Source organism: Sinorhizobium americanum (genome assembly GCF_001651855.1).
Taxonomy (GTDB): domain Bacteria; phylum Pseudomonadota; class Alphaproteobacteria; order Rhizobiales; family Rhizobiaceae; genus Sinorhizobium; species Sinorhizobium americanum.
In genome coordinates, this window is sequence record NZ_LNQC01000045.1 from 1 (window position 1) to 112,525 (window position 112,525).

Sequence of the window (112,525 nt, forward strand, 5' to 3'; positions counted from 1 at the left end):
ATTGGAGCCTGCCCGGAAGACCGATCTCCCGCTACTCCCATCAAGGGAGGCCGCCGGAGCCCCAATCATCCGATCTTTTTTATTGGCCGGCACGCGAGTGTGCCTGGCATGCGACTTGCCCAGTGTTTTTTTCGCCGCGCTTGTCGGCTATCTCTTTCGTCATTCGTCTATTCAATCGAAGCGGGAGAGGTCTCGATGCTTTACGCGGTGCTTTGCTACAATACGGAAGACGTCACCAGCGCCTGGACCAAGGAGGAGGATGACCAGGTCATGCGCGACCTGACGGCGGTTCAGCGGAAATATGTCGAAGCCGGCAAGCTCGGCCCGGTCGCGCGGCTCCTGCCGACGACTGCGGCCACCACCTTGCGCCACAGGCCGGGCGAGACCGTCGTCATGGACGGACCTTTCGCCGAGACCAAGGAGCAGCTGCTTGGCTTCTACCTGATCGATTGTGTTTCGCTCGACGAGGCGCTCGATTTCGCCCGCGAACTGAGTGCCGCCAATCCGGCTGCGGGTTCTTACGAAATCCGCCCCCTTTCCCTCTATAAGCCAAGCGAGCTCGCCCCATGACCGACACCGCCTGGATCGATCTTGCCTTGGTTTCGGCGCGGCCGCAGGCCATGGGCGCGCTGCTGCGCTATTTCCGCAATCTCGACCTGGCGGAGGAAGCCTTCCAGGAGGCCTGCATCCGGGCATTGAAGACCTGGCCGACGAACGGACCGCCGCGCGATCCGGCCGCCTGGCTGATTTTCGTCGGCCGCAACAGCGGTATCGACAAGGTCCGGCGGCAAGCGCGCGAGACGCCGCTGCCACCGGAGGACATTCTCTCCGATCTCGAGGACCGGGAAAGCGAGCTTGCCGACCGACTCGACGGCGCGCATTATCGCGACGACATCCTTCGGCTGCTCTTCGTCTGCAGCAACCCGGCCCTGCCGGCGACGCAGCAGATCGCGCTCGCGCTCCGGATCGTCTCCGGCCTTACTGTCAAGCAAATCGCCCGCGCCTTTCTCGTCAGCGAGGCGGCGATGGAGCAGCGCATCACCCGTGCCAAGGCGCGCGTCGCGGCGGCCGGCCTCCCGTTCGAAACACCGGACGCCGCCGACCGCACTGGGCGGCTGGCAGCGGTCGCAACGATGATCTACCTGGTCTTCAACGAGGGTTATTCCGGCATGAACGGCCCCGAGGGCGTGTCCGCCGATCTCTGCGACGAAGCGATCCGGCTCTCCCGGCTGCTGTTGCGCCTGTTTCCGGCCGAGCCCGAGATTATGGGGCTGACGGCGCTTTTGCTTCTCCAGCATTCGCGCGCCCGTGCCCGCTTCGACGCTCACGGCGCCATCGTCCTGCTCGACGACCAGGACCGGTCGCTGTGGAGTCGACCGATGATCACCGAAGCCTTGGCGATGATCGACAAGGCGATGCGCCATCGCCGCCCCGGCCCCTACCAGATCCAGGCAGCGATTGCGGCCCTGCACGCGCGCGCCGAGCGGCCGGAAGGAACCGATTGGGAGGAGATCGACCTGCTTTACCAGGCGCTCGAGCGGCTGCAGCCCTCCCCGGTCGTCACCCTCAACCGGGCTGTGGCCGTCTCGAAGCGCGAGGGGCCTGAGGCGGCGCTGGCGCTAGTCGAGCCGCTCGCCGAGAGGCTCTCCGGCTATTTCTATTTTCACGGCCTGCGCGGTGGCCTGCTCAAAGAGATGGGCCGGGAGCGCGAAGCGCGCATTGCCTTCGGCCAGGCGATCGCGCTTGCGACCAACGCGGCGGAGGCCGCCTATATCCGCAAGCAGCTCGATCATCTTGCGGGAGAGGCGGGCACCTCGGGCCTCCGCGGAGGCCAGCAATAAAAATCCTCGCCGCTGTCGGAACTCGATCTCCCCGATCGTCCTAGGTTCGAACCCGCCAAGGAGGAAATGCAAATGACCGCAGCAACCGACCCAGCCAACGAACGCGACCTGGTTCTGATCCGCCTGATCGACGCGCCGCGCGAAAAAGTCTATCGCGCTTTCACGGATCCGGAGCTGCTGAAGCAATGGTTCGCGCCCTTGCCGTGGACGATCACGGAAGCGGAGCTCGATGTCAGGCCAGGCGGCACCAACCGTTTCGTCATGCGCTCGCCGGAGGGAGAGCTTTATCCCAACCAGGGCGTCTATCTCGAAGTCGTGCCGAACGAGAAGCTGGTCGTGACCGACGCCTATACGGAAGCCTGGAAGCCCTCCGAAAAGCCCTTCATGACCGCGATCCTGACCTTCGAGGAGGAGGGCGGCAAGACCCGCTATACGGCCCGTGCCCGCCACTGGAGCGTCGCGGACCGTGAGGCCCACGAGAAGATGGGGTTTCACGAGGGCTGGGGCCAATGCGCCGACCAACTCGCGGCCCTCGTCGCAAAGCTCTGAGAGGAGGACAGAATATGTCCAACACCGAAAGCGGCAGCACCGCTGAGATTCGCGCGGCGATAGAAGACTGGGCGGAGGCATTGCGGCAGAAGGATGCCGGCCGCGTCCTTTCGCATGGCACGCAGGATTGTCTGGTCTTTTCGCTGGCGCCGCCGCTGAAGGGCTCGGACGCCGACGCCGAGGGACTTGAGCAATGGTTCTCGACCTGGAAAGGGCCGATCGGCTACCGGCTACAGGACCTCGACATTTCCGCAAGCGGCGACGTCGCCTTCGCCACGTCCTTGGCCCATCTTTCCGGCGAGAAGCAGGACGGGGAGAAGGTCGCGCTCTGGTATCGCCAGACGCTGGGCCTGAAACGCACCGAAAAAGGCTGGAAGATCGCCCACCAGCACGAGTCCGTCCCCTTCTATATGGACGGAAGTCTCAGAGCGGCGGTCGATCTCGAACCTACGTCAAAGATCGACTGGAACGGGCCTCCCTCGCATCCGCCGATGGCCGGCGTCATTGCCTATCTCAACGTCGAGAATGCGGACGCAACCGCCAAATTCTATGGCCGCGCCTTTGCCGCCAAGGAGGAGGACCGCAAATATGCCGAGGACGGCAAGCGCCTCATCCACTGCCATCTGACGATCAACGGCGGCGCGCTGATGCTGAACGACCCCTTCCCGGAATTCGGCTTTCCTTGGAGGCCGCCTGAGGGCTTCGTGCTGCACCTCATCGTCGACGACGCCCATTTCTGGTGGGAGCGGGCAATCGCGGCAGGCGCCGAGGCGACCATGCCCCTGGAGATCGCCTTCTGGGGCGACTATTACGGCCAGCTGCGCGATCCCTTCGGCATCACCTGGGGCATCGTCGCGCCGGTGAAGAAGAGCGACTGAGCAAACCTGACGCCATGCGATCCCGCCGCACATGAAACAAACTTGCGCGGCGGGAGGCGAAACAGAGCGCAACTATTGCGGCTGATTTCGTATCTTTGCGGGGCGCCAATGTCGGCTCACGCGAGGCAATATGATCCTGTATTACCAGACCCACTCCCCCTTCGCCCGAAAGGCGCTCGTCTTTGCCCACGAAGCGGGCTTAGCGGACCGGCTCGAGGTCATCCACCACGAGACGAGCCCGACATTGCGCAACGATCGGGTATATGCCGAGAATCCGCTCGGCAAGGTGCCTGTGCTGCTGCGTGCCGATGCGGCGCCGATCTTCGATTCCGATGTGATCTGCGCCTATCTCGACACCGTCCACGGCGGCAGAAGGCTCGTTCCGGAGGATGGTGAAAGCCGGTGGCAGGCTTTGACGCTGCAATCGGTTGCGCAAGGGCTTGCGCAGACGGGAATAGCTCTGCGCTGGGAAACCGTGCGGCGGCCGGAACCGCTGCGCTACGAGGCGCTTGGCGATGGCTATACCGACAAGATCGACGCGACCTATGACTGGTTGGAGACGACAGCTGACTTCGAGGCGCTGCTTCATGTCGGACATGTTGCGCTGGCGACGGCGCTTTCCTGGATGGCGTTCCGCGGCCTGCCGTCGTTTCGCGACCGGCCGAGATTGACCCGGTGGTTCGACGCATTCGAGCGGCGCCCATCGATGCAAGCGACGCCGCTCTCCGGGGAGACGCACGACTGAACCGCAAGAAGCCAGCGCTCTGACACGGCCGCACGACGCTGTCGTGTCAGCAAGCGAGGTCCGCGACCACCGCGTCGAGGATCAGCATGCCGGCCGGCGTGCAGCGCAGGCGCGAATTGCCGAGCCGCTGGACGAAGCCGTGATCGATCAGGAACTGTTCGCGCTCGGGATCCGGATCGCGGCCGGAGAGGCTCTGCCAGCGGGCGAGGTCGACGCCTTCTCGCAGCCTCAAGCCCATCAGCAGCAGCTCATCGGCCTGGGCCTCGAGATCGAGCGGCTCCTGTTCGATGATGCCTTCGCCGCGTTCTTCGACGAGGCGCAGCCACGCCTCCGGGTTCCGTTCGGTTGCGGTCGCGATCTTGCTACCGCCGGCCGTAAGCCGCCCGTGGGCGCCGGGGCCGATCCCCGCATAGTCGCCATAACGCCAATAGGTGAGGTTGTGCCGGCTTTCCGACCCCGGCCGGGCGTGGTTGGAGACCTCGTAAGCCGGCATGCCGATCGCCGCGGTGATCTCCTGCGTCGCCTCGTAAAGCACCGCCGACTGTTCGCCATCCGGAACAATCAGCTTGCCGGCCTTGTGCAGCCCGAAGAACGGCGTGCCTTCCTCGATGGTGAGCTGGTAGAGCGACAGGTGGTCGACGGCGTAGGAGACCGCCTCCTTCAGCTCGCGTTCCCATTCGTCGACCGTCTGGTTCGGCCGGGCATAGATCAGGTCGAAGGACATGCGGGGAAAGATGTCGCGCGCCAGGCGCACGGCTTTCAGCGCATCCTCGACATTGTGCAGCCGGCCGAGGAATTTGAGGTCGCGGTCGTTCAGCGCCTGGACGCCGAGCGAAACGCGGTTGACGCCGGCCGCGCGGTAGCCGTGAAAGCGTGTCGCTTCGACGCTCGAGGGGTTGGCCTCCATGGTGATCTCGATGCCATCCGGCAAATGCCAGTGCTTCGCGATGCCGTTGAGGATCGCGGCGACCGTCGCCGGGTCCATCAGCGACGGCGTGCCGCCGCCCATGAAGATGCTGGTCACGGTTCTCGGACCGGACAGCGCCCGCACCGCCGCCATCTCCTGAAGGAAGGCGGCGACGAAGCGCGGCTGGTCCACCGGTTGGTGGCGGACATGGCTGTTGAAGTCGCAATAGGGGCATTTGGCCGCACAGAACGGCCAGTGCACATAGACCCCGAAGCCGGGTTCCATGCCGTCACCGATTGCCGAAAGCGGAGCCGTCTCAATCATTCGTTTCTCAGGCGCCGAGGCAGGTCTCGGCAAACAGCTTGAAGGCGCGGGCGCGATGCGAAAGCGCGTCCGCCTCGCCCGGCTTCCAGCCGTGCTTCTCTTCGGCGCTCATTTCGCCGAATGTGGTGGCGTAGCCCTTGGGCTGGAAGACCGGATCGTAGCCGAAACCGCTTGTGCCGCGCGGCGGCCAGACCACATGGCCTTCGACCTCGCCGCGGAAGAGCTCGACGTGTCCGTCCGGCCAGGCAAGGCAGAGCACCGAGACGAAGCGGGCGGTACGCCCCCCCGGCTCCGTCGCGCCCTTTTCCCTGAGCTCTTTTTCGACCTTTTCCATCGCCATCGCGAAGTCGCGGCTGCCGTCGTCCCGTTCCGCCCAGTTGGCGGTGTAGACGCCGGGAGCGCCGCCGAGTGCGTCGATGGCAAGCCCCGAATCGTCCGACAGCGCCGGCAGGCCTGAAGCCTTGGCCGAGGCGAGCGCCTTGATCGTCGCGTTCTCCTCGAATGTCGTGCCGGTTTCGTCCGGCTCGATGAAATTGAGATCGGCGGCCGATTTGGCCTCGAAGCCGAGCGGTCCGATCAGGTCGCGGATTTCGCGGATCTTGCCGGCATTGTGGCTTGCGACCACGAGCGTCTTGTCAACGAGTTTGCGCATCTGTTTCGTTCCGTTCAAGCTCTCGCATCAGTTCACGCCCAAAGGCCGGGCTCCGCGCATTCCAGGCTGTTGCCGGCCGGATCGCGGAAATAGAAGGAGCGGGCGCCGTTCGGCCAGCGGATGTCCGCTTCGATCGCCACGCCCGCCGCCTCCAGCTTCTCCTTCCAGGCGTCGAGCGCCTGCGCCTCGACCCGGAAGCACATGTGCCCTTTTCCCGTCGTGCCATGCGGCGGCACCGGAAGCGCAGCGGATGCGGGCGGCTTCACCGTCTCCGCGGCATTGAAGATCAGGAGGACGCCATCGCCGCAGCGGAAGAAGACATGCCGGTTGCCGGCCCGCGTGATCCGCTCGAGCCCGAGCACGCCGCCATAGAAGGACTCGGCGCTGTCGAGATCGTCGGCGTAGAGCGCGGTTTCCAGGATACCTTCCAGCACCAGGGCCATCCGTTCCTCCCGTTTACGCCTGCCGCAAGCTGCGGGCGAAGACCACCTCGGCTAGCCGGCGATTGCCTGCTTCTGCAGCCCGACGAGCTCGGCGATGCCGTCCTTCGCAAGCCGCATCAGCTCGGCGAATTCTTCCTCGGTAAAGGGTTTTCCTTCCGCCGTTCCCTGGATCTCGACGAGACCGCCGCTGCCGGTCATGACGAAATTGGCGTCGGTTTCGGCGGCCGAATCTTCCAGATAGTCGAGATCCACCACCGCCTGGTTGGCGAAGATGCCGCAAGAAATGGCGGCGACATGGTCCTTGAGCACCCTCTCGACCTTGATCATGTTGCGCGCTTCCATCCATTTCAGGCAGTCGTGCAAGGCGATCCAGGCGCCGGTGATCGAGGCGGTGCGGGTGCCGCCATCGGCCTGGAGCACGTCGCAATCGATCGAAATCTGCCGCTCGCCGAGCGCCGGCAGATCGACGACGGCCCGAAGCGAACGGCCGATCAACCGCTGGATCTCCTGCGTACGGCCGCTCTGCTTGCCGGCTGATGCCTCGCGCCGCATGCGCTCGCCGGTTGCCCGCGGCAGCATGCCGTATTCCGCCGTGATCCATCCCTTGCCGCCGTTGCGCAGCCAGGCGGGGACCTTCTCTTCAAGGCTCGCGGTACAGAGCACATGCGTGTCGCCGAAGCGCACCAGACAAGACCCTTCCGCATGCTTGGAGAAATTGCGCTCGAAGGAAACCCTGCGCATTTGGTCGGTTTTTCTGCCGGATGGCCGCATCTTCAACTCCTGTGTTCTCAGCAGCCTTCTAGATCATGGCGCCGTCAAAGGGAACCGCCTGATATCGGGCCGGGACGGTGATTTTTCCCTTTTGCCATTGCCCCGGCCGATCACTATAGTCTTCAGGGACACGAACGGTTGTTTGCATGGAGTGACATGGTACTGCGCAACCCTCAAAAGCAGGGGATCGCATCGACGCTGGACGAGCGCTCCGGCGAGATCTTCCGCCGCATCGTGGAGACCTATTTGGAAAGCGGCGAGCCGCTCGGCTCACGCAATCTCTCACGCCTCCTGCCGATGTCTTTGTCGCCTGCCTCGGTGCGCAACGTGATGAGTGATCTCGAGGATCTGGGGCTCATTTATTCGCCGCATGTCAGTGCGGGTCGCTTGCCGACCCAGACGGGGCTGCGCTTCTTCGTCGATGCGTTCATGCAGGTCGGCAACCTTTCCGCCGAGGAGCGGACCTCGATCGAACGGCAGGTGCGGCGCGGAGACCGCGACCAGCCGGTCGAAAGTCTTCTCACCGAGGCAAGCCAGATGCTTTCCGGCATGTCCCGCGGCGCTGGCCTCGTCATCACCACCAAAAGCGATCCGGTGCTGAAACACGTCGAATTCATCCGCCTCGCCCCGACCAAGGCGCTTGCCGTCCTTGTCGGCGACCACGATCAGGTGGAGAACCGCATCATCGAGCTGCCGGCGGGCGTCACCAGCGCACAGCTCACCGAGGCGGCGAACTTCGTCAATGCCCATCTTGCCGGGCAGACCATCCCCGAACTTCGCGCCCAACTCGAGAAGGTCAAGAAGACCGTGCGCGGCGAACTCGACGCGCTGTCGCAGGATCTGGTCGAGCGCGGACTTGCGATCTGGTCGGGCAGCGAGGGCGACGAGAAGCCGGCGCGCCTCATCGTGCGCGGCCGCGCCAACCTTCTCGAAGGCCTGGAAGGAAGCGAGGACATCGAGCGGCTGCGCATGCTGTTCGACGATCTCGAGAAGAAGGACAGCCTGATCGAGCTTCTCAACCTTGCCGAAAGCGGTCCGGGCGTGCGCATCTTCATCGGCTCGGAAAACAAGCTGTTTTCGCTCTCCGGATCGTCGCTGATCGTCGCACCCTATCGCGACAGCGACGACCGGATCGTCGGAGCCGTCGGGGTCATCGGCCCCACGCGGCTCAACTACTCCCGGATCGTGCCCATGGTCGATTACACCGCCCAACTCATGTCGCGACTGTCGCGCTGAGCGATTCCTTTTCGATGTTGGGCCGATGCACCCTTGATTTTTCGGGCTCAAACCTCGATATCGGCTTCAAATCCAGGCAACAGAACGTTCAAGCAAAGCGACTTCCGCTGGTTTGATGATGCCGAACACGCCAGAGACAAGACATTCGGAGACCGTCATGACCGACGAAACGAACAAGAACGGACCTGAGGCTGCAGCGCCCGAGGAGACTGTAAAGGGTGTCGCGCCGGAAGCGGCGGAAACAGCGGCAGCCGACACTTCCGCCGCTGCGCCGGACCCGCTGGAGCTAGCCAAGGCGGAAAGTGCGGACCTGCGCGACAAATATCTTCGCCTCGCCGCCGAGATGGACAATCTGCGCCGGCGCACCGAGCGCGACGTGAAGGATGCCAAGTCCTATTCCGTCGCCGGTTTCGCGCGCGACATGCTGGCCGTTTCCGACAATCTGCGCCGCGCGCTGGAGGCCATTCCCGCCGAGGCGAGGGAATCCGGTGATGCCGGCCTCACCGCGCTGATCGAAGGCGTCGAAATGACCGAGCGCTCCATGCTGACGGCGCTCGAGCGCCATGGCGTGAAGCAGCTTGACCCGACCGGCCAGAAGTTCGACCCGAACTTCCACCAGGCGATGTTCGAGGTTCCAAACCCGGAGGTTCCGAACAACACGGTGGTCCAGGTCGTCCAGGCCGGCTACACGATCGGCGAGCGCGTCCTGCGCCCGGCCATGGTCGGGGTCGCCAAGGGGGGCCCGAAGGTCGCCGCCGCGGAAAGCGAGACGCCTGCCGCCTGACCTGGACGGCTCGAGACTCTGGCGAAGCGCCGCGCGTTCTTACAGGATGCACGGCGCTTCGTCGTTTATGAAGTGCATTGGCAAGGACCTCTCCCCCAACCCCTCCCCGCAAGGGGGAGGGACTTAAGGTGCTGCGGCCGCCCGAATCACGTCTCACCGGCTCTACCAGTTCGGATGTTGCCAAGGGCACCGGTTCGAGCCGAGGGGTAAGCCCCTCCCACCTGGGGGGAGGGGGCAGGGAGGGGCAATCTCCGGCGTAGGCCCTACCCAAACAGCTGGCGGAGATGGTCGTTGAGGAAACGGCCCTCCGGGTCGACTTTCGCCCTTAACGCCCGGAAGTCGCCGGAGCGCGGATAGAGCGCCGTCACGTCTTCGGCGCCGAGGAAGTGCAGCTTGCCCCAATGCGGGCGCGAGCCGTATTGGCGCAGGATCGTGTCGACGTCCTTCAGGTACTCCCAGTAATCCGTGCCGGGTTCGCCGGAGACCGAAAGCGTGATCGAATCCTGCTCAAAGAACGGGCTGATCCAGCCTGAATCGCCGGCGGTGAATCGGTATTCGATCGGATAGATGCAGGTCGGGTGCTTCTCGAGCATCAGCTGGCGCACGGCCCGAACAGCCTCCTTGCCATGGGCGACCGGCACCGCATATTCGAGCTCGTGGAAATTCGGGACGTACTCGATCGGGTAGATTTCCGAGGAATAGGCGATCCGTTCGAAGGGCGCTTCCATGGGCGGCCGGTCGGTGATGTCGATCACCTTCATTTCGCAAACGTCGGCGGTTTTTTCCGTCGTCGAGACGGATGAGGTATCCGGCAGGCAGTAGCAATGACGGCTTTCGGGAACCGGGCACCAGAAGAATCCGAAATGCCGGTGCTTCGCAGCGAGCTCGTCATGCTGCTCCATGCATTCGTCGAAGTCGCAGCGCCAAAGCCTTTCATGAAGGTTGTAGCTGTCCATCACCTGCAGCGTGATTTCCGAGATGACCCCGAGCATGCCGACGGAGACGCGCGCCGCCTCCAGCAGATCCGGGGTCGTCTCGTCGACGACGAGGATCGAGCCGTCCGGCTGCACGAGGCGCATGCCGACGATTTGCGACGCCATGTTGCCGAGCGCCGCGCCGGTGCCGTGCGTGCCGGTGGTGAGCGCGCCGGCGAGCGCCTGGCTGTCGATGTCGCCCTGGTTAACGAGCGACAGGCCGTTCGATTTCAGCGCCTTGCCGAGCTGGTTGATCGTCGTCCCGGCGCTCACCGACACGCGTTTGCGTGCCTGGTCGATATGGGTGACGCCCTGCATGCCGGACAGCGTAAGATGCAGGCCGCTCGTCAGAGCGACCGGCGTGAAGGAATGGCCGGAGCCGGCGCAGCGAACATTCAGACCGGAGGACGTCGCTTCCCGCACCATCTCGGCAAGCGCCGCTTCGCTCTCCGGCACGCCGCGGTGGCGGACGATGCAGGACTGGTTTCCGACCCAGTTGCGCCAATGACCACCCGCTTGCAGCATGTTTTGCCTCCTCAGACGGCCGTGAAGCAATTGTCGACGAAGAGGTGCGTACCGTTGACGAAGCTCGACTCGTCGCTCGCCAGGAACAGCGCGGCATTGGCGACTTCCATTGGATCGCACATCCGCCCCTGCTGGGCGGCGATCGCCGCTTCGGACACATCGACCCCGTATTTGCTCAAGCCGGCGAGCTCGCGATTGCCGTGGTCGGTGGCGATGAAGCCCGGGCAGACGGCGTTGCAGCGAATGCCGCGGTCGCGAAATTCGACGGCGATCGCCCGGGCGAACATATGGCAGGCGCCCTTTGTCGTGTCGTAGAGTACTTCCATCGGCGTCGCCGCGACTGCCGAGATCGAGGAGGTGCAGACGATGCTGCCGCCGCCGGCGCCGATCATGCCCGGCAGCACCGCCTTGGTCATCAGGAACATGCTCTTCACGTTCACCGCCATCAGCCGGTCCCACTCCGCCTCTTCGGTTTCGAGGAAGGGGCCGACGGCGAGAATGCCGGCATGGTTGAAGAGGACGGTGATCGGGCCGAAGGCATCCTCGATGGTGCGGACCGCCGCACTCACCTCGGCCGAGACCGAGACGTAGGCGGCCGCGAACACGGCCTGCCCGCCCTTGGCGCGAATTTCGGCCGCAATCTCCCCGCCTTTGCTCTTCGGCAGGTCGACGATACCGACCTTGGCGCCCTCGCGCGCGAAGAGCTCGGAGGCCGCCAGCCCGCAGCCGCCGGCGCCGCCGCTGATCAGCGCGACCTTGCCCGAAAGCCTGCCCGTCATGATGTCCTCCTCCCGCATCGCCGATTGAATGCCGGAGTGGATTATTGTTGACGACGGGGAAGCTGTCGATAGCCCTTTTCGGATAGGCGAGGGGCAGCGGAATGCTTGAATTATTTGATCATTTCGCACGCAGGCTGTTGGGCGGGCAGGCCAGGAGTGCCTCGGCCTTCGATCAGCGCAGTTCCGGTTTGGATACCAGCCACTTCGTGGAGACCGCTTGTCACGCGGCGTGCGAGGTCGTGTCCTCGTTGAGGAGCATATAGATGGCGCTGGCGGAATCGGTCGCCCGGATGCGCGTCACCATGTCATGGTCGCGCAGCACCCGCGCAATACGGGACAGCGCCTTGAGGTGATCGGCGCCGGCGCCTTCCGGGGCGAGCAGAAGGAAGACGAGGTCCACCGGCTGGTCGTCAAGGGCTTCGAAATCGACCGGCGTTTCGAGCCGTGCGAAGATGCCGGCGAGCGAAGAAAGATTGCTGAGCTTTCCGTGCGGGATGGCGATGCCGTTGCCGACGCCGGTCGAGCCGAGGCGTTCGCGCTGCAGGATGACGTCGAAAATCTCCCGTTCCGGCAGACCGGTGAGCTTCGATGCTTTTGCTGCCAATTCCAGAAGGAGTTGCTTTTTCGAGTTGGCCCTCATGGCCGGGATGATCGCATTTTGGTGCAGCAAGCCTGCCAATGCCATTCTTTTATCCTCGTTTGCCGGTCAGAGCCTGACAACTTCAACACAAATTTGCCGCAATGGCTCTAACCATCTTTAGACTGGTGGGTCGCATTCACAGAAAAGTCGAACTTTCCTGGCCCGCCGATCGGAGCGGCGGGGAAGGCCGACCGCGCCGGCATTCCCCGAACCCACTCATCCTTTGATATTGGCGGCGTCGATCCAGCCAATATTTCCATCGTTGCGCCGATAGACAATGTTCAGATCTTCCTTGCCGGGGGTGCGAAACATCAGCACCGGCTCGTCCGTCATGTCGAGCGCCATGACGGCGTTGGCGACGGACATTGTCCTCAATTGCTTCGTGCTTTCGGCAACGATGGTCGGTGCATAATCATCGGGGACTTCCTCGTCCTCGAAAGGCACCGAGTCCATTACCCTGTAGGCCACTTCGGTGGCATTTTGACCATTGCCGTTGTGATGGTCCTTGAGCTTACGCTTGTAGCGCCGGAGCCGCTTTTCGATGCGCTCCGAAGCCGCGTCGAAGGCCAGCTGTGGTTCATTCGCCTGACCATTTGCCTGCAAAACCACGCCCGTATCGAGATGAAGCTTGCAGTCGGCGCTGAAGCGTGAGCCGGATTTTTCCACAGTGACCTGGCTTGAATATCCTCCGTCGAAATATTTGGTTACGGCCTCGCGGACCTGCTCGCCAATGCGCGAGCGAAACGATTCGCCGATTTCCATATGTTTACCGGATACACGCACACTCATGGAGTTTCCTCTCTCGTTCGTGACTTGCGTATCCAGTCTATTCCAAGCGCCTTCGTCATCCAAGCGTTTCAACAAGGGCGCGGACGGGGACGCGTGGAGCCGCCGAAGTGGAGTGATCGCCTCGGCATTTCGCGGCGGCCTCATATCGCCTGCGTCGCAGCGAGTCAATTGCAGCCGCAAAAAAACCCCAATCAGAACCCGGCTGCCTTGGCAAGCGCGCGCTTCTCGCGGCGCCGCTGGACCGAGGAGGGGATGTTCATCGCTTCGCGATATTTGGCGACGGTGCGCCGGGCGATGTCGACGCCGGCCTGCTTGAGGGCAGCGACGATATCGTCGTCGGACAGCACCGCGTCGGCGCTTTCCTGACTGATCATCGTGCGGATGCGATGCCGCACGGATTCCGCCGAATGGGCATCTCCGTTCTCCGCCGAGCCGATCGACACGGTGAAGAAGTATTTCAGCTCGAAAAGACCGCGCGGCGTCAGCATGTACTTGTTCGATGTGACGCGGCTCACCGTTGATTCATGCATCTTGATCGCGTCGGCGACGATCCTGAGGTTCAGCGGCCGCAGGTGGTCAACGCCGTGGATGAGGAAAGCGTCCTGCTGCCGGACGATCTCGCTCGCGACCTTCATGATCGTCCTGGCGCGCTGGTCGAGACTGCGCGTCAGCCAGTTGGCGTTTTGCATGCATTCGCTGAGGAAGGCCTGCTCGGCACTGTTTTTCCGGCTGTGTCGCGAGACCTCGGCAAAATAATCGTGATTGACGAGCACCCGCGGCAACGCGTCCGGGTTGAGCTCGACCAGCCAGCCGCCGTCGCGTGCCGAGCGGACGACGACATCGGGTATGATCGCCTCGGTGACGCTGGTCTCGAAGCTTGTCCCGGGCTTCGGATCGAGCTTGCGAATTTCCGCGAGCATGTCGACGAGATCCTCCTCGTCCACGCCGCAAATCTTCTTGAGGCTCGCGAAATCGCGGCGCGCCAGAAGCTCCAGATTGGCGACAAGCGCCTCCATGGCCGGATCGAGGCGGTTGCGCAAGCGCAGCTGAATGGCGAGGCATTCGCTGAGCGAGCGCGCGAAGACGCCGGGCGGATCGAACTGCTGCAGAACGAAAAGGACGCGCGTCACTTCCTCCGCGGCCAGGCCGAGTCTTGCCGCTGTTTCCCCAATCTCCGCATGCAGATAGCCCGCTTCGTCGAGTTGGTCGATGAGATGCTGGGCAATCAGCCGGTCACGCGCGCCGGCAAGCGCGAAGGGGATCTGCTCGAGCAGCGTCTCGCGGAGCGTTTTCCGGCCGGCGACGAAATCGTCGAGATCGTATCCTTCGCCATCATCGCTGCCGCCGGCGCCCGGCATCGACTTCCATTGGCCGAGCAGCTCCGGCGCATCCGCCCGCTGCGGAGCCGTATCGTCCTGAAAGACATTGGCAAAGTCGGCGTCGAGTTCCTCGCTGAGCCTCTCGCCGGGACTTGACGTGGCGCTGTCATAAAGATCGCCCTGGCCGCCGCTCTCCTCCGTCCCGCCGCCCGCCTCGTTGGCAAGGCTTGCCTCGTCGCGCTCGGACCGATCGGAGCCGATGCCCGTCTCCTCGGCCGATTGAAACTCCAGCAGCGGGTTCTTCTCGACTTCCTGGGCGATGAACTGGCCGAGTTCGAGATGCGTCATCTGAAGCAGCTGGATCGACTGCATCAGTTGCGGCGTCATGACCAGCGACTGTGACTGTCGCAAATGAAGGCTGGCGGACAAAGCCATGCAGACGCGGAACTCCCGTCAATTCTCCGGGCCAGTCTTGCGTGGGCGGGCCATTTCTTAATTGGCCCAAAAATTGCTTATTACTGGGATTTGGTCAAGCGCCGAGGCGTTGTGGACCGGCAATTCGCCTGCACGCACCGCTACAGGCTGAAATTGTCGCCGAGATAAAGCCTGCGCACATCCGGATTGGTGACGATGTCGTTGGCGCGCCCATGGGTCAACACCTCGCCGGCATGGATGATATAGGCGCGGTCGATCAGACCGAGCGTTTCGCGGACGTTGTGATCGGTGATGAGGACGCCGATGCCGCGCGAGGTCAGGTGCCGGACAAGCGCCTGAATGTCGGCGACCGAAATCGGATCGACGCCCGCAAATGGTTCGTCGAGCAGCATGAAGGTGGGGTCGGTCGCAAGGGCGCGGGCGATTTCGAGGCGCCGGCGTTCGCCGCCTGAAAGGGCGATGGCCGGCGACTTGCGCAGGTGGGTGATCGAAAATTCGCCAAGCAGGTCGTTGAGCTTGCTCTCGCGCCGCTCGACGTTCTTGTCGTGGATCTCGAGCACGGCGCGGATGTTTTCCTCCACCGTCAGCCCACGGAAGATCGAGGCTTCCTGCGGCAGGTAACCGACGCCGAGCCGCGCCCGGCGGTACATGGGCATGGTGGTGACGTCGTTGCCGTTGATCTCGATCGCTCCCTCGTCGACGGGGACCAATCCGGTGATCATGTAAAAGCAGGTCGTCTTGCCGGCGCCGTTCGGGCCGAGCAGACCGACCGCCTCGCCGCGCCGTACGACAAGCGAGACGCCGTTGACGACGCGCCGCGAGCGGTAGGATTTCGTCAAGCCGCGGGCGATCAGCGTGCCGTCATAGCGCGCCTTGTCGACCGTGCGCGCAGCAACAGCTGCCGCCGACGGTTTCTTGCCCCGTTTGCGTTTGGGAAGAAAGGGGATCTGCACGTCCGAATCTTGCATCAATTCTGCTTGCGGGACTGCGGATCGAGCTGAATCTGCACGCGGCCGCCACAGGCCTCGAGCTGGGCTTCGCCCGTATCCATTTGCACGTTCAACTGGCAGCCGACGAAGACGTTCTTGCCCTCCGACAACACGACCTTCTCGCCCTTGAGCACGATCGTCTGATTGGTCAGGTTGACGAGACCGGTATCGCCCGTGGCCTGCTGGGCGCCGGAGCTCAAGAACACCTTGTTGCTGACCTCGATCCGATCGATATCGGCGTTGCCGCTGGTGATCGTCGCGCCTTCGGTCGCCTTGTAGAAGACGGTCATATTGCCGGCCTGCAGCGTCGTCGTGCCCTGCACGACCTTTACATTGCCGGTGAAGATCGCCTTGCTTTCCGGATCCTTGATCTCGAGCTTGTCGCTCTCGATCTGGATCGGCTGGTCGTTGGAAAGCTGCATGCCCTTCATGCGGCTGGATGTAGCCTGCGCCAAGGCGCCGGAAGCAATGATCAAAGCGCCGATCCCGGCGGCAGCCAAGGTGGCGGATACCTTAAAACAAACGGTAGATGTGACCGACATGGGGTGCACCAGGTCCTATTTGGCGTTCTTGCGGATGGCGCTGGGTTCGACATTGACCCGGACCATGCCTTCGAATGTTACAATACGTCCCTTATCTGTCATTCGCAGCGACTGCGCAATGATCGATCCGCCGTTCATGCTGATGGCAATCGGATGCTTGGTCTCCATCTCGCCGGCGTCGATATCCAGATATGCCGACTGGAAATCGGCATTGACACCATTATTCATAGAAATAGTGAACGGGGCGTTCATATCGAGCGTATTTCCGCCGCGATCGTAAATGCCGCTCGTCGCGTCGACCGTCGCGACCAAAGTCTCGTTGACCGGCATCTCGGCATGGATCTTCTCGAGCGTGATGATGTCCGGATTGGCGATGTCCTGGAGCGCCCGCTGGGCTTTCATGGAATAGCTGATGTCCTGCCGGTTGCGGCCGGAAATCGCCGGATTCTGCATGACGATCTTGCCGTTTTCGATCGTCGCGGTTTCGAGTTGCAGTTCCTCCGGCAGAAAGGCGCGGATGAAGGAGATGGCGGCGAAGACGAGGGCGATGACGCCGGCCGCGAGCGGCAGGACGATCTTCAGGCGCTTCACCCGCGCGGAGTGGCGCGCCGCCGATGCATAGGCATCGACGGCGCTCGTGCCCGTATCGGCGACGATATCGGGAAAACGCGCTTGGTTCAGCATCAAGAGCCTGTCGGTTCCGTTGGAATCTTGCGATATCCGCAAGATCCGCATTTATAAGCCATGGCGTAAGTCACGGCGAATATGGTTATTTTGTTATCGTCCGGCAATGGAGGGGCAAAAACTTTGAAAGGACTGCGAAAAACGCGGGCTTTCGACTTTCCTCCGTCGCCAGCCGCGCCTATCTAGCCTGCCACCGCGGGCGCAGATAGCATGTTCCTGAGGAAACTGACAGGACCCGCGCCAAGATTTGGGAGATGCCCATGGACGAACTCGCCATTGCCGATCGCCGCAGCCTGCGCCGGAAGCTGAGCTTCTGGCGCTGGACCGCTGCTGCCATTCTCGTTCTGGGCGGTTTCGCGCTCGTTGCCTTTTCGGGCTGGACGGAGGTCAGCGAACGGGCCCGCGAGCACGTTGCCCGCGTGACCGTGACGGGCGTCATCCAGGACGATCGGGAACTGGTCGAGAGGCTGGAGAGCATCGCCGACAACAGTTCCGCCAAGGCTCTGATCGTGACCATATCGTCGCCGGGCGGCACCACCTATGGCGGAGAGGTGCTCTACAAGGCGATCCGCAAGGTCGCAGCCAAGAAACCGGTGGTCTCCGACGTCAGGACGCTTGCCGCCTCCGCCGGCTACATGATCGCGCTTGCCGGCGATCGGATCGTCGCCGGCGAAACCTCGATCACCGGCTCGATCGGCGTCATCTTTCAGTATCCGCAGGTCAAGCAATTGATGGACAAGGTCGGCGTGTCGCTGGAGTCGATAAAGTCGCGGCCGCTGAAGGCCGAGCCCTCGCCGTTCCATCCGCCAAGCCCCGAGGCAAGGGCGATGATCCAGACGATGATCGACGACAGCTATAACTGGTTCGTCGATCTCGTGGCGGAGCGGCGCAAGCTGCCGCGGACGGAGGCGCTGGCGCTGGCAGACGGCCGGATCTTCACCGGGCGGCAGGCGCTCAGGGACAAACTCGTCGACACGATCGGCGGCGATGACGAGATCAGGGCATTTCTGGCCGAGCGCAAGGTGTCGAAGGACCTGCCTGTCGTGGATTGGAAAGATCCGGGCGGCTCCTTCCCCTTCGGGTTCTCGACGGTCGTATCCAATTGGCTCAAGCTGTTGGGATATGATGCTTTTCCGGCGATGAACGGGCTCGAAAAGATCGGCGGCGACAAGTTGTTTCTTGACGGTCTTGTTTCGGTTTGGCAGGTTGATGCTCAATAAGGAAGGCTAGAAATGCCGCCCTGAGGCGTGATGGGGCCTCACCCATGCTCCGGGCGTCCGGCGAGGCCTTCCAAGCGTCACAAACATTCAGAAAAAGCAAAAGACCAGGGGGGCGAAAGTGATCAAGTCAGAACTGGTGCAGATTGTGGCCGCGCGCAATCCGCATCTCTATCACCGCGACGTCGAAAACATCGTCAATGCGGTCCTCGATGAGATCACTGATGCGCTCGCGGCCGGAAACCGGGTCGAACTGCGCGGTTTCGGTGCCTTCTCGGTGAAGAACCGGCCGTCGCGCTCGGGCCGCAATCCGCGCACGGGCGATTCCGTCTTCGTCGAGGAGAAATGGGTACCGTTCTTCAAGACCGGCAAGGAGCTGCGTGAGCGACTCAATCCCGGCATGAATGGTCAGGATGAAGACTGAGCGAGAGGCGCAGGGACCATAGCGCCGCGCGTTTCTGAAAGCGGCGGTCGCCCCCTCTTATTCCAATCTGTGCGCCGTGCCTGCCGAAGAGCATTCCGAGCCGGTGCCATAGCCGGAGCGGTGCATGTTCAAGAAAATCGTCAACATCGTCGTGCTCGTACCGCTTGGGGTGATCCTTATCGCCTTGAGCGTCGCCAACCGCCAGTCGGTGACACTGTCGCTCAATCCCTTTGATCCGGCCGACAGCGTGCTTTCCGTATCCGCGCCGTTTTTCCTTTTCCTGTTTCTCGCGGTCGTCCTCGGCCTGTTCCTCGGGGCGGCCGTGGTCTGGCTCAGCCAGGGCAAGTACCGCCGGCGCGCGCGCAATGAAGCCCATGAGGCGCTGAAATGGCATCGCGAGGCCGAAAAGCACCGCAGTGAGGCCGAAAGGCTGGCGCAGTCGAGCCTGCCTGCACCGCAGAACTGACGGGCCGAGGTGCGGGCGCTCGTCAGCCCGCCGGTTCGCCGCTGACGGCGAGGTTTAAATTGGCGAAGAATTGCTGCGCGAGCTTCTTGGCCGTCGAATCGATCAGGCGAGAACCAAGCTGGGCGAGCTTGCCGCCGACTTCGGCCTTGACGTCGTAACGCAGCACCGTTTCGTCGCTCGCTTCGGAAAGCATGACATCCGCGCCCCCCTTGGCGAAACCGGCGATGCCGCCCTTTCCTTCGCCCGATATCCTGTAGCTTTCGGGCGGATTCAGGTTGGAGAGCGTGACCGTGCCGTTGAAGGTCGCGGAAACCGGACCGATCTTGACCTTCACGACGGCCGTGAGTTCCGTCGGCGAGACCGTCTCAATCGCCTGGCAGCCGGGAATGCACCGCTTCAGGACCTCGGGGTCGTTCAGGGCTTGCCAAACCGCTTCACGCCGTGCCGCGATCCGCTCCTCTCCGGTAATGTCCATAGAGCTTCCTCCCGTCTGGTGAAGTCACCGATCTTCGCAGACCGGAAACGGCTTTGCCAAGAGCATCCACGATGCTATTGCACGCAGTGAGCAAGTCGCATCCGTCAGGGTGCGCGGCCAAGGCACATTCCCTCTGCTGGCCGGGCAAAGGGATGTGCCGGTGATCGAGCGAAATCCAAGGATCAGGGCGTGAAGGAAAAAGATCGGCGATCGAAGAACGCCTCGGTCACGGCGGCCAAGGGACGCGGCGCGGAGGCGCGCGGCGGTCGCCACGAGCAAAGGCATTCAGCGGCAAAGGGCGGTCCTCAGAAGGGCAAGGCCGGCGCGCCGCCGCCAAAGGCGGCGCCGCAGAAATTGCCGCGTCCGGCCGCACAGGAGAGCACGCCGCCGCGGCGCGTGGAGCCGCGGAGCGGCGAAAAGCCGATCGAGGCGGTGCCGCTCATCCTCGAAACGCGGCCGACCGCCGGCTACCACCTGATCGACAGCGGCGACGGCGAGAAGCTGGAACAGTACGGGCCCTATCGCATCGTCCGGCCCGAAGCCCAGGCGCTGTGGCCGAAGGCGCTGCCCTCTGGCGTCTGGGAAAAGGCGGATGCGATCTTCACCGGCGACACCGACGAGGATGGCATGGGCCGTTGGCGTTTCCCGCGAGAGACGCTCGGGGAAACATGGCCGATGCAGCTTCTCGACACGGATTTTCTCGGCCGATTCACCTCGTTCCGGCACGTCGGGGTTTTCCCCGAACAGCTTGCCCACTGGTCGTGGATGAAAGACCAGGTGGCCTCGGCCGACCGGCCGCTGAAGGTGCTCAACCTTTTTGGCTATACCGGCGTCGCCTCGCTGATCGCGGCAAAGGCGGGCGCGGAGGTGACCCACGTCGATGCTTCCAGAAAGGCGATCGGCTGGGCACGCGAGAACCAGGCCATGGCGCGCGCCGAGAAACTGCCGATCCGCTGGATCTGCGACGACGCCATGAAGTTCATCCAGCGCGAGGAGCGACGCGGCAGCCGCTACGACATCATCCTGACAGACCCGCCCAAGTTTGGCCGCGGTCCGAACGGCGAGGTCTGGCAGCTCTTCGATCATCTGGCGGCGATGCTCGACATCTGCCGCGAAATCCTGTCTGAGGATGCTCGCGGCCTGGTGCTCACCGCCTATTCGATCCGCGCCAGCTTCTATTCGATCCACGAGCTCATGCGCGAGACGATGCGCGGGCGCGGCGGCCGCGTGGAATCGGGCGAACTCATCATCCGCGAGGGCGGTCTCGACGGCACGGCGCCGGGGCGGGCGCTATCCACCTCCCTCTTCAGCCGCTGGGTACCCAAATGAAATCTGACAGAAGCGATCACGGCACGCCGCGCGTCGGCCAGGTGAAGGAGGTCACCAGCCTCACCAATCCGATCATCAAGGATATCCGCGCGCTTTCCCAGAAGAAGCATCGCGACGAGACGCGTTCCTTCATGGCCGAAGGACTGAAGCTGGTGATCGATGCGCTCGATCTCGGCTGGAAGATCAAGACGCTCGTCTATGCCAAGGCGGCCAAGGGCAAGCCGCAGGTCGAGCAGATAGCGGCAAAGGCGGTGGCAAAGGGCGGGCTCGTCCTCGAGGTCAGCGAGAAGGTGATCTCGACGATCACCCGCCGCGACAACCCGCAGATGGTTGTCGGCATCTTCGAGCAGCGCTACCAGCCGCTCAAGGATATCCGCCCTCAGGAAGGCGAGACCTATGTGGCGCTCGACCGGGTGCGCGACCCCGGCAATCTCGGCACGATCATCCGCACGGCAGACGCCGCCGGAGCGTCCGGCATCATCCTGGTCGGCGAGACCACCGATCCATTCTCGCTCGAAACAGTACGCGCGACGATGGGCTCCGTCTTCGCCATGCCGATCGCGCGGGCCAGTGTCGAGGAGTTCGTCCGCTGGCAGAAGTCGGCGGGCGTCCAGGTGGTGGCGACGCATCTGGCGGGCTCCGTCGACTATCGCACCATCGACTACCGGTCGAAGCCGGTCGTCCTGCTGATGGGCAACGAGCAGGCAGGCCTGCCGGTCGAACTCGCCCGCGAAGCCGGCGCACTGGCGCGCATTCCGCAAGCGGGCCGAGCCGACTCGCTCAATCTGGCGATTGCCACCGGCATCATGCTGTTCGAGGCGCGCCGCCATCTTCTGTCGCTGGATGCTCGCTGATGAGTGAACGCAACACGCTCTTTTCCCGGCCGCTGCCGATCGCGCTTTTCATTCTCGCCGCGCTCGTTGCGGATCAGATGATCAAGTATCTGGTGGAAGCCTTCCTGCCCTTCCAGGAGGCGGTGCCGGTCATCCCGATGCTCGCCCTCTACCGCACCTATAATTACGGCGTCGCCTTCTCGATGCTTTCCGGCATGGAAGGCTGGTTCATCGTCGGCATTCGTCTCGCCGTCGTCACCTTCGTGCTCTGGCTGTGGCGCCGCACCCCCAAGGACCGCTTCTTCGCCCATCTCGGCTATGCGATGATCATTGCCGGCGCGCTCGGCAACCTCGTCGACCGGCTGCTTTTCGGCTATGTCATCGATTATATCCTGTTCCACACCGCCACCTGGTCCTTCGCCGTCTTCAATCTCGCCGACAGTTTCATCACCGTCGGTGCCGGTGCGATCATCCTGGACGAGTTGTTGCAGGCGAAAAAACCGCGGTCGCTAAAACTTTAGACATCCGCTGAAGCCATTCGGAAGACTTGCTATGCCAGGTTGAAGGTATGAGCGAGCTACCATTGGGCAAGCATCGGAACCAAGCCGGCTCGGGCGCGCGATCCGGAGCGGCTGGAATGACGTTCTCGAACGCGACTACGCTCGGTGGTGGCTTGCGGCCGGCGATCGGCGGCGAAGCATCCGTCGGGCGACTTCTACTTGCGCTCGCCGGCCTCGCTGCTGCGGGCGTTCTGCTGGTCGTCGGCGCGCGCGCCGATCTTTATCTGCTGCCGGTCCTTGCAGCCCTCAGTGCCCTTGTTGGCGGCTTTCTGCTGCTCTCCGGCCATGGCACGGCCTGCGGGCAGGTTCCGGAGGCGGGCGGGGCCGCAGCCGATGCGCTGTGTTCCGAGACGGCGAAGCTGCTTTCGACGATCCATGACGCGCTGGGCGACATCGCCCTCGTCCGGGGCTTGGACGGCCGGATCGTCCAGGCGAATCGGGTGTTCTCGCGGATGTGCGGTCGAGCCGATGTGCGGGGGCTGACCTGCGCTTCGCTGGGCCTCGAGTTCGAAGCGCGGCCGGATCCCGACCGTTTCATCGTCCGTTTGTTGACGCCGGCGGGTTTGCGCCTCTTCGATTGGCACGATGTCGTGATCCGCGCGCCGGCGACCGGTCGGCTGATGCGCCACAGCATCGCCCGCGACATAACGGAGGAAGCGCAGGCGGCACGCCGGCGGGAGGAGGCGCGGCAGCGCGCCGAAGAGGCGAGCCAGGCGAAATCGCGGCTGCTTGCGACCGTTACGCATGAGATCCGCACGCCGCTTTCCGGCATTCTCGGAATGAGCCATCTGCTCGCCCAGACGCAACTGTCGGCCGAGCAGCGGAACTACCTTGCCGACATGCAGCAGTCGGGCCACGCCTTGGTTCAACTGGTCGAGGATCTGATCGACTTCTCCTCGCTCTCGGCCGGGCGTTTCCAATTGCATCCGTCCGGGCAGGACTTGCGCCTCGTCATTGAGAATGTCGTGGAGATGCTCTCGCATCGTGCCCATGAAAAAGGCATTGAAATCGGCGCCGCGATCGATGCGAATGTACCGCTTCGCCTGGCCTTCGATGCGGCGCGTCTGCGGCAGGTGCTCTTCAACGTCATCGGCAATGCCGTGAAGTTCACCGAGTGGGGGGGCGTGCTCGTCACGGCCGGCTTCGAAGAGGGGATGGTGCGCATCCGTGTCCATGACACCGGCCTCGGCATGTCGGCCGACGAGCTGGCGCGTGTCTTCGATGAGTTCGAGCAGGCCGGCGACGATGCCCAGCGCTCCAAGGGAACGGGTCTTGGGCTGGCGATTTCCCGCCGCATCATGGAGGCCTTCGGCGGCAGCCTGACCGCGTCGAGCATAGCGGGAGAGGGGAGCCGCTTCGAAATTTGCTTTCCGGTCACTGGAGCTGATTCGGCGGTTCAGCCCCGCCGCGATGTCCTCGCCGACTCCCATGTCCTCTTGCTCGCTCCCGAGGGGCCCGCTTCGACGGCGTTTGCTGCGACGATCGAGACGCTCGGCGGCAAGTGCCACCGCGCCCGAACCCTCTCGGCCGCGCGCGCGGTCGCAACCGACGCGCTCGCCGGCCGCTTGCCGCTCACGGATATCATCGTCGATCGCCGCCATGCGGGCCAGTGGCGCGAACTCCTGACCCTGGAGCCGGCGCTCGGGCAACAACGATTGCGCAAGACCTGCCTGATCAGCCCCGAAGAGCGCAGCAGTCATCCGGTAAGCCGGATGGGCGGCTACGAGGCCTGGCTGATACGCCCCTTGCGGGAGAAATCACTGGTCGAGGTGCTGCTCGGCCGCATGACGGGCATCGAAAGGCGCGACGGGATCAACGACAACAGGCCAATCCTGAGGGCGGAGCCGCCGAAGGCGGCGGCGGTCTCACACGACCGCCGGGTGCTGCTCGCCGAGGATGATCCGGTGAACGCCTTAATTCTGCGGAAAATGCTGGAAAGTGCCGGACACACCGTCCATCCCGTTGGCGACTTCGCCACGCTCGGGGCCGTCTTGCGGGAGAAGAGTGTGCCGTCGCTCATCGTCACGGACTTCAACATGCCGGGCGGCGACGGCCTTGCGCTGCTGCGGCGCCTTCGCGCAAACGGAGCCTTCGGAACGGGACGTCGCGTGCCGGTGATCGTTCTGACTTCGGACGTCCGCAGTGATCTTCATCGGCACCTGCTTGCGGCGGGTGCGGACGCCGTGCTCACAAAGCCGGCAGAACCGGATCTGTTCCTCGGCGAGGTCGCTCGGCTGCTCGGTGCCGGGCAAGCCTAACCTCTGCCGCGGCATTGTCCCGGCTCGGGGTTGTCTTGCGTCTTCGTGTCACTATGTTGTTGCAGAAACGTGGTCTAAGCCCGACGGACACTGACGATTCGGGATGACACGGCATGACGATCGACCTTCTGGATTCGACGAGCGTGGTTGACACTTCACAGGCTTGCGTCCGCAAGACGATTGCGGGACCGGCAACCGATGTTCTCGGCCGCATCGCCAATCTCGAAACGCGCCTTGCGCGTACGGCCGCGGAGATCGACGCTGCGCAGGCCGTGCGCTACCGGGTCTTCGTCGAGGAGATGAAGGCGCAGGTGGCGCCCGAAGCCGAACGGCGCAAGCGCGATGTCGATGGTTGGGACGCGATCTGCGACCACCTGCTCGTCCTCGATACGTCGATCGAAGGCGATGCCGAGGAGCAGATCGTCGGCACCTATCGCCTGCTACGCCAGGAGGTCGCCGCTCGGGCGGGCGGCTTCTATTCCGCTTCCGAGTTTGCGATCGGCGATCTTCTCGCGCGCCATCCGGACAAGCGCTTCATGGAACTCGGCCGCTCCTGTGTCTTGCCGGAGTACCGGACCAAGCGCACGGTGGAACTGCTCTGGCAGGGCAATTGGGCCTATGCGCTGAGGCATGGCATCGATGCCATGTTCGGGTGCGGTTCGCTTCCGGGCGTCGTTCCCGCGGAGCACGCGTTGGCGCTCTCCTTCCTGCACCACAATATTCTGGCCCGCGACGAATGGGCAGTCGCCGCCCGGCCGGAGCTCTATCGTACGATGGATCTGATGCCGTCGGAGGCGATCAATCCGAAGAAGGCGCTTGCGGCCTTGCCGCCGCTGATCAAGGGCTATATGCGCCTCGGTGCCATGGTCGGCGAGGGTGCGGTGGTCGATCATGCTTTCCGTACGACGGATGTGCTGATCGTTCTGCCGATAAGCAATATTTCCGGTCGCTATCTCAACTACTACGGTGCCGACGCGGGACGTTTTTCTTCATCCGTCTCCTGATCCCTCCATCAAGCCGATCATTCGAGCGGTTCCGATCCTCGGCGAAGCCATGCCATTTTCTAAGTCCCGTAGATGTTAACCACTTATTAAGTATATGTTTGACTTCTAACATAAAACCGCGAAAGTCTACCCTCGTGGTTGGATCGAATTTTCATCACGAAGCAGTGTAGAAAACAAAGGAATGATCACTCCCGCGACCGGAGACGAGCCGCGGTTCTCGATAAATTCCTATTTTTTATGACGTAAGGTGTAGATCGGCCACAAATATATTGAGCCCACGTCCTTTCCCAAGGAGGTGGGCTCTTGTTTTATTTAGAGACTCTGTGTCGTTATTCTACAGTTTCGCAGGTGCGCTCCGCCGGGTGCTCCAGATCGCGCCAAAACGGCACACCCAGTCGGCTCAAGTCCCGGCATTGTAGGCGGCGATTGCAGCCAGGTTGACGATGTCGGAGTCCTTGGCCGACATGGAGACGATCTGCACCGACTTATCGAAGCCGACGAGCAGCGGGCCGATGACCGTCGAGCCGCCCAGTTCCTGGAGCATCTTGGTGGAGATCGAGGCTGAGTGGAAGGCGGGCATCACCAGCACGTTGGCGGTGCCGGACAGCCGGCAGAACGGATATTGCTCCATCACCCGATGATTGAGCGCCACGTCGGCGGCCATTTCGCCGTCATATTCGAAGTCGACACGGCGTCGGTCGAGAATCTTCACGGCCTCGCGCACCCGCTCTGAGCGCTCGCCCGATGGATGGCCGAAGGTCGAGTAAGCCAGCATGGCGACCCGCGGCACGTAGCCGAGCCGCTTGGCGAGGCCGGCGGCCTCCTCGGCAATATCGGCCAGTTCCTCGGCCGACGGCATGTCGTGCACGGCGGTGTCGGCGACGAGCACGGTGCGGCCGCGGCAGAGCGCGATCGAGACGCCGATCACCCGGTGGCCGGGCTTTGCGTCGATGCAGCGGCGGACGTCCTCGAGCGCCGTCGAATAATTGCGCGTAAGACCGGTGACCATGCCGTCGGCATCGCCAAGCGCGACCATCGAGGCGGCGAAGTGGTTGCGGTCGTTGTTGATCAGCCGCTGCACGTCGCGGAAGAGGTAGCCCTTGCGCTGCAGGCGGGCATAGAGGAAGTCGGTATAGGCGCCGACACGTTTCGACAGGCGGGCATTGACGATCTGGATGCCCGGTCGGTCGAGGTCAATGCCTTCCCGCTCGGCGGTTTCGCGCATCTGCTCCTCGCGTCCGAGCAGGATGGCCGTGCCGAGCTGCTGGTTCGCATAGGCAATGGCCGAGCGCATCATCTGCACTTCCTCGCCCTCGGCGAAGACGATGCGTTTCGGCTGGCGGCGGACGCGCTCGTAGATGCGCTGCAGCGTCGATGCGATCGGATCGCGCCGGGCCGAAAGCTGCTGCCCGTAGGCATTGAGATCGGTGATCGGCTTGCGCGCGACGCCCGTCTCCATGGCTGCCTTCGCGACCGCCATCGGGATCGCCGAGATCAGGCGCGGATCGAAGGGCACCGGAATTATGTACTGCGCTCCGAAGCGCGGCCGGTTGCCCTGGTAGGCGGCGGCGACGTCGTCCGGCACGTCTTCCTTGGCGAGGCTGGCAAGCGCTTCCGCCGCGGCGATCTTCATCGCGTCGTTGATCGTCGAGGCGCGCACGTCGAGCGCGCCGCGGAAGATATAGGGGAAGCCGAGGACATTGTTGACCTGGTTCGGATAATCGGAGCGGCCGGTCGCGACGATTGCATCGTCGCGAATCTGGGCGACCTCTTCCGGGGTGATTTCCGGATCCGGATTGGCCATGGCGAAGATGATCGGCTTCGGAGCGAGCGAGCGCACCATATCGGGTGACAGCGCGCCCTTTGCCGAGAGTCCGAAGAACACGTCGGCGCCCTCGACCGCCTCGGCCAGCGTCCGGCGATCGGTCTCGACCGCATGCGCCGACTTCCACTGGTTCATGCCTTCGGTGCGGCCCTTGAAGATCACGCCCTTGGTGTCGCAGAGGATGATGTTTTGCGGATTGAAGCCCATCGCCTTGATCAGCTCGATGCAAGCGATGGCGGCCGCACCGGCGCCGTTGCAGACGAGCTTGGTCGTCTTGAAGTCGCGCCCGGTCAGCGTCAGCGCATTGATGAGACCGGCGGCGGCGATGATCGCCGTGCCGTGCTGGTCGTCATGGAACACCGGAATGTCCATGACCTCGCGCAGTCGTTGCTCGATGATGAAACAGTCCGGTGCCTTGATGTCCTCGAGATTGATGCCGCCGAAGGAGGGACCGAGGAAGCGCACGCAGTTGATGAATTCGTCGACATTCTCGGTATCGACCTCGAGGTCGATCGAATCGACATCGGCGAAACGCTTGAAGAGCACCGACTTGCCCTCCATCACCGGCTTCGAGGCAAGCGCCCCCAAATTGCCGAGGCCGAGGATCGCCGTGCCATTCGAAATAACCGCCACCATGTTGCCGCGCGCCGTGTAGTCATAGGCCGTCGCCGGATCCTCGGCGATTGCCTTGACGGGAACGGCGACACCCGGCGAATAGGCGAGCGACAGGTCGCGCTGCGTCGCCATCGGTTTCGTCGGCGAGATCTCCAGCTTGCCGGGACGACCCTGGGAATGGAAGTCGAGTGCTTCCTGTTCAGTCACGCTCGTCCTCGTGCGGTCGGACTTGTCGGTAGCCGGCATGTTTCCTCAACCTCCTGTGGGCGACCCTTTCGATCAGCCTCTTTGTTGTTGTCGTCTATAAATGCTTGCGGATAGTGTGACATCTCTTTTTTTGGAACAATCATGAATTTCATGCCTGACGCATCGAGCCGCACGGGCGACGTCCTTTCCGTGTCCGATCTGGCGAGCGAGGAGAGCCGCTCCACTGCCACGCCGATGATGGAGCAGTTCATCGAGATCAAGGCGAACAATCCGGATTCGCTGTTGTTCTACCGGATGGGCGATTTCTACGAGTTGTTCTTCCAGGATGCGGTGGAAGCCTCCCGCGCGCTCGGCATTACGCTTACCAAACGCGGCCAGCATCTGGGCCAGGACATCCCGATGTGCGGGGTGCCGGTGCACGCCGCCGACGACTACCTGCAGAAGCTGATCGCGCTCGGCTTCCGGGTCGCCGTCTGCGAGCAGGTGGAGGACCCCGCCGAAGCGAAGAAGCGCGGCGGCAAATCGGTGGTGCGCCGCGACGTCGTGCGGCTGGTGACGCCGGGGACGATCACCGAGGACAAGCTGCTCTCGCCCTCGGAAACCAATTATTTAATGGCGCTCGCCCGCATCCGCAGCGGCTCGGATCCGGCCTACGCGCTCGCCTGGATCGACATTTCCACCGGCATTTTCCGTCTTGCCGAGACGGCCGAGAGCCGGCTGCTCGCCGACATCCTGCGCGTCGAGCCGCGCGAGCTGATCCTGCCCGACACCGTCTTCCACGATCCGGAGCTGCGGCCGGTCTTCGACGTGCTCGGACGGGTGGCGGTGCCGCAGCCGGCAGTCCTCTTCGACAGTGCGACGGCGGAAGGCCGGATTGGCCGGTACTACGGCGTAAAAACCCTCGACGGCTTCGGCACCTTCTCGCGCGCCGAGCTTGCGGCCGCTTCGGCGGCGATCTCCTATGTCGAGAAGACGCAGCTCGCGGAGCGTCCAGCGCTTGGTATTCCCGAGCGCGAGAGCGCCGCCTCGTCCCTCTTCATCGATCCCGCAACCCGCGCAAATCTCGAACTCGCCAAGACGCTCTCCGGCGCCCGTGACGGAAGCCTGCTGCGTGCCCTCGATCGGACCGTCACCAGCGGCGGCGCGCGCCTGCTCGCCGAGCGGTTGATGTCGCCTTTGACAGATCCGGAGCGGATCAACCAACGGCTCGATTCGATCGAGGTCCTGCTCGACCAGCCGAGCTTCGCCATGGATGTCCGCGATGCCTTGCGGCGTGCACCGGACATGCCGCGTGCCCTGTCCAGGCTCGCGCTCGGCCGCGGCGGGCCACGCGATCTCGGCGCCATCCAGGCAGGGCTTCGGGCAGCGGTGGCTATCTCGGCGCTGCTTTCGGGCGCCCGGCTCTCCGCGGAACTCAGCGAGGCGCAAGCAGCGGTCGCCGCCTTGCCGGCGTCGTTGCTGGCACGTCTCGATTCGACGCTTGGCGAAGATCTGCCGCTTCTGAAACGCGACGGCGGTTTCTTGCGCGAAGGGGCGAGCAGCGAACTCGACGAGATGCGGGCGCTTCGCGACCAGTCGCGCCGTGTCATTGCCGGCCTGCAGCTTCAGTATTGCGAAGAGACCGGCATCAAGTCGCTGAAGATCAAGCACAACAACGTGCTCGGCTATTTCATCGAAGTCACCGCCGGCAATGCCGGGGCGATGACCGACACGGACGCCGGCCGTGCCCGCTTCATCCATCGCCAGACCATGGCGAATGCGATGCGCTTCACCACCACGGAACTTGCCGAGCTCGAGACGAAGATTGCCAATGCCGCCGATCGGGCGCTTGCGATCGAGCTCGAGGCCTTCGAGGCGATGGCCCGCGAGGTCGTCGCCGAGGCCGACGCGATCAAAGCGGCGGCGCTGGCGCTCGCGACGCTCGACGTCTCGGCGGGGCTTGCCGTGCTTGCCGAGGAGCAGAACTATGCGCGGCCGCTCGTCGATCACTCGCGGATGTTTTCGATCGACGGCGGACGCCACCCGGTCGTCGAGCAGGCGCTCAGGCGCCAGGCGGCCAATCCTTTCGTCGCCAATGGCTGCGACCTGTCGCCTCCGGACGGTCCTGAGGCCGGCGCCATCTGGCTGCTCACCGGCCCCAACATGGGCGGCAAGTCGACTTTCCTGCGCCAGAACGCGCTGATCGCTATCATGGCGCAGATGGGCTCCTTCGTGCCCGCCAATGCCGCCCATATCGGCATCGTCGACCGGCTCTTCTCGCGCGTCGGCGCCTCGGACGATCTCGCCCGCGGCCGCTCGACCTTCATGGTCGAGATGGTCGAGACGGCGGCGATCCTCAACCAGGCGACGGACCGATCGCTGGTCATCCTCGACGAGATCGGCCGCGGCACCGCTACCTTCGACGGCCTGTCGATCGCCTGGGCGGCGGTCGAGCACCTGCACGAGGTCAATCGCTGCCGCGGGCTCTTCGCCACCCATTTCCATGAACTGACGGTGCTGTCGGAAAAGCTCGGGCGGCTTTCCAATGCGACGATGCGGGTCAAGGAATGGGACGGCGACGTAATCTTCCTGCACGAGGTCGGTCCGGGTGCGGCCGACCGTTCCTACGGCATTCAGGTCGCCCGTCTTGCGGGTCTGCCGGCCTCCGTGGTGGCGCGGGCGAGGGACGTGCTTGCCAAGCTCGAGGATGCCGACCGAAAGAACCCGGCAAGCCAGCTGATCGACGACCTGCCGCTCTTCCAGGTCGCGGTCAGGCGCGAAGAGGCGGCGAGGGCCTCCGTCCCCTCCAAGGTCGACGAGGCGCTGCGAGCGCTCAACCCCGACGACATGACGCCGCGTGAGGCGCTGGATGCGCTCTACGCCTTGAAAAAGGACCTGGCTAGCCGTTGACTTGGGAGGCGAGTCTTAACGCGCCCGGGCCGTTGTGCAGCGTCCCGATTTTTCCTGTCAATCGACTGGCAAAAAGGCTATACAGCGCCGCGTGCCTTTTCATGAGGGCATGTGGTAGTGCTTGAAATGCTGCATGATTCCGGCGCTTGCACATGCAGCGAACGATACGATCAGTCGGACAGGACGCCTCCCGGCACTCAATGGCCAGACACGAAACTTCCTTCCCCGAAATTCTCGACGTTGCCGCGCTTCGGGCGAAGTGCGGCTTCATCGCCTCGGCCCATGCCGAGCAGCGCGAGCCGATGCGCCGCGCGCTTCTCGCCGCCTTCAAAGAGGCGAACAATGCCGGCCGCACCAAGGCACGCGAATTGCTCGCGGCCGACGGGGCCGGGATCAAATGCGCCGAGCGCATCTCCTGGCTTCAGGATCAACTCATCACCGTTCTGCACGATTTCGTGCTGAACGAGGTGTTCGACGCCGCCCATGCGCCGCCAGCATCCCGGCTCGCCGTGACCGCGGTCGGCGGCTATGGCCGCGGCACGCTGGCGCCGGGCTCGGATATCGACCTGCTCTTTCTGCTGCCGCCGAAAAAGGCGGTCTGGTCGGAACCCGCCATCGAGTTCATGCTCTACGTGCTGTGGGACCTCGGCTTCAAGGTCGGCCATGCGACGCGCACCATCGACGAATGCATCCGGCTGTCACGCGCCGACATGACGATCCGCACCGCGATCCTCGAATGCCGCTACATTTGCGGCTCCGAGGCGCTGGCGGGCGAACTCGAACAGCGCTTCGATCACGAGATCGTCCGCAACACCGGCCCCGAATTCATCGCCGCCAAGCTTGCCGAGCGCGACGGGCGCCACCGCAAGGCGGGCGACACCCGCTACCTCGTCGAGCCGAACGTCAAGGAGGGCAAGGGGGGCCTGCGCGATCTGCACACGCTGTTCTGGATCGCCAAGTATTTCTATCGTGTCAAGGATCCGGCTGACCTCGTCAAGCTTGGCGTTTTGTCGCGGCAGGAATACAAGCTCTTCCAGAAATCGGACGATTTCCTCTGGGCAGTGCGTTGCCATATGCACTTTTTGACCGGAAAGGCGGAAGAACGGCTGTCCTTCGACATCCAGCGCGAGATTGCCGAAGCGCTCGGCTATCACGACCATCCGGGCCTCTCGGCGGTCGAACGATTCATGAAGCACTACTTCCTCGTCGCCAAGGACGTCGGCGATCTCACCCGCATCTTCTGCGCCGCGCTTGAGGACCAGCAGGCCAAGGACACCCCGGGGATCTCGGGCGTCTTCAGCCGTTTCCGGCACCGCACGCGCAAGATTGCCGGTACGCTCGACTTCGTCGACGATGGCGGCCGCATCGCGCTCGCAAGCCCGGACGTCTTTAAACGGGACCCGATCAACCTGCTGCGCCTGTTCCACATCGCCGATATCCACGGGCTGGAGTTCCACCCGAACGCGCTGAAGCAGGTGACGCGTTCGCTCGGCCTGATCACCCCGCATCTGCGCGAAAGCGACGAGGCCAACCGGCTGTTCCTGTCGATCCTCACCTCGCGACGCAATCCGGAACTGATCCTGAGGCGCATGAATGAGTCGGGCGTGCTCGGCCGCTTCATTCCGGATTTCGGCAAGATCGTCTCGATGATGCAGTTCAACATGTATCATCACTATACTGTAGACGAGCACCTGCTGCGCTCGGTCGACGTCCTGTCGCGGATCGATCGCGGCCTCGAGGAGGAAGCGCACCCGCTGACGGCGATGCTGATGCCCAGCATCGAAGATCGCGAGGCGCTCTACGTCGCCGTGCTGCTGCACGACATCGCCAAAGGCCGGCCCGAGGATCACTCGGTCGCCGGCGCCAAGGTTGCCCGCAGGCTCTGCCCGCGTCTCGGCCTCTCGGCGAAGCAGACGGAGACGGTGGTCTGGCTGGTCGAGGAACATCTGACCATGTCGATGGTCGCGCAGACCCGCGACTTGAACGACCGCAAGACCATCCTCGACTTCACAGACCGCGTGCAATCGCTCGAGCGCCTGAAAATGCTGCTGATCCTGACCGTCTGCGACATCCGGGCGGTCGGCCCCGGCGTCTGGAACGGCTGGAAGGGGCAGCTGCTGCGCACGCTCTATTACGAGACCGAGCTGCTTCTCTCCGGCGGTTTCTCGGAACTGTCGCGCAAGGAGCGGGCAAAGCACGCCGCCCATATGCTTGCCGACGCGCTCAAGGATTGGTCGAAGAAGGAGCGGGACGCCTATGTCCGGCTTCACTATCAGCCCTATCTCCTGACCGTGGCGCTCGAGGATCAGGTGAGGCACGCCGGATTCATCCGTGAGGCGGACCGGGCCGGCAAGACCCTGGCGACGATGGTGCGCACCCATCATTTCCACGCCATCACCGAGATCACCGTGCTTTCGCCGGACCACCCGCGCCTGCTGACGGTCATCGCCGGCGCCTGCGCCGCGGCGGGGGCCAACATCGTCGACGCGCAGATCCATACGACCTCGGACGGCCGCGCGCTGGATACGATCCTCGTCAACCGGGAGTTCTCGGTCGACGAGGACGAGACGCGGCGCGCGGCAAGCATCGGCAAGCTGATCGAGGACGTGCTCTCCGGCCGCAAGCGCCTGCCGGAGGTGATCGCCAGCCGCACCCGGGCAAAGAGGCGCAGCAGGGCCTTTACCGTGACGCCCGAGGTGACGATCAGCAACACGCTGTCGAACAAGTTCACCGTCATCGAGGTCGAGGGCCTCGACCGGACCGGCTTGCTTTCCGAGATCACCGCGGTGCTCTCCGACCTGTCGCTCGACATCGCCTCGGCCCATATCACCACCTTCGGCGAGAAGGTCATCGACACCTTCTATGTGACCGACCTGGTCGGCGCGAAGATCATCAACGAGAACCGGCAGGGTAACATTGCCGCGCGCCTCAAGGCCGTGCTGGCCGGCGAGGTCGACGAGGCGCGCGAGCGCATGCCCTCCGGCATCATCGCTCCCGCCCATCCGCCGCGGGCGTCGCACGGTTCCAGAACGACAAAAGCCGAAACATGAGCCTCGTCAAGAAATTCGCAACCGTCGGCGGCGCGACGCTTGGAAGCCGCGTCTTCGGGTTCGTGCGCGAAACCTTCATGGCGGCTGCACTCGGGACCGGGCCGGTCGCCGACGCTTTCAACACGGCCTTCCGGCTCCCCAACACCTTTCGCAGGCTTTTCGCCGAGGGTGCATTCAACTCGGCCTTCGTGCCACTCTTCGCCAAGGAGATCGAGGCGCGCGGCATGGACGGCGCCCGCCGCTTTTCCGAAGAAGTGTTCGGCGTGCTCTTCACCGTTCTTTTGTTGCTGACGATCGCGATGGAACTGGCGATGCCGTTCATCGTGCGCGAACTGATTGCGCCCGGTTTCGCGGACGATCCGGCGAAGTTTGCAAGCACAGTTACCTTCGCGACGATCATGTTTCCCTATCTCGCCTGCATGTCGCTGGCGGCGATGATGGCGGGCATGCTCAATTCGCTGCATCGCTATTTTGCCGCGGCGATCGCGCCGGTCTTTCTCAACTTCATCCTGATCGGCGTGCTCGCCTATGCCTGGTATAGCGGCCAGGACGCGGTCGCTGTCGGCTACAGCCTCTCCTGGGGGGTCATGGCGGCCGGCCTCGTCCAGCTTGCGATCGTCTGGGTTGCCGTGCGCAATGCCGGCATCCGGATCGGTTTCCGCCGCCCGCGGCTGACCGCCAATGTCCGGCGCCTGCTCGTGCTGGCCCTGCCGGCGGCGATCACCGGCGGCATCACCCAGATCAACCTGCTGATCAACACCAATATCGCCTCGGCCAAGGAAGGGGCGGTCTCCTCGCTCGTCTATGCCGACCGCATCTACCAGCTTCCGCTCGGCGTCGTCGGCATCGCGGTCGCAACCGTGCTCTTGCCGGAGCTGGCGCGGGCGCTTCGCGCCGGCAACCTCAACGAGGCGTCGAACCTCCAGAACCGCTCCGTTGAATTCACCCTGTTCCTGACCTTGCCTGCAGCCGCGGCGCTGCTCGTCATGTCGGAGCCGATCGTCCGGCTGCTCTTCGAACGCGGTAAGTTCTTACCGGAATCGACGGTCGTCGTCGGGCATATCCTGGCGATCTACGGTCTCGGCCTGCCGGCCTTCGTACTCATCAAGGCCTTCATCCCGGGCTTCTTCGCCCGCGAGGACACGCGTACGCCGATGATCTTCGCGGCGATATCGGTGGCGGTGAACGTCTCGCTGGCGCTGACCCTGTTCCCGTCCTTGGCGGCAAGTGGCATCGCTACCGCCGAGGTCGTCGCCGGCTGGGTCAACGCGCTCCTGCTCTTCGCCACACTTGCCTGGCGCGGCCACTGGGGCCGCGACATTCCGCTTCTGACACGAATACCGCGCCTCGTGATCGCCGCCGCGGTCATGGCGGCGGCGCTCCACTACGCCATCCAGTGGCTGGCCTTCCCGCTTTCCTCCGCGGCGCCGCTGGCGATCCGCGCCGCAAGTGTCTGCGGCCTGGTGGCGGTTGCGATGTTGATCTATTTCGCCGCTGCCTTCGGCCTCGGCGGCGCCAGCCTGGGGATGATTCGCCGCAGCTTGAAGCGCAAGGCGGCACCGGCGGCTGCTTCGGCAGCCGGTGAGGGGACGGACGAGCCATGACGCAGACCATTGCCCGGGTCGCCATTCTCGTTCCGGACTATGACGCGGGTATCGCCTTCTATTGCGGCAGGTTGGGGTTCGAACTGATTCAGGACACCGCTGTCGGCGATGGCAAGCGTTGGGTGCTGGTGCGGCCGAGAGGCGCGACCGAAACCGCGCTGCTCATCGCCAGGGCCGAGGGCGATCGGCAGAAAGCGGCGATCGGCAATCAGACCGGCGGCCGCGTCGGCTTCTTCCTCTTCACCGACGACTTTGCCCGCGACCATGCGGCGATGCTTGCCGCCGGCGTCGAATTCCTGGAGATGCCGCGCCATGAGGCCTATGGGACTGTCGCCGTCTTCACCGATCCGTTCGGCAATCGTTGGGACCTCCTGCAACCCGCCTCTTGATTGCATTTGGCCCGCCGTGCATAAGCGCGGCGATATCAATTGGTGGGCCCTCCACAAGCCCGATGAGGACGACATGAACGAATTCAGGCCGCTCGTATTTTCCGGCGTTCAACCGACCGGCAATCTGCATCTCGGCAACTATCTCGGCGCGATCCGCAAATTCGTCGCGCTGCAGGAGAACAACGACTGCATCTATTGCGTCGTCGACCTCCACTCCATCACCGCGCAGCTCGTGCATGACGACCTGCCGGGCCAGATACGCTCGATCGCGGCCGCCTTCGTCGCCTCGGGCATCGATCCCGAGAAGCATATCGTCTTCAACCAGTCGGCGGTGCCGCAGCATGCGGAGCTTGCCTGGATCTTCAACTGCGTCGCCCGCATCGGCTGGATGAACCGGATGACGCAATTCAAGGACAAGGCCGGCAAGGACCGCGAGAACGCCTCCCTCGGCCTGCTTGCTTACCCGAGCCTGATGGCGGCCGACATCCTCGTCTACCGCGCCACCCATGTTCCGGTCGGTGACGACCAGAAGCAGCATCTGGAGCTCACCCGCGACATTGCCCAGAAGTTCAATATCGACTTCATGGAGCACATAAGGGCGCGCGGCTACGGCGTCGATATCGTCGTCGGCGAAGAACCGATCCATGCCTATTTCCCGCCGGTCGAGCCGCTGATCGGCGGACCGGCGCCGCGCGTCATGTCATTGCGCGACGGCACGAAGAAGATGTCGAAATCCGATCCGTCCGACCTGTCGCGCATCAATCTGCTGGATGATCCGGAGACGATCGCGAAGAAGATTCGCAAGGCCAAGACCGATCCCGATGCGCTGCCGAGCGAAGCCGAAGGGTTGAAGGGCCGCCCGGAGGCGGAAAACCTCGTCGGCATCTATGCCGCACTTGCCGACCGGACGAAGGATCAGGTCCTCGCCGAGTTCGGCGGTCAGCAATTCTCGGTCTTCAAGCCGGCCCTTATCGATCTCGCCGTCGAAGTGCTGTCGCCGATCACCGGCGAGATGCGTCGCCTGATGGACGACACGGCGCATATCGACTCGATCCTCAGGAATGGCGGCGAGCGGGCGCGGGCGCGGGCGGAAAAGACCATGCGCGAGGTTCGCGAGATCATCGGCTTTTTGCAGTAGTCCGCCGAAATGAGAGCTTGCGGGACGCATGCGGCGATGTAATGTTCGCCGCATGGTTTCCACCCGACTCTCACGACTGGAAGGTCATCGCCGCAAGTTCATGGCGGTGATCGACGACACGCCCGAATGCGGTCGTGCCGTGCACTATGCAGGCATGCGCGCCAAGAACTCCAATGGCGGTCTCGTGCTCCTCTATGTTATCTCCGACGCCGACTTCCAGCAATGGCTGGGCGTGGAGGAAATCATGCGGGCGGAGGCGCGCGAGGAGGCCGAGGCGACGCTGGCCAAGGTCGCGCAGACGGTACGCGAGAGAATCGGCATCGAGCCGGAAATCGTCATTCGCGAGGGGATCGCCACGGAGCAGATATACGCGCTGATCGAGGAAGATCGGGATATCGCCATCCTCGTGCTTGCCGCGGGATCGGCGAAGGAAGGGCCAGGCCCTCTCGTATCGTCGATCGCAGGCAAGGCGGCGGCCTTTCCGATTCCGGTCACGGTCATTCCCGATCTTCTGACCGACGAGGAGATCGACGCGCTGACCTGACCGTGCGGCAGAACGCGCCCTTGCGGCGCCGGAGCGATGCCCCTATATTTTTGAACAATTCTAAAGAGCCGGTTGAGAGCGCTCCCGGCGCAACGGAGAGAACCATGTTCATCCAGACCGAAGCCACGCCGAATCCGGCCACGTTGAAGTTCCTACCGGGCAAGGTGGTGATGGAGAACGGAACCGCCGAATTCCGAAGCGAGGAAGAGGCGCGCGCCGGTTCGCCGCTGGCAGCACGGCTTTTTTCGATTCCCGGCGTCAGCGGCGTCTATTTCGGCTACGACTTCATCACCGTCAGCAAGGAAGGGCAGGAGTGGCAGCACCTGAAGCCTGCGGTCCTTGGCTCGATCATGGAACATTTCATGTCCGGCCAGCCGATCATGTCGGGCGCCGGCCGAGCCGAAGAGACGGATCAGGAAGGTGAGTTCTATGACGAGGGCGACGAGGCGATCGTCGCGACGATCAAGGAACTGCTCGACACGCGGGTGCGCCCGGCCGTCGCCCAGGATGGCGGCGACATCACCTTCCGGGGTTTCAAGGACGGCACCGTGTTCCTGAACATGAAGGGAGCCTGCTCCGGTTGCCCGTCCTCGACCGCGACGCTCAGGCACGGCGTGCAGAACTTGCTGCGCCATTTCGTGCCCGAGGTCGAATCGGTCGAATCGGTCTGAAGCCGTCCTCGGATTCGGATGATAGCGGCTTAGGCTGGTTGCAGCCCCAGGATTTTCGGAACACCGACGACAGGTGACGGCTGCGGCCGCGCCTTGCAGCGGAAGAGCCTCTTCGCGGGCCGGCGAAGCAGCGCAGGGAGGTCATGGCGTCTCACAATGTTGGTCCTTGCCATCGATACCTCGGGCAGCGGTTGCGCGGCTGCAGTCTATGACGGGGCGGCGGGCGAAGTGCTGGCCCATGCCGGCGCCGACATCGGCCGCGGTCATGCCGAGCGCCTGATGGAGTTCGTCGATGAGGCGCTCTTCGCCTCCGGCAGGGAACTTGCGGACATCGACCGGATCGCCGTCACCATAGGGCCGGGGTCGTTCACCGGCATTCGCGTCGGCGTCGCAGCGGCGCGCGGCCTGGCGCTTGCCCTCGGCAAGCCCACCCTCGGCATCACCACGCTTCAGCTTGCTGCCGAGAGCGCCAGGGAGAAACAGCCGGGGAGGCCGGTGCTGGCGGTCATCGACGCGAAACGGGACGAGGTCTATGTTCAGGCCTTCAGCTCGCTCGGCGAGGCGCAAGGCGAGCCCGAAATCCTGCCGCTCGCCATAGCTCGCGACCGGTTTTCCGGTTTCGCCGGTGTCATTAGCGGCTCCGGCGCACCGCTCGTCGCCTCGGCGGAAACGGTCGGCAAGCCGGACGAAAACGCCATCGATATAGCCCTTGTCGGCCGGCTGGGCGCTGAGGCCGATCCAGCCTCGGCCAAGCCGAAGCCGCTCTATTTGCGAGGCCCGGATGCAAAGCCTCAGGCGGGCTTCGCCGTCAGGAGGGCGACGGCAGGATAGACCCGTTCAGTCAATCGAGACGGCCGGCCGGTGCTCTGGATGAGGAGGGCGCGGTACCGTCGAGCCGGATGCGCAGGACAGAGATGAGCTTCACCGACTATTTCACGCGCCGAACTGAATTCGACATCTTCCCGCTAGAGGAGGCGGACCTGACGGCGGCGGCAACTCTGCACAGCCAGCGTTTCGCCAAGCCCTGGAGCGACGGCGAAATTCATGCGCTCCTGCTGCAGAAAACGGTTTTCGGCTTTGCGGCCCGCCAGACGAATGGCGCGCTTCGCCCTGCATTCGGAGGTTTCGTGCTGTCGCGTGCCGCCGCGGGCGAGGCCGAGGTCCTGTCGATCGGCGTCGATCCGCGTTTTGCCCGCTCCGGTCTCGGCTGGCGGCTGATGCAGGCGGTGATGCGCGAGGCGATCGTCAAGGGCGCCGAGACCCTGTTCCTCGAAGTCGACGAGACGAACCTGGCAGCGATCGGACTTTACGGCAAGCTCGGCTTCGCAAAGGTTGGCGAACGCAAGGGCTATTATCAGGGAGCGAGCGGGTCGCGCACCGCTGCCCTTGTCATGCGGCTCGATCTTCGCTAGAGCATTTTGCAGGCAGGTGGACTCACCTGCCGTCGCATAAATGCGGCAAACCAATCCGATAGAGCGGCGGCGCGGACGCATTGAGCGCACCCGCTCCAGTCCCGTCGAAGTGGTCGGATCAGAAAGTCTTTCCGGATGATCAACTGGATACGGGTCGCGCTCTACGCCATCCTGCTCGCGATCGTCTCTTTAACGCTGATGCCGGTCCAACTTGTCTGCCTCTGGCTGGATATGAAGCCGCGCCGCTTCCTGCCGCGGTTCTGGCATCGCATCGCCTGCCGTCTGCTCGGTCTTCGCGTTCGGGTGCACGGGGAATTGGATCGGCGGCGGCCGCTGCTGATAAGCGCCAATCACGTCTCCTGGAAGGACATAATGGTCCTGTCGTCCATTGCCGATGTCGTTTTCGTAGCCAAGTCGGACGTCAGGGACTGGCCCGTCTTCGGTATCCTTGCCCGCCTGCAGGCCTCGGTTTTTATTGAACGCGAGCAGAAACACACAACTGGCCACCAGGTGAGCGAGATCGGCCGCCGGCTCGCGGACGGCGAGGTCGTCGTGCTCTTTCCGGAGGGCACGACCTCGGACGGCAACCGCCTTCTCGAGATCAAGACGTCGCTGTTCGGCGCCGCGGCCTCGGCCGTGCCGCAGTCGCCGACCGGCGTCGTGCATGTCCAGCCGGTGGCGATTTCCTATACGGGCATCCATGGCATGCCCATGGGCCGCTACTACCGGCCGATCGCGGCCTGGCCGGGCGACACTGGGCTGCTGCCGCACCTCTTCGGGGTCCTTCGGGAAGGGGCGATCGATGTGGAAGTGGATTTCGGCGAAGCGGTGGATTATGACCGGCACTCCAACCGCAAGACGATAAGCCGCCTCGTCGAGCAGCGGATCCGCAACATGTTGTCGGACCGGCTGAGGGGCCGGGCGCCGGCCCGCGAGAGGACCGCGGCCTAGTGTAGCGGGACCGCCGCCTTGGGCGCCGGGCGAAAATACTTCAACTTTGGGCCGCTTTGCACTAAAGAACCCCGCATGACCCAGGAAACCGCTCTTCTGCCGAAATCGCCCGTGGCGGGCGAGGAACACGTTCCGGCGCGCAAGGTCTTCGTCAAGACCTATGGCTGCCAGATGAATGTCTACGACTCCGATCGCATGTCCGACGCGCTCACGCGGGACGGCTATGTTGCGACGGACGTTATGGAAGATGCCGACTTCGTCCTGCTCAACACCTGTCATATCCGCGAAAAGGCCGCCGAAAAGGTTTATTCCGAACTCGGCCGCCTGCGGGAACTGAAGAAGGCGAAGGCGAGCGCGGGCCGCGAAATGGTGATCGGCGTCGCCGGCTGCGTCGCCCAAGCCGAGGGCAACGAGATCCTGCGGCGTGCGCCGGCGGTCGACCTCGTCATCGGCCCGCAAACCTACCACCGGCTGCCCGAGGCGTTGAAGCGGGCGAGGAACGGCGAGCGCGTCGTCGAGACGGACTACGCCATCGAGGACAAATTCGAACACCTGCCGGCGCCGGACAGGGCCAAGACCCGTCTTCGCGGCGTCACCGCCTTCCTCACCGTGCAGGAGGGATGTGACAAGTTCTGCACCTTCTGCGTGGTGCCCTACACACGCGGCTCGGAAGTCTCGCGCCCGGTGGCGCAGATCGTCGCCGAGGCGGAAAAGCTGGTCGACGGCGGCGTGCGTGAGATCACGCTGCTCGGCCAGAACGTCAATGCCTGGCACGCAACGGGGCCCGACGGACGCGACTGGGGCCTCGGTGATCTGTTGCGGCGTCTCGGCGAGATCGACGGCCTCGCGCGGCTGCGCTACACGACCAGCCACCCGCGCGACATGGACGAGAGCCTGATCGAGGCGCACCGGTCGATGGCCAAGCTGATGCCCTATCTGCATCTGCCGGTCCAATCCGGGTCCGATCGCATCCTGAAAGCGATGAACCGGCGCCATACGGCGGCCGAATATCTTGCCCTTGTCGAGCGGATTCGCACCGTTCAACCCGATCTGGCGCTCTCCGGCGATTTCATCGTCGGCTTCCCGGGCGAGACCGACCAGGATTTCGAGGACACGATGCGTCTCGTCGAGGCGGTGGGTTATGCACAGGCCTTCTCTTTCAAATATTCGAGCCGCCCGGGCACGCCGGGGGCCGATCTCAAGGACCAGGTTCCCGAAGACGTAAAGGCCAAGCGACTGGAAAGATTGCAGACTTTGCTCTTCAAGCAGCAGCGCGACTTTGCCGCCGCCTGCGTCGGCAGAGAGATAGACCTGCTTCTGGAAAAGCCCGGCCGCATGCCGGGTCAGCTGGTCGGCCGCTCGCCCTGGCTGCAGCCCGTGAATGTTGATGCAAAACGATCGCAAATCGGTGACATTATCCAGGTACGAATCACCAAGGCCGGCCCGAACAGCCTTTTTGCCGAGTTGATCGAATAGGGCAGAGGTACGAGAACACCTTCTCGGGAGCTTTTGCCGAGTTAAGGCGTTAGAACATTCTCTGCGCGTCATTTCACGCGCGGCGCCGAAATCGAGAGTGAGGAGCCTGAACCGCTTGAACGGACACGAAATGATTTCATCCTCATCGCGCCATTCCAAGACAACCGCGACAGACGCCAATCACTTCGTGCTCACGTTCGAGAACAACCGGTTCGCCAGCGAGCTCTTCGGCCAGTTCGATCAGAATTTGAAGCTGCTCGAGGAACGGCTGCGCGTCGATGCCAGGCCACGCGGCAATTCCGTTGCGATCTCCGGCGATATCGTGGCGACCAACCAGGCACGGCGCGCGCTCGACTATCTCTATGGAAGACTGCAAAGTGGGGCTTCGATCGATACGTCCGACGTCGAAGGGGCGATCCGCATGGCGGTCGCGGCCGACGACCAGCTGCAGTTGCCGACCATGGAGCGCAAAGCCAAGTTGACGATGGCGCAGATTTCGACGCGCAAGAAGACGATAGCCGCGCGCACGCCGATGCAGGACGCCTATATCCGCGCCATGGAGCGGGCCGAGCTGGTCTTCGGCGTCGGTCCGGCCGGTACCGGCAAGACCTATCTCGCCGTCGCCCATGCCGCCCAGCTGCTGGAGCGCGGCGCGGTCGACCGCATCATCCTGTCGCGGCCGGCGGTCGAAGCAGGCGAGCGGCTCGGCTTTCTGCCCGGCGACATGAAGGAGAAGGTCGATCCCTATCTCAGGCCGCTCTACGATGCGCTTTACGACATGATGCCGGGCGACAAGGTCGAACGGGCGATTTCGGCGGGCGTCATCGAGATCGCGCCGCTCGCCTTCATGCGCGGGCGCACGCTTGCCAATGCCGCCGTCATTCTCGATGAGGCGCAGAACACGACGTCGATGCAGATGAAGATGTTCCTGACCCGCCTCGGTGAAAACGGCCGGATGATCGTCACCGGCGACCCGAGCCAGGTCGACCTGCCGCGCGGCGTGAAATCCGGTCTCGTCGAGGCGCTGCAGATCCTCAAGGGCGTCGAAGGCGTGTCGGTGATCCGCTTCAAGGATGCGGATGTGGTGCGCCATCCCATGGTGGCGAGAATCGTCAGGGCCTATGAAAGCCATACGGCCGTTCACGACGAAAGCGAACAGAGCGACCGCTGAGGCGGTCGCGCCCGGTCATGACGGCTTTGGATATTCAGATCAGCGTCGAGGAAGGAGACTGGCCGCCGGAGGACCGGTTGCAGCCCCTTTCTACGCGAATCCTCGGCGCGGCCGCAGAATTTCTCGCTGCCGAGGAGAAGCAGCCGTTCCCGGGCGAACCTCCGGAACTGTCGCTGGTCTTCACCGACGATCAATCGATGCGGGAGATCAACGCCGAATGGCGCAATCAGGACAAGCCGACCAACGTGTTGTCCTTCCCCGCCTTCCCGGTGACGCCTGGCAGGATGCCGGGACCGATGCTCGGCGACATCATCGTCGCCTACGAGACGCTGAAGCGCGAAGCCGGTGAATTGGAGAAGCCCTTCGAGGAGCATCTAACGCATCTTCTCGTCCATGGATTCCTCCATCTTTTCGGTTATGATCACATTGAAGACGACGAAGCGGAAAGAATGGAGGGGTTGGAGACTCGCATTTTGGCGCGTCTTGGCCTATCTGATCCCTACGGGGACCGGACCCCGGATTGACAGTTTGGAACAATGAGCGACTTCAAGACACAGCCGGCAACGGTTGCCAGCGAGGAGGCCGATGCCTCCGCCGACGCCGACGCGGGCAGTAGTAGTACCACCGCCCGACCAGAGGGCAACAAATCCACCTCATCCTTCTGGAGCCGTGCGGCCCGCCTGTGGCGCGGTGCGGGTGCGTCAAGCCTGCGCGAGGATCTCGCCGACGCGCTGATGACGGATGCCGACAGCAACACCGCCTTTTCGCCCGAAGAGCGGGCGATGCTCAACAACATCCTCCGCTTCCGCGAGGTCCGCGTCGAGGACGTGATGGTGCCGCGTGCCGACATCGAGGCGGTGGATCAGAGCATCACGATCGGCGAGCTCATGGTTCTCTTCGAAGAATCCGGGCGATCGCGCATGCCGGTCTATAGCGAGGGCCTCGACGACCCGCGCGGCATGGTCCATATCCGCGATCTGCTCGCCTATGTAACCCGGCAGGCCCGCAACCGCCGCCGCAACGGCAAGGCACCGCATCCGGTCGTCGTCGACAAGGCGGAGAAGACGCCGCGTCAGCCGAGGCCCGGTTTCGATCTCTCTCGCGTCGACCTCAACAAATCGGTCGAGGAGGCGGGCATCATTCGCCAGGTCCTCTTCGTTCCCCCATCGATGCTCGCCTCCGACCTCATGCAGCGCATGCAGGCCGCACGCATTCAGATGGCGCTCGTCATCGACGAGTATGGCGGCACCGACGGCCTGGTCTCGCTCGAAGACATTGTCGAGATGGTGGTCGGCGACATCGAGGACGAGCATGACGATGACGAGGTGATGTTCGCCCGCTCGTCGGACGACGTTTTCGTGGCGGATGCGCGTGTCGAGCTCGAGGAGATTGCCGAGGCGATCGGTCCGGATTTCGACGTGCGCGAGCAGCTTGAGGATGTCGACACACTGGGCGGCCTGGTTTTCGCGTCGCTCGGCCGCATTCCGGTCCGCGGCGAGGTGGTACAGGCCATCCCCGGTTTCGAGTTCCAGATACTCGACGCCGATCCGCGTCGGGTAAAGCGCGTGCGCATCATGCGCAAGCGGCCGCCGGCACGCCGGCGGGTGGTCAAGCCCGAAAAGGAGACCTTGCCCGATGCACTGCCGGCGAATGGCGGCGCCCAGGCGAACGCACCGCCTCCGACCTCGGCGGAATGATGCACTTTATGCATGTCGCCCAAAAGTGTGCAGCGGTTTTGGGATGACGACATGCAGAAAAACAAGACCTGAAGCGCGCCGCGTGAATACGTTTGAACGCGACGCGTTTAGGTGGTGACGCTTTCGTCGGCCGGCTTGAGGATCTGCGGCGCCGCCTGTGGATGGCGGTCGATCTCGCCCCGCAGCGAGTTGAGATCGATAAAATGATCGGCCTGGCGGCGCAGTTCGTCGGCGACCATCGGCGGCTGGGTCGTGAGCGTCGAAACGACGGAAACCTTGCGTCCCCTGCGCTGCAACGCTTCCACGAGCGTGGTGAAATTGCCGTCGCCGGAGAAGAGGACGAAATGGTCGACGACGCGGCACTGTTCCATCGCGTCGATCGCGAGCTCTATATCCATGTTGCCCTTGATCTTGCGCCGGCCCTGGGCGTCGGTGAACTCCTTGGCCGGTTTGGTCACGACCGTGTAGCCATTGTAGTCCAGCCAGTCGATCAGCGGCCGGATCGAGGAAAATTCCAGGTCTTCGATGAGCGCCGTGTAGTAGTAGGCTCGCAGCAGATAGGCGCGTTGCTGGAATGCGTTCAGCAACTTCCGGTAATCGATGTCAAAGCCGAGGCTCTTCGATGTCGCGTAGAGATTGGCGCCGTCGATGAAGAGCGCGATCTTTTCGCGGCTATCGAACATGGTGACCCCTTATTTATCCGAGATGCTGTTTTGGATCGCCTGTGCTACAGCGCCGCGCGTCTAAGAGACGTGCAAAGGTCGCTGTAGCGCTTTGAATTGCTGCATGATTTTGTCCTTAAATCAATTCTCGATTTTTAGGAGTTATGCAGTGGACGCGTCGCATGGGCCCACAGCGCGCCGTGCGTCTTGTCAGGGCGCACAAAGGACGTTGTAGTACTTGCATGACTGCATGTTTCTTAAATCGGATCCGATTCAAGGAACATGCAGTCGTGCCGAGTCCGGATTAGACTAACGGCATCTTCCCCAAGAGGGAACAACCAGCGGTGGCCGGAGCGTGGATTCTGCCGACTGTGGTTAATCCGGCTCCTGTCTCGACCGGTGGTGCGCTGACCGGGCGATCGCTCCCTCCCTTCATCTCGCCACGATCTGCTGCATGATTCCGTGAATCGGAACCGATCGAGGCCAAAACATGCAGCAATTCAACGAGCGTGCTGTGCGCGTCTAGGGCAGCGACCGACAGCAGTTTGCCTCCTCGGGGAGAAAACCAGCGGCCGCGGCCACGGGACAAATAAGCGGTTTTTTGGAAAACTGCCGGCACTGATTCGATCGATCTACGCGCCGCCTCCCGGCCGGCGCGACTTGGAGGCTGCATGGAAAGACTGGCAGGCAGGATCATATTGCTCTCGGGGGCGTCTCGCGCATTCGTCGGCTTCCTCGCCGGCGTTCTGGCGATGTTCGCCCAGCCGCCTTTCGGCATCTTCGCCGCGGCCTTTATTTCCTTTCCGATGCTCGTCTGGCTGATCGACGGGGTAGCAAGCCATCCCGACGACGGCGTCGTCCGGCGGCTCCTGCCAGCGGCTTCGATCGGCTGGAGTTTCGGTTTCGGCTATTTCCTCGGCGGTCTCTGGTGGCTCGGCAACGCCCTTCTGGTCGAGGCGGATCTCTTTGCCTGGGCCTTGCCGCTCGCAGTCATCGGCCTTCCCGCCGTCCTCGCCCTGTTCTATGCGCTTGCCGTGCTCATTGCCCGCTGCCTCTGGTCCGACGGGGTCGGCCGCATTGCTGCGCTTGCGGTCGGCTTCGGCATCGCCGAATGGCTGCGCGGCTTTCTCTTTACCGGCTTCCCCTGGAACGCGCTCGGCTATGCGGCAATGCCGATGCCGCTGATGATGCAGTCGGCGAGCGTCTTGAACGTGGCGACGATCAACATGCTGGCGGTCTTCGTGTTTGCCGCTCCGGCCCTCATAGGCACCGCCAAGGGCGCCCGGATTGGCCTTGCCGCTGCTGCGGTGCTCTTCGCTGCGCATATCGGCTACGGCTATTACCGGCTTTCCCTGCCGGCGTCGCAGCCGGCGACGCCGCAACGAACCGTTCGCCTCGTGCAGCCGGTGATCGACCAGGCGAAGAAGATGGACGACCGCGAACGCGCGGCGATCTTCGAGGAGCATCTGTCTTTGACCGCCGCGCCGCCGCAGGCGGGCGGCAAGCGCCCCGATATCATCGTCTGGCCGGAAACCTCGATACCCTTCATCCTGACGGACAATCCCGACGCACTGACCCGGATCGCGGACGTTCTCCAGGAGGGGCAAATCCTCGTGGCAGGCGCCGTGCGCGCCGAGGACGCGGGGGCGGGCCTGCCGCCGCGCTACTACAACTCGATCTACGTGATCGACGATCGCGGCCAGATCGTCGGCGCGGCGGACAAGGTGCATCTCGTTCCGTTCGGCGAGTATCTGCCGTTCGAGGACGTCCTCAATTCCTGGGGCTTGAGTTCGATTGCAGCGAATATGCCTGGTGGCTTCTCGGCGGCGCCGAACCGCTCGGTCCTGACCCTGCCCGGCGGCAGGACGTTCTATCCGCTGATCTGTTACGAGGCGATCTTCGCCGACGATATCGACGGCAATGCGAAGCACTCCGACGCGCTGTTGAACGTCACCAACGATGCCTGGTTCGGCGACACGCCCGGCCCGCGACAGCATTTCCATCAGGCTCGCCTGCGCACGATCGAGACAGGCACGCCGATGATCCGAGCCGCCAACACGGGTATATCAGCAATTGTTGATGCACGTGGTGTTTTAGTGGTAGGATTGGGATACAATTACAAGGGAGTGACGGACGCAATTCTGCCGGGCAAGATGCCCACCATGACCGACAGCACGATGCGTGGCAGGATCTTCTGGTTCACGGGAGTGTTTCTATTGTTGGTTGCGGTAATTTCGCGTAAGGGTTTTAATTTTCGGATGAATTGACCTAAAACCCCTAAAATTGCATAGTGAATTTCACCATCAACCCATGCCTGCCACTGGAGCCCCGCTTTCGCTGGCAGGCTGTCCATCGATTGATGCGTCAATGATGGGTTGTGGCTTATCGAAACAGCGTGTTCAGGAACGCGACTATGGTTGAAAACAAGAAGAAGCCGAACCCGATCGACATCCATGTCGGTAGCAGGATTCGCCTTCGCCGGACGATGCTTGGCATGAGCCAGGAGAAGCTCGGCGAGAGTCTGGGGATCACATTCCAGCAGATCCAGAAATACGAAAAGGGAACGAATCGGGTCGGTGCGAGCCGACTGCAGAACATCTCCTCCATCCTCAATGTCCCGGTCTCGTTCTTTTTCGAGGATGCTCCGGGCGAGGGCGGCGCCGGACCAGGCATGGGGGAAGCGCCGAGCTCCAACTATGTGGTGGACTTCCTGTCCTCTTCCGAAGGCCTGCAGCTTAACCGGGCATTCGTGAAGATTTCCGACCCGAAGGTCCGCCGCAAACTGGTGGATCTGGTGAAGGCGCTGGCGGCCGAGGCCGAGAGCGAATAGCGGGGCTTTCCGCGCTACGAAAAAAGCGGCCCTGGGCCGCTTTTTTCGTATATGCCGGCCGCTCCTGAAACTGTTTTTGTCGGTCAGTGCGGGTTCGAGAAATGCCGTTCCAAGCATTATGGCAATAGCGATATAAAGATATATTTATGTCCTTGTGCGCTTGTTTTTCAGCGGCAAAACCACTAACAGTGAAGCTGCTTCTTTCATTGAGGGGACTTCCCGTATGCGCGCAAATTACCTGTTCACCAGCGAATCCGTTGCCGAAGGTCATCCGGACAAAGTGTGCGACCGCATTTCCGACGAAATCGTCGATCTGGTCTACCGCGAGGCGGCGAAATGCGGCGTCGACCCGTGGACCGTGCGCATTGCCTGCGAAACGCTGGCGACCACCAACCGCGTCGTCATCGCCGGTGAAGTCCGCCTGCCGCCGAGCCTTCTGAAGAAGGACAAGAACGGCAACGATGTCATCAACCCTTCGAAGTTCAAGGCGGCCGCCCGCAAGGCGATCCGCGACATCGGCTACGAACAGGACGGCTTCCACTGGAAGACGGCGAAGATCGACGTGCTCCTGCACTTCCAGTCGGCGCATATCGCCCAGGGCGTCGACAATGCCGCCGACAAGCAGGGCGAAGAGGGGGCCGGCGACCAGGGCATCATGTTCGGCTATGCCTGCCGCGAAACCGCCGAGCTCATGCCGGCGCCCATCTACTATTCGCACCGCATCCTCAATCTGCTCGCCGCCGCCCGCAAGAAGGGCGAAGGCGACGTCGCCAAGCTTGGCCCGGACGCCAAGAGCCAGGTGACGGTACGCTATGTCGATGGCAAGCCGAGCGAAGTCACCTCCATCGTCCTTTCGACCCAGCACCTCGACGACAGCTGGGATTCCGCCAAGGTTCGCAAGGTCGTGGAGCCCTTTATCCGCGAGGCCCTCGGTGACCTGAAAATCGCCGACGACTGCACCTGGTATATCAATCCGACCGGCAAATTCGTCATCGGCGGACCGGACGGCGACGCGGGTCTCACCGGCCGCAAGATCATCGTTGACACCTATGGCGGCGCCGCACCGCATGGCGGCGGTGCCTTCTCCGGCAAGGACACGACCAAGGTTGACCGCTCGGCCGCCTATGCTGCCCGCTACCTGGCGAAGAACGTCGTGGCGGCCAACCTCGCGGAACGCTGCACGATCCAGCTTTCCTATGCGATCGGCGTCGCCCAGCCGCTGTCGATCTATGTCGACCTGCACGGTACCGGCAAGGTTTCGGAAGACCAGGTCGAGAACGCCATCCGCAAGACGATGGACCTTTCGCCGACCGGCATCCGCCGCCATCTCGACCTCAACAAGCCGATCTATGCGAAGACCTCCGCCTATGGCCACTTCGGCCGCAAGGCTGGTCGCGACGGCTCCTTCTCCTGGGAGAAGCTCGATCTCGTCAAGCCGCTCAAGGAAGCGATCTCGCTCGACTCCACGGCGATCAACAGCCGCGCCGCTTGATATTCGCTCGGGTGGTTGAAAGCCTCTCGCGGACGTCAGCGCCACGGCGTTGCTGCGGTTGAACGGAAAGCAGTAGCAGATCGGGGGCGGATGCTCGAAGGAGCCTCCGCCCCTCTGCTTGCGGGGGGAACGTGTGAAGGTTCCGGAGCCTGCGTCTGGACATAATGAAGTCGATCATGCTTGTGATCTTCGGCCGAACGAGACCGAAATCGTCATGATCCAAGGAAGAACGATATGAGCGAACCGCGTGGTGCCAGATCAACGGAGGCCTTCTTCGGGCGCCGCAAGGGCAAGCCGTTGCGGGACCGCCAGGCAGCCCAGTTCGAGACTCTGCTGCCGCTCCTGAGGCTCGATCTCAAGCAACCGGCGCCAAATGATCTGTCGGCGCTATTTCCCGCGGCAGTGCAGCGGATTCGCCTGGAAATCGGCTTCGGCGGCGGCGAGCATCTCATTCATCGGGCGGCGGAGGATCCCTCCACCGGTTTCCTCGGCGTCGAACCCTTCGTCAACTCCATGGCAAAGCTGCTCCGCCAGATCGAAGCGAGGGAGATCGACAATGTCCGCCTCCATGACGACGATGCGACACAGGTGCTGGACTGGCTGCCGCAGGCTTCCGTCGATCAGATCGATCTGCTCTATCCCGATCCCTGGCCGAAGCGGAAGCATTGGAAGCGGCGTTTCGTCTCGAAGGTCAATCTCGACCGCTTCGCGCGCGTCCTGAAGCCCGGCGGCCTCTTCTGCTTCGCCTCGGACATCGACAGCTATGTCAATTGGACGCTCATCCATTGCCGCGATCACGCCGCCTTCGAGTGGACGGCGGAAAGATCGGCGGACTGGCTGACCCCGTTTGCCGGCTGGCCGAGCACGCGCTACGAGGCCAAGGCGCGCCGGGAAGGGAGAAGCTCGGCCTATCTGACTTTCAGGCGCGTTTAGGAGATCTCGGATTTGCCCGTCTCCTCGAGTTTAACCGAGGACTAGCCCTCCCCCCGCAGGCGGGGCGAGGGGACGCGCTCAAATGATCGGCCTTTGCGGCGGGTGGAAGCACAGCGCCGCATGTCCCTTCTCCCCGTCAGGACGGGGAGAAGGTGGCGGCAGCCGGATGAGGGGCGGAATTCAGATGTGTTTGCGCACAATCAATGCAGGCTGACGGTACGAAGGTCGTCCTCGGCCGCCTTGAAGAAGGTACTCGAGCGGTTGTCGGTCAACAGGATCGGCGTGCCGTCCGCCGCAAACAGGGCCCAGAGATCGATGCCCGGTCCCATCTCGGGCGCTTCCGGAAAGCAGCGGGAGACCTCGTCCGACCGCATCTTGCGGATATAGCCGACTTCGCCCGCGCCAAGATGCGCAAGATCGTTCTTCGACAGCGATGAGGTGATGGTTTTCAGTCCCATGGTCATGCTCCGTGGTCGCCGGCGCGGGAGGAAAATCCCGCCGGTTATCCTATTCTGGGACCGAAATGTTAATTTTCTTTACCATACGGACCGGCTCGGGACGCACCAGGTCGACCGAAAGAAGGCCGTTGCGAAGCTCGGCTCCGAGCACCCGCATGCCGTCGGCAAGCACGAAGGTCCGCTGGAACTGCCGGGCGGCGATGCCGCGATGCAGGTAATCCCGCTCGCCGGTTTCGACCTGGCGGCCGCGGATGACGAGCTGGTTTTCCTCCGTCGTGACCTCCAGATCCTCTTCGGAGAATCCGGCGACGGCGAGCGTGATCCGCAGGCGTTCCGGCGTACCGGCGGCGCTATCGCCGCGAATGCGCTCGATATTGTAGGGTGGGTATCCGTCGTTCGCCTTGGCGATCCGCTCGAGGGTCTTTTCCATGCTGTCGAAGCCCACCAGCAGCGGGCTCGTAAAGGGCGTAATCCTGCTCATTCCCAAGTCCTTGTGAGCTCAAGCGACCATCTTTCGGACCTGCCAGGCAGCATCCCTCGAAAGCAATATGGTAGCTGTGCGCAATGAGTGCAAGCGGCTTGCCTCGGCCGCTGACGCAAATCATAGTCCGCTGCGAAGGTCCAATTCCCCGGCGCACGCACAGGCTGCTCAGGTCTCCCGTGACCGGCTCACCTCACCAGGTTATGGCCTGGCGATCCGATACCATCCGCCTCGCAGGAGGGAAGACAGTGACAAGCGCGAGAAAGATCATCATCGACACGGATCCGGGACAGGACGATGCCGCCGCCATCATGCTGGCCTTCGGCAGTCCGGAGGAAATCGACGTGCTCGGCATCACCGCGGTTGCCGGCAACGTGCCGCTGACGCTGACGTCGCGCAATGCGCGGATCGTCTGCGAACTCTGCAACAGGACCGACGTCAAGGTCTTTGCCGGCGCCGAGCGGCCCGTGGCGCGGCCGCTGGTGACCGCCGAACATGTACACGGCAAGACAGGGCTCGATGGTCCCGAACTCACCGAGCCGACGATGCCGCTCCAGGAGCAGCACGCCGTCGACTTCATCATCGAGACGCTGCTTGCCGAAGCGCCGGGCGCGGTGACGCTCTGCACACTGGGTCCCTTGACCAATGTCGCCCTGGCGCTCACCAAGGCCCCGGAAATCGCGCCGCGGGTGCGGGAACTGGTGATGATGGGCGGCGGCTTCTTCGAAGGCGGCAACATCACGCCGGCCGCCGAATTCAATGTCTATGTCGATCCGGAAGCCGCCGAGATCGTCTTCCGCTCCGGCATCCCTATCGTGATGATGCCGCTCGACGTGACCCATCGCGTCCTCACCCACAAGGTCCGCGTCGAGAAGATCCGTTCCATCGGTCGCCCGGCGGCGGTCGCACTCGCGGAAATGCTGGAATTCTTCGAACGCTTCGACATCGAGAAATACGGCACCGATGGCGGGCCTTTGCACGATCCGACGGTGATTGCCTACCTGCTGCGGCCGGAGCTGTTCACCGGTCGCGACTGCAATGTCGAGATCGAGACGACGTCTGCGCTGACCACCGGCATGACGGTCGTCGACTGGTGGCAGGTGACCGGCCGAAAGCACAACGCCAAAGTGATGCGCCACATCGACGACGAGGGTTTCTTCGAGCTCCTGACCGACCGGCTGGCGCGCATTTAGTAGGCGTTCTGAAGACTCTCTGAGACTTCTCCCCAACCCCTCCCCCTGCGGCCCTCTGGTGGGGAGGGGTCTTAGGGGGTGGCCTCGAAAAAGAAGACGGCGCCGCATGCGGCGCCGTTTCTCTGTTCGTGCGAGAACGGATCAGAACTCTTCCCAATTGTCCCGGGCGAGCGCATTTGCACCGGCCGTCTGGACGAGAACGCGCTGCGTCGAACTCGAATAGCCGCGTGCCGCCGGCGGTTCCGCCGCCGGGGCTTCTGCGGTTCGCATCCTGACGGCGGCGCTGCGCAGCTTTTCGGCGGAGGACTGTGCCGGCTCCCGCTGGACGACGCGGAACCGCGAGACCAGCGTGCTCAGCGTCCGGGCCTCCTCGTTCAGTGTCATGCTGGCCGCGGTCGTCTCTTCGACCATCGCCGCATTCTGCTGCGTCACCTGATCCATCTGGATGACCGCCGCGTTGATCTCCTTGAGCCCGACCGCCTGCTCCGAAGCGGAACTGGAGATCTGGCGGATGAGGCCGTTGATCTGCACCACCTGCTCGGCGATCTTCTTGAGTGCGCCGCCCGTCTTGCCGACGAGGTCGACGCCCTCGCGCACCTGTCCGGCCGAGGTGTTGATCAAGGTCTTGATCTCCTTGGCGGCATTGGCCGAGCGTTGGGCGAGTTCCCGGACTTCCTGTGCGACGACCGCGAAGCCCTTGCCGGCCTCTCCGGCGCGTGCCGCCTCGACGCCCGCATTGAGAGCGAGCAGGTTGGTCTGGAAGGCAATCTCGTCGATGACCCCGATGATGCGGCTCACCTCGGTCGAGGACTGCTCGATGCCCTGCATCGCGGCAATCGCCTTCTGGACGACCTCACCGGACTGCACGGCGTCGCCGCTTGCCAATTCGACCGACTTTGCCGCAACCTTGGCATTCTCTGCGCTGGCATCGACTTGCGACGTCAGCTGGTCGAGGGCGCCCGCGGTTTGCTCCAGGCTGGCGGCCTGCTGCTCGGTCCGATGCGAGAGGTCGTTGGCGGCGCTGGAAATCTCGCCGGTGCCGCTGCCAATGTTGACGACCGAGTGGTTGACGGTGCGGATCGTCTCTTCGAGGCTCTCCATCGTCGCATTGAAGTCGCGCTTCAGCTGGGCGTATTCGCCCGGGAACTCGTCCGCGATCCGGTAGGCGAGGTCGCCGGAGGCGAGATGCGAGAGGCCCTTGCCGAGGCGCGCGACGATGTCGCGCTGCAGTGCGCCCGTCTCGGCGCGCTCGCTTTCCGAGCGGCTCCGTTCCAGTTCGGCCTGTTCGCGCTCGTGGCGGGCTTCGCCTTCGAGGCGCTTGGCGTCGGCGAGCCGATGACGGAAGCCTTCAAGGGCCTTGGCGACCGACCCGGTCTCGTCGGAGCGGTCCTGGCCGGAGATCGGCTGCGCATAGTCGCCATTGCTAAGTGTTTCGACGTCGCGGACGAGTCCGGCGAGCGGCTTCTGGACGAAGCGGCGGACGGCGAGATGGAGGCCGGCGAGCACGGCTGCAAGAACGACGATACCGCCGATGATCATCATATAGGTCTGATCGTTGACCGGGGCATTGATGGCGGTGCGCGGCACGTCGACGAGGACGATCCAGCTTGCGTTCACATTGGGCAGCTTGAAGGGATGGACGACCCGGTCGAAGGGTGCGTTTCCGTCATAGGTCAGGTTTCTGATCATGCCTGAAGCGTCCGATGACAGCGCCTTCTGGATGACGTCCTCACCCTCGCCCTCGTAGTCCTTCATCAGCAGATCGGGGATCGGCGCCGCCAGCCACTTGCCGCTCTGCGACAGCAGGTAGACGCGGCCCGAACCGAAGGGCTTCAGCGCTGCGAGCCGGTCGGCAAGCGAGGCGAGCGAGATGTCGACGCCGGAGACGCCAACCATCTTGCCTTCGGACAGCACCGGATAGGCGATCGATGTCATGGTCGTCGGAACGTCGGTGCCTTCGGCCATGTAAGGCTGGGTGATGGCGCCTTTGCCGCTTTTGGCGGCTAGCGCGTACCACTCGGCCGCATAGTCGGCGCGGAAGGTCGAGAGCTGTGCCTTGCCGTTTCGATCCTTCGACCAATAGGGCGTGAACGCGCCTTCCGCATTGCCGCCAAGTTCGGTGTTGTTGACGACGTCCTTGGCGTCGAAGGCTTTCGGCGCCTCGGCGAACCAGCTGCCGAAGGCGAAGTCGTGCTGATCGAGATTGGCCTTCAACAGGTTGATGGCGCCGGCGCGGTCGGTGGATTTTCCGGCATGGCCGCGGCCGAGCACGCCCGACATTGTGTTGGCGGCGGCTGCCAGCTCTCCGACGCTGCCGGCGATATCGGAGGCGATCGCCCGGGCCTCCGTCTTCGCGCCGTCGAAGACAAGCGTTTCGACACGATCCTGGGTCTGCGAGATGAGAACGAAATTCGACGCGAGCAGCACGAGAGCGATCGTGCCGCCCGTAACGGCGATCAGCTTTGTGGCCAGCGATTTGGCATGGAAGTTGAACATGAAATCCTCACGCACTGAGAGGTCCGCCGGCTTCTGCCTGCGGCATGACATTCCAAATGTGGGTGAAGCTCCATCATGGAGCGCGTGATGCCGACCGGCATGCAGGAGCCGGCCAATACGAGTGGGCCGCCTCGCAATCTGGATAGATCAACAAAGATTAAAATACGGCCAACAATCGAGCCGATTCCTGGCCGTTCAAAGTGAATTCTGAGCGGCGAGCATCGTTGCCGCGCCAAATCCTATCCAGATCGCGAAACAGGCCGGAAATGGACTGTCACGGTCAAAGACGCGCGGCGACTTCGGAGGCGAGTGGTATGGACGGCTGCGCTCCCGCCTTCAGGCAGGCGAGCGATCCAGCAACTGCGGCGCGGCGCAGCGCATCGGGGAAGGCAAGGCCCGAGTCGAGGCTCGCCGCGAGATAGCCGCAGAAGGTGTCGCCGGCTCCGACCGTGTCGATCGGCTCGATCGCCAGCCCCTTGGCGCGATGAATTTCTCCCTGATGGGCGGCGGCGACACCCTCGGCGCCGAGGGTGACGATGACGGTCTGTCCGGTTTCGTCGTGGAGGCCCTTCATTGCCGCTTCGCGCTCGGCGCCGGCGATGCCGCTCTTGCCCGCCAAGAGCTCGAACTCGGTCTCGTTCGCGATGACGATATCGGCCATGCGGCCGAGGCGGGCCGCCTCGGGCGTCAGCGGCGCGATGTTGATGATCGAGCGGATGCCCCGGCGCTTTGCCTCGACGAGCGACTTTTCCACCGAGGCAGCGGGAATTTCGAGCTGCAGCATCAGCGTGTCGCCGGTCGACATTTGACCGATGGCCGTTACCGCGTCGTTCTCGCTCACCATCGCATTGGCGCTGGCGACGACGACGATGACGTTCTCGCCGTCCCCGCCGACAAGGATATGGGCGGTGCCGGTCGGCTGGTCCACGGTCCTGGCAAGGGTCAGATCGGTGCCCGCCTCCTTGAGCAGAGCAAGTGCGCCTTCCGCGAAGCTGTCCGAGCCGACGGCGCCGGCCATCCGCACGGAAGCGCCGGCGCGACGGGCCGCCAGCGCCTGGTTGGCGCCCTTGCCGCCGGCGGCGGTGGAAAAGCTCGTCCCGGCAACGGTTTCGCCCGGCTTCGGAAGGCGTGCGGTCGTGGCGATCAGATCCATGTTGATGGACCCAAAAACAGTGATCATGTGGAGATGTCCCGTCGGGTTGCTGATTGTGCGGGAGAGTGCCCGAGGCCGTCAGTCCTCGTCAACCACCCTGAGCTTCAATTGCCCGATGCGGTTATCGACTGTCCGGTCGCTCTTGTCGATTGGCTCCCTTGCGCCTTGGTGTGCCGGCGCGGGCTCGAGTTCCAGCGCTTCGATCTTGGCCCCGCGCCGCGTCAACTTGTCAGCGGAGATCAGGATGTCGTCCACATCCTTCTGGGTCATCGCGAAGTGGCCCTGCAGCTTTCTGACCCGTTCGTCCAGCCGCGACAGATCCTCCATCAACCGCACCACCTCGCCCTGGATCAGATGCGCCTGCTCGCGCATGCGGGCGTCCTTGAGGATCGCCTGAATGACCTGGATGGAAAGTAGCAGCAGCGACGGCGAGACGATGACGATGCGCTGGCGATGCGCCTTCTGGACGATCGCTTCGAAATGCTCGTGAATTTCGGCAAAGATCGACTCGGATGGAACGAACAGGAAGGCCGTTTCCTGCGTCTCGCCCGGCAGCAGATATTTGCTGGCGATATCGCGGATATGGACCTCCATGTCGCGGCGGAAGGATTGCGAGGCCTGCTGGCGCCGCTCGGGACTTCCCGCATCGCGCATCGCATTCCAGGCTTCGAGCGGGAATTTTGCGTCGATGACGAGCGGCGGCTGGCCATTCGGCATGCGGATGACGCAGTCCGGCCGCGCGCCGTTCGAAAGCGTCGACTGGAAGGCGAAGGCGCCCATCGGCAGGCCGTCAGCGACAATCGCCTCCATGCGCGATTGGCCGAAGGCGCCGCGCGTCTGCTTGTTAGCAAGAATGCTCTGCAGTCCGGCCATGTCCTTGGCGAGCGATTGGATGTTGCTCTGGGCGTTGTCGATGACCGCCAGCCGCTCCTGCAGGCGCCTCAGATTCTCATGCGTCGCCTTCGTCTGTTCGCTGATCGACGCGCCGATCCGATGCGTCATGCCGTCGATGCGCTGGCTGAGCGATTGGTTGAGTTCCGCCTGCCGCGTGCCGAAGACATCGGCCATCGCGGCGATGCGCCCCTGCATCTCGGTCTGCGCCGCCAAGAGTGCTGTCAGCTGCTGGGTTTGCTCGTCGGCGCGCAGCGCCCGCGCCCTGCGGGCAGATACAATTGCCAGCAAAACGAACAGGAGAGCGGCAAGGCTGACTAAGTGGCCAGCCGTTACGGGAAAGGTGCCGATGAGGAACAGCGGCCGGTCGAAGGCAAAGGCACTGGGCTCCATGGCCGCAGCCTAACAGATTCGCGCCTGAAAAACAGATCAAAACAAGAACAGATTCATCGGCGTTCGCCGGGGTGACGAGCCTCGACGCTTTGCTGTTGATTTTTGCACCAGCAGTCACCTTACTTGCGACGGGCAGGAATCAGGCGCCTTGCGGCGGGCCGGTTCCTTGCCTGGGCAATGTTGGACCTTGGACAGCGAGTTCATGAAAGTCTTGGCTATATCCGGCAGCGCTCGAAGGGATTCGACCAATACGGCGATGTTGCAGGCGATCAGGGAGGTGGCAGCGCCTCGGTTCGACATACGCGTTTTCCATGAAATCGGTGCGCTGCCCGTGTTCTCGCCGGACCGCGAAGGGGAAAACACCCCTCGCACTGTTCGCGATTTCATGAAGGCGGTTGAAGCGAATGACGGGCTGATCGTCTCGAGCCCGGAATATGTGAGGACACTTCCGGGCGGTCTGAAAAATGCCATCGATTGGCTCGTATCGGCGGAGTTGATCGTCTACAAGCCGGTTGTCCTGGCACATGCTTCCCATAGAGGCGACGATATGCTCGCAACGCTTCGCGATGTCATGTCCACGGTGACCTCGAACTTCAACAGCGAGATTTTTCTGCGTTTTCCGCTCATGAAGAAATCGCCGGATGAAATCCGGCAGATCGTCGGGACGCCCGAAAATCGATGCCGTGTCGATAGGTTCCTGGAGGAATTTTCAGAGTTTTGCCAAACGGTTCGCGCCGACGCCTCGGGTCTAGGATAACCGCACAGGTTTTCGGTCGTCTCTGATCGGCAATTTTCTTGCGCCCGAAGGAAAAGATCGGCTATGGGGGAGCATGACGATCAAGCCGCTCATCATCCTTCCCGATCCCCTTCTGCGCCAGGTTTCGACGCCTATCGAGACGATCGACGCCGACATTCGCCGGCTGGCCGACGATATGCTCGAAACCATGTATGACGCCCCCGGCATCGGACTGGCGGCGATCCAGATCGGCGTGCCGAAGCGCCTCCTGGTACTCGACGTCTCGAAAGAAGGCGAAGAGAAGAATCCGCTGGTCTTCATCAATCCGAAAGTCGTGAAGTCGTCCGAGGAGCGCTCCGTCTACGAGGAGGGCTGCCTGTCGATCCCGGACTACTATGCCGAGGTAGAGCGGCCGGCGGCGATCACCGTGGAATATCGGGATCGCGACGGCAAGGAGCAATCGGTCGAGGCCAACGGCCTGCTCGCGACCTGCCTGCAGCACGAGATCGACCATCTGAACGGCGTCCTGTTCATCGACTACATCTCCAAGCTCAAGCGCGACATGGTGATCCGCAAGTTCACCAAGGCAGCCAAGACGCGCGGCGCCAAGGCCATTTGACCGTCGCGCGCCGCGCCTCGAGGGGCGTTTGGCTCGGAGCCGCCGCCCTGTTTTGGGGATTTGAAAAAGACGGAGTTCACCGCCTTGCCGCTTCGCATCATCTTCATGGGCACACCGGAATTCTCCGTGCCGACGCTCTCTGCTCTCGTCGAGGCGCATCACGAGATCGTTGCCGTCTATACGCAGCCGCCGCGCCCCGGGGGCCGGCGCGGCCTCGATCTGCAAAAGTCGCCGGTGCATCAGGCGGCAGAACTTCTCGGCGTTCCGGTGTTGACGCCCGTCAACTTCAAGGACCCGGCGAATCGGCAAACCTTCCGCGATTTCGATGCAGATGTGGCGGTCGTCGTCGCCTATGGCCTGCTGCTGCCGGAGGAGATCCTCTCGGGCACTCGCCATGGCTGCTATAACGGTCATGCCTCGCTCCTGCCGCGCTGGCGGGGTGCGGCACCGATCCAGCGGGCGATCATGGCCGGCGACCGTGTGACCGGCATGATGGTGATGAAGATGGACAAGGGGCTCGACACCGGCCCTGTGGCGCTCACTAGGTCCGTCCCGATCACCGAGACGATGACGGCCGGAGAGTTGCACGACAAGCTGATGCATGTCGGAGCGACGCTCATGAAGGAGGCGATGGTGCAGCTCGAGATGGGCGAACTGACGCTAACGCCGCAGCCCGAAGAGGGCGTCGCCTATGCCGCCAAGATTACGAAGGACGAAACGCGCATCGATTTCACGCGGCCCGCGGCCGACGTTCACAATCATATCCGCGGCCTCGCGCCGTTTCCGGGCGCCTGGTTCGAACTCGAGATCGCCGGGCGGAAGGAGCGGATCAAGGTGCTGGGGTCGGAGCGTGCCGCAGGTGCCGGCGCGCCAGGTACCACTCTCGACGACGGCTTGACGATCGCCTGCGGCGACGGGGCGGTGCGGCCGACGCGCCTGCAGCGGGCAGGCGGCAAGCCACTTGCTACGCCTGACTTTCTGCGCGGCACGCCGATCGCCGCCGGCACGAGGATTTCCTGATGCCGCGCTACCGGCTGACCGTCGAATATGACGGCTCCGATTATGTCGGTTGGCAGCGGCAGGAGAACGGTCCCTCCGTGCAGGGGGCGATCGAGAAAGCGGTGCTGTCATTGACCGGCGAGACCGTGTCGATCCGCGGCGCGGGGCGCACCGACTCCGGCGTCCACGCCATGGGCCAGGTGGCGCATGTCGACCTGACACGCGAATGGAAAACGCACACGCTGCGCAATGCGCTGAATGCCCACCTGACGCTCGCCGCCGAGCGGGTGTCGATCCTAGACGCGGCCGAAGTTCCTCCCGAATTCGACGCGCGCTTTTCGGCCGTCCGCAGGCATTATCTCTACCGCATCATTTCCCGCCGCTCGCCACTGGCGCTCGAGGCGCGGCGCGCCTGGTGGGTGCCGAAGATGCTCGACCATGAGGCGATGCATGCGGCGGCGCAACACCTTGTCGGCCACCACGATTTCACGACATTCCGGTCGGCCCATTGCCAAGCGACCAGCCCTTTGCGCACCATCGACCGGCTGGACGTCACCCGCAATGGCGAGCTGATCGAGATCCGCGCGACGGCGCAAAGCTTCCTGCACAACCAGATCCGCTCCTTCGCCGGCTCATTGAAGCTCGTCGGCGAGGGCAAGTGGACGCCCGGCGATCTCAAGGCCGCACTCGAGGCGCGCGACCGCAAGGCCTGCGGACCCGTTGCCCCGCCGGATGGCCTCTTCTTCATGCAGGTCGATTACTGACCGCTCGCGCTCACCTCGCTCAACCGGGGATCAGTCCGAAGAAGTGCTGAAGATATTGTGCGAGCATCATCGGCGGCAGCAGGTAAAGGGCCGTCAGGGCGGAAGCGAGCAGATTCTGATTGCCGGTTATCGAGCGCAGCAGCCGGAAGAGCAGGACGACGCCCGCAACGAGCACGATAAGCGACAGGATCGCGGTCAGCTGGTGGCCTCCGCGCGCGAGAAGGAGGAGCGCGGCCGGTATTGCCATGGCATAGGAAAGCGGCACCGAGAGCCAATTGGTGGTGACGATCACAGGCACGACCAGTCCGGTAAATCCGAGGGGCCGCGAAAGGGCGGCGACGAGCATGACCGGCAGCAACCAACTGACCAGGTCGACGACGAGCAGCTTTAGGAAAAAGCCGATGCCGACGGTCGAGCCGCTCGGCATCGCCGAAAGATAATAGAGGCGCCAGGACGCCCAGGAAACGGCCATTGCGGGCAGCGACCAAAGGATTGCCGAGAAGGAGCGCCACAGGCCGCCTTCGCTGATATCCAGCCATTGATAGCCTTCCTGCTTGCCCTGGATCAGCAGCCAGAGCCCCTTGATATAGGCGAGAACCTCATCAAGCAGCGGCATGGCCGAACCAGCGGGCAACGAAGGTTTCGTAGATCCCGGTCAGGGTCTCGAGATCGGCCACGGCGACGCGCTCGTCGACCATGTGCATCGTCTGGCCGACGAGACCGAATTCGACCACCGGGCAATAGTCCTTGATGAAGCGGGCGTCCGACGTGCCGCCGGTGGTCGAGAGCTTCGGCTGGCGGCCGGTCACAGCCTCGACCGCGCCGGAAAGCGAATCGATCAGCGCGTTGTTGCGCGTCAGGAAGACGTGGCTGGGGCGCTCGTTCCAGACGATGTCGTATCTGACCGGATCGCGGCCGGGCCGAAGCGCACCGTCCTTTGCGGCGCGGTCGAGGCGGGCAATGATCTCTCCCTTCAGGCTTTCGGCCGTCCAGCAATCGTTGAAGCGGATGTTGAAGGCGGCACTGGCCTTGGCCGGAATGACGTTGACGGCGGCATTGCCGACATCGATCGTCGTCGCCTCCAGGTTGGACGGCTGGAAATTCTCGGTGCCGGTGTCGAAGGGCGGGTCCATCAGCGCTTGCGTCAGCTGCAAAATGCCGCGCACCGGATTGTCGGCAAGGTGCGGATAGGCGGCATGCCCCTGGACGCCGTGGACGGTGATCCGGCCGGAGAGCGATCCGCGCCGGCCGATCTTGATCATGTCGCCGAGGTTATCCGGATTGGTCGGCTCGCCGACGAGGCAGGCGTCCCAGCGCTCGCCTTTCTTGGTAGCCCATTCGAGAAGCTTCACCGTGCCGTTGATCGCCGGACCTTCCTCGTCGCCGGTGATCAGGAAGGAGATCGAGCCCTTCGGGCGGCCATGTTTTTCGATGTGGCGGGCGACCGCCGCGACGAAGCAGGCTATGCCGCCCTTCATGTCGACGGCGCCGCGCCCGTACATTTCGCCGCCGGCGATCACAGCCGCAAAGGGCGGATGGGTCCAGGCGGCCTCGTCGCCGACCGGCACCACATCCGTATGGCCGGCGAACATCAGATGCGGGCCTTCGGTGCCGAGGCGGGCATAGAGGTTCTCGATATCCGGCGTTCCCGCCTCTTTGGCCACGACCCGATCGACCACAAAGCCGAGCGGCGCCAGCATGCCTTCAAGGGTCGACAAGGCACCGCCTTCGGCCGGGGTGACCGAGGGGCAACGGATGAGGGCAGCGAGATTGGAGATCGGATCGGTCGGGAACATCGAGCGGAATGCCTGCGGGGAGCCGGTGAGCCAAGGAACTGAGTTTGCTGGTTTATCCGATCGGTCCCCGGCTGTCACGCCTGATGAGACGGCGACGGGCCCGGAAACCAAAACAGGCCGGACGATGGTCCGGCCCGCTGGATGTCTGTTGCGGCAGATGCTATTCGCCCGGGGCGAGATGCGGCGCCTCGATATGGGCTCCCGCGTGCTTCAGCGGCCGCTCGCCGGAGAGCTTGCGGATCAGCACGTAGAAGACCGGCGTCATGAAGATGCCGAAGGCGGTGACGCCGATCATGCCGGCAAAGACCGCAACGCCCATGGCCGAGCGCATTTCCGCACCGGCGCCGGTCGAAGTGACGAGCGGCACGACGCCCATGATGAAGGCCATCGAGGTCATCAGAATCGGCCTCAGGCGCAGCCGGCTCGCCTCGATCGCGGCGCTGACGGCGCTCTTGCCGGACAGCTCGAGCTCGCGGGCGAACTCGACGATCAGGATTGCATTCTTCGCCGACAGCCCCACGAGCACGATCAGGCCGATCTGTGTGAAGACGTTGTTGTCGCCGCCGGTCAGCCAGACGCCGGTGAGTGCCGCCATGATGCCCATCGGCACGATCAGGATGATCGAGATCGGCAGCAGCAGGCTCTCATACTGGGCCGCGAGCACGAGATAGACGAGCAGCAGTGCCAGCGGGAAGATCAGGATTCCCGAATTGCCGGCAAGGATCTGCTGGTAGGTCAGGTCCGTCCACTCGTAGCTGATTCCGGGCGGCAGCGTCTCGGCGGCGATCCGCTCGATGGCGGCCTGCGCCTGGCCGGAGGAGAAGCCCGGTGCCGGGCCGCCATTGATGTCGGCGGCGAGGAAGCCGTTGTAGCGGATCGCCCGCTCGGCACCGACCGTCTGCTCGACCTTCAAGAGCGCCGAGAGCGGGATCATCTCGCCCGATTGCGAACGGACCTTCAGCTTGCCGATGTCGTCGGCATGGCTGCGGTAGTTCGCATCGGCCTGAATGCGCACGCTGTAGGTACGGCCGAAGGCGTTGAAGTCGTTGACGTAGAGCGAGCCCAGATAGATCTGCAGCGTCTCGAACACGTCGGTGACTGCGACGCCGAGCTGGCGCGCCTTGGTGCGGTCCAGATCGGCATAGAGCTGCGGCACGTTGATCTGGTAGCTCGAATAGAGCCCGGCCAGTTCCGGTGTCTGTGCAGCCTGCGCCAGGAAGGCCTTGGCCGCATCGTCGAGCGCCCGATAGCCGAGGCCGTTCTTGTCCTCGATCTGCAGCTTGAAGCCGCCGGTCGTGCCCAGCCCCTGAACTGGCGGCGGCGGGAACATGGCGATGAAGGCGTCCTGGATCGCGCCGAACTCCTGGTTCAGCTGCATGGCGATCGCGCCGCCCGAGAGTTCCGGCGTGGTGCGCTCCTCGAACGGCTTCAGCGACACGAAGACGATGCCGGAGTTCGAGGAGTTGGTGAAGCCGTTGATCGACAGGCCCGGGAAGGCGATGGCGTGCTCGACGCCGGGATGCTTCAGCGCGATATCGCTCATCCGCCGGATGACGTCCTCCGATCGGTCAAGCGTCGCCCCGTCCGGCAATTGCGCAAAACCGATCAGATATTGCTTGTCCTGCGCCGGCACGAAGCCGCCGGGGACGGAGCGGAAAAGGACGAAGGTGATGCCGATGAGGACGACATAGAGGCCCATGATCAGCGACTTGCGCGTCAGAATGCCGCCGACGCCGCGGCCATAGGCTTCCGAGCTCGCCCCGAAGAAGCGGTTGAAGCCGCGGAAGAACCAGCCGAACAGCGCGTCCATGATGCGCGTCAGGCGGTCCTTCGGCGCGTGATGGTCCTTGAGCAGAAGGGCGGCGAGCGCCGGCGACAGCGTCAGCGAGTTGAAGGCGGAGATCACCGTCGAGATCGCGATGGTCAGCGCGAACTGGCGGTAGAACTGGCCGGTCAACCCGGTGATGAAGGCGAGCGGCACGAAGACGGCAACGAGCACCAGGGCGATCGCAATGATCGGGCCGGAGACTTCCTGCATGGCGCGATAGGTCGCCTGCACCGGCGAGAGGCCCTGGGCGATGTTGCGTTCGACGTTCTCGACGACGACGATCGCGTCGTCGACGACGATGCCGATCGCCAGCACCAGGCCGAAGAGGCTGAGCGCATTGATCGAGAAGCCGAAGACATACATCACCGCGAACGTGCCGACGATCGACACGGGAACCGCGACGAGCGGGATGATCGAGGCGCGCCAGGTCTGCAGGAAAACGATGACGACGAGCACGACCAGCGCGATCGCTTCGAGCAGCGTGTGGACGACCGATTCGATCGACGCCCGGACGAACTGCGTCGTATCGTAGACGATCTCGTAGTCGACGCCTTCCGGCATGGTCTGCTTCAGCTCGGCCATCGCCTTGTGGACGTTTTCGGAAATCTGGATGGCATTCGAGCCCGGCGCCTGGAAGACGCCCATGCCGACAGCCGCCTTGTTGTCGAGCAGCGAGCGCAGCGAATAGTCCGCCGCGCCCATTTCGACGCGGGCGACGTCGCCGAGGCGGGTGATCTCGCCATTGGTGCCCGACTTGAGCACGATATCGGCAAAGTCCTCCGGCGTCCTCAGCCGCCCCTGGGCGTTCACGGAGAGCTGCAGGTCGAGGCCGGCAACGGAGGGCGAGGCGCCGATCACGCCTGCAGCCGCCTGGACGTTCTGTCCGCGGATCGCATTGGCGATGTCACTTGCCGCCAAGCCGCGCTCGGCGGCCTTTTCCGGGTCGATCCAGACGCGCATCGAATAGTCGCCGCCGCCAAAGATCTGCACCTGGCCGACGCCTTCGACGCGTGCCAGCCGATCCTTGACGTTCAGGACGCCGTAGTTGCGCAGGTAGTTGATGTCGTATTGGCCGTTCGGCGAGATCAGGTGCACGACGAGCGTTAGGTCGGGCGAGCTCTTGACGGTCGTCACGCCCAGCCGGCGCACCTCTTCCGGCAGCCGCGGCTCGGCCTGCGAAACGCGGTTCTGCACGAGTTGTTGTGCCTGGTCCGGATCAGTGCCGAGCTCGAAAGTGACGGTCAGCGTCATCAGCCCGTCGGCAGTCGCCTGGCTCTGCATGTAAAGCATGCCTTCGACGCCGTTGATCTGCTCTTCGAGCGGGGTGGCGACGGTCTCGGCGATGACGGACGGATTGGCGCCGGGATATTGCGCGCGCACGACGATCTGCGGCGGCACGACTTCCGGATACTCGGAGATCGGCAGGCCGGTCATGCCGATCAGGCCGGCGACGAAGATCAGCACGGAGAGAACGCCCGCGAAGACCGGGCGGTCGACGAAAAAGCGTGAGAAGTTCATAACGATCCCCCTTTGGGAACTTCAGGCAAAGCGGAGGACGTCCACGGCGGAAATCTCCGCCGCGCGCCCATGCATGCCATTCGAATTGCCTCAGGCGGCCCTGTCCTTCGGAGTGACAGGGCGCGCCGTGCCTATGGTTTTGCGATCGAGGCGGTTGCCTGCTCGGCCGGCTGCGGCGCGACAACGACGCCGGGACGGACGCGCTGCAGGCCGTTGACGACAATGCTTTCGCCGGGCTTCAGGCCGGATTCGACGATCCGCAGGCCGTCAGCCGTCGGTCCGAGGGTGACCTGCCGATACTCGACCTTGTTGTCGGACCCGACGACCAGCACGAATTTCTTGTCCTGGTCGGAGCCGATGGCGCGGTCGCTGATCACCAGCTTCTCGGCCGGCGCAGGGTCACCGATGCGGATGCGGACGAACTGGCCCGAGATCAGCCGGCCGTCGGCATTTTCGAGCGCCGCCCGCACGCGAATGGTACCGGTCGCCGCGTCGACCTCATTGTTGATCAACTGGATATGACCGCTGATCGGCGTGCCCTCGTCGGCGGCGGTGCCGATCTGCACGGGTATTTGCTCGATCGACTCGGCACCGGCCGAAGCGGAAAGCTTGGCGAGTGCCGCCGCGACCACTTCCTCGCTGACGTTGAAGCTCGCATAGATTGGGTCGACAGAGACGAGCGTGGTCAGCACCGGCGAGGCGGAGCCCGCCGCGACAAGGTTGCCGGCCGTGACCTCGAGCCTGCCGACACGCCCGCTGATCGGCGCGCGCACCTCGGTATATTGCAGATCGAGCCGGGCGGATCGCAGTGCCGCTTTCGCCGAACGGACATTCGCCTGCGCCTCGTCATAGGTGCTGAGCCGCTGGTCGACGCCGCTCTGCGGGATGGCGCTGGTGGAAACCAGCTTCCGGCCGCGTTCGAGCTCGGTTTTCGCAAACGCCACCCGCGCCTCCGCCGCCGACACCTCCGCTTCGGCGCGCTCGACGGCCGCCGCATAGGGCTCGGGGTCGATCGTCACGAGCAGGTCGCCCTTTTCGACGAGCGCACCCTCGCGGAAGTGGGCGCTGAGGATCGCGCCGCCGACGCGGGGACGAACCTCGACCCGCTCGATCGCCTCGAGCCGGCCCGAGAAGCTCTCCCAGGTCGTGATCCGGCGCGTCTCCGCCTTGGCGACGGAAACCGGAACGGCGGGAGGCGCCGCGGGGGCTGCTTCGGTTGCGGCATCCGCCTGCAGGCGGGCGGGCAGGCTGAGGAAGACGGCTGCTCCGCCGGTGACGGACAACAGGATGCTGAGGCCGGCACCCCACAGGGCGCGGCGAGTAACGCTCGACGTCATGGTCTCTCCTTGCCGGTTGGGAGCCGGCTCTAAAAATGTCTGCTTACTTCTGTGTGGCCTTCGCTCCCGCCTTCTCGAAGAAGCGGGAGAAAATGCCGGATATGATTTCTTCCTGTTCGGGCCAGCTTTGCTGGGCCGAGACATTGGTCGGGATCCAGGCGGCACGGCCGGGCAGGACGTGGATCTCCACCGGAACGCCGGCTCCGCGAAGGCGCTCGGCATAGGCCTTGGCCTCGTCGCGCATCGGACACTCCTCGCTGGTGACCACAAGGGCCGGAACGAGACCGCCGAGCCGGGTGCAATGGCCGGGCGCCGCGTAAGGGTGGGTCAGGCCGCTGCCTTCGCCGAGATATTGCTGCCAGCCATCGGCGATCGACTGGACCGAGCTCTGCGGACAGAACTTGCGGAACGACGGCGTCGCTAGGCAGGGATCGAGCAGCGGCGAAAGCAGGATCTGGCCCTTGAGGTCGGTCAGAAACTGATCCCGGGCCATCAGCGCCAGGCCGGCGGCGAGGTTGCCGCCCGCCTCCTCGCCGGCGACGAACAGCAGCGACTTCTTGTGCGCAAACTGCGGGCAGCGGCTGCGCATCGAAGCGAGCATGGCATAGGCAGCGTCAAGAGCCGCCGGAAACGGGTTGAGGCAAGCCGACGGATATTCCGGCGAGACGACGACCGCACCGGCAGCGGCGAGTGCTCCGGCGACCTTCTCTCCGGCCGCGACCGAATCTCCCGTGAAGCTTCCGCCGTGCAGATGCAGGACGACCGGCGGCGGCGCAAGCAACGACGCACCCTTGTAGACGCGGGCGCGGCACGAGCCTTGGCCCGTCTGCATCGTCTCTTCGGTAAAATGCGTGTCCATCTCTTGCCTCGACAGTGGGTGAATCCCTAGATGAGGGACAACCCGCGACGGTCACATCCTAACATTGTCTTTCTTCTGGAATAGTCGGTGGGTGCTGATTACACTATTCGGTATTTCGAACAATTGGCTATTGAAAATGGACCAACTTACGGCCATGCGCGTGTTCCTTCGAGTGGTGGAGACCGGCAATTTCACCCGGGCCTCCGCTTCGCTCAACATGCCGAAGGCGACCGTTACCAATCTCATCCAAGGCCTGGAGGCGCATCTTCGCACCAAGCTTCTCAATCGCACGACGCGGCGGGTTCTGGTGACGCCGGACGGTGCGCTCTACTACGAACGCGCCGCGCGCCTGCTCTCTGACATTGACGAACTGGATGGCAGCCTGTCGAGTGCCCAGAGCCTGCCGAAGGGCCGGCTACGCGTCGAGACGGCGAGCGCCTTTGCCAACCTGATCATCATTCCGGCATTGCCCGAATTTCAGGCGAAATACCCGGATATACAAATCGATCTCGGCGTATCGGACCGCACGATCGACTATCTTGCCGAGAACGTCGATTGCGCCATCCGCGGCGGTACCTTGACGGACCAGTCGCTGATCGCCCGGCGCATCACGGAGATGAAGTTCATCACCTGTGCCTCGCGGGAGTTCCTCGAGAGGCACCCTGCGCCGCAACATCCATCCGACCTCGAGAAGAGTTGCTATGCCGTCGGCTACTTCCTGCCTAAGTCGGGGCAGCAAATGCGCTTCCAATTCCGGCGGGGGAACGAGGAGATCGAGGTCGATAGCCGCTATACCGTGGCGGCAAACGAAGCGACGACCTATGTCGCCGCCGCGCGGGCGGGAATGGGCATCATCCAGGCGCCGCATTTCATGGTGCGCGACGATCTCCGCGCCGGTACCATGGTCCCGGTCCTGCCCGATTGGCAGGTCGACCCGATGCCGGTCTATCTGGTCTATCCGCCGAACCGGCATTTGAGCAGCCGGCTGCGCGTCTTTGCCGACTGGGTGGTGAAGGTGGTCGCGCAGTCGCAGCTCGACGGCGTGTAGCCCGAGAATGCGAAATCAGGCCTGCCGGTTCTTGGCGTTGTTGCGCTTGGCTTTAGGCTTGAAACTGCCGCCGGTCTTCTTTGCGTCCGGCTTGCCCTTCTTCTTCGTCCAGGGTTTGTCGTCCCGCTTCTCCGTATGCGCATCCTGCGTGAGGGACGGCTTCCTTTCGAACTTGCGTTTCGGTTCGAAGTCCTTGTGGCTCCGCTCGGACGTAGCCTCTGCCGATCGCGGCCGGCTCTTCGCAAAGTCCGGCTTGTCCTGGCGCGGCTGCGACACGTTCGGGGCGCCCGGCAGCGACTTGACGCGAATGCCCTTTTCCAGCGTCCGGTTCGGGCCGATTGCGGAGAGGAAGCGTTCGGCGCCCTCGGCCGTCAGCTCGACATAGGTTTCCTCCGGCTGCATGCGGATTGCGCCGATGTCGCGCTTCGTAAGCTTGCCGTGGCGGCAGAGCATCGGGATGAGCCAGCGGGGTTCGGCGTTCTGCTTGCGTCCGACGGAGAGCGAAACCCATTGGCCGTCAGTGAAGTCTGCGCGCGGTGCGGGGGCGTCGTCGCCGGTGAAGGCCGGACCGTCGCGGCGGCCTTTCTTCCGGTCGTCGGCAAGCGAGACCTCGGAGAGCTCCTCGGGGGCGGAGCGGCGCGAGCGGAACTGCCGCACGAAGGCGGCCGCCAGCTTCTCGGCGCCATGGCGCGCGATCAGCGCCTCGACGATCGCTTGCTCGTCATCGCGCAGCGCCTCGTCGAAGGCCGCGTCGGCAATCAGACGCTCGTCGTCGCGGCTTGTCACGTCTTCTGCCGACGGCGGCTTTGCCCAGGCAGCGGTGATGCGGGCGCCATCCAGCAGTCGCTCCGCCTTCCGCCGCTGATTGACTGGCACGATCAATGCGCTGACGCCCTTCTGGCCGGCGCGGCCGGTACGGCCGCTGCGGTGCAGCAGCGTCTCCGGATTGGTGGGCAGATCGGCATGGATGACGAGTTCAAGACCCGGCAGGTCGATGCCGCGTGCCGCGACGTCGGTTGCAATGCAGACCCGGGCGCGGCCGTCCCGCATCGCCTGCAGCGCATGGGTGCGCTCGTTCTGGCTGAGCTCGCCGGAGAGCGCGACCACCGAGAAGCCGCGATTGTTGAAGCGGGCCGTCAGGTGGTTCACCGCGGCGCGGGTCGAACAGAAGACGATCGCGTTGCGGGCCTCATAGTAGCGCAGCACGTTGATGATGGCGTTCTCGCGGTCGCTCGGAGCGACGAGAAGCGACCGGTATTCGATGTCGCCGTGCTGCTTCTGTTCGGAGGCGACGCCGATCCGCACCGCGTCGCGCTGATAGTTCTTCGCAAGCGTCGCGATCGAGCGCGGCACGGTCGCCGAGAACATCAGCGTCCGGCGTTCGGCCGGCGATGCCTCGAGAATGAATTCCAGGTCCTCGCGGAAGCCGAGATCGAGCATCTCGTCCGCCTCGTCGAGCACCACGGCGCGGAGCGCCGAGATGTCGAGCGAGTCGCGGCGGATGTGGTCGCAGAGCCGGCCCGGCGTACCGACCACGATATGAGCGCCGCGCTCGAGCGCGCGCCGCTCGCTGCGGATGTCCATGCCGCCGACGCAAGACGCGATCGTCGCCCCGGCAATCTCATAGAGCCATTCGAGCTCGCGCTTCACCTGCAAGGCCAGTTCGCGCGTCGGGGCGATGACGAGCGCCAGCGGCGCCTCCGGCGTGCCGAATTGCCTTGCCGTCCCGAGAAGCGTCGGCGCCAGCGCCAAGCCAAAGGCGACGGTCTTGCCCGAGCCGGTCTGGGCCGAAACCAGCGCGTCGGCGCCGTCGAGCGCCGGGTCGAGCATCGCCTTTTGAACCGGTGTCAGGGTGTTGTAACCGCGTTTCGCCAACGCCTCGGCGATCGCCGGTGCGATCCCTTCAAATTCTGTCATCTCTCGTCTTTCGGAGTTCGGTTCGCGCCGGTAGACGAGCGGACCTCGATCAGGTCGTCATCGGGCGTCGATAGCCGCGGGCAACACGTCGCGGCCCAGTTCATTGCCGCGCTACATACGCGCTGGGGCAAGGAATGTACAGTGGCCGATGGTCAACGCCTCGGACCGTTGCGGCGCCCGCCAAACTCGTTGGCGCCTTTCGCGCCCGGCCAGAGACAGAGCGCGATGAAGACGATCGGGCTCAGCACCGGGATGAACAGGCAGAGCGCGAGCGGGCCCGGATAGCCGATATCGTGCAGCCGCTTGATCGCCAGCATGGCGATCGAAACGGTCGAGGCGATGCCGGAGCCGATCATCGCCAGTGTCCAGAGCGCCAGTGCCGCATCCTGGTCCTCGTATTTCAGCATCTGCATCAGGATGATGCCGCCGACCACGAACCAGAAAAGCCAGGAGAGGAAAAAGGGCAGGCGGCCGATCCGGCCGGAGGGGCTGAAGAACAGCCAGGTCATGCTCGGCTGCCGCCCCTCCTCGGCCATGATCAATCCCGGAGCAGTTCGTTGATGCCGGTCTTGGACCGGGTCTTCTCGTCGACCCGCTTGACGATGACGGCGCAGTAGAGGTTCGGCGCGGGCTGGCCGTTGGCCATGCTCGAGCCGGACGGCATGGAGCCGGCGACGACGACGGAATAGGGCGGCACTTCGCCATACATCACTTCGCCGGTGGCGCGGTCGACGATCTTCGTCGACTTGCCGATGAAGACGCCCATGCCGAGAACCGAGCCCTCGCGGACGATGCAGCCTTCGACGACCTCGGAGCGGGCGCCGATGAAGCAATTGTCCTCGATGATGGTCGGGCCGGCCTGCATCGGCTCCAGCACGCCGCCGATGCCGACGCCGCCGGAAAGATGCACGTTCTTGCCGATCTGCGCGCAGGAGCCGACGGTCGCCCAGGTGTCGACCATCGTTCCCTCGCCGACATAGGCGCCGAGATTGACGAAGGAGGGCATCAGGACCGCATTGGGGGCGATATAGGCGGAACGTCGCACGACGCAGTTCGGCACGGCTCGGAAGCCGGCCTTCTCGAACTCGTTGACGCTCCAGCCGTCAAATTTGGAGGGCACCTTGTCCCACCAGACCGACTCGCCCGGTCCGCCCTTGACGAGCTCCATCGGGTTCAGCCGGAAGGAGAGCAGTACGGCCTTCTTGAGCCACTGGTTGACGGTCCAGGTGCCGTCGGCGCCGCGCTCGGCGACGCGTACCTTGCCGCCGTCGAGCAGGTTCAGCGCAGCCTCCACTGCGTTGCGGATCGGTCCGCGCGTGCTTGTGCTGACGGCCTCGCGATCATCAAAGGCGGTCTCGATCGTCTGCGACAGGGAGGCGAGGTCGTGGTTCGTCATCGGATTTCCTTAGGTTCGCGTTGTCCAGCAAGCTCTACTGCATAATTCCTCGAATCGGAACCGATTAAAGGACGGAAGTGGCCGGCGATTCAGAGGGACGCGGCCACCCTTGACGCCGAAGAAAGGACATCCTTGCGGCGCCCGGATCCGAAAAGTTGAAGGGCTTTTCGGCCCGCTCTCCGAACGGGGGACTTGGCAAGCCCGCCCGTTTCCGGCAGAGAGACGCACTTATGGCTGAAAAGCATGAAAGGACATGTCCGGACGAGGTGCCGGCTGTTCGGAACACGACGGGACAAGGACATATGGGACGCATGAAGAAGCGCAGTTTGCGCGGCAAGGGCGGAGTCTGGGACCCGCTGGCAGACAGCTCGCAAAGCAGGCAGCGCGCCTCGACCGTTCCGCTGACGCCCCAATCGGCCTCTCCGACCTATCGGCTTGCCTATATCGACGATGATTTCCTGTGCCGCGAGGAGCTCAGGCCGGTGCGCCTGCAACTCGAGCTCCTGAAAACGGAGATGATGCTCGAGGAACGCGGCATCAACTCGACCGTCGTCATGTTCGGCGGCGCGCGCATTCCGGAACCGGGCGGCGAGGCCTGGGCCGCCAAGAACGAGACGCAGCGCAAGAACCTGGAAGCCGCTTCGGTTTACTACGACGAGGCCCGCAAGTTCGCGCGGCTCTGTTCCGAGCAGTCCGCCAAGCTCGGCCACAAGGAATATGTGATCGTCACCGGCGGCGGTCCCGGCGTCATGGAGGCCGGAAACCGCGGTGCCGCGGATGTCGGCGCACCGTCGATCGGCCTCAATATCGTTCTGCCGCACGAGCAGGCGCCGAACAGCTACGTCACGCCGGAACTGTCCTTCAACTTCCACTATTTCGCCATCCGCAAGATGCATTTTCTGCTGCGCGCCAAGGCGGTGGCGGTCTTCCCGGGCGGCTTCGGCACGCTCGACGAGCTGTTCGAGACCATGACGCTGATGCAGACCGGACGCTTGGCACTCGTGCCGCTCGTTCTCTTCGGCGAGAAGTTCTGGCGCTCGATCATCAATTTCGAGGCACTCGCCGAATTCGGCACGATCGCCCCGAACGATATCGACCTCTTGCATTTCGTCGAAACCGCCGAAGAGGCGTGGCAGATCATTGCTCGCTTCTACGAATCGGTGGATCCCCATGCCGTGCCGATGGCGTCGGGCAGGCGGTAGGGTTCGGGGCGGGCGCTTAGTCCGCCGCGACCACGCGGCGCAGGAAGCCGGCGAGATCCTCGGTGACGAAATCGATCTGCTCGTCGGCGTCGCTGGAGGTCTCCCAGGCTTCCGCAAATTCATATTCGAGATTGCGCGGCACCAAGAGGATGGTCTTCATCCCGAGCGCCTTCGGCACCAGCAGGTTGCGCGGCAGGTCCTCGAACATCGCCGCATGGTGCGTGTCGACGCGGTGCAGGCTCATGAACTTGTCGTAGGTATCGCCAGCCGGCTTCGGCAGATAGCCGGCGGCGACGATGTCGAAAATGTCGTCGAAATGGTCGAGGATGCCGAGCGCACGCGCCGTCATCTGCGCATGCGCGACGCTGCCATTGGTGAAGATGAACTTGCGGCCGGGGAGAGCCTTGATCGCCTCGCCGAGATCGGGATTTGCCGGCACTACGCTGTAGTCGATCGCATGCGCCCGTTCGAGAAAATCGTTCGGATCGATGCCGTGATGGAGCATCAGCCCCTGCAGGGTCGTGCCGTGATCGCGGTAGTATTCCTTCTGCAGCTTCTTCGCTTCCGACGGCTCGAGCGACAGAAGTTCGGCCACATAGGCCGTCATGTTGCGGTCGATCTGCGCGAAGAGATTGACGTGATGCGGGTAGAGCGTGTTGTCGAGATCGAAGACCCACTCGGTGACATGGGCGAATTCGGCGTGGGTCGGCAGGCGGTCGAGCTTTTTCATGAGCGGGTTATGACATGGGTATGGGCGGCGGCAAACGAGAAAATGCACCCCCCCCGCTACGGAGGCCATCCTGCCGCCGCGCATATTTCTACTTTGAATTGTCAAGACGGCATGGCATTTTCCGGCTGGCGCGGTTTTCGCCCGGGGGATGCAGGTGCCGATGTCGGACGAACTGTTCTATCTGCTGTTCCTGTTCGGATTCTACGCCACGACGGTCGTTACCTATTTTGCCCTTGGCTACGGCCTGACCTGGGTCAACGGCCGCAATCCTGAGCGGAAGATTCAGAAGGGACGCGGTTCCGACAGACGCCGCAAGGCTGAAATCCGCCAGAGTCTGGCGTCGATGTTCAGCGCCTGCCTGCCGCTGACGATAGGCCTCTATGCCCAGCAAAGGGGCTGGGCGCCAGCGCCCTGGGCCTTCAGCTGGTGGACGGCGGTGCCGCTCTTCGTCCTGTGCATGTTTCTCTACGATACCTGGTTCTATTTCATGCACCGGCTGCTGCACACCAAGTGGCTCTATCCCCTGCACGCACTCCATCATAAGAGTGTCGCACCAACGATCTGGAGCACCTATTCGGAGGATGTTCTCGACAACCTTCTATTGCAGGGCTTTTCAGCCGCCATCGTTTTCGTCGTCCCCTTTCCACCGGCAATTCTCATCGGGCAAAGACTGTTCGAGCATTTCAACGGCATGTTCGGGCACTGTGGCTTCGAGTATTTCGCCTCATCGACGACGCGTTATCCGTCCCCTCTGTTGTCCACGACTTTCCATGACCAGCATCATTCCGGGTTCCGGTACAACTACGGCAACTATTTCTCGTTCTGGGATCGCGTGCTGGGCACGATCTCGCCGAACTACGACCAGCGCGTGAAGACGTTCGAGCAGGAGGAGCCGCCGCTCGTACTCAGTCAGGCCATTCACCTGGCGGAGGTTCAGGAAAAGGCGGACTGAAACGCCGTGGCTACGGAGTTCTTGGCAATGTCCGGACCTGCGTGCTAGCTCGCAGCCATGGAAACCTGGGTTCTCATCACCGTCGGCGCGGCCTTTCTGCAGAATATCCGCTCCTCCATGCAGAAGCACCTGAAGGGCGCCATGGGCACGACCGGCGCCACCTTCGTGCGCTTTGGCTTCGGCTTGCCCTTCGCGCTCCTCTATCTCCTCCTGCTCTGGCACGTTTCGGGCCACCCTCTGCCGGTGCCGAACGGCTCCTTCTTTCTCTGGGCGATCATCGGCGGCCTGGCACAAATCGCCGCGACGTTCCTGCTCGTTCACCTGTTCTCCTTCCGCAACTTCGCGGTCGGCACCGCCTATTCCCGTACCGAGCCGGCCCAGGCAGCGCTTTTCGGGCTGATCTTCCTCGGCGAAGGGGCAAGCCGGGGAACGCTGGTGGCGATCGCAATTTCGGTGGTCGGGGTCATGCTGATCTCCGTTGCCCGCACGACGCTCAGCGCCCGTTCGCTGCTGACCTCGGTCTTCAGCCGCACTGCGGCGATCGGCCTCTTCTCCGGCACCTTCTTCGGTCTCTCGGCGGTGGCCTACCGTTCGGCCTCGCTGGCACTCGCACCCAGCCTGCCGGCGCCGGACTACATGATGCAGGCGAGCTTCACGCTCGGTTTCGTCATCCTGCTGCAGTCCGTCGTTATGCTCCTTTGGATCGTCGCCCGCGAACCGGACGAGTTGAAGCGGATCGGCGCCGCCTGGAAGCCCGCCTTCATCGTCGGCTTCGTCGGCGCCTCGGCGTCATTCGGCTGGTTCATGGCGATGACGCTGCAGCAGGCGGCGATCGTCAAGGTGGTGGCGCAGGTCGAGATGCTTTTCACCTTCGCTTCGTCCTTCTTCGTCTTCCGCGAATGGATCAACCGGCTCGAACTCGTCGGCTGCCTGCTAATCGTGCTCGGCGTCGTGATGCTGCTCGTGCTCTAAGCGGCGCATTCCCGATGTAGAATAAGCGCCCGAATTTCGGCGGACGGTTCAATCATAGGGTGCTACAACGCGGCATGCTTTTCGATTTGCCGAACGACGACATCCTTTACGACGCGCTGTTGGCCCGCAGTTGCGACTATGAGGGCCAGGCCTTCGCCTGCGTGAAGAGCACCGGCATCTTCTGTCGGCTCTCCTGCCCGGCCCGCAAGCCGAAGCGGGAAAACACCCTGTTTTTCGACAGCATCGCGGCCTGCGTCAATTCGGGTTTCAGGCCCTGCGAGCGATGCCGGCCGCTGGAGCAGGCTGCCGGCAAGGAGCCACTCGTCGAACAATTGCTGAAGCTCCTCGACCGCCATCCGGACCGTCGCTGGACCGAGGACGACCTTGTGCGGCGCGGTCTCGATCCGTCGACCGTCCGCCGCGCCTTCAAGCGAAGCTTCGGCGTGACCTTTCTCGACCTCGCCCGTCAGCGGCGCATGGGGGAGGCTGCGCGGCAGCTTTCCGCCGGGGCCAGCGTCATCGCGGCGCAGGTTGATGCGGGCTACGAGTCGCCAAGCGGCTTCCGCGCTGCCTTCGCGCGGCTGATCGGCGAAGCACCGGCGAAGGCGCAGGGCCGTGCACTGCTCTTTGCCGACTGGATCGACACACCGCTCGGGCCGATGGTAGCGGTCGCCGACCAGACGCACCTGCACTTGCTCGAGTTTCACGATCGCAAGGCTTTGCCCGCCGAGATGGAGAGGCTGAAGCGAACGGCGCGATCGGCCGTCGTGCCAGGGAGGACGCCGCCAATCGAGCGGATCGAGACGGAACTCAAGGCCTATTTCGCCGGCCTGTCCGGTGAATTTCTGACGCCGCTCGCTCTCGACGGCAGCGCTTTCGAGCGGCAGGTATGGGCGAGGCTCATGCAAATTCCAATCGGCGAGACGCGATCTTATAGCGACATTGCCCGGGAAGTCGGTACCATCGAGGCGGTCCGCGCCGTGGCGAGAGCCAATGGTGCCAACCGCATCGCGATCGTCGTCCCCTGCCATCGCTGCATCGGCGCGGACGGATCGCTGACGGGATACGGTGGCGGCCTCGAGCGAAAGCAGTGGCTGCTTCGGCATGAAGGAAAAATGAGACCTGTCGGACTGTTTACGGAGGAGATGCGATGAACCAGGAGGAAAGGGCGCGTGCCTTTCAGGCGCTGCACCGCAAGGGCGATCCGATCGTTCTTTACAATATCTGGGATGCGGGCAGTGCCCATTGCGTGGCCGAGGCCGGCGCCAAGGCGTTGGCCACGGGGAGCTGGTCGGTGGCGGCCGCGCATGGTTTCGGCGACGGGCAGAAGATCCCGCTGCAATTGCTGGTCGAGATCGCCCGCGAGATTGTCGCGGCGACCGACCTGCCGCTGTCGGTCGATTTCGAAGGCGCCTATTCGGAGGACCCGGCCCAAGGTGCGGCCAATGTGGCGCAACTGATCGATGCCGGCGCGATCGGCATCAATTTCGAGGATCAGGTCGTCGGCAAGGGCGGGGTTCACTCGGCCGACAAGCAGGCGGCCCGCATCCGGGCGATCCGCGACATGGCGGAACGCCAGAACGTCCCGCTCTTCATCAATGCCCGCACCGACCTGTTCCTGCAGGAAAACGATACGACGCGCCACGCGGATTTGCTGGACGCTGCGATCGCTCGCGCCAACGCCTATGCCGAAGCGGGGGCGAGCGGCTTCTTCGCGCCGTGGCTCGTCGATATCAACCTGATCGGCGAGCTTTGCGCTGCCTCGCCGTTGCCGGTGAACGTGATGATGCGGCCCGGCGCGCCGGACCTCGCAACGCTTGCCGCCGCCGGCGTCTCGCGAGTCAGCTACGGGCCGTTTCCCTACCGGGCGATGATCGCCTGGCTGCGCGGCGAGGCGGAGAAGGTGTATGGGGGCGCTGGGAAGTAGGTCGGGGCGGAAGCGCTCGTAACGGGGAACTGCCCCTCATCCGACCTTCTCCCCGCAAGCGGGGCGAAGGGTATGCCGCGCCGCCTCAGTTCCCTCTCTCCGCGCGCGGGGAGAGGGTTGGTCCTCGGGTTAAACCCGTGGAGAGGTGCAATTTTCGGGAGTCGGCCGCCTTACGGCACGATCAGCGTGCCGGCGCCGCGTTCGGTGAAGATTTCCAAGAGCACGGAATGGGCGGTCTTGCCGTTGAGGATGACGACGCCCTGGACGCCGGCCTTGATAGCTTCCATGCAGGTCTCGACCTTGGGGATCATGCCGCCGGAAATGGTGCCGTCGGCGATCAGCGCGTGTGCCTGGGCGACCGAAAGCTCCTTGATGAGATTGCCCTGCTTGTCGAGAACCCCCGGAACGTCGGTCAGGAACAGGAGGCGCGTCGCGTTGAGCGCGCCGGCAATCGCGCCGGCGAAGGTGTCGGCGTTGATGTTGTAGGTATGGCCGTCGCGGCCCGGAGCGACCGGCGCGATCACCGGGATCATTTCCGAGCGCGCCAAGAGATCGAGAAGCGTGCGGTCCACTTCGACCACCTCGCCGACGAAGCCGAGATCGAGGATGCGTTCGATATTGGAATCCGGGTCCTTGATGGTCTTGCGCGCCTTTTCCGCAAAGACCATGTTGCCATCCTTGCCGCAAAGGCCGATCGCCCATTCGCCGGTCTGGTTGATGAGTGCGACGATTTCCTTGTTGATCGAGCCGGCGAGCACCATCTCGACAATCTCGACGGTCTTCTCGTCGGTGACGCGCAGCCCGCCCTCGAATTTCGATTCGATGCCCATCTTGTTGAGCATGGCGCCGATCTGCGGGCCGCCCCCGTGGACGACGATCGGGTTGACGCCGGACTGCTTCAGAAGCGCGATGTCGCTGGCGAAGGCGCGGCCGAGCTCGGGATTGCCCATGGCATGGCCGCCATATTTGACGACGATCGTTTTGTTCTCGTAGCGCTGCATATAGGGCAGGGCCTGGGCGAGCAGGCGTGCCTGGATTTCACTTTCTGATGCGGACATGGCGGACCCTCGAAAAATACCGGCTGCTGTTTAGCGCATGTTTCCCGCTGATGGAATGATCCGGGCGCAACATAAGTCGCTGAAGATTGGCGCCGATCCGTGGCGAAAAACCGGTCGCCTGCACGATTGACGAGATTTGTGATTTGACCGATCCTGCTACGTCTACGGTGAAATCTCTCGAATCTGAGAGAACATGGAAAGATGACCACGCAGAAGCCCGAGAGCGGGGATTCTCGCCGCGATGAGGTAATCGCCGGGGAATACGTGTTGGGCGTCCTGTCCGCCGAGGACCGCCGCAAGGTCGAAGCGCGCATGGCGACGGACAGCGATTTTGCGGCAATGGTTCTCCGCTGGCGCAACAATCTCGCGACGTTCGATACGGCCTACGAAACGATCGCGCAGACCCGCGCCTTGCCTGCCGCCGAACATCGGGCATTCGAGGTTCCGGCGGGGACCGGCGCTTCCATCGGATTGTGGAACTCCTTGTCGTTCTGGCGCAGCCTCGCCATTGCCTCGCTGGCGGCCGTCGCGGTACTAATGATCTCCCTGGCGGGGCTATTCGGCGGCGGATCTGGCAGTCGGCCATTGGTGATCGAGCTTTCGGGTGAGGGCAATGCGATCGGTCTCGTCGCAACGTTCGATATCGGCTCCGGGCGGTTGCGCCTGACGCCGGTTGCGGCAGGTGGAGACGGGGAAAAATCCCTCGAATTCTGGCTGCTGCGGGGCGATGATCCGGCGATCTCCCTCGGCGTGCTGCCGCAGTCCGGCGAAGGCGAGTTCCGGGTTCCTCCAGCCATGCGGACGAAGGTCACCGAAGGCTCGACCCTTGCCGTCAGCCTCGAGCCGCGCGGCGGTTCACCGACCGGTTTGCCCAGCGGCGCGTTCCTCGCCCGCGGCACGGCCGGCTATCGCTGACCTCGCGAGACATGCCGGAGTTTCATCCTCCTGCTGCGCGGCCATTCCCGCGGGCGATCGCTCGCGGGGGAAAGGGCGAGGCGTAGCCGCTCTGCTCCTCGCGAGGGACCGGCTGGCTCGGGAAGGACCCCTGTCGCCGGCGAGTTAGAAGGTCCCCGCCTGCGGCGACGGCGTCTGCGCTTCGGAAAGGGCGGCCTGCAGCTTCTGCTCCTGCTCCGGCGAGAGCGAGGTCTTCAATACGCGGCCGCGAAGCCCCGAGAGTTCGGCCAGAACCTTCTCGGGCTGCACCTTGCGCACCAGGATGAAAAGGGCCGACGAGTTGTTCGGGATCGTGCTGCCGAGCGACTTGATGAACTCGTCGTCGATGCCGTAGTCGGCAAGTGAACCCGAGAGGGCTCCGGCCCCCGCTCCGAGCGCGCCGCCGATGGCGAAGCCGGCGAGCGGGTTCAGGAATAGCAAGCCAACCAGCCCACCCCAGAGCGAGCCTGACAGAAGACCCGAGGCGGCCCCGACGGTGGTGAGATTGAGGCTCTGCTTCAGATGCACCTTGCCTTCGGCGTCGCGCACCACGACGACCGCATCTTCCAGATCGATCAGATATTCCTTCTTCAGGCTGTGGAGCTTGAGGAGAACCCGGTCGGCCTCCTCCGGCGAGTCGAAACCTATGACAATCAAGTCGGACATCTCTCTCTCCTCTGACCTTGAGTCGACGAACGCTGTCGTCGCGAGCAGGAGATAGAGCAGCGGGCGTATCCGGGTAGTGACTGGTCTAAAGAGTTGCGGCGAAACTCTGGTTTCGCAGCACCGGACCGCCCGGCGCTGCAGCCGGCCTCAGCGCAGGACGGCGTACTCGATCGCCGCGCGCAATTCCTCGATCCCGGCGCCCTTTTCCGAGGAGGTCGACAGCACCTCCGGATAGGCGGCCGGCCGCTTCTTGATCTTGTCGAGCGTTTCGGCGATCAGCCGCGGCACGCCGGCTGCCTTGATCTTGTCGGTCTTGGTCAAGACGATCTGATAGGAGACCGCCGCCTTGTCGAGCAGCGCCAGCACCTCTTCGTCGTTCTTCTTGATGCCGTGGCGGGCGTCGATCAGCACATAGACGCGCTTCAGCGTCGAGCGGCCGCGCAGATAGTCGAAGACCAGCTTCGTCCAGGCATCGACCTGTTCCTTCGGCGCCTGGGCGTAGCCGTAGCCCGGCATGTCGACGAGCGCCATCGGCGGCAGGTCATCGGCCTCGCCGGAATAGCCGTCCGGCACGAAATAGTTGAGTTCCTGCGTGCGCCCCGGCGTGTTGGAGGTGCGGGCGAGCCCCTTGTGTCCGACGAGGGCATTGATCAGCGAGGACTTGCCGACATTCGAGCGTCCGGCAAAGGCAATCTCGGTCGGCCCCTCCGGTGGTAGGAACTTCATGGCGGGAACGCCGCGGATGAAGATCCACGGCCGGCCGAACAGCGGCTTGTCGTCTTTCGTTCTGGTTTCGGCCATCGGCACGGTCCTTCATCGAGAAAGCGCATGGCTTCCCGGTTTTGCCCGTGGATGTCAAGGCGTCGGCGTTCGGACTGGCCGCCTGGGACCGTTCTGCTGGCGTCGGAACTCGTTGAACAGATAGGCAAGCAGCGCCACGAAGATGAATGTGCCGCCGATGATCGTCCGGCCGCTCGGCACCTCGCCATGAATGATGGCGACCCAGACGGGGCCGAGCACGGTTTCGGCCGTGCCGAGCAGGGCGGCAAGCGCCGACGGCACCAGCCGGGCACCGGTGACGAAGAGTGCCATGCCAAGCCCGAGATTGAAGGCGCCGAAGGCGAAAAGCAGGGCGAGCTCGCCCGACGTCACCGCAAGGCCGGACGACTGGCTTGCCGCAATGGCGCTGGCGGCAAAGCAGCCGAAGCAGGTCGCCGGCGTCATCCGCACATGCGGGTAGCGACGGGTGATCACGGTTGCAAACGCGAAGACGACGGGGATGAGCAGCGCGAGCGCATCGCCAACCGGCGAGACGGCCCCGGTCAGGCTCTCCGACACCATGATTGCGACGCCAAAGATCACAGCGCCGATTGCACCCCAGGTGAAACGCGATACCCGTTCACGAAACAGGACCCAGCTTATCAGCGCGGCGAACAAGGGCACTCCGGCGCCGAGCAGAACGACATTGGCGATCGTGGTGTAGGAAATGGCGATGATGAAGGAGGTCGAGGCAGTCGTGAAGCACAGGCCAACGGCAATGCCCTGCCAGCCCATGCCCCTGAAGAGCGACAGAGTGCCGCGCGGTCCGTCGCGAACCAGCATGAAGGTGAGCAGGAAGAGACCGGCAAACAGGCAGCGCCAGAAGACAATCGTCCAGCTATCGGGAATATCGAGGAAGCGCGCGATGGCGCCGCCGAAGCTCCAAAAGAAGGCCGAGCCGAAGACGAGCAGGGCGCCAAGCTTTTCGTTGGCGGCGAAGGGGGTGGAGGTGGCCGACGGGTCCGTCATGGTAAATTATCCCGAAGCATTGGCGCAGTAATTGGAGTAGCGCCTGATGCCCGTGCAGCGCGCCCGCGTCAACGCTATTCAGTGTCGCGATGGCGCCCAAACGAAAAGCCCCGGACTTTGACGTCCGGGGCTTCGTGATCGCTGCGCCTGCCGGCTATTCCGCCGGCTTCGGCTTCTTGGCGAACATTCCCTTCAGATTGTCGAAGAGCTCGATCTTCACGCCCTGGCGCTTCATGATGATTCCCTGCTGGAGGATCGACAGGGTGTTGTTCCAGGCCCAGTAGATCACCAGACCCGCCGGGAAGGACGCCAGCATGAAGGTGAAGACGAGCGGCATCCAGGTGAATAGCATCGCCTGGGTCGGGTCCGGCGGCGTCGGGTTCATGCGCATCTGCAGGAACATGGTGATACCCATGACGATCGGCCAGATGCCGAGGTGCAGGAAGGCCGGCCCGTCGAAGGGCAACAGGCCGAAGAGATTGACGATCGTCGTCGGATCGGGGGCGGAGAGATCCCGGATCCAGCCGAAGAACGGCGCGTGACGCATCTCGATCGTCACGTAGATCACCTTGTAGAGCGCGAAGAACACTGGAATCTGGATGACGATCGGCCAGCAGCCCGCCAGCGGGTTGATCTTCTCGTCCTTGTAGAGCTGCATCATCGCCTGCTGCAGCCCCATGCGGTCGTCGCCGAACTTCTTCTTCAGCTCCTCCATCTTAGGCTGAACCTTCTTCATGTTCGCCATAGACGCATATTGCTTGTTGGCGAGAGGGAAGAAGATCAGCTTGACGACGATCGTGGTGATCAGGATCGCGATGCCGAAGTTGCCGAACAGACGGAAGAAGAAGTCCATCATTTTGAACATCGGCTTGGTGATGAAGTAGAACCAGCCCCAGTCGATCAGCTTGTCGAAATTGGGGATCGCGTAGGCAACTTCATAATTGTCCACGACCGGGACTTCCTTGGCGCCGGCGAAGACAAGGTTCTTGACCTCCGCGGACTGCCCCGGCGCGACGGTGATCGCATCGCTCTTATAGTCGCTCTGGTAACGGGGGCGGCCATCGGCGAAGTGAGAGAAGCGGATGTCGAAGGGCGTCTCCTGCGGCGGGACGATCGTCGCGGCCCAGTACTTGTCGGTGATGCCGAGCCAGCCGCCCGTTGATTTTCCCGGTTCGACCGGCTGGTCGTCCTCGACCTTCGAATAGCCGACTTCCTGCAGGCCGTTTTCGCCGGCGACCCCGATGAAGCCCTCGTGCAGCACGTAGATGCTCGGCGTGGTCGGTTTGTTGAAGCGCGTCACGCGGCCGTAGGAGGAAAGCGAGACCGGGGCGGAGCCCGCGTTCTTGATGCTGTCGACGACCTGGAACATATAGCGATCGTCGACCGAGATGGTCCGCGCGAAGGTGATGCCCTTGTCGTTGGTGTAGGTGAGCGTGACGGGCGTTGCCGGCGTCAGCTTGTCGCCGCCCGAAAGCGTCCAGACTGTCTGCGGGCCCGGCACCGATCCGCTCGCGTCGCTGCCGATATAGCCGATCTCGGTGAAATAGCCGTCGGCGGTCTCTGCCGGACTGAAAAGGGTGATGACCGGGCTCTTCGGGTCGACTGTCTCGCGGTACCCCTTGAGCTTCAGGTCGTCGAAACGGGCGCCGGTCAGGTTGATGGAGCCGGAAAGCGCCGGCGTGTCGATCGCCACGCGTGCAGACTTGGCGACCGCCTGCTCGCGGCTTTCGCCGGGGACCGCGCCGCCGGGCAGTGCCTGGCCGGGTGCGGCTTGCTGGCCGCCCTGCTGCGGCTGCGCCTGCTGCGTCTGCTGGGCTTTTTCCGCAGCGATCCGGTCCTTTTCCATCCGTGGATTGACATAGAAGAACTGCCAAGCGACGAGGATCAGCACCGAGAGCGCTATCGCCACGAAATAATTGCGGTTGTTTTCCATCATGGTTTCCTGGAACCGGCCGGCGGCCGTTTCGGTTTCGGCTTGTTTTCGATGCGATCCTTGAGCGCCCGGGTCAATGCGTCGAAAGGTGCATTCAGGAGATCGCGTCGGGCGACAATCACATAGTCGTGTCCGGGTTTCATTGCAAACCCGGCGGACAGCCGCACGGCTTCTTTGAGGCGTCGGCGCATGCGGTTTCGCTCGACGGCGTTGCCGTGTTTTTTGGTGACGGTGAAGCCGACGCGGGCTTCGCTTTCCGGATCGTTCCGGTCAAGCACTTCAAGGAGAAAGTGCGGCCCTTTTCGGGCTTCTCCCGTCCTGACCGCCAAAAACTGCGGACGGCTTTTCAGCCGTCCGACAGTGGTCTTGTCTTTTTCTGACGTCATGTGCCCAAACAATGCTTTCGGGCAGCTTCGGCTCAGGCCGAAAGACGCTTGCGGCCACGAGCCCGGCGGGCTGCGAGGACCTTCTGGCCACCCTTGGTGGACATGCGTGCACGGAAGCCGTGACGGCGCTTGCGAACAAGCTTGGATGGTTGGTAGGTACGCTTCATTTATTTAATACCGCGGTGTGCGGCCCTTCTTGGGTTTGCAATTTGCAAGAGCGTTTACGTTACCGGGCATGGCTCCGCTTTCGCGCGGCTTGACCGGACGTGCGCGGCTTATAAGGACAAATGTGCGGCAAAGTCAATTCCCGCGACTTTTTCCCTCCGCGCAAGGCCGAGACAGAAGGCGATATCGGTCAGGGAAACGCATCGTTCCGGCACATTTCATGAAATGCTGAGGCCTTTGTTAACCTCATGTATTTTAGAATTTACTGAAACGTGTATGCCGCATACCAATGCTCGTTAAGGGTGAGTGGCGGCGGCGAGGGGAGCAGGAAATGAGAATTCGCGGAAAGATCTACCTGATCGTCGGCATCATGGGCCTGCTGGCGATCGCCATCACCGGCATGTCGCTGATGATCGTATCCAGATACAACGACGAACTTGAGCAACTCCAGAACGCGTCCGAACGGAGCTTCAAGGGCGAGCGGCTCAATCGTCTGGTCACCGCCGTGGTGATGGAGTCGCGCGGCGTCTACGCCGCACCGACGATCGAGAAGGCAACCCCTTTCGCCGAAGGCATCATCAAGAACCTCGACAAGATCGACGCGCTGCTAAAGGATTGGCGCCCGCTGGTTCCGGCCGACAAGCTGCCGGCCTTCGATGCGGTCGCCAAGCGGGCCGGGGAATTCAAGACGTTCCGCACCGAAACCGCGCGGCTCGGCCGGGAGGTCTCGCCGCAGGCCGCCAACGAGCAGGGCAACAACGAGGCGAACCGCGCCAACCGCAAGGCTTTCCAGGCGGAGATCGACGTCGTCGTCGACGCCGACCGTGAGTCGCTTCAAGCCATCAACGATGAGATCGCCGCCTTCGAAGACGCCGTCGTTCTCGTCCTCCTCGGCATGGCCGGCCTCGGCATGGCTGCCGGCATAGGGGCGGCCTTCTATGTCGGCACCAATCATCTCAGCCGGCCGATCGTCGACCTGACCGGCCGGATGAAGCTGCTGGCCGGCGGCGACCTCTTGGTCGATGTGCCCTTTGCCGGGCGCAAGGACGAGATCGGCGACATGGCCGCGGCCGTCGAAGTCTTCAAGCAGAACGGGCTCGCCGTGCGCGAGTTGAATGCCCAGGAAGCGGCGCTGCGCGAAAAGAGCGCCGACCTCCAGTCGAGCATCGGCATCGTCGTTGCGGCCGCGGCCGCCGGCGACTTCGCCCAGCGCATCGGCAAGGATTACGACAACGACGATCTGAACCGCTTCGCCGCCAGCGTCAACGAGCTCGTCGGCAGCGTCGACAGCGGTATCGCCGAAACGCGTCGGGTGATCGCGAGCCTTGCCGCCGGCGATCTGACGCAGAGCATGGACGGCCGCTTCCAGGGCGCCTTCGCCGAACTGCAGAGGAATGTCAACGAGACGTTCTCGACGTTGCAGAAGACGATGCGCGAGGTGCGTTCGGCGACGGATTCGATCAACGGCAACGCGTCCGAGTTGCGCTCGGCAGCCGACGACCTGTCGAAGCGGACCGAGCAGCAGGCGGCCGCGCTGGAGGAGACCTCCGCCGCCCTCGACGAGATCACCGCGGCGGTGAAGAGTTCGACCGAGCGAGCGCATGAAGCAACGGTCATGGTCACAGAAGCGAAGGAAAATGCCGCCGAATCCGCGTCGGTCGTGCGCAACGCCATCGAGGCGATGGGGCGCATCGAGCAGGCCTCGAGCGAGATCGGCCAGATCACCAACGTCATCGACGAGATCGCCTTCCAGACAAACCTGCTGGCGCTGAACGCGGGCGTCGAAGCGGCCCGGGCAGGGGACGCCGGTAAGGGGTTTGCGGTCGTCGCGCAGGAAGTCCGCGAACTCGCCCAACGCGCCGCCAGCGCCGCCAAGGATATCAAGGCGCTCATCTCGAAATCCGGCAGCGAGGTGGCCACCGGCGTCAAGCTGGTGCAGGCGACCGGCGCCGCGCTCGGCGAGATCGAGACGCGGGTGCTGAAGATCAACGACCACATCCATTCGATCGCTACCGCCGCGCGCGAGCAGTCGACAGGGCTCGGCGAGGTGAGCACCGCCGTCAACCAGATGGACCAGGTGACGCAACGCAACGCCGCCATGGTCGAGGAGGCGAATGCGGCGACGCACAAGCTCTCCGCCGAAGCGAACGGTCTCGCGACGCTCATCACCTATTTCAAGGTCGAGCGCGAGCCGACGCGTGCAGCGACCGCGGCCAGGGAGACCAGCCGTCCCGTCGCTTCGCCGGCCCGCCGCATGATGGGAACCGTCGCCCGCGCCTTCGGCGGCGGCTCGGCCGCTGCCGCCCGCAGCGAATGGGAAGAATTCTAAGTCTCGGTTCGGCAGACTCGAGCAATCTCAAGGAGCCCGCGTCTCACGGCAAAGTGAGTTGTCACGGCCGCCCTTTCACGATGACGTTTGAGGGCGCGACCATTCTTTACTGGTCTGCAGCGCGAAGTCCTTTTAAGTCAGGAGCAAGTCTCGCCGAAAGCAAAGTTCATGAGCCAGGATGTCAGCAACAGGGCGGAAGAAGGAGCGGCCCTGAGAGCGTCGCCGGGCCGGAAGGACGGTGTTTTTGGAGGGAGCAGGTCGTCGCGCTGGCGGTTCCTGCCGCTTGCGCTGTTGTTTGCCGGCGGAGCGGCCGCCTACGCCCTCGGGCTGCACAACTATGTTTCGCTGTCGGCGCTCGTCCGTCATCAGGAGGCGCTGAGCCTCCATGTCGATGCCTATCCGCTTCGCTCCGGCCTCGCCTTCTTCGTCGTCTATGTCGCCGCGGTGGTCTTCTCGATCCCCGCGGCATCGGTGCTGACAATTGCCGCCGGGTTTCTGTTCGGCCCCTTCCTCGGAGGCGCGATCACTGTTCTTGCCGCTACCTTGGGCTCGACCCTCCTGTTCATCGCGGCGCGTGGCGTGCTCGCCGATCTCTTGCGCCGGCGTGCCGGACGCTTTCTGGAGCGCCTCGCGGAAGGATTTCGGCGCAACGCGTTCCTTTACCTGCTGGTGTTGCGGCTGGCGCCGATCTTTCCGTTCTTCATCGTCAATATCGCGCCGGCCTTCTTCGATGTGAAGCTACGGACCTTCGTCGCCGCCACTCTCATCGGCATCGTTCCGGCAACCTTTGCCTATGCGTGGCTGGGCTGCGAACTCGATGACGTAATTGCCCGCGCCGGCGAGAGCGGGAACGCGCTGTCGCTTTCGGATTTCGCCACGAGGGAGATTTCGCTCGCGCTTCTCGCGCTCGCCCTGTTTGCGGCATTGCCTCTGGCATACAGGCTAATAAAGTCACGTCGACAAGGCTGACGGTGGGAAGGCGCGCAGCGTGGGGAAGACACTCAATCCGGACATCTGCGTGATCGGCGGCGGCGCGGCCGGCCTGTCGCTCGCCGCCGGTGCAGCCGCCTTCGGCGTTCCAACCGTTCTGGTCGAACAGGGCAAGATGGGCGGCGACTGCCTGAACTATGGCTGTGTGCCATCGAAGGCACTGATCGCGGCGGCAAGGCGGGCGCAGGCAATGCGCCAGGCCAGTGAATTCGGCCTCGTGGCGGCGGAGCCGTTCATCGATGGCGAAAGGCTGCAGGCGCGCATCCGCTCGGTGATCGACGGCATCGCACCGCATGATTCCGTCGAGCGTTTCGCCGGCCTCGGCGTAAAGGTCATCCAGGAATCGGCCCGTTTCGTCGACGACCGAACGGTCGCCGCCGGCGATCATCTCATCCGCGCCCGGCGTTTCGTCATTGCCACGGGCTCCTCGCCCGCCATTCCGCCGATCGCGGGCCTGGCGGAGACGCCGTACCTGACGAATGAATCGCTGTTCGATGTCACTCCCCTGCCTCCCCATCTCGTCATCATCGGCGCCGGGCCTTTCGGCCTCGAGATGGCGCAGGCCCATTGCCGATTGGGAGCCCGCGTCACGATCGTCGAAAGCGCCGGCGCCCTGTCGAAGGAAGATCCGGAACTGAAAGCGATCGTGCTCGATGCCGTCCGCGCTGAAGGCACAGCGCTCCACGAGAGGACCGACATTCGCTCGGTCGAGCGCGATGGCGACGGGATGCGGCTGCATTGCGTGGGCGAAAACGCCGCATTCGATATCGACGGCAGCGATCTGTTGCTCGCCACGGGCCGTACCGCGAATCATGCGGCCCTGAACCTCGGCGCAGCCGGCATTCGTCACGATGCGCAGCGGATTTTCGTCGGCGCCGACCTGCGCACCAGCAACCGCCGCGTCTATGTAATCGGCGACGCGGCCGGCGGCCTGCAATTCACACATGCCGCGAACTACCACGCCCGGCTCGTCCTGCAGCAAATTCTCTTCCGACTGCCGACGCGCGAAATCCGGGACATCGTTCCCCGGGTCACCTTCACGGACCCGGAAATTGCCCAGGTCGGACCGACCGAGGAGGAGGCGCGCGCAAGCTTTGGCGCGATTGACGTGGTCCGTTGGGACCTGGCAGGAAACGACCGGTCCCGAACGGACGGCCTGGGCCGGGGGATGGTCAAGGTCGTGGTCGGCCGCGGCGGGCGCATTCTCGGTGCCGGGATTGCCGGTGCAGGTGCGGGTGAGATGATCAACCTTTGGGCCTTCGCCATTGCCAACCGGCTGACACTCAAGAATTTTCGCGGTTATGTCGCGCCCTATCCCACCCTTTCCGAGATTGGAAAACAGGCGGCGATCTCCTATTATTCGCCAATGGCGCAAAATCGCTTCGTCCGCTCCGCGATCCGAATGCTGCGGCGGTTCGGCTGACGGCAGGGAATAGTCACTGGTGATGGTAGAAGATGCACGTCCGGCCAAAGAGACCGCGCCGCCGCGAGCGGCCGTCGGGTTTCTGCGCGGGCTCTCCGGCAAGCTCCTGTTGCTGACGATCGCCTTCGTCATGCTGGCGGAGGTGCTGATCTTCGTGCCCTCCGTCGCCAACATGCGGATACGCTGGCTCGAGGACCGGCTGAACACCGTGGCCGCCGCCGCCGTCGTCGTCGACGGGCTGCAGAATATCGAGCTGCCGCGCGCCGTGCAGCGCGAGACCCTGATGGCCACCGGCACCAAGGCAATTGTCATCCGCCGCAAGGATGCCTCGCGCATGATCGCCACCGTCGACATGCCGCCGGCGATCGACGGCGAATATGACATCGCCAATTTCACGGCCCTCGGGGCGATCCGCGACGCGTTCGACACGCTGCTTTTCGGCGGCAGCCGCATCATGCGCGTCTATGGCCCGCTCGGCGAGAGCGATGCGACAATCGAACTGGTGATGAAGGATGCGAGCCTGCGCAAGGCGATGCTCGCCTATTCGCGCAACGTCTTTCTGCTGTCGATCGTCATTTCGCTGATCACCGCGGCGCTGATCTTCCTTGCCATCAACCGCATGCTGATCGTGCCGATCAAGCGCCTGACGGCGAGCATGCAGGAGTTTTCCGACGAGCCTTCGAGCCCGGAACGCGTCCTCGTGCCGCCCGACGGCGGCGATGAGCTGGCGGTCGCCGGTCAGCACCTCGCCAGCATGCAGCGCGAACTGCAGAAAACCCTGAAGCAGCAGAAGAGCCTCGCGGAGCTCGGCCTCGCTGTCTCGAAGATCAACCACGACATGCGCAACATCCTGTCCTCGGCGCAGCTCATCTCCGACCGGCTTGCCGATGTCGACGATCCGGTCGTCAAGCGCTTTGCGCCGACGCTGCTCAGGACCATCGACCGCGCCGTCGGCTACACCCAGGAGGTTCTCTCCTACGGGCGGACCGCCGAGGCCGAACCGCATCGCCGTTTCGTGGCGCTTCGCCCGCTTGTCGAGGATGTCGGCGAACTCCTGGCTGTCGACCGCCAGAGCGGCATCGAGTTCGACGTCCAGGTCCGTGATGACATCATGGTCGATGCGGACAGCGAGCAGCTTTTCCGCGTCGTCCACAATATCTGCCGCAACGCCGTCCAGGCACTGATGAACCACCAGCCGGAGGATGGCCGGCCGAGGATGGTCTCGGTCTCGGCCGTCCGGACCGGCAGCGTCGTGACGATCTCCATCGAGGATACCGGCCCGGGCATGCCGGCCAAGGCGCGCGAGAACCTCTTCGCCGCCTTCCGCGGCTCGGCACGCTCCGGCGGCACAGGGCTTGGCTTGGCGATCGCCCGCGAGCTGGTGCTCGCCCATGGCGGCACGATCGCCCTCGTCGAGAAGCCGACGCCCGGCACGCTGTTCCGCATCGAACTTCCGGACCGCCCGGTGCGGCTCGATGCTTTCCGCGCCAAGGGACGCTCCTGAAACTTCTCTTTCGACAGTTGCTACCGCAATCCCGGCTTGTCCACGGCTGTCGCAAAAATGAAGTTTTTTGCCGAAAGGCGCTTGCAATCCCCGAAAGGACGCTTTAGAGGATCGCCACGCAAGCGGTGGTCACCGCTTCAGCCACGCACCCGTAGCTCAGCTGGATAGAGCACCAGACTACGAATCTGGGGGTCAGGAGTTCGAATCTCTTCGGGTGCGCCATTTCTTCTCAAATGACACAATTTGACGCCAGCGCGTCGCCGCTTTGCGATCTCGACAACGCAGGCCTGCCCTTCAGCCGGGATGGCTGAACCGGGCTACCTGCGCATCCCTCGTCAGGTTGCGGAAGCTGCTGCCGCTCATATGCACAAGGGTTCGGTGGTCGCCGCCCTCGAAATAAATGTCGTTGGCTTTGTCGAGGCTCTCGTCGAGAATGACCGGTACGCCATAGGCCGATCCGATGGGCGGCACGGCGCCGATCTCGCAATCGTTAAAGAGCGTGCTGACTTCTTCCTCCGAGGCGAGGCCCAGACGCCGGTTCATGACATCCTGCAGCGTCGAGAGCTCGACCCGGTGCGTGGCCGGCACGACAGCGAGCACATAGCCCATCTCGTGGTGTACGACCACAGATTTGGCTAGCCTGTTGCCTGGCACATGGGCGGCCTCGGCGGTCTGGCTGGTCGTTGCGGTCCGGTGGTGAGGGACGGTGTCGTAGTCGATGCCCTCAGTCTCGATATAGTGCTGGAGTTTCCTTGCGATTGTCATCGTGGGCGTCCCTTCTGTTGAGCAGTGACGCAGGAAGATTTTATTCTGCTCTGATCGTCTGCGGAGTCAACGGCGAATGGACGCGGCAAAGTGGGCGCTACCGCATCCGACAGCCGTCACCACACCAACGGAACGAGCCGATAGCGCACCCGTTCCGCATAGGCGTCGTAGTCCGCAAGGCCAGCGCGCAGCGCCTTTTCCTCGATGCCGATGCGGATGGCGAGGAGAGCCGCGAGTCCCAATGCGGCAAGCAGACCCCACCAGGAACCGAGCAGCAGCGACGTCCCGGCGACGAAAAGCAGGCTGCCGCTATAGAGCGGATGGCGGACATAGCGATAGGGTCCGGTGGTGACCACCCGCTGTCCCCGCTCGCTCTGCACCTTGACAACCGGGGCCGCGAAGCTGTTTTCGCGCATGACCCGATAGCTGAAGCCGATTGAGACAACGACCAGCAGCGCCCCCGCCGCCTGCACCCAAGGCGGCACCGCCGACCATTCGAAGCGGGCTGCATCGAGCGCCATGAAGGCGAAGGCGCCGAACAGGAACAGGAGAAGCACGGAGATGAGCACCTTGTCGGCCTTCGGCTGGTCCTTCTGGATGGGTGCGGCCAGGCGCTCCTTGAGCAGGGCCGGATCATGCCAGGCAAGCAGCAACCCGGTGACGAGCGAAAGTGCCAGCATGAGGGCGAGGTAAATCCATGCCGCCGGCCAGTCGAAAGTTCCGGCCGATGCGAAGAGAACGGCTCCCATGATGCCGAACCAGACGACGGTTTGGGTGATCAACCTGGCGACCATCGGTGAACTCCCTTGCAACATCCATGCTGTCCCGCCGGTTCCCGAACTTAGCGGCGCAGTGGGGCACGTTTGCGGCAAGCGCGGTTTTCGGTGCGTTCACGCGGTTGTGCACTGAACCGGCCTCGAAACGGTTCGACGGGTTCCTACATGATTTTTCGTGGGCCAGCCGATGATGAGGCCGATTGTGAGAAAGGAGGGCCGTGAATGTATCGCTATATGATGAAGGAGCTGATGCTGATCATCGCCGGCCTGACCGCCTGTGCCCTTCTGATCCTTCTCCTCACGCAGATCCCGGCCGCACCGCTTTGATGTTGGCGGGCCTTCAGGTCCTTTGAAGAATTTCCGTCGTTCGAGGGTCTCGGGTGCCGTTGCAATAGCGATCGAGCGCTCTGGCGAAGGCGCCGACGGCCGGGTCGGCGGCCTCGAAGAGCGTCATCGACGAGCGGAACTTGAGATCGTCCGGCCGGCCGAAAATCTCGAGCGCGCTACGCCCCGCTACCGTGTTCACCGCCTCCGTGCATTCGACAAGCCGCCGGCCGAGCAGCGGGTGCTTGAGATAGGCCCGCGCCTCATCGATATCCGCTATCGCGTAGCGCTGCGCCATCGAGGAATGGCCGAGGCCCTGAAGCTGCGGGAAGATGAACCACATCCAGTGGCTGCGCTTGGCGCCGGCGCGAAGCTCCGCCAGCGCCGTTTCATAGACGCCTTGCTGCGCCGTAACGAAACGTTCGAGATCGAAGGCTTTGCTCATCATTGGCTTGTCTCATGCCGACCGTCAGGCAGGCTGCTGTCGCAGCCCTTACCATCGCTGATGAACATGAACCTTGATCAGCCGCTGGTAAAGTGCGGCGATCGCCTCCCTCGCCGCTCCGCCGATCGGCGGAAGGGCGCTCGCGGCCGCATTCGATTGGGCCTGGCCGGCATTGCGGGCGCCCGGGATGACGACGGAAACGGCTTCCTGCTCAAGGATCCAGCGGAGCGCGAACTGCGCCATCGGCACATCAGCCGGCACCAAAGCACGCAATTCCTCTACCGCCTCAAGCGCCGCCTCGAACGGCACGCCGGCAAAGGTCTCGCCGACGTCGAAGGCTTCGCCATGGCGGTTGAAGCTGCGGTGGTCGTCCGCGGCGAACGCCGTGTCCCTGCCGATCTTGCCCGAAAGCAGTCCGGAGGCGAGCGGCACGCGGATGATGATGCCGACATTCTTCTTTCTTGCCTCGGCAAAGAACAGATCGTGCGGTCGTTGGCGGAAGACGTTGTAGATGATCTGCACCGTGGCGACGCCCGGATATTCGATCGCCTTCAGCGCCTCCTCGACCCTTTCGACCGAAACACCGTAGTGGCGGATCTTGCCCTTGGCCTTGAGCTGGTCGAGTGCTCCAAAGAACTGCGGCCGGTAGTAGACGTCGGTCGGCGGGCAGTGGAGTTGCACGAGATCGAGCGCCTCGACACCGAGATTCTCGAGACTGCGGTCGATGAAGGCCTCGATATTGGCGCCCGTATAGCCGTCGGCGACATGCGGATTGAGCCGGCGACCGGCCTTGGTCGCGACGAAAGGCTTCTCGCCGCCGCGTTCCTTCAGCACCGCTGCGATGATCTTTTCCGAGCGCCCGTCGCCATAGACGTCGGCCGTGTCGATGAAGGTCACGCCACTATCGAGCGCCGCGTCCAGGGCGCGCTTGCCGTCCTCCTCACTGACATCGCCCCAGGAGCCGCCGATCTGCCAGGCGCCGAAGCCAATCTCCGAAATCGCCGCGCCCGTCCGTCCCAAAATTCTCGTCTTCATCTGCAGGTCTCCTCCATCATCCTGAAATCGCAGCGGGGCCATGCGTGCTTATCGATCATTTGTATGATGATTGTGAGACCTACAGCGCCGCGCGTCTTATCAGACGCGCAAAGGTCGCTGTAGCACTTTGAATTGCTGCATGTGTTTGTCCTTAAATCGAGGTCGATTTAAGGAGACATGTAGTAGGAAAAGGGCGTTCGATCCTCGATCGACAAAATAGCCCTGCCGCGGCTGAGATCGCTCACGAGCGCGCGTGTTGCGTCCGCCGCGTCCTTCGGCAGGCCGATCGCCAGCACCGCGCCGGTGTCGGTGAAGCTCTCGCTAGCGATTGTGACGCCGCGGGCGGCGAGCCGCGCCTTGATGAGGGCGAGGTCGGCAAAATCGCAGGCGATCGTCGCCCGCAGCGTCTCGACCAGTTCGATCTTTTCCGCCCCTCTGAGACAGAGCGCGGCGGTGCCGCCATAGGCGCGGACCAGACCACCGCTGCCGAGCAGGACACCGCCGAACCAGCGCGTGACGACGGCAGCGACCCGGTCGAGCGATTGTCCGTCGATCGCCGCGAGGATTGGCTTGCCAGCGGTGCCGCTCGGCTCGCCGTCATCATTGAAGCGATAGGTTTGGCCGATGCGCCAAGCCCAGCAATTGTGATTGGCGGTGGGGTCGGAATGGGCGACGAGAAAGGCCTTTGCAGATTGCTCGTCGTCGATCGGACCAGCGATCGCCAGGAAGCGGCTCTTCTTGATTTCCTGTGTCGAGGTCTCGATGCGCTGGAGGGTGAACATCATCCCGCTGTTTCCGGTTTGGGAGCGGTCATATCGGAATGAGGGCACTTCGTCATCTTCCGGATGCCCCTTCCCAACCCCTCCCCATGAGGGGGAGGGGCTTTGGCGCCCGCTGCGGCCGACTGCCATGCCGGAAAACTTCAGCCTGCTGCAATGACCAAACACGGGCCTAAAGGGTGCGGCAGCTCAAGCCCCTCCCCCTTGTGGGGAGGGGTTGGGGAGGGGCGATTCGCCGCTCAGCCGATCGCCATCAGGCTGGCATTGCCGCCGGCAGCGGCGGTGTTGATCGAGGCGGAAACCTCCTCGACCAGCCAGTTCAGGCAATAGGCGTCCGGATCGCGGCCGATTTCCTCGCTGGAGGCGGCCTGGACCAGCACGAGCGGACCTGGCAGCGCCGCAATTGCCTTGTTGACGTCGCGGATGCGTTCGGCGTCGCCCTCGACCAGAGCGCCGGCAAAGGGGCCGTCCGCGGCCCAGTCTTTCGACCAGGAGACGCGCAGCGCGACGCTGTGCGGCAGGTTCTTGAGCGAGTTCTGCAGACCGGACGCCGCGTCGATAACGACGCTGTTGCCGGTCGCGAGGGCCGCGGCGAGCTGGTGGTAAAGGCCGCTTTCGGTCGCCGGCGCAAGCAGGACGCGACCGCGCGGATGCAGCGCATAGAGATTGCGCTCGCCGACCGGGCCGGGGAGTTCCACATCCAGCCCAAGCGCCGAGTTGCTGCCGGCGTTGCGAGCCGCTTCCGATTCCTCCGTCGCGCCCTTGCCGTCGAGCCACTTGGCGAAATCGAGCAGCGTCGGATCGGTATGCACGGAGCTGTGCTGCGGCGGCACCGGCGCGGTCGTCACCAGCCGGCCGAGATAGAGCGGCCCGCCCGCCTTGGGGCCGGTGCCGGAAAGGCCGCGGCCGCCGAAGGGCTGCACGCCCACCACCGCGCCGATGATGTTGCGGTTGACATAGAGGTTGCCGGCTTTGATGCGGCTCGTCACATGGGCGATCGTCTCGTCGAGGCGGGTGTGCAGGCCGAAGGTCAGCCCATAGCCGGTGGCGTTGATGTCGTCGATCAGCCGGTCGAGCTTGTCACGGCGGTAACGGATGACGTGCAGCACCGGTCCGAACACCTCGCGCTGCAGATCGGAGAGTTTCTCCAGTTCGATGATCGTCGGCGGCACGAAGGTACCCTTCTGCGTCTCGGCGGCGAGGCCGATCTGCTCCACCTTGCGGCCGAGCCCATGCATCTGCTCGATGTGCCTGTCGATCGTCTCCTTCGCTTCCGCCGTGATGACCGGGCCGACATCGGCGGAAAAGCGATCGGTGCGGCCGATGCTCAATTCGTGCAGCGCTCCCCTCAGCATGTTGAGTGTCCGATCGGCGATATCCTCCTGCAGGCAGAGCACGCGCAACGCCGAGCAGCGCTGGCCGGCGCTGTCGAAGGCCGACGCGATGACGTCGCCGACGACCTGTTCGGCAAGTGCCGAGGAATCGACGATCATCGCGTTCTGGCCGCCGGTCTCGGCAATCAGCGGAATCGGCCGGCCGGCGGGCGAAAGCCGATCGGCGAGCTCCGCCTGGATGAGCCGCGCGACCTCGGTCGACCCGGTGAACATCACGCCCGCCGTCTCGGGCGCAGCGACCAGAGCGGCGCCGACGCGGCCGTCGCCCGGAAGGAACTGCAGCGCGCTTGCCGGCACGCCGGCCTCGTGCAGGATGCGCACGCCCTCGGCGGCGATCAGCGGCGTTTCCTCCGCCGGCTTGGCGAGCACCGGGTTGCCGGCGACGAGGGCAGCGGCAACCTGGCCGGTGAAGATTGCCAGCGGGAAGTTCCACGGGCTGATGCAGACGACGGGACCGAGCGCCCTATGGCCGGGGCCGAGGGTGCGGCGCGTCTGCTCGGCGTAATAGCGCAGGAAATCGATCGCCTCGCGCACCTCGGCAATGGCATTCAGCACCGATTTGCCCGCCTCACGCATGATCAGCCCGAGAAGCGTCGGCATGCGCGCCTGCATCAGGTCGGCGGCGCGCTCGAGGCAGGCGGCCCGCTCGGCCGGGGGAACGGCAGCCCAGTTCGAGGCCGCCTCGGCGGCAAGGCGAGCGGCCCGTCTTGCATCCTCCTCGGACGTCTCGGTGACCGAGCCGACGCGGTCGCGATGGTCGCCCGGATTGACGACCGGGCGCGTCTCGCCGCCGGCCGCACCGGTCGCGACTTGCGGCACCGCCGTCCAGGCGACTGCGGCGCTCGCCTTGAGCGTTTCGGTCAGGGCGGCGAGCGTCGCCTCGTTGGAAAGGTCGAGGCCGGCGGAATTGGGGCGCGCGGCGCCGAAGAGGTCGGCCGGCAGCGCGATTTTCTCGTGCTTCGCGCCGACCACCGGCATGGCGCGAACGATCTCCACGGGATCTGCGACGAGCTCGTCGACAGAGACCATCGGATCGGCAATGCGATGCACGAAGGACGAGTTGGCACCGTTCTCGAGCAGGCGGCGAACGAGATAGGCAAGCAGCGTTTCGTGCGTGCCGACCGGCGCATAGATGCGGCACGGCCGGCCGAGATTCTCCCGGCCCACGACTTCCTCATAGAGCGGCTCGCCCATGCCGTGCAGGCACTGGAACTCGTATCTGCCCACGTGAAAGTCCTTGCCGGCCATGTGGTAGATGGCGGCGAGCGTCTGGGCGTTGTGGGTGGCGAATTGCGGGAACACCAGCTCGGTCGCCGAAAGCAGTTTGCGGGCACAGGCAATGTAGGAGACGTCAGTGTGAATCTTGCGGGTGAAGACCGGAAAATCCTCGAGCCCGTCGAGTTGCGCCCGCTTGATCTCGGCATCCCAATAGGCGCCCTTGACGAGTCTCACCATGATGCGCCGGCCGGCGCGCCGCGCCAGGTCGATGATGAAGTCGAGCACGAAGGGGCAACGCTTGCCATAGGCCTGGACGACGAAGCCCATGCCGTTCCAGTCGGCGAGATCGGCATCGAGGCAGAGCTCTTCCAGAAGGTCGAGCGACAGTTCCAGCCGGTCGGCCTCTTCGGCATCGATATTGAAGCCGATATCGTATGTCTTGGCGAGGACAGCCAGCGCCTTTACCTTCGGCAGCAATTCGTCCATCACCCTTGAGGCCTGCGCCCGCGTATAGCGCGGATGGAGCGCGGAGAGCTTGATCGAGATGCCGGGGCCTTCATAGATGCCGCGTCCGGCCGATGCCTTGCCGATCGCGTGGATGGCGTTCTCATAGTCCTTGTAATAGCGCTTCGCGTCGGCGGCGGTCGTCGCCGCTTCGCCAAGCATGTCGTAGGAATAGCGGAAGCCCTTCTGCTCGAGCGCGCGGGAGCGGCGCAGCGCCTCATCGATCGTTTCGCCGGTGACGAATTGCTCGCCCATCATTCGCATCGCCATGTCGACGCCGCGTCGGATCACCGGCTCGCCGCAGCGGGAGATCAGCCGCGTCAGCGCTGCGGCAAGGCTACGGTCGTTCACCGTCGACGTGAGCTTGCCGGTGACGACCAGACCCCAGGTGGCGGCGTTGACGAAGAGTGACCGGCCGCCGCCGAGATGCGATTTCCAGTCGCCATCGGAGATCTTGTCGCGGATGAGCGCATCGCGAGTCGCCGTGTCGGGAATGCGTAGGAGCGCCTCGGCAAGGCACATCAGCGCCACGCCCTCCTGGCTTGAAAGGGAATATTCCTGCACCAGCCCCTCGACGCCCGAACCTTTGTGTTTGGCGCGCAGCGCCTCGACCAGCTTGCGGGCGGTCGCGGCGGCAGCGTCCCGCGTTCCCCGGGGGAGCGTCGCCGCTTCGACGAGCGGCGGCAGGCACTCCGTCTCAGGCCGCCGATAGGCGGCCGTGATCGCCTGGCGCAGCGTGCTCTGGGTCCGGATTGGCGGCGCGAAGTCGGCAAACGGCGCGGGGGCGGCGTCCGCCGTGATGGTTGGCTTTTGAAGTTGGGTCTGGCTCATCGAACGCGATCCTCCACATGGGGCAGCAAGGCGTCTGGCGCCCTGCAACTCGTGGCCAAAAATACGCCTTGTGGCGCCGAACCTCTATCCGGAAAATTCGCTCTCTTGCAGTACACATCTCTACAGCAGTGGCGAGCATAGTGAAACATACGGATCAGACGGAAATGATCCGGGTGTTTCACGTTATGCTGCGGTGCCGAAAAGCCGTTGGCGGGCCATCAGGCACTCGTCGTCTCCGGGCATGCACGTCCGGCAGACGATCGGCCTCACGTCATAGACCTTGCAGGCGACGGATTTGCCGAGCGTGCCCTCGAGCGCCGTGCAACGGTCGTTCTCGCAGCGCATGCCGCCAAGGTCGGCGGCGACGTGGTCCGCCGGTATTTGCTCCAGTTCCTCGTCCGTCTCCAGCGAGAAACGCGGCCATTCGGCCGAGTAGGCGCAACAGGCGCCGCAACTCTGGCAATCAAAATCGTGACTGGTAAACTCATGGCTGGCGGAAAGAGAGAGGGTCATGGCGCCAGCCTATCACGAAGCCGGTGGCGTCGAAAATGGCCAAGGGGGTCTCACGCCACCGCCGCGTCGCGTTTGGCGATCTCGTAGTCCTCGGTATGCACCAGCACGCCATCGGGGGTGACCACCGCGATGCCGTAGGCCGCCGGCTCGTCGACGGAAAGCGACGCATCGGCGATGTCGAATGGCATCGGCTGCTGGTGGACCGGACTTTTGAAGATCGAGAAGGGAATGCCGCGGCTGGAGCCGCTGATGGTGCGATGCACGTGTCCGGCAAAGATGTGGCGCACATTGCCGTGCCGTTTCACAAGCCCGTAGAATTGCTCTTCGTTGATCAGCCGGATCATGTCTATGCCTGCAAATCCGCTGGCATGCGGCGGGTGGTGCATGAAGATGAGGACCGGCCGGTCACCGGCGCTGCCGAGCTGCCGGTCGAGCCAGGCGAGGCGCCTATCGCACAGATGGCCGGCATGACTCATCGGATAGTCGTAGGGTGGCGCAAACAGCGTGTCGAGCAACACGGCCCGGCAATCGGGAAAATCGATCACCTGTTGCACGAAGCCGTTCTCGTCTCTTGCGGCCTCCCGGAACACCTCCAGGAAAACCTCGCGCCGGTCGTGATTGCCGAGCATGACGGCCGCGGGCGGGACCAGTTCGGAAAGCAGATCCTTCAACCGTTCGTAGGAGGCGCGGTCCGCATGGTGCGTGAGGTCGCCGGCAAAAATCACCCGGTCGGCATCGGCATGGTAGCGATTGACATGGGCGATGCCATTGGCGAGCCGCCGATAGGGGTCGATCCCGATGATCGTCGTGCCGTCGGGAACCATGTGGAGATCGGTGAAGATGATGAACTTTGTCATGAGGGTCGTCGCGATACGGCATCTCACGGCACGCTCCTCCGCTTGCTTTCGCCCGTCAAGCGGCATCTTTGGGCGGGTCGGTCAGGCACGCTTGCGGCTGGGCCGGCAGGCGGTCTCTTGCGGCCCGATGGCGAACGCGCTATGGGTTGGCGAGAGCTGATATATCACGCGATGCGATATCCGGAGAGACGGTCATGAGATGGAAGCGCACGATCCAGTTGCTGGACGTCCATTGCGAGGGTGAGATCGGCAAGGTGGCGATCGGCGGCGTGCCGAAAATCCCCGGCAATTCGATCGCCGAGCAGCTGAACCACATCAACACGGTGGATGACAGCCTGCGCCGCTTCCTCTGCCTCGAGCCGCGCTCCGGATCGATAGGCTCGGTCAACCTGCTGCTTCCGCCGAAGCGGCCGGAGGCCGATGCCGGTTTCATCATCCTGCAGGCCGATCAGGCCCATGCGATGTCCGGCTCCAATTCGATCTGCGTGACGACGGCACTGCTCGAATCCGGCATGGTCGAGATGAAGGAGCCGGAAACCGTGGTGATGCTCGATACGGCGGCTGGTCTCGTGAAGGCGACCGCCAGCTGCCGTGATGGCCGCTGCGAGCGGGTGAAGCTCACCATGGTTCCGTCCTTCGTCCAGGAGTTGGACGTCGAGGTGGATACGCCCGAATGGGGCCGCATCAAGCTCGATCTCTGCTTCGGCGGCGTGTTCTATGCGCTGGTCGACATCCGCCAGATCGGCACGACGATCGAAAAGGCGAATGCGCGCCGGATCGTCGAGGCGGGCATGGCGCTGAAGGACATCGTCAATCGCAAGCTTCCGGTGGTGCACCCGGAAATTCCCGAGATCAGCGGCGTTGCCTATGTGATGTTCCGCGATACCGAGGCCGATGGGGCCGTCAGGACCTGCACCACCATGTGGCCGGGCCGCGTCGACCGTTCGCCCTGCGGCACGGGCAGCTCGGCCAATCTTGCGACGCTCCATGCGCGCGGCAGGGTCAAGCCTGGCGACGTCTTGAAATCCCGCTCGATCATCGGCTCGGAATTCGAAGTCGGCCTCGAAGCCGAGACGACGGTCGCCGGGCGGAGGGCGATCATTCCGACCATATCCGGCCGCGGCTGGACCTTCGGCCTGCATCAGCTGGCGCTCGATCCGTTCGATCCGCTCGCCGACGGTTTTGCGCTGACCGATACTTGGGGGCCGCAGGCGGGCGAGATCCGTTAACGCGCGGTACGCCAGTTGCGGCTATGGCGCGCGGACACCCTCCTCACCGGAACTAGTTAGTCTTCGCCCGTTCGAACCACTGCTCCGCAAGGGTTCCGTCGACCCTCGTACCGACGCCATCCCGATAGGCAGCGGCGAGATGTTGGGCAGCGACTGCATTGCCCGCGGCGGCGGCGCGCTGGTAGAGGTTGAAGGCCGCTTTCGGCTCGCCGCGCTCCACGAGCCGGGTGCCGTACATGGCCATCGCCAGCGCATGGCCGTTTTGTGCCGCCTCGCCCAGTATACTGAGCGACTTCAGCCTTTCGCCGGCCCGGTCAAGCACGCGGGCAAGCTGAAACTGCGTCCGGGCGCCGCCACTCTGGTTATAGGCTTCGCGGCAGGCCGACAGCGCGACACCGATGCGGATATCTTGCGTTGCGACCGCCGGAAAGGCCCTGTTGCGCTCGAGGTCGAGCTCGCTGCCGGCTTCCCGGTCGCACTGCTCGGCGGGGGTGAGCTCGGCGGCGCGAGCCGTAGGAGCCGCCGTGAAAGACAGAACCATCGCAGTTGCAAGCGAAAGGACAGTCGCGACGCGAATGGTCGGTTTGATCCGGGTATCCATGACACTCTCCCTTGTCCGGCCACTATCCTAGAACTGGCGTGAGGCGGTGCCTGTTCCGAGAGAAACAGCCAGAAGCGTCGGCGGCATGAACTTGGGGAGGTCGTCGAGGGCGCCTTGCATCCTCGATGCGTCAGTCTATCCTCGATCGAAGGCTCGAACAGGGAGCGCTGCAAATGCAGCGGGGAGATACCGATGCCTGAGCTACGGATAAGAAGAAGGGTCGTGCTCGGCGGTCTGCTCGCGGCGGCGATCGGCGACCGAACGGCCGTGGCCGCAAGCGGTGCAGTCGTCGGCAAGGCGCAGACGATCCGCGGCAATGTTCGCCGCCGGCAGGGTGAGGCGGATGAGCGGCTTGCCGCAGGCGGCGCCGTTCATGACCGGGACTATGTCACCACCAGCACCAACAGCTTTGCCGATCTCGCACTGAGCGAAACGCGCATCCTATTAGGACCCCAGACGGAGCTCTTGATCGACAGCTTCATTGCCGGCGAAGGCGGCACGCTCGAGCTCGGCCTCGGCCGCATGATCTTCGACCGGCCTGAGGGACTGCCGAAGGTCGACGTCGCCGTTCGCACCGCCTTCGGGATGATCGGCGTTCGCGGCACGAAGTTCTTCTGCGGACCCAGCCGGGCGGCGGCCTTCGCCGTCTTCGTCGAGCACGGTGCCGTCAATGTCGAAGGCGGCGGCATTGCGCGGACGCTGACGGCCGGCGAGGGCGTGGATTTCGACCGGCCGGGAGCAGCGCCAGGCGAGGTGACGCGATGGGGGCAGGCGCGCATCCGCGAGGCCTATGCAAGCGTGGGTTTGAGGTAGCGGCTACGGGCCTTCGGTGTCCACGACGGTGAACAATTCCATCGATCCGAAGCTGCGGATCTCATGCCTGCCGAGAGGGCGAAGCGCAGTCTTGCACTCGGCGGCGGCTGCCGGGCCGATGCAGATCGCCGTCCCGAGGAACTTGTTCGCCTCCTGGAGACGCGCGGCGAGGCTCACCGCGTCGCCGTGGGCGGTATAATCGAGCTTGCCGCCGGCACCGACCTCTCCAAGCACCGCCGGTCCGGTCTCGATGCCGATCCGGGTCCTGCCGAAATCATGCTTGGCAAATAGCGGCCGCTGCCGCATTTCTTCCGTCAAGGCGTGAACGGCCATCGCGCATTGGATCGCCTTGTCGACATGGTCGGCGAGATCTTCCGGCGCGTTGAAAAGCGAATGGACCGCATCGCCAACCACCTTGTCGACCATGCCGCCATGGCGGGCAACGAGCGCGTTCACCTCCGCGAAATAAATGTCGAGCAAGGCCACCAGTTCGCGGGGCCTGAGCTTTTGGGACAGAGTCGAGAAGCCTTCGATATCGGTGAATAGGGCGGTCACCGGCCGCTCTTCGCCCGTCGCGCGGCCGCGGTCCGGATCGTCTATGTAGCGTGCCACCACCGACTGCGGCAGATATTGCGAGAATTTCTGCCGGGCGATCGCCTCGGCACGGCGCACCCGGGCGAGCTGCAGCGCGCTCGTGACGATGAGGATTGCCACCAGCGCGAACGAGATGCCAACGGCGTCGAAGAGCCAGCCGGTCGTGCGATAGATCGCGCCGGCGAAGGCACTGACGAAGAGCACGGCCGCGGCGCCGAGCGTCAGGGTCATCAAGGGACGGAGTTTGGTTGCGCCATAGGCGGCAACGGCACCGCCGGCGACACTGAACAGTGCTTCAATCAGCGGCAAGTCGCCACCGCGATACGGCACGAAGCCCGTCACCACCGCATTGGCAATGTCGGCATGAATCTGCACGGAGGGCTGAAGCGGCATCGAGGCGGTCGGCCTCAGCCCGCCGAGGCTCGGCATGCTGCTGCCGAGGAAGACGAGCTTGCCGGCGATCCGGGCAGTGTCGATCCTGCCTGCGATGACGTCGCCCGCCGAAACCGTCCGGGCGGCGATTTCCGCCTGCGAACTCGCCACGAAACGAAGGTTGCCGTCCGCGTCGAGGGGAATGATGGCATGGTCGAGCCTCAGCCAGGCGGGTTCACCGCCGAGTACCGGGGTGCTGCTTGCCGCGCCGCGCCGGCCGGCTTCGATGCCGAGCGCTGGAAAGGCTTCGTTGTCGACAATGGCGTAAGCCTGCGCGCGCCGGACGCGGGCATCCTTGTCGCCAACCAGGAATGCCGCCGTCGCCGCTTTCGACCGGTCCATGAAAATCGGGCAGGCGGTCTCTGCGCCCGGTATGAACCATTGTTCGGGGACTGCGATCTGGCGCCGCAAGGCGAGCGGTGGAACAGGGCGCGGGTGCTCGGCGGTGCGGTTGGCAGCCAGAAAGCCGAGGACGATCGGCGCTTCGCCAATCGCCGACGCGAGCGCGGCGTTGGCCGGCAAGGCCGGATCGCAGTCGGAGCTGAAGACGAAGTCGACGGCGATCGCCCTGGCGCCGGCGGCTGACAGCCGCGATATCAGTTCGGCCGTCGCCCCCCTGTCCCAGCTCTCCGACCGCGCCTCGAACGCCGCCCGATCGATGTCGACCACGGTGATATCCGCCGACCGCGGCGAGGGGACCCATTGGGTGAGATTGTCGAAGAAGAGTTCACGCGGCGTGCGGAACGCTGCTTCGGCATAGAGGTAGAGAACAAGCGCCGCAGCCAGACTCGCAACGACCCCGCCGGCAAACGGGTTGAAGCGGCGATGCGGCCATGGCATCAGGCTCAAACGGCCTAGTCCTCCGGTGGATCGGCTATCATCAGCAGGCGTCCCACATTACACGAGACGATGCCGTCCGTCCGCTTGAGAGCGCCGTTCTCCTCGAGCGAGAGAATGGCACGGTTCACTTTCGGCCGGCTGGCGCCGAGAATGGCGGCGATGTCGGTCTGGCTCAGCGTCAGACGCAGATTGGCGCTCTCCGGCAGTTCGTTGCCGTGGATCTGCCGGAGCGTCGCCAGGAAGAAGCGCGCGACGCGGGCGTGGAGGTCGTAGAGCGCGATTGTCTCCAGCCGGTCGGTGGTATCGCGCAGCTGCGCGCAGAGGAAGCGGATGACCGCCTCGGCGATCCTCGGCTTCTGGGTGATGAGATCGAGAAAGGCTTTCTTGCCGATCACATAGCCTTCGGCGGCGGTGACCGCGGTCGCATCGGCCGAGCGCGGCTGATCGTCGAGCACCGCCATTTCGCCGAACAGCGCGCCCGCCTCGTGCTGGCGCAGCATCAGCTCGCGGCCCTGAGGCGTGAACAGCGAAAGCTTGATGCGCCCGGAAACCACGACGATCATGTAGTTGCCTTCGTCGCCTCGCTGGAAGATGACCGTGCCCGCGGGCCATTTGCGATAGCTGGCGATGTCGGCGAGTTCGCACAGCGTTTCCTTGTCGAACTCTTCGAAAATCGGAAAGGACCGCCAGAAGGCGGGGCTCCGGTTGATTTCTGTCATGCGGCTTCCCCTGCGTGCCCAACGCATCGGGGATTCTTCACAGAGTTACGGCCGTTGCAACAGAAAAGCGTCCGGTAGGCATGGTATTGCCGGAAGTATTGACAACGTCCCGCGATCGTCTCGAAATTGTGAACGATGTGTTTCCGCCAAGGCGGCTGGTCGATTCGGAAAATGCTGATATTCCTGCTGCAAATCAGTTTCCAACAGGAGCTCCGCGCATGCCTCAGAATGTCATCGTCCTCGTCGGGCGGGTTCTTCTCTCGATCATGTTCCTCGTCTCCGGCTTCGGCAAGCTCGCCGATCCGGCGGGAACCGCCGGCATGATCACCAATGCCGGATGGCCGGCGGCAACGGCGCTCGCCTATCTCGCCGGGCTTTTCGAAACGGTCGCAGGCCTTGCCGTTCTGGTGGGCTTCCAGACGCGCATCGCTTCCTATCTGCTCGCCGCCTTCTGCCTCGTGACGGCTTTCGTCTTCCACAGCGGCCCGATCAACGTTCCGGATTTCCCTGAAGCGGCAAACGGGCTTCTCTCCATGTTCAACCAGATCATGATGATGAAGAACATCACCATTGCCGGCGCCTTCCTGGTGCTTGCCGGCTTCGGCCCGGGCGCGCTCTCGGTTGACGCCCGCGTTGGCAAGGCGGTCGCCGCTTAACGGCCTCCGCTTCCTTGCTGGAAAGAAGAACCCGCCGGCTGCGTCGGCGGGTTCTTTGCACTATCGCGCGGGATAGATCACGCCCTTGCGCAGAATGACATTGCCGTAGAGGCGCGGTTCGCTGGTCTGTACGACCGTGTGGGCGGCCTTGACGCGCGGGTAGAATTCCGCGCCGAGAAGCGGAACGACCGGCTGCGACGGCTCGTGCTTGCGGCAGCATTCGACGATATCGCGGTGCACCGGGTCGAGCGCGTCCTTGTTCTGCTTGACCGTGGCGCGGAAGATCGCCTCCGGCACGAAATCGTCGATCGGCAGCACGCTGAGGATGGCATCGAGGATTGGGATCAGATGGTGGCCGTCGAGCCGCACCAGCCGGCGGGCATGCTCCTGGCCCGGATAGTTCCCGTCGACGAGCGCGATCTCGTCGCCATGCCCCATCGACCTGAGCGCGGCAAGCAGTTCCGGGCTGAGGATGGGGTCTATTCCCTTTAGCATCTAGGTAAGCTCCTTGAAGAGGACGTTGGTATCGAGCAGATAGCGGGAAAAGAGCGGCAGGCTCGCTCCGCCGATCGCCCGGGCATGGCTCCCGACCGCGCCCTCGACGAGGTCCGGAACCGTGACGCCCTGGAGGTCGAGCGCCTGCAGCGCCTTGCGCGTCGCGGCTAGCAGGCGGGCGCGCACCCAGGGCGGAAAGCCGCCGTCGATCACGGCGGCGGAAAAATCGACAATGGAAACCGCCGAGACGATGGCCTGGGCCAGTGCTGCCGCCGCATCCTCGATCCAGATTTCCAGCGGCTCGCCGAAATCGATCCAGTCGTCGGCGGAATACCAGAGCGGCTTCGGATCCATGCCGCGTTCGCGCAACAGCTTCTCGAGCACGAAGACCGAGGCGATCTTCAGCAATTGCGTCGTTCTGCCGTCCTTGGCCGAGACAGGCAGCGGACCGACGGCGCCGGCTGTGCCGGTGCGGCCGGAGAACAGCGCGGAATTGATGACGACGCCGCCGCCGATGAACGAGCCGATGTAGAAATAGACGAAGTCCGGATAATTGGCGCCGACGCCGAAGGCGAGTTCCGCCCCGCAGGCGCTGGTGCCGTCATTCTGCAGAAAAACCGGGTGCGGCGTCCGCGCAGCGACCGCCGCCTGCAGGTCGAAATCGCGCCACCTGTCCATCTCGTGGTGGGGCGCCCCCACTTCCTCGGCCCAGTTCCACAGTTCGAAGGGCGTCGCGATACCGACGCCGGCGATGCGCTTGCGGTCTGCGGGGCCGAGCTGCCTTTCGAGCTTTGAGATGCCCTCGACGATGAAAGTGACGAGGTCGTCGGGCAGCGGATAGGTGTGGATCTGGTGCAGGTGCAGGCGGATGGTGCCAAGGAAATCCATCAGCACCAGGTCGGCGCTGCGGCGGCCGATCTTGACCCCGAAGGAATAGACCGCATCCGGATTGAGCCGCATCGGGATCGAGGGCTGCCCGACGCGCCCGCGTATCGGCGCGCCGCGCATCAGCATCCCGTCGGCTTCAAGTGCCCGCATGATGACCGAGACCGTTTGGGCGGAAAGGCCGGACCGGCGGGCGATCTCCGCCTTGGACAGGCTGCCGTGGCGACGCACCAGCGACATCACCAGCCGTTCGTTATAGGCGCGCACGCGCGTCTGGTTCGCCCCTCCGCTCGGGTCGATCACATCCGGCTGTGCGGTTCCCCGGCTGGGGTCCCCTATCAATGACATGCCACCGTCTCCTCCCGTTGGCACCTTTTCGCGCAGAATGTCTCGTTCAATCCGCTCGCTCATGTGGCCGCCGGCCCGCCCCACAGGACCGGCTGCTCCGCGCAGAATGCCACATCGAGATAATAATTCAATTTGATTTATTTATTGACACCCCGAAAAATTGGTGTTTGATTGACGCTCGGAAGCGCCGTCCGCAGGAGGAGAATGCTGCGGCGGCGAAGCCTGAAAGCCGGTTCCGGCACTATTTGAACCTTGGGAGGGTTTGATGAAGAAAACTGTTCTTTCCACCGCATTCGGCGCGCTCGCTCTCGGCGTTGCCTTCGCTTCGCCGTTGCAGGCGGCGGACGTCTCTGCCTGCCTCATCACCAAGACCGACACCAACCCCTTCTTCGTGAAGATGAAGGAAGGTGCGACCGCCAAGGCCCAGGAACTCGGCGTCACGCTGAAGGCCTATGCCGGCAAGGTCGACGGTGACCACGACAGCCAGGTTGCCGCGATCGAATCCTGCATCGCCGATGGCGCGAAGGGCATTCTCATTGCGGCCTCCGACACCAAGGCGATCGTCGACCAGGTCAAGAAGGCGCAGGACGCAGGCGTTCTCGTGATCGCCCTCGATACCCCCCTCGATCCGGCCACGGCCGCTGACGCGACATTCGCGACCGACAACCTGCTGGCGGGCAAGCTGATCGGCCAGTGGGCGGCCGCAACCATGGGCGAGGGCGCGAAGACCGCAAAGATCGGCTTCCTCGATCTTACGCCGTCGCAGCCGACCGTCGACGTGCTGCGCGACCAGGGCTTCATGATCGGCTTCGGCATCGATCCCAAGGATCCGAACAAGATCGGCGACGAGGACGATCCGCGCATCGTCGGCCATGACGTGACGAACGGCAACGAGGAAGGTGGCCGCACGGCGATGGAAAACCTTCTCCAGAAGGATCCTGACATCAACGTCATCCACACCATCAACGAGCCGGCCGCCGTCGGGGCTTACCAGGCGCTCAAGGCCGTCGGCAAGGAGAAGGACGTGCTGATCGTGTCGGTCGACGGCGGTTGCCCGGGCGTCAAGTCTGTTGCCGAAGGCGTTATCGGCGCCACTTCGCAGCAATATCCGCTGATGATGGCGGCGCTCGGCATCGAGGCGATCAAGAAATTCGCCGAGACCGGCGAGAAGCCGAAGCCGACCGAAGGCAAGGACTTCTTCGATACGGGCGTTGCGCTCGTCACCGACAAGCCGGCCGCCGGCGTCGAATCGATCGACACCAAGGTCGGCACGGAGAAGTGCTGGGGCTGATTGCCCCGCTGTTCGGAAGCAATCGACAGGGAAGGGCGGCCCCGGCCGCCCTTCGCATAAGCGCCGATCTCTTTGACAAGGCGCAAAACCTGCGCAAATTTGAGAGCGGGATAGACGAAAGTCGCGATGCGCTCTCGCGCGCGTACCGCTCCGGCTTCTCGGAACCGTCACGGTTGCGACCTGGATGGACAGTCCGGACCTACCGTGACCGACAAAGGTTCTGGACCCTGCCGCGACGACCGGCGGGCCGCGCATCCGGCAATAATGCGCCCCCTTGAGAGCGGGGGTTATGGGAGGAGTCTCCATGGCCGAGCCAAACACAGCCGCACAACCATCCCAGGAGTTCGAAAAGGTCCTGGTCAACAGTTCGACGGATGTGGCGTCCTTCGACACGCACGACAAGACGCCGCTTCAGAAGATTCAGCATTTCCTGCATTCGACGCCGGCGGCCGTGCCGTTCGTCGTGCTCATTGCGTCGATCCTTGTCTTCGGGCTTGCGATCGGCGGCAGGTTCTTCTCGTCCTATACGCTGACGCTGATCCTGCAGCAGATCGCTGTCGTCGGCATGCTCGGCGCGGCGCAGACGCTGGTGATCCTGACGGCTGGCATCGATCTCTCGATCGGCGTCATCATGGTCATCTCGGCGGTCGTCATGGGCAATTGCGCCGTGAGCTACGGCCTGCCGGCGCCGCTTGCGGTGGCGGCCGGATTTGTCGTTGGCGGCGCCTGCGGGCTCTTGAACGGTCTTTTGGTGTCGCGCCTGAAGCTGCCGCCATTCATCGTCACGCTCGGCACCTGGTACGTGATCATGTCGACGAACTTCATCTACTCGGAGAACGCGACGATCCGCGAGGCGGACGTGACTGCGGTGACCCAGTGGCTGCATGTCTTCGGCGTGAACTTCAAGGTCGGCACGGCGGTGTTGACCCTCGGTGTCGTCGCCATGGTCGTCCTGGTCTTCGGCCTCTGGTACGCGTTGAACCACACCGCTTGGGGACGCCATCTCTATGCAGTCGGCGATGATCCGGAAGCCGCCAAGCTCTCCGGTATCCGCGTCGGCAGGGTGCTGCTCAGCGCCTACACGATCGCCGGCCTGATCGCCGCTCTGGCCGCCTGGGTCTCAATCGGCCGAAACGGCTCGATCTCGCCGTCGGCGGCGGTCACCGATTATAACCTGCAGGCCATTACCGCGGCGGTGATCGGCGGCATCTCGCTCTTCGGCGGCCGTGGCTCGATCCTCGGGACGCTCATCGGCGCGATGATCGTCGGCGTCGTGTCGATGGGCCTCAACATGCTCGGCGCCGATCCGCAATGGAAAGTCTTCCTGACCGGCGTGCTCATCATCTCCGCCGTCGCAGTCGACCAGTGGATAAGAAAGGTAGCAGCGTAATGGCACAGGAACCCATTCTCACCGCCCGCGGTCTCGTCAAGCGCTATGGCCGTGTCACTGCCCTCGATCATGCCGACTTCGACCTCTACCCGGGTGAAATCCTCGCGGTGATCGGCGACAACGGCGCCGGTAAGTCGTCGATGATCAAGGCGATCTCCGGCGCCGTCACCCCTGATGAAGGCGAGATCCACCTCGAGGGCGAGCCGGTGCACTTCCGCTCGCCGATGGAGGCGCGCGCCGCGGGCATCGAAACCGTGTACCAGAACCTCGCTCTGTCGCCGGCGCTGTCGATCGCCGACAACATGTTCCTCGGTCGCGAGATCCGGAAGCCGGGCCTCTTCGGCAAGCTGTTCCGCACCCTCGACCGGTCCGCCATGGAGAAGATGGCCCGGTCGAAGCTTTCGGAACTCGGCCTAATGACGATCCAGAACATCAACCAGGCGGTGGAGACGCTCTCCGGCGGCCAGCGCCAGGGTGTGGCGGTCGCGCGCGCCGCCGCCTTCGGGTCGAAGGTCGTCATCATGGACGAGCCGACTGCAGCCTTGGGCGTCAAGGAAAGCCGGCGCGTCCTGGAACTGATCCTCGACGTCCGTCGCCGTGGCCTGCCGATCGTGCTGATCTCGCACAACATGCCGCATGTCTTCGAGGTTGCGGACCGAATCCATATCCACCGCCTCGGCCGGCGACTTTGCGTGATCAATCCGAAGGAATACACCATGTCGGACGCGGTCGCCTTCATGACCGGCGCCAAGGCGCCACCCGGCGAGGCGATCGCCGCATGAATGTGCAGTCCTTGACGGACGAGATCCTGAAACGGGCGGCCGATGCCGGCCGTTTCATCGTCGCCATCGCCGGTCCACCGGGGGCCGGTAAGTCGACGCTTGCCGAAGGTCTCGCCGAGGCGATCGCCAAGGCGGGGGACAGCGTGGCGGTGCTGCCGATGGACGGCTTCCACATGGACAATGTGGTCCTCGCTGACAAGGGCCTGCTGCCGCGCAAGGGCGCGCCCGAAACCTTCGATGT

The 112,525-nt window shown here is 63.8% G+C and carries 105 protein-coding genes and 1 tRNA gene (1 of these 106 cut by a window edge); 57 read left to right on the plus strand and 49 right to left on the minus strand.

Annotated elements, in window-relative coordinates; all coding sequences use genetic code 11:
* The first annotated feature begins 195 nt into the window (after positions 1 to 195).
* The 5 genes from ATC00_RS08500 to ATC00_RS08520 all read left to right on the plus strand — a co-directional run bounded on the left by ATC00_RS08500 (position 196) and on the right by ATC00_RS08520 (position 4,013).
* Positions 196 to 570, plus strand: a complete 375-nt coding sequence (locus ATC00_RS08500; RefSeq protein WP_037378077.1) for a YciI family protein — start codon at positions 196 to 198, stop codon at positions 568 to 570.
* Positions 567 to 1,841, plus strand: coding sequence for an RNA polymerase sigma factor (locus tag ATC00_RS08505; protein ID WP_064252526.1), 1,275 nt, complete (start codon positions 567 to 569; stop codon positions 1,839 to 1,841). Before ATC00_RS08500 ends, ATC00_RS08505 begins: the two co-directional genes overlap by 4 nt.
* Before the next feature lie 72 nt (positions 1,842 to 1,913).
* Positions 1,914 to 2,390: an SRPBCC family protein gene (locus ATC00_RS08510; RefSeq protein ID WP_064252527.1), complete on the plus strand. Its 477-nt coding sequence runs from the start codon at positions 1,914 to 1,916 to the stop codon at positions 2,388 to 2,390.
* A gap of 14 nt (positions 2,391 to 2,404) precedes the next feature.
* Positions 2,405 to 3,268: a nuclear transport factor 2 family protein gene (locus tag ATC00_RS08515; protein WP_064252528.1), complete on the plus strand. Its 864-nt coding sequence runs from the start codon at positions 2,405 to 2,407 to the stop codon at positions 3,266 to 3,268.
* Positions 3,269 to 3,398: 130 nt separating this feature from the next.
* Positions 3,399 to 4,013: a glutathione S-transferase family protein gene (locus tag ATC00_RS08520; protein WP_037378091.1), complete on the plus strand. Its 615-nt coding sequence runs from the start codon at positions 3,399 to 3,401 to the stop codon at positions 4,011 to 4,013.
* Positions 4,014 to 4,059: 46 nt separating this feature from the next.
* Here the strand turns inward: ATC00_RS08520 and hemW are convergent, their stop codons facing one another.
* From hemW to rph, 4 genes are read right to left on the minus strand one after another with little or no spacing between them, the layout of a single operon-like run.
* Positions 4,060 to 5,244, minus strand: a complete 1,185-nt coding sequence (gene hemW, locus ATC00_RS08525; RefSeq protein ID WP_037378093.1) for a radical SAM family heme chaperone HemW — start codon at positions 5,242 to 5,244, stop codon at positions 4,060 to 4,062.
* 7 nt (positions 5,245 to 5,251) lie between these two features.
* A complete protein-coding gene (gene rdgB / locus ATC00_RS08530) occupies positions 5,252 to 5,896 on the minus strand; it encodes an RdgB/HAM1 family non-canonical purine NTP pyrophosphatase (RefSeq protein WP_037378096.1) in 645 nt (214 codons plus the stop codon).
* 32 nt (positions 5,897 to 5,928) lie between these two features.
* The gene (locus ATC00_RS08535; protein ID WP_037378098.1) at positions 5,929 to 6,339 is read right to left on the minus strand and encodes a VOC family protein; all 411 of its coding nucleotides are present in this window, start codon (positions 6,337 to 6,339) and stop codon (positions 5,929 to 5,931) included.
* A gap of 51 nt (positions 6,340 to 6,390) precedes the next feature.
* Entirely contained in the window at positions 6,391 to 7,110 is a 720-nt protein-coding gene (gene rph, locus ATC00_RS08540; RefSeq protein WP_037378099.1) for a ribonuclease PH, read from the minus strand.
* Positions 7,111 to 7,266: 156 nt separating this feature from the next.
* Here rph and hrcA point away from each other — a divergent pair, with 156 nt between their 5' ends.
* A complete protein-coding gene (hrcA, locus tag ATC00_RS08545) occupies positions 7,267 to 8,346 on the plus strand; it encodes a heat-inducible transcriptional repressor HrcA (RefSeq protein WP_037378101.1) in 1,080 nt (359 codons plus the stop codon).
* Between the two features lie 157 nt (positions 8,347 to 8,503).
* Positions 8,504 to 9,130, plus strand: coding sequence for a nucleotide exchange factor GrpE (gene grpE / locus ATC00_RS08550; RefSeq protein WP_064252529.1), 627 nt, complete (start codon positions 8,504 to 8,506; stop codon positions 9,128 to 9,130).
* A 263-nt stretch (positions 9,131 to 9,393) separates the two neighbouring features.
* Here the strand turns inward: grpE and ATC00_RS08555 are convergent, their stop codons facing one another.
* The 8 genes from ATC00_RS08555 to lptC form a co-directional block, all read right to left on the minus strand.
* Complete coding sequence (locus ATC00_RS08555; RefSeq protein WP_037378104.1) at positions 9,394 to 10,629, minus strand: D-arabinono-1,4-lactone oxidase; 1,236 nt, start codon at positions 10,627 to 10,629, stop codon at positions 9,394 to 9,396.
* Positions 10,630 to 10,640: 11 nt separating this feature from the next.
* Positions 10,641 to 11,408 (minus strand): SDR family NAD(P)-dependent oxidoreductase, encoded by a 768-nt coding sequence (locus ATC00_RS08560; RefSeq protein ID WP_064252530.1) that lies wholly within the window; start codon positions 11,406 to 11,408, stop codon positions 10,641 to 10,643.
* A gap of 220 nt (positions 11,409 to 11,628) precedes the next feature.
* Entirely contained in the window at positions 11,629 to 12,093 is a 465-nt protein-coding gene (ptsN, locus tag ATC00_RS08565) for a PTS IIA-like nitrogen regulatory protein PtsN (protein WP_037378107.1), read from the minus strand.
* 171 nt (positions 12,094 to 12,264) lie between these two features.
* Positions 12,265 to 12,837, minus strand: coding sequence for a ribosome hibernation-promoting factor, HPF/YfiA family (hpf, locus tag ATC00_RS08570; RefSeq protein WP_037378109.1), 573 nt, complete (start codon positions 12,835 to 12,837; stop codon positions 12,265 to 12,267).
* 191 nt (positions 12,838 to 13,028) lie between these two features.
* The gene (rpoN, locus tag ATC00_RS08575; RefSeq protein ID WP_064252531.1) at positions 13,029 to 14,591 is read right to left on the minus strand and encodes an RNA polymerase factor sigma-54; all 1,563 of its coding nucleotides are present in this window, start codon (positions 14,589 to 14,591) and stop codon (positions 13,029 to 13,031) included.
* A 140-nt stretch (positions 14,592 to 14,731) separates the two neighbouring features.
* Positions 14,732 to 15,544 carry an LPS export ABC transporter ATP-binding protein gene (gene lptB, locus ATC00_RS08580; RefSeq protein WP_037378786.1) on the minus strand — a complete coding sequence of 271 codons (813 nt, stop codon included), beginning with the start codon at positions 15,542 to 15,544 and terminating at the stop codon, positions 14,732 to 14,734.
* Positions 15,545 to 15,558: 14 nt separating this feature from the next.
* Positions 15,559 to 16,122 carry an LptA/OstA family protein gene (locus ATC00_RS08585; protein ID WP_037378113.1) on the minus strand — a complete coding sequence of 188 codons (564 nt, stop codon included), beginning with the start codon at positions 16,120 to 16,122 and terminating at the stop codon, positions 15,559 to 15,561.
* Between the two features lie 15 nt (positions 16,123 to 16,137).
* Complete coding sequence (gene lptC / locus ATC00_RS08590) at positions 16,138 to 16,806, minus strand: LPS export ABC transporter periplasmic protein LptC (protein WP_037378116.1); 669 nt, start codon at positions 16,804 to 16,806, stop codon at positions 16,138 to 16,140.
* 260 nt (positions 16,807 to 17,066) lie between these two features.
* On the opposite strand from lptC, the gene sppA reads away from it, so the two are divergent.
* The 3 genes from sppA to ATC00_RS08605 all read left to right on the plus strand — a co-directional run bounded on the left by sppA (position 17,067) and on the right by ATC00_RS08605 (position 18,913).
* Positions 17,067 to 18,026, plus strand: a complete 960-nt coding sequence (gene sppA / locus ATC00_RS08595; protein WP_037378117.1) for a signal peptide peptidase SppA — start codon at positions 17,067 to 17,069, stop codon at positions 18,024 to 18,026.
* Between the two features lie 118 nt (positions 18,027 to 18,144).
* Complete coding sequence (locus ATC00_RS08600; protein WP_037378120.1) at positions 18,145 to 18,447, plus strand: integration host factor subunit beta; 303 nt, start codon at positions 18,145 to 18,147, stop codon at positions 18,445 to 18,447.
* A gap of 124 nt (positions 18,448 to 18,571) precedes the next feature.
* Positions 18,572 to 18,913 (plus strand): LapA family protein, encoded by a 342-nt coding sequence (locus ATC00_RS08605; RefSeq protein ID WP_037378123.1) that lies wholly within the window; start codon positions 18,572 to 18,574, stop codon positions 18,911 to 18,913.
* A 22-nt stretch (positions 18,914 to 18,935) separates the two neighbouring features.
* Here the strand turns inward: ATC00_RS08605 and ATC00_RS08610 are convergent, their stop codons facing one another.
* Positions 18,936 to 19,388, minus strand: coding sequence for an SRPBCC family protein (locus ATC00_RS08610; RefSeq protein ID WP_037378125.1), 453 nt, complete (start codon positions 19,386 to 19,388; stop codon positions 18,936 to 18,938).
* A 189-nt stretch (positions 19,389 to 19,577) separates the two neighbouring features.
* On the opposite strand from ATC00_RS08610, the gene ATC00_RS08615 reads away from it, so the two are divergent.
* The 5 genes from ATC00_RS08615 (at position 19,578) to olsB (ending at position 25,372) form a co-directional block, all read left to right on the plus strand.
* On the plus strand, positions 19,578 to 20,717 hold the full coding sequence (locus ATC00_RS08615; RefSeq protein ID WP_064252532.1) for a class I SAM-dependent methyltransferase: 1,140 nt from the start codon (positions 19,578 to 19,580) through the stop codon (positions 20,715 to 20,717).
* Entirely contained in the window at positions 20,714 to 21,571 is an 858-nt protein-coding gene (locus ATC00_RS08620; protein WP_037378128.1) for a TrmH family RNA methyltransferase, read from the plus strand. The genes ATC00_RS08615 and ATC00_RS08620 overlap by 4 nt, the downstream gene beginning before the upstream one ends.
* Positions 21,571 to 22,071: a signal peptidase II gene (gene lspA, locus ATC00_RS08625; protein ID WP_037378129.1), complete on the plus strand. Its 501-nt coding sequence runs from the start codon at positions 21,571 to 21,573 to the stop codon at positions 22,069 to 22,071. The genes ATC00_RS08620 and lspA overlap by 1 nt, the downstream gene beginning before the upstream one ends.
* A gap of 116 nt (positions 22,072 to 22,187) precedes the next feature.
* Positions 22,188 to 24,368, plus strand: coding sequence for a hybrid sensor histidine kinase/response regulator (locus ATC00_RS08630; RefSeq protein WP_412458382.1), 2,181 nt, complete (start codon positions 22,188 to 22,190; stop codon positions 24,366 to 24,368).
* 113 nt (positions 24,369 to 24,481) lie between these two features.
* Complete coding sequence (gene olsB, locus ATC00_RS08635; protein WP_037378131.1) at positions 24,482 to 25,372, plus strand: l-ornithine N(alpha)-acyltransferase; 891 nt, start codon at positions 24,482 to 24,484, stop codon at positions 25,370 to 25,372.
* Between the two features lie 400 nt (positions 25,373 to 25,772).
* Here olsB and ATC00_RS08640 read toward each other — a convergent pair whose 3' ends face one another.
* On the minus strand, positions 25,773 to 28,058 hold the full coding sequence (locus ATC00_RS08640; RefSeq protein ID WP_064252534.1) for an NADP-dependent malic enzyme: 2,286 nt from the start codon (positions 28,056 to 28,058) through the stop codon (positions 25,773 to 25,775).
* Positions 28,059 to 28,160: 102 nt separating this feature from the next.
* Here ATC00_RS08640 and mutS point away from each other — a divergent pair, with 102 nt between their 5' ends.
* From mutS to ATC00_RS08710, 14 genes are all read left to right on the plus strand, one after another.
* Positions 28,161 to 30,908 (plus strand): DNA mismatch repair protein MutS, encoded by a 2,748-nt coding sequence (gene mutS, locus ATC00_RS08645; protein WP_064252535.1) that lies wholly within the window; start codon positions 28,161 to 28,163, stop codon positions 30,906 to 30,908.
* A 200-nt stretch (positions 30,909 to 31,108) separates the two neighbouring features.
* Positions 31,109 to 33,958 carry a [protein-PII] uridylyltransferase gene (locus tag ATC00_RS08650; RefSeq protein ID WP_153045186.1) on the plus strand — a complete coding sequence of 950 codons (2,850 nt, stop codon included), beginning with the start codon at positions 31,109 to 31,111 and terminating at the stop codon, positions 33,956 to 33,958.
* Positions 33,955 to 35,562 carry a murein biosynthesis integral membrane protein MurJ gene (gene murJ, locus ATC00_RS08655; protein ID WP_064252537.1) on the plus strand — a complete coding sequence of 536 codons (1,608 nt, stop codon included), beginning with the start codon at positions 33,955 to 33,957 and terminating at the stop codon, positions 35,560 to 35,562. The genes ATC00_RS08650 and murJ overlap by 4 nt, the downstream gene beginning before the upstream one ends.
* On the plus strand, positions 35,559 to 35,951 hold the full coding sequence (locus ATC00_RS08660; protein ID WP_064252538.1) for a VOC family protein: 393 nt from the start codon (positions 35,559 to 35,561) through the stop codon (positions 35,949 to 35,951). The genes murJ and ATC00_RS08660 overlap by 4 nt, the downstream gene beginning before the upstream one ends.
* Positions 35,952 to 36,024: 73 nt before the next feature.
* Positions 36,025 to 37,089: a tryptophan--tRNA ligase gene (gene trpS / locus ATC00_RS08665; protein ID WP_037378144.1), complete on the plus strand. Its 1,065-nt coding sequence runs from the start codon at positions 36,025 to 36,027 to the stop codon at positions 37,087 to 37,089.
* A 52-nt stretch (positions 37,090 to 37,141) separates the two neighbouring features.
* Entirely contained in the window at positions 37,142 to 37,633 is a 492-nt protein-coding gene (locus ATC00_RS08670) for a universal stress protein (RefSeq protein WP_037378146.1), read from the plus strand.
* 104 nt (positions 37,634 to 37,737) lie between these two features.
* Positions 37,738 to 38,304: a NifU family protein gene (locus ATC00_RS08675; protein ID WP_037378149.1), complete on the plus strand. Its 567-nt coding sequence runs from the start codon at positions 37,738 to 37,740 to the stop codon at positions 38,302 to 38,304.
* A gap of 156 nt (positions 38,305 to 38,460) precedes the next feature.
* Positions 38,461 to 39,135 carry a tRNA (adenosine(37)-N6)-threonylcarbamoyltransferase complex dimerization subunit type 1 TsaB gene (gene tsaB / locus ATC00_RS08680; RefSeq protein ID WP_064252539.1) on the plus strand — a complete coding sequence of 225 codons (675 nt, stop codon included), beginning with the start codon at positions 38,461 to 38,463 and terminating at the stop codon, positions 39,133 to 39,135.
* Positions 39,136 to 39,218: 83 nt separating this feature from the next.
* Positions 39,219 to 39,716, plus strand: a complete 498-nt coding sequence (locus ATC00_RS08685) for a GNAT family N-acetyltransferase (RefSeq protein ID WP_037378787.1) — start codon at positions 39,219 to 39,221, stop codon at positions 39,714 to 39,716.
* Positions 39,717 to 39,851: 135 nt separating this feature from the next.
* Entirely contained in the window at positions 39,852 to 40,667 is an 816-nt protein-coding gene (olsA, locus tag ATC00_RS08690) for a lyso-ornithine lipid O-acyltransferase (RefSeq protein ID WP_064252540.1), read from the plus strand.
* Between the two features lie 75 nt (positions 40,668 to 40,742).
* Complete coding sequence (gene miaB / locus ATC00_RS08695; RefSeq protein WP_064252541.1) at positions 40,743 to 42,143, plus strand: tRNA (N6-isopentenyl adenosine(37)-C2)-methylthiotransferase MiaB; 1,401 nt, start codon at positions 40,743 to 40,745, stop codon at positions 42,141 to 42,143.
* Between the two features lie 115 nt (positions 42,144 to 42,258).
* Positions 42,259 to 43,314: a PhoH family protein gene (locus ATC00_RS08700; protein WP_037378162.1), complete on the plus strand. Its 1,056-nt coding sequence runs from the start codon at positions 42,259 to 42,261 to the stop codon at positions 43,312 to 43,314.
* A gap of 17 nt (positions 43,315 to 43,331) precedes the next feature.
* The gene (gene ybeY / locus ATC00_RS08705) at positions 43,332 to 43,838 is read left to right on the plus strand and encodes an rRNA maturation RNase YbeY (RefSeq protein WP_064252542.1); all 507 of its coding nucleotides are present in this window, start codon (positions 43,332 to 43,334) and stop codon (positions 43,836 to 43,838) included.
* 12 nt (positions 43,839 to 43,850) lie between these two features.
* The gene (locus ATC00_RS08710; protein WP_037378166.1) at positions 43,851 to 45,011 is read left to right on the plus strand and encodes a hemolysin family protein; all 1,161 of its coding nucleotides are present in this window, start codon (positions 43,851 to 43,853) and stop codon (positions 45,009 to 45,011) included.
* Between the two features lie 107 nt (positions 45,012 to 45,118).
* Here ATC00_RS08710 and ATC00_RS08715 read toward each other — a convergent pair whose 3' ends face one another.
* Entirely contained in the window at positions 45,119 to 45,694 is a 576-nt protein-coding gene (locus ATC00_RS08715; protein ID WP_037378169.1) for a LabA-like NYN domain-containing protein, read from the minus strand.
* 650 nt (positions 45,695 to 46,344) lie between these two features.
* Here ATC00_RS08715 and lnt point away from each other — a divergent pair.
* The 4 genes from lnt to trmB all read left to right on the plus strand — a co-directional run bounded on the left by lnt (position 46,345) and on the right by trmB (position 50,928).
* A complete protein-coding gene (lnt, locus tag ATC00_RS08720; RefSeq protein WP_064252543.1) occupies positions 46,345 to 47,940 on the plus strand; it encodes an apolipoprotein N-acyltransferase in 1,596 nt (531 codons plus the stop codon).
* Between the two features lie 146 nt (positions 47,941 to 48,086).
* The gene (locus ATC00_RS08725; protein WP_037378174.1) at positions 48,087 to 48,503 is read left to right on the plus strand and encodes a helix-turn-helix domain-containing protein; all 417 of its coding nucleotides are present in this window, start codon (positions 48,087 to 48,089) and stop codon (positions 48,501 to 48,503) included.
* Between the two features lie 223 nt (positions 48,504 to 48,726).
* On the plus strand, positions 48,727 to 49,995 hold the full coding sequence (metK, locus tag ATC00_RS08730) for a methionine adenosyltransferase (protein WP_037378176.1): 1,269 nt from the start codon (positions 48,727 to 48,729) through the stop codon (positions 49,993 to 49,995).
* 234 nt (positions 49,996 to 50,229) lie between these two features.
* Positions 50,230 to 50,928: a tRNA (guanine(46)-N(7))-methyltransferase TrmB gene (trmB, locus tag ATC00_RS08735; RefSeq protein WP_064252544.1), complete on the plus strand. Its 699-nt coding sequence runs from the start codon at positions 50,230 to 50,232 to the stop codon at positions 50,926 to 50,928.
* A gap of 200 nt (positions 50,929 to 51,128) precedes the next feature.
* On the opposite strand, the gene ATC00_RS08740 is transcribed toward trmB, so the two are convergent.
* Together ATC00_RS08740 and ATC00_RS08745 are read right to left on the minus strand one after the other, a co-directional pair.
* On the minus strand, positions 51,129 to 51,386 hold the full coding sequence (locus tag ATC00_RS08740; protein ID WP_037378182.1) for a BQ00720 family protein: 258 nt from the start codon (positions 51,384 to 51,386) through the stop codon (positions 51,129 to 51,131).
* Between the two features lie 49 nt (positions 51,387 to 51,435).
* Positions 51,436 to 51,867, minus strand: coding sequence for an Hsp20 family protein (locus tag ATC00_RS08745; protein WP_037378185.1), 432 nt, complete (start codon positions 51,865 to 51,867; stop codon positions 51,436 to 51,438).
* A gap of 248 nt (positions 51,868 to 52,115) precedes the next feature.
* On the opposite strand from ATC00_RS08745, the gene ATC00_RS08750 reads away from it, so the two are divergent.
* Positions 52,116 to 53,060: a nucleoside hydrolase gene (locus ATC00_RS08750; RefSeq protein WP_037378187.1), complete on the plus strand. Its 945-nt coding sequence runs from the start codon at positions 52,116 to 52,118 to the stop codon at positions 53,058 to 53,060.
* A 141-nt stretch (positions 53,061 to 53,201) separates the two neighbouring features.
* Here ATC00_RS08750 and ATC00_RS08755 read toward each other — a convergent pair whose 3' ends face one another.
* From ATC00_RS08755 to ATC00_RS08765, 3 genes are all read right to left on the minus strand, one after another.
* Positions 53,202 to 55,556, minus strand: coding sequence for a methyl-accepting chemotaxis protein (locus tag ATC00_RS08755; RefSeq protein ID WP_064252545.1), 2,355 nt, complete (start codon positions 55,554 to 55,556; stop codon positions 53,202 to 53,204).
* Positions 55,557 to 55,836: 280 nt separating this feature from the next.
* On the minus strand, positions 55,837 to 56,736 hold the full coding sequence (locus ATC00_RS08760) for a ribokinase (protein WP_037378190.1): 900 nt from the start codon (positions 56,734 to 56,736) through the stop codon (positions 55,837 to 55,839).
* A gap of 51 nt (positions 56,737 to 56,787) precedes the next feature.
* On the minus strand, positions 56,788 to 57,993 hold the full coding sequence (locus ATC00_RS08765; RefSeq protein WP_064252546.1) for a DNA recombination protein RmuC: 1,206 nt from the start codon (positions 57,991 to 57,993) through the stop codon (positions 56,788 to 56,790).
* Between the two features lie 202 nt (positions 57,994 to 58,195).
* Between ATC00_RS08765 and ATC00_RS08770 the strand changes: the two genes are divergently transcribed.
* The 4 genes from ATC00_RS08770 to truA all read left to right on the plus strand — a co-directional run bounded on the left by ATC00_RS08770 (position 58,196) and on the right by truA (position 61,111).
* Positions 58,196 to 58,750: an NADPH-dependent FMN reductase gene (locus tag ATC00_RS08770; RefSeq protein ID WP_037378193.1), complete on the plus strand. Its 555-nt coding sequence runs from the start codon at positions 58,196 to 58,198 to the stop codon at positions 58,748 to 58,750.
* A gap of 73 nt (positions 58,751 to 58,823) precedes the next feature.
* Entirely contained in the window at positions 58,824 to 59,348 is a 525-nt protein-coding gene (gene def / locus ATC00_RS08775) for a peptide deformylase (RefSeq protein WP_037378195.1), read from the plus strand.
* Between the two features lie 84 nt (positions 59,349 to 59,432).
* Positions 59,433 to 60,368, plus strand: coding sequence for a methionyl-tRNA formyltransferase (fmt, locus tag ATC00_RS08780; RefSeq protein WP_064252646.1), 936 nt, complete (start codon positions 59,433 to 59,435; stop codon positions 60,366 to 60,368).
* Positions 60,368 to 61,111, plus strand: a complete 744-nt coding sequence (gene truA / locus ATC00_RS08785; RefSeq protein ID WP_064252547.1) for a tRNA pseudouridine(38-40) synthase TruA — start codon at positions 60,368 to 60,370, stop codon at positions 61,109 to 61,111. Before fmt ends, truA begins: the two co-directional genes overlap by 1 nt.
* Before the next feature lie 19 nt (positions 61,112 to 61,130).
* Here truA and ATC00_RS08790 read toward each other — a convergent pair whose 3' ends face one another.
* The 5 genes from ATC00_RS08790 to ATC00_RS08810 all read right to left on the minus strand — a co-directional run bounded on the left by ATC00_RS08790 (position 61,131) and on the right by ATC00_RS08810 (position 68,449).
* Positions 61,131 to 61,727: a hypothetical protein gene (locus ATC00_RS08790; RefSeq protein ID WP_064252548.1), complete on the minus strand. Its 597-nt coding sequence runs from the start codon at positions 61,725 to 61,727 to the stop codon at positions 61,131 to 61,133.
* Positions 61,714 to 62,907 carry a succinyl-diaminopimelate desuccinylase gene (gene dapE, locus ATC00_RS08795; protein WP_064252549.1) on the minus strand — a complete coding sequence of 398 codons (1,194 nt, stop codon included), beginning with the start codon at positions 62,905 to 62,907 and terminating at the stop codon, positions 61,714 to 61,716. The genes ATC00_RS08790 and dapE overlap by 14 nt, the downstream gene beginning before the upstream one ends.
* Before the next feature lie 160 nt (positions 62,908 to 63,067).
* The gene (locus tag ATC00_RS08800) at positions 63,068 to 66,253 is read right to left on the minus strand and encodes an efflux RND transporter permease subunit (RefSeq protein WP_037378200.1); all 3,186 of its coding nucleotides are present in this window, start codon (positions 66,251 to 66,253) and stop codon (positions 63,068 to 63,070) included.
* A gap of 131 nt (positions 66,254 to 66,384) precedes the next feature.
* Positions 66,385 to 67,590: an efflux RND transporter periplasmic adaptor subunit gene (locus ATC00_RS08805; RefSeq protein WP_064252550.1), complete on the minus strand. Its 1,206-nt coding sequence runs from the start codon at positions 67,588 to 67,590 to the stop codon at positions 66,385 to 66,387.
* A 43-nt stretch (positions 67,591 to 67,633) separates the two neighbouring features.
* A complete protein-coding gene (locus ATC00_RS08810; protein ID WP_037378203.1) occupies positions 67,634 to 68,449 on the minus strand; it encodes an alpha/beta hydrolase in 816 nt (271 codons plus the stop codon).
* A gap of 136 nt (positions 68,450 to 68,585) precedes the next feature.
* Here ATC00_RS08810 and ATC00_RS08815 point away from each other — a divergent pair, with 136 nt between their 5' ends.
* Complete coding sequence (locus ATC00_RS08815; RefSeq protein WP_064252551.1) at positions 68,586 to 69,497, plus strand: LysR family transcriptional regulator; 912 nt, start codon at positions 68,586 to 68,588, stop codon at positions 69,495 to 69,497.
* Between the two features lie 15 nt (positions 69,498 to 69,512).
* Here the strand turns inward: ATC00_RS08815 and ATC00_RS08820 are convergent, their stop codons facing one another.
* From ATC00_RS08820 to dapD, 3 genes are all read right to left on the minus strand, one after another.
* Complete coding sequence (locus tag ATC00_RS08820; RefSeq protein WP_064252552.1) at positions 69,513 to 71,414, minus strand: DEAD/DEAH box helicase; 1,902 nt, start codon at positions 71,412 to 71,414, stop codon at positions 69,513 to 69,515.
* Between the two features lie 152 nt (positions 71,415 to 71,566).
* Positions 71,567 to 71,950, minus strand: a complete 384-nt coding sequence (locus tag ATC00_RS08825; RefSeq protein ID WP_037378210.1) for a DUF805 domain-containing protein — start codon at positions 71,948 to 71,950, stop codon at positions 71,567 to 71,569.
* A 2-nt stretch (positions 71,951 to 71,952) separates the two neighbouring features.
* Positions 71,953 to 72,810 carry a 2,3,4,5-tetrahydropyridine-2,6-dicarboxylate N-succinyltransferase gene (dapD, locus tag ATC00_RS08830; RefSeq protein WP_064252553.1) on the minus strand — a complete coding sequence of 286 codons (858 nt, stop codon included), beginning with the start codon at positions 72,808 to 72,810 and terminating at the stop codon, positions 71,953 to 71,955.
* A gap of 302 nt (positions 72,811 to 73,112) precedes the next feature.
* On the opposite strand from dapD, the gene ATC00_RS08835 reads away from it, so the two are divergent.
* Complete coding sequence (locus tag ATC00_RS08835; RefSeq protein WP_037378215.1) at positions 73,113 to 74,012, plus strand: LOG family protein; 900 nt, start codon at positions 73,113 to 73,115, stop codon at positions 74,010 to 74,012.
* A 16-nt stretch (positions 74,013 to 74,028) separates the two neighbouring features.
* On the opposite strand, the gene ATC00_RS08840 is transcribed toward ATC00_RS08835, so the two are convergent.
* Entirely contained in the window at positions 74,029 to 74,742 is a 714-nt protein-coding gene (locus ATC00_RS08840; protein ID WP_234782263.1) for a pyrimidine 5'-nucleotidase, read from the minus strand.
* 160 nt (positions 74,743 to 74,902) lie between these two features.
* Here ATC00_RS08840 and ATC00_RS08845 point away from each other — a divergent pair, with 160 nt between their 5' ends.
* The 4 genes from ATC00_RS08845 to ATC00_RS08860 all read left to right on the plus strand — a co-directional run bounded on the left by ATC00_RS08845 (position 74,903) and on the right by ATC00_RS08860 (position 78,593).
* Positions 74,903 to 75,694: a sterol desaturase family protein gene (locus ATC00_RS08845; RefSeq protein ID WP_052035351.1), complete on the plus strand. Its 792-nt coding sequence runs from the start codon at positions 74,903 to 74,905 to the stop codon at positions 75,692 to 75,694.
* A 57-nt stretch (positions 75,695 to 75,751) separates the two neighbouring features.
* Positions 75,752 to 76,666, plus strand: coding sequence for an EamA family transporter (locus tag ATC00_RS08850; RefSeq protein ID WP_064252554.1), 915 nt, complete (start codon positions 75,752 to 75,754; stop codon positions 76,664 to 76,666).
* A 74-nt stretch (positions 76,667 to 76,740) separates the two neighbouring features.
* Entirely contained in the window at positions 76,741 to 77,820 is a 1,080-nt protein-coding gene (locus tag ATC00_RS08855) for a bifunctional transcriptional activator/DNA repair enzyme AdaA (protein WP_037378222.1), read from the plus strand.
* The gene (locus ATC00_RS08860) at positions 77,817 to 78,593 is read left to right on the plus strand and encodes an isocitrate lyase/PEP mutase family protein (RefSeq protein WP_064252555.1); all 777 of its coding nucleotides are present in this window, start codon (positions 77,817 to 77,819) and stop codon (positions 78,591 to 78,593) included. Before ATC00_RS08855 ends, ATC00_RS08860 begins: the two co-directional genes overlap by 4 nt.
* 170 nt (positions 78,594 to 78,763) lie before the next feature.
* Here the strand turns inward: ATC00_RS08860 and argB are convergent, their stop codons facing one another.
* Positions 78,764 to 79,651: an acetylglutamate kinase gene (gene argB, locus ATC00_RS08865; RefSeq protein ID WP_012706663.1), complete on the minus strand. Its 888-nt coding sequence runs from the start codon at positions 79,649 to 79,651 to the stop codon at positions 78,764 to 78,766.
* A 201-nt stretch (positions 79,652 to 79,852) separates the two neighbouring features.
* On the opposite strand from argB, the gene ATC00_RS08870 reads away from it, so the two are divergent.
* Complete coding sequence (locus ATC00_RS08870) at positions 79,853 to 80,566, plus strand: anti-sigma factor (RefSeq protein ID WP_064252556.1); 714 nt, start codon at positions 79,853 to 79,855, stop codon at positions 80,564 to 80,566.
* Positions 80,567 to 80,710: 144 nt separating this feature from the next.
* On the opposite strand, the gene ATC00_RS08875 is transcribed toward ATC00_RS08870, so the two are convergent.
* From ATC00_RS08875 to rpmH, 6 genes are all read right to left on the minus strand, one after another.
* On the minus strand, positions 80,711 to 81,250 hold the full coding sequence (locus ATC00_RS08875) for a DUF1269 domain-containing protein (protein ID WP_064252557.1): 540 nt from the start codon (positions 81,248 to 81,250) through the stop codon (positions 80,711 to 80,713).
* 147 nt (positions 81,251 to 81,397) lie between these two features.
* Positions 81,398 to 82,051 carry a ribosome biogenesis GTP-binding protein YihA/YsxC gene (gene yihA / locus ATC00_RS08880; protein WP_064252558.1) on the minus strand — a complete coding sequence of 218 codons (654 nt, stop codon included), beginning with the start codon at positions 82,049 to 82,051 and terminating at the stop codon, positions 81,398 to 81,400.
* A 54-nt stretch (positions 82,052 to 82,105) separates the two neighbouring features.
* On the minus strand, positions 82,106 to 83,038 hold the full coding sequence (locus tag ATC00_RS08885; protein ID WP_064252559.1) for a DMT family transporter: 933 nt from the start codon (positions 83,036 to 83,038) through the stop codon (positions 82,106 to 82,108).
* 154 nt (positions 83,039 to 83,192) lie between these two features.
* A complete protein-coding gene (yidC, locus tag ATC00_RS08890) occupies positions 83,193 to 84,971 on the minus strand; it encodes a membrane protein insertase YidC (protein WP_173827768.1) in 1,779 nt (592 codons plus the stop codon).
* Positions 84,971 to 85,357, minus strand: coding sequence for a ribonuclease P protein component (rnpA, locus tag ATC00_RS08895; RefSeq protein WP_082912164.1), 387 nt, complete (start codon positions 85,355 to 85,357; stop codon positions 84,971 to 84,973). The genes yidC and rnpA overlap by 1 nt, the downstream gene beginning before the upstream one ends.
* Before the next feature lie 32 nt (positions 85,358 to 85,389).
* Positions 85,390 to 85,524 carry a 50S ribosomal protein L34 gene (gene rpmH, locus ATC00_RS30850; protein WP_012706673.1) on the minus strand — a complete coding sequence of 45 codons (135 nt, stop codon included), beginning with the start codon at positions 85,522 to 85,524 and terminating at the stop codon, positions 85,390 to 85,392.
* Positions 85,525 to 85,853: 329 nt separating this feature from the next.
* On the opposite strand from rpmH, the gene ATC00_RS08900 reads away from it, so the two are divergent.
* The 5 genes from ATC00_RS08900 to ATC00_RS08920 all read left to right on the plus strand — a co-directional run bounded on the left by ATC00_RS08900 (position 85,854) and on the right by ATC00_RS08920 (position 91,990).
* The gene (locus tag ATC00_RS08900; protein WP_037378239.1) at positions 85,854 to 87,851 is read left to right on the plus strand and encodes a methyl-accepting chemotaxis protein; all 1,998 of its coding nucleotides are present in this window, start codon (positions 85,854 to 85,856) and stop codon (positions 87,849 to 87,851) included.
* 168 nt (positions 87,852 to 88,019) lie between these two features.
* A complete protein-coding gene (locus ATC00_RS08905; protein WP_064252561.1) occupies positions 88,020 to 88,820 on the plus strand; it encodes a TVP38/TMEM64 family protein in 801 nt (266 codons plus the stop codon).
* A gap of 19 nt (positions 88,821 to 88,839) precedes the next feature.
* A complete protein-coding gene (locus tag ATC00_RS08910) occupies positions 88,840 to 90,264 on the plus strand; it encodes a dihydrolipoyl dehydrogenase family protein (protein ID WP_064252562.1) in 1,425 nt (474 codons plus the stop codon).
* A gap of 22 nt (positions 90,265 to 90,286) precedes the next feature.
* A complete protein-coding gene (locus ATC00_RS08915) occupies positions 90,287 to 91,768 on the plus strand; it encodes a sensor histidine kinase (protein ID WP_037378244.1) in 1,482 nt (493 codons plus the stop codon).
* Positions 91,769 to 91,913: 145 nt separating this feature from the next.
* Positions 91,914 to 91,990 (plus strand) — tRNA-Arg (locus ATC00_RS08920).
* 72 nt (positions 91,991 to 92,062) lie between these two features.
* On the opposite strand, the gene ATC00_RS08925 is transcribed toward ATC00_RS08920, so the two are convergent.
* The 8 genes from ATC00_RS08925 to spdA form a co-directional block, all read right to left on the minus strand.
* Positions 92,063 to 92,533: an aminoacyl-tRNA deacylase gene (locus tag ATC00_RS08925; RefSeq protein WP_064252563.1), complete on the minus strand. Its 471-nt coding sequence runs from the start codon at positions 92,531 to 92,533 to the stop codon at positions 92,063 to 92,065.
* A gap of 116 nt (positions 92,534 to 92,649) precedes the next feature.
* Positions 92,650 to 93,327 (minus strand): methyltransferase family protein, encoded by a 678-nt coding sequence (locus ATC00_RS08930; protein ID WP_037378250.1) that lies wholly within the window; start codon positions 93,325 to 93,327, stop codon positions 92,650 to 92,652.
* Between the two features lie 322 nt (positions 93,328 to 93,649).
* Positions 93,650 to 94,081: a DUF1810 domain-containing protein gene (locus ATC00_RS08935; protein WP_037378256.1), complete on the minus strand. Its 432-nt coding sequence runs from the start codon at positions 94,079 to 94,081 to the stop codon at positions 93,650 to 93,652.
* A 45-nt stretch (positions 94,082 to 94,126) separates the two neighbouring features.
* Positions 94,127 to 95,113, minus strand: a complete 987-nt coding sequence (locus ATC00_RS08940; RefSeq protein ID WP_064252564.1) for an aldo/keto reductase — start codon at positions 95,111 to 95,113, stop codon at positions 94,127 to 94,129.
* 167 nt (positions 95,114 to 95,280) lie between these two features.
* The gene (locus tag ATC00_RS08945; protein ID WP_064252648.1) at positions 95,281 to 95,895 is read right to left on the minus strand and encodes an IMPACT family protein; all 615 of its coding nucleotides are present in this window, start codon (positions 95,893 to 95,895) and stop codon (positions 95,281 to 95,283) included.
* A gap of 236 nt (positions 95,896 to 96,131) precedes the next feature.
* The gene (gene putA / locus ATC00_RS08950; protein ID WP_064252565.1) at positions 96,132 to 99,839 is read right to left on the minus strand and encodes a trifunctional transcriptional regulator/proline dehydrogenase/L-glutamate gamma-semialdehyde dehydrogenase; all 3,708 of its coding nucleotides are present in this window, start codon (positions 99,837 to 99,839) and stop codon (positions 96,132 to 96,134) included.
* Between the two features lie 183 nt (positions 99,840 to 100,022).
* Entirely contained in the window at positions 100,023 to 100,352 is a 330-nt protein-coding gene (locus ATC00_RS08955) for a YkgJ family cysteine cluster protein (protein ID WP_064252566.1), read from the minus strand.
* Between the two features lie 50 nt (positions 100,353 to 100,402).
* On the minus strand, positions 100,403 to 101,209 hold the full coding sequence (gene spdA, locus ATC00_RS08960; RefSeq protein ID WP_037378263.1) for a 2', 3'cyclic nucleotide phosphodiesterase SpdA: 807 nt from the start codon (positions 101,207 to 101,209) through the stop codon (positions 100,403 to 100,405).
* Positions 101,210 to 101,403: 194 nt separating this feature from the next.
* Here spdA and ATC00_RS08965 point away from each other — a divergent pair, with 194 nt between their 5' ends.
* Positions 101,404 to 102,438, plus strand: a complete 1,035-nt coding sequence (locus ATC00_RS08965; protein ID WP_037378799.1) for a proline racemase family protein — start codon at positions 101,404 to 101,406, stop codon at positions 102,436 to 102,438.
* Positions 102,439 to 102,490: 52 nt separating this feature from the next.
* Here the strand turns inward: ATC00_RS08965 and ATC00_RS08970 are convergent, their stop codons facing one another.
* A complete protein-coding gene (locus tag ATC00_RS08970; protein WP_234782271.1) occupies positions 102,491 to 102,979 on the minus strand; it encodes a sel1 repeat family protein in 489 nt (162 codons plus the stop codon).
* A gap of 252 nt (positions 102,980 to 103,231) precedes the next feature.
* Between ATC00_RS08970 and ATC00_RS08975 the strand changes: the two genes are divergently transcribed.
* Positions 103,232 to 103,852 (plus strand): FecR domain-containing protein, encoded by a 621-nt coding sequence (locus ATC00_RS08975; protein ID WP_064252568.1) that lies wholly within the window; start codon positions 103,232 to 103,234, stop codon positions 103,850 to 103,852.
* 3 nt (positions 103,853 to 103,855) lie between these two features.
* On the opposite strand, the gene ATC00_RS08980 is transcribed toward ATC00_RS08975, so the two are convergent.
* Both ATC00_RS08980 and ATC00_RS08985 read right to left on the minus strand, forming a co-directional pair.
* The gene (locus ATC00_RS08980; RefSeq protein WP_064252569.1) at positions 103,856 to 105,718 is read right to left on the minus strand and encodes a CHASE2 domain-containing protein; all 1,863 of its coding nucleotides are present in this window, start codon (positions 105,716 to 105,718) and stop codon (positions 103,856 to 103,858) included.
* Positions 105,719 to 105,732: 14 nt separating this feature from the next.
* The gene (locus ATC00_RS08985; RefSeq protein WP_064252570.1) at positions 105,733 to 106,437 is read right to left on the minus strand and encodes a Crp/Fnr family transcriptional regulator; all 705 of its coding nucleotides are present in this window, start codon (positions 106,435 to 106,437) and stop codon (positions 105,733 to 105,735) included.
* Between the two features lie 218 nt (positions 106,438 to 106,655).
* Between ATC00_RS08985 and ATC00_RS08990 the strand changes: the two genes are divergently transcribed.
* Positions 106,656 to 107,093 carry a DoxX family protein gene (locus ATC00_RS08990; protein ID WP_064252571.1) on the plus strand — a complete coding sequence of 146 codons (438 nt, stop codon included), beginning with the start codon at positions 106,656 to 106,658 and terminating at the stop codon, positions 107,091 to 107,093.
* Positions 107,094 to 107,153: 60 nt separating this feature from the next.
* Here the strand turns inward: ATC00_RS08990 and ATC00_RS08995 are convergent, their stop codons facing one another.
* Complete coding sequence (locus ATC00_RS08995) at positions 107,154 to 107,588, minus strand: RbsD/FucU family protein (RefSeq protein ID WP_064252572.1); 435 nt, start codon at positions 107,586 to 107,588, stop codon at positions 107,154 to 107,156.
* Entirely contained in the window at positions 107,589 to 108,821 is a 1,233-nt protein-coding gene (locus tag ATC00_RS09000) for an ROK family transcriptional regulator (RefSeq protein ID WP_064252573.1), read from the minus strand.
* A gap of 265 nt (positions 108,822 to 109,086) precedes the next feature.
* Between ATC00_RS09000 and ATC00_RS09005 the strand changes: the two genes are divergently transcribed.
* From ATC00_RS09005 to ATC00_RS09020, 4 genes are all read left to right on the plus strand, one after another.
* Positions 109,087 to 110,112: a sugar ABC transporter substrate-binding protein gene (locus ATC00_RS09005; protein WP_064252574.1), complete on the plus strand. Its 1,026-nt coding sequence runs from the start codon at positions 109,087 to 109,089 to the stop codon at positions 110,110 to 110,112.
* 304 nt (positions 110,113 to 110,416) lie between these two features.
* Positions 110,417 to 111,502: an ABC transporter permease gene (locus tag ATC00_RS09010; RefSeq protein ID WP_037378284.1), complete on the plus strand. Its 1,086-nt coding sequence runs from the start codon at positions 110,417 to 110,419 to the stop codon at positions 111,500 to 111,502.
* Positions 111,502 to 112,284: an ATP-binding cassette domain-containing protein gene (locus ATC00_RS09015; protein WP_037378287.1), complete on the plus strand. Its 783-nt coding sequence runs from the start codon at positions 111,502 to 111,504 to the stop codon at positions 112,282 to 112,284. The genes ATC00_RS09010 and ATC00_RS09015 overlap by 1 nt, the downstream gene beginning before the upstream one ends.
* A protein-coding gene (locus ATC00_RS09020) for a nucleoside triphosphate hydrolase (protein ID WP_064252575.1) crosses the window boundary here: on the plus strand, positions 112,281 to 112,525 show its 5' end (the start). 376 nt of this gene lie beyond the right edge of the window; 245 of the gene's 621 nt are visible here — the first part of the coding sequence; its start codon is at positions 112,281 to 112,283; its stop codon lies off the right edge, out of view. The genes ATC00_RS09015 and ATC00_RS09020 overlap by 4 nt, the downstream gene beginning before the upstream one ends.

Bases quoted from the DNA above. Each gene is read 5' to 3' on its own strand.
- ATC00_RS08500 (WP_037378077.1), top strand. From the start codon at position 196: ATGCTTTACGCGGTGCTTTGCTACAATACGGAAGACGTCACCAGCGCC.
- ATC00_RS08505 (WP_064252526.1), top strand. From the start codon at position 567: ATGACCGACACCGCCTGGATCGATCTTGCCTTGGTTTCGGCGCGGCCG.
- ATC00_RS08510 (WP_064252527.1), top strand. From the start codon at position 1,914: ATGACCGCAGCAACCGACCCAGCCAACGAACGCGACCTGGTTCTGATC.
- ATC00_RS08515 (WP_064252528.1), top strand. From the start codon at position 2,405: ATGTCCAACACCGAAAGCGGCAGCACCGCTGAGATTCGCGCGGCGATA.
- ATC00_RS08520 (WP_037378091.1), top strand. From the start codon at position 3,399: ATGATCCTGTATTACCAGACCCACTCCCCCTTCGCCCGAAAGGCGCTC.
- hemW (WP_037378093.1), bottom strand. From the start codon at position 5,244: ATGATTGAGACGGCTCCGCTTTCGGCAATCGGTGACGGCATGGAACCC.
- rdgB (WP_037378096.1), bottom strand. From the start codon at position 5,896: ATGCGCAAACTCGTTGACAAGACGCTCGTGGTCGCAAGCCACAATGCC.
- ATC00_RS08535 (WP_037378098.1), bottom strand. From the start codon at position 6,339: ATGGCCCTGGTGCTGGAAGGTATCCTGGAAACCGCGCTCTACGCCGAC.
- rph (WP_037378099.1), bottom strand. From the start codon at position 7,110: ATGCGGCCATCCGGCAGAAAAACCGACCAAATGCGCAGGGTTTCCTTC.
- hrcA (WP_037378101.1), top strand. From the start codon at position 7,267: ATGGTACTGCGCAACCCTCAAAAGCAGGGGATCGCATCGACGCTGGAC.
- grpE (WP_064252529.1), top strand. From the start codon at position 8,504: ATGACCGACGAAACGAACAAGAACGGACCTGAGGCTGCAGCGCCCGAG.
- ATC00_RS08555 (WP_037378104.1), bottom strand. From the start codon at position 10,629: ATGCTGCAAGCGGGTGGTCATTGGCGCAACTGGGTCGGAAACCAGTCC.
- ATC00_RS08560 (WP_064252530.1), bottom strand. From the start codon at position 11,408: ATGACGGGCAGGCTTTCGGGCAAGGTCGCGCTGATCAGCGGCGGCGCC.
- ptsN (WP_037378107.1), bottom strand. From the start codon at position 12,093: ATGGCATTGGCAGGCTTGCTGCACCAAAATGCGATCATCCCGGCCATG.
- hpf (WP_037378109.1), bottom strand. From the start codon at position 12,837: ATGAGTGTGCGTGTATCCGGTAAACATATGGAAATCGGCGAATCGTTT.
- rpoN (WP_064252531.1), bottom strand. From the start codon at position 14,591: ATGGCTTTGTCCGCCAGCCTTCATTTGCGACAGTCACAGTCGCTGGTC.
- ATC00_RS08585 (WP_037378113.1), bottom strand. From the start codon at position 16,122: ATGTCGGTCACATCTACCGTTTGTTTTAAGGTATCCGCCACCTTGGCT.
- lptC (WP_037378116.1), bottom strand. From the start codon at position 16,806: ATGCTGAACCAAGCGCGTTTTCCCGATATCGTCGCCGATACGGGCACG.
- sppA (WP_037378117.1), top strand. From the start codon at position 17,067: ATGGACGAACTCGCCATTGCCGATCGCCGCAGCCTGCGCCGGAAGCTG.
- ATC00_RS08605 (WP_037378123.1), top strand. From the start codon at position 18,572: ATGTTCAAGAAAATCGTCAACATCGTCGTGCTCGTACCGCTTGGGGTG.
- ATC00_RS08610 (WP_037378125.1), bottom strand. From the start codon at position 19,388: ATGGACATTACCGGAGAGGAGCGGATCGCGGCACGGCGTGAAGCGGTT.
- ATC00_RS08620 (WP_037378128.1), top strand. From the start codon at position 20,714: ATGAAATCTGACAGAAGCGATCACGGCACGCCGCGCGTCGGCCAGGTG.
- lspA (WP_037378129.1), top strand. From the start codon at position 21,571: ATGAGTGAACGCAACACGCTCTTTTCCCGGCCGCTGCCGATCGCGCTT.
- ATC00_RS08630 (WP_412458382.1), top strand. From the start codon at position 22,188: ATGACGTTCTCGAACGCGACTACGCTCGGTGGTGGCTTGCGGCCGGCG.
- olsB (WP_037378131.1), top strand. From the start codon at position 24,482: ATGACGATCGACCTTCTGGATTCGACGAGCGTGGTTGACACTTCACAG.
- ATC00_RS08640 (WP_064252534.1), bottom strand. From the start codon at position 28,058: ATGCCGGCTACCGACAAGTCCGACCGCACGAGGACGAGCGTGACTGAA.
- mutS (WP_064252535.1), top strand. From the start codon at position 28,161: ATGAATTTCATGCCTGACGCATCGAGCCGCACGGGCGACGTCCTTTCC.
- ATC00_RS08650 (WP_153045186.1), top strand. From the start codon at position 31,109: ATGGCCAGACACGAAACTTCCTTCCCCGAAATTCTCGACGTTGCCGCG.
- murJ (WP_064252537.1), top strand. From the start codon at position 33,955: ATGAGCCTCGTCAAGAAATTCGCAACCGTCGGCGGCGCGACGCTTGGA.
- ATC00_RS08660 (WP_064252538.1), top strand. From the start codon at position 35,559: ATGACGCAGACCATTGCCCGGGTCGCCATTCTCGTTCCGGACTATGAC.
- trpS (WP_037378144.1), top strand. From the start codon at position 36,025: ATGAACGAATTCAGGCCGCTCGTATTTTCCGGCGTTCAACCGACCGGC.
- ATC00_RS08670 (WP_037378146.1), top strand. From the start codon at position 37,142: ATGGTTTCCACCCGACTCTCACGACTGGAAGGTCATCGCCGCAAGTTC.
- ATC00_RS08675 (WP_037378149.1), top strand. From the start codon at position 37,738: ATGTTCATCCAGACCGAAGCCACGCCGAATCCGGCCACGTTGAAGTTC.
- tsaB (WP_064252539.1), top strand. From the start codon at position 38,461: ATGTTGGTCCTTGCCATCGATACCTCGGGCAGCGGTTGCGCGGCTGCA.
- ATC00_RS08685 (WP_037378787.1), top strand. From the start codon at position 39,219: ATGAGCTTCACCGACTATTTCACGCGCCGAACTGAATTCGACATCTTC.
- olsA (WP_064252540.1), top strand. From the start codon at position 39,852: ATGATCAACTGGATACGGGTCGCGCTCTACGCCATCCTGCTCGCGATC.
- miaB (WP_064252541.1), top strand. From the start codon at position 40,743: ATGACCCAGGAAACCGCTCTTCTGCCGAAATCGCCCGTGGCGGGCGAG.
- ybeY (WP_064252542.1), top strand. From the start codon at position 43,332: ATGACGGCTTTGGATATTCAGATCAGCGTCGAGGAAGGAGACTGGCCG.
- ATC00_RS08710 (WP_037378166.1), top strand. From the start codon at position 43,851: ATGAGCGACTTCAAGACACAGCCGGCAACGGTTGCCAGCGAGGAGGCC.
- ATC00_RS08715 (WP_037378169.1), bottom strand. From the start codon at position 45,694: ATGTTCGATAGCCGCGAAAAGATCGCGCTCTTCATCGACGGCGCCAAT.
- lnt (WP_064252543.1), top strand. From the start codon at position 46,345: ATGGAAAGACTGGCAGGCAGGATCATATTGCTCTCGGGGGCGTCTCGC.
- ATC00_RS08725 (WP_037378174.1), top strand. From the start codon at position 48,087: ATGGTTGAAAACAAGAAGAAGCCGAACCCGATCGACATCCATGTCGGT.
- metK (WP_037378176.1), top strand. From the start codon at position 48,727: ATGCGCGCAAATTACCTGTTCACCAGCGAATCCGTTGCCGAAGGTCAT.
- trmB (WP_064252544.1), top strand. From the start codon at position 50,230: ATGAGCGAACCGCGTGGTGCCAGATCAACGGAGGCCTTCTTCGGGCGC.
- ATC00_RS08740 (WP_037378182.1), bottom strand. From the start codon at position 51,386: ATGGGACTGAAAACCATCACCTCATCGCTGTCGAAGAACGATCTTGCG.
- ATC00_RS08745 (WP_037378185.1), bottom strand. From the start codon at position 51,867: ATGAGCAGGATTACGCCCTTTACGAGCCCGCTGCTGGTGGGCTTCGAC.
- ATC00_RS08755 (WP_064252545.1), bottom strand. From the start codon at position 55,556: ATGTTCAACTTCCATGCCAAATCGCTGGCCACAAAGCTGATCGCCGTT.
- ATC00_RS08760 (WP_037378190.1), bottom strand. From the start codon at position 56,736: ATGATCACTGTTTTTGGGTCCATCAACATGGATCTGATCGCCACGACC.
- ATC00_RS08765 (WP_064252546.1), bottom strand. From the start codon at position 57,993: ATGGAGCCCAGTGCCTTTGCCTTCGACCGGCCGCTGTTCCTCATCGGC.
- ATC00_RS08770 (WP_037378193.1), top strand. From the start codon at position 58,196: ATGAAAGTCTTGGCTATATCCGGCAGCGCTCGAAGGGATTCGACCAAT.
- def (WP_037378195.1), top strand. From the start codon at position 58,824: ATGACGATCAAGCCGCTCATCATCCTTCCCGATCCCCTTCTGCGCCAG.
- truA (WP_064252547.1), top strand. From the start codon at position 60,368: ATGCCGCGCTACCGGCTGACCGTCGAATATGACGGCTCCGATTATGTC.
- ATC00_RS08790 (WP_064252548.1), bottom strand. From the start codon at position 61,727: ATGCCGCTGCTTGATGAGGTTCTCGCCTATATCAAGGGGCTCTGGCTG.
- dapE (WP_064252549.1), bottom strand. From the start codon at position 62,907: ATGTTCCCGACCGATCCGATCTCCAATCTCGCTGCCCTCATCCGTTGC.
- ATC00_RS08800 (WP_037378200.1), bottom strand. From the start codon at position 66,253: ATGAACTTCTCACGCTTTTTCGTCGACCGCCCGGTCTTCGCGGGCGTT.
- ATC00_RS08805 (WP_064252550.1), bottom strand. From the start codon at position 67,590: ATGACGTCGAGCGTTACTCGCCGCGCCCTGTGGGGTGCCGGCCTCAGC.
- ATC00_RS08810 (WP_037378203.1), bottom strand. From the start codon at position 68,449: ATGGACACGCATTTTACCGAAGAGACGATGCAGACGGGCCAAGGCTCG.
- ATC00_RS08815 (WP_064252551.1), top strand. From the start codon at position 68,586: ATGGACCAACTTACGGCCATGCGCGTGTTCCTTCGAGTGGTGGAGACC.
- ATC00_RS08820 (WP_064252552.1), bottom strand. From the start codon at position 71,414: ATGACAGAATTTGAAGGGATCGCACCGGCGATCGCCGAGGCGTTGGCG.
- ATC00_RS08825 (WP_037378210.1), bottom strand. From the start codon at position 71,950: ATGGCCGAGGAGGGGCGGCAGCCGAGCATGACCTGGCTGTTCTTCAGC.
- dapD (WP_064252553.1), bottom strand. From the start codon at position 72,810: ATGACGAACCACGACCTCGCCTCCCTGTCGCAGACGATCGAGACCGCC.
- ATC00_RS08835 (WP_037378215.1), top strand. From the start codon at position 73,113: ATGGGACGCATGAAGAAGCGCAGTTTGCGCGGCAAGGGCGGAGTCTGG.
- ATC00_RS08840 (WP_234782263.1), bottom strand. From the start codon at position 74,742: ATGAAAAAGCTCGACCGCCTGCCGACCCACGCCGAATTCGCCCATGTC.
- ATC00_RS08845 (WP_052035351.1), top strand. From the start codon at position 74,903: ATGTCGGACGAACTGTTCTATCTGCTGTTCCTGTTCGGATTCTACGCC.
- ATC00_RS08850 (WP_064252554.1), top strand. From the start codon at position 75,752: ATGGAAACCTGGGTTCTCATCACCGTCGGCGCGGCCTTTCTGCAGAAT.
- ATC00_RS08855 (WP_037378222.1), top strand. From the start codon at position 76,741: ATGCTTTTCGATTTGCCGAACGACGACATCCTTTACGACGCGCTGTTG.
- ATC00_RS08860 (WP_064252555.1), top strand. From the start codon at position 77,817: ATGAACCAGGAGGAAAGGGCGCGTGCCTTTCAGGCGCTGCACCGCAAG.
- argB (WP_012706663.1), bottom strand. From the start codon at position 79,651: ATGTCCGCATCAGAAAGTGAAATCCAGGCACGCCTGCTCGCCCAGGCC.
- ATC00_RS08870 (WP_064252556.1), top strand. From the start codon at position 79,853: ATGACCACGCAGAAGCCCGAGAGCGGGGATTCTCGCCGCGATGAGGTA.
- ATC00_RS08875 (WP_064252557.1), bottom strand. From the start codon at position 81,250: ATGTCCGACTTGATTGTCATAGGTTTCGACTCGCCGGAGGAGGCCGAC.
- yihA (WP_064252558.1), bottom strand. From the start codon at position 82,051: ATGGCCGAAACCAGAACGAAAGACGACAAGCCGCTGTTCGGCCGGCCG.
- ATC00_RS08885 (WP_064252559.1), bottom strand. From the start codon at position 83,038: ATGACGGACCCGTCGGCCACCTCCACCCCCTTCGCCGCCAACGAAAAG.
- yidC (WP_173827768.1), bottom strand. From the start codon at position 84,971: ATGGAAAACAACCGCAATTATTTCGTGGCGATAGCGCTCTCGGTGCTG.
- rnpA (WP_082912164.1), bottom strand. From the start codon at position 85,357: ATGACGTCAGAAAAAGACAAGACCACTGTCGGACGGCTGAAAAGCCGT.
- rpmH (WP_012706673.1), bottom strand. From the start codon at position 85,524: ATGAAGCGTACCTACCAACCATCCAAGCTTGTTCGCAAGCGCCGTCAC.
- ATC00_RS08900 (WP_037378239.1), top strand. From the start codon at position 85,854: ATGAGAATTCGCGGAAAGATCTACCTGATCGTCGGCATCATGGGCCTG.
- ATC00_RS08905 (WP_064252561.1), top strand. From the start codon at position 88,020: ATGAGCCAGGATGTCAGCAACAGGGCGGAAGAAGGAGCGGCCCTGAGA.
- ATC00_RS08915 (WP_037378244.1), top strand. From the start codon at position 90,287: ATGGTAGAAGATGCACGTCCGGCCAAAGAGACCGCGCCGCCGCGAGCG.
- ATC00_RS08925 (WP_064252563.1), bottom strand. From the start codon at position 92,533: ATGACAATCGCAAGGAAACTCCAGCACTATATCGAGACTGAGGGCATC.
- ATC00_RS08930 (WP_037378250.1), bottom strand. From the start codon at position 93,327: ATGGTCGCCAGGTTGATCACCCAAACCGTCGTCTGGTTCGGCATCATG.
- ATC00_RS08935 (WP_037378256.1), bottom strand. From the start codon at position 94,081: ATGATGAGCAAAGCCTTCGATCTCGAACGTTTCGTTACGGCGCAGCAA.
- ATC00_RS08940 (WP_064252564.1), bottom strand. From the start codon at position 95,113: ATGAAGACGAGAATTTTGGGACGGACGGGCGCGGCGATTTCGGAGATT.
- ATC00_RS08945 (WP_064252648.1), bottom strand. From the start codon at position 95,895: ATGTTCACCCTCCAGCGCATCGAGACCTCGACACAGGAAATCAAGAAG.
- putA (WP_064252565.1), bottom strand. From the start codon at position 99,839: ATGAGCCAGACCCAACTTCAAAAGCCAACCATCACGGCGGACGCCGCC.
- ATC00_RS08955 (WP_064252566.1), bottom strand. From the start codon at position 100,352: ATGACCCTCTCTCTTTCCGCCAGCCATGAGTTTACCAGTCACGATTTT.
- spdA (WP_037378263.1), bottom strand. From the start codon at position 101,209: ATGACAAAGTTCATCATCTTCACCGATCTCCACATGGTTCCCGACGGC.
- ATC00_RS08965 (WP_037378799.1), top strand. From the start codon at position 101,404: ATGAGATGGAAGCGCACGATCCAGTTGCTGGACGTCCATTGCGAGGGT.
- ATC00_RS08970 (WP_234782271.1), bottom strand. From the start codon at position 102,979: ATGGTTCTGTCTTTCACGGCGGCTCCTACGGCTCGCGCCGCCGAGCTC.
- ATC00_RS08975 (WP_064252568.1), top strand. From the start codon at position 103,232: ATGCCTGAGCTACGGATAAGAAGAAGGGTCGTGCTCGGCGGTCTGCTC.
- ATC00_RS08980 (WP_064252569.1), bottom strand. From the start codon at position 105,718: ATGCCATGGCCGCATCGCCGCTTCAACCCGTTTGCCGGCGGGGTCGTT.
- ATC00_RS08985 (WP_064252570.1), bottom strand. From the start codon at position 106,437: ATGACAGAAATCAACCGGAGCCCCGCCTTCTGGCGGTCCTTTCCGATT.
- ATC00_RS08990 (WP_064252571.1), top strand. From the start codon at position 106,656: ATGCCTCAGAATGTCATCGTCCTCGTCGGGCGGGTTCTTCTCTCGATC.
- ATC00_RS08995 (WP_064252572.1), bottom strand. From the start codon at position 107,588: ATGCTAAAGGGAATAGACCCCATCCTCAGCCCGGAACTGCTTGCCGCG.
- ATC00_RS09000 (WP_064252573.1), bottom strand. From the start codon at position 108,821: ATGTCATTGATAGGGGACCCCAGCCGGGGAACCGCACAGCCGGATGTG.
- ATC00_RS09005 (WP_064252574.1), top strand. From the start codon at position 109,087: ATGAAGAAAACTGTTCTTTCCACCGCATTCGGCGCGCTCGCTCTCGGC.
- ATC00_RS09010 (WP_037378284.1), top strand. From the start codon at position 110,417: ATGGCCGAGCCAAACACAGCCGCACAACCATCCCAGGAGTTCGAAAAG.
- ATC00_RS09015 (WP_037378287.1), top strand. From the start codon at position 111,502: ATGGCACAGGAACCCATTCTCACCGCCCGCGGTCTCGTCAAGCGCTAT.